The sequence below is a fragment of the Nonomuraea sp. B5E05 genome, from assembly GCF_039880665.1.
Lineage (GTDB): Bacteria > Actinomycetota > Actinomycetes > Streptosporangiales > Streptosporangiaceae > Nonomuraea.
Map to the genome: position 1 here is coordinate 339487 of NZ_JBDPMJ010000005.1, position 84639 is coordinate 424125.

General features: G+C 70.8%; 72 protein-coding genes and 3 pseudogenes. 48 read left to right on the forward strand and 27 right to left on the reverse strand.

Annotated elements, in window-relative coordinates; genetic code table 11:
• Positions 1 to 21: 21 nt before the first annotated feature.
• From ABGB01_RS12555 to ABGB01_RS12565, 3 genes and pseudogenes are all read left to right on the forward strand, one after another.
• Positions 22 to 605: pseudogene (locus ABGB01_RS12555) on the forward strand (Mu transposase C-terminal domain-containing protein); the annotation flags it as partial.
• 140 nt (positions 606 to 745) lie between these two features.
• Positions 746 to 1649: pseudogene (locus tag ABGB01_RS12560) on the forward strand (TniB family NTP-binding protein).
• On the forward strand, positions 1646 to 2119 hold the full coding sequence (locus ABGB01_RS12565; protein ID WP_347616522.1) for a TniQ family protein: 474 nt from the start codon (positions 1646 to 1648) through the stop codon (positions 2117 to 2119). Before ABGB01_RS12560 ends, ABGB01_RS12565 begins: the two are co-directional and overlap by 4 nt.
• A 104-nt stretch (positions 2120 to 2223) precedes the next feature.
• Here the strand turns inward: ABGB01_RS12565 and ABGB01_RS12570 are convergent, their stop codons facing one another.
• Both ABGB01_RS12570 and ABGB01_RS12575 read right to left on the reverse strand, forming a co-directional pair.
• Positions 2224 to 2853, reverse strand: coding sequence for a response regulator transcription factor (locus ABGB01_RS12570; protein WP_347773445.1), 630 nt, complete (start codon positions 2851 to 2853; stop codon positions 2224 to 2226).
• Positions 2850 to 3953, reverse strand: coding sequence for a histidine kinase (locus tag ABGB01_RS12575; RefSeq protein ID WP_347773446.1), 1104 nt, complete (start codon positions 3951 to 3953; stop codon positions 2850 to 2852). The genes ABGB01_RS12570 and ABGB01_RS12575 overlap by 4 nt, the downstream gene beginning before the upstream one ends.
• Positions 3954 to 4040: 87 nt before the next feature.
• Here ABGB01_RS12575 and ABGB01_RS12580 point away from each other — a divergent pair.
• From ABGB01_RS12580 to ABGB01_RS12595, 4 genes and pseudogenes are all read left to right on the forward strand, one after another.
• A pseudogene (locus tag ABGB01_RS12580) lies at positions 4041 to 4688 on the forward strand (ATP-binding cassette domain-containing protein); the annotation flags it as partial.
• 53 nt (positions 4689 to 4741) lie between these two features.
• Positions 4742 to 5494 carry an ABC transporter permease gene (locus ABGB01_RS12585; RefSeq protein WP_347773447.1) on the forward strand — a complete coding sequence of 251 codons (753 nt, stop codon included), beginning with the start codon at positions 4742 to 4744 and terminating at the stop codon, positions 5492 to 5494.
• A 652-nt stretch (positions 5495 to 6146) separates the two neighbouring features.
• The gene (locus ABGB01_RS12590; protein ID WP_347773448.1) at positions 6147 to 6332 is read left to right on the forward strand and encodes a nitroreductase/quinone reductase family protein; all 186 of its coding nucleotides are present in this window, start codon (positions 6147 to 6149) and stop codon (positions 6330 to 6332) included.
• Positions 6333 to 6481: 149 nt separating this feature from the next.
• Positions 6482 to 7105, forward strand: coding sequence for a DUF4240 domain-containing protein (locus ABGB01_RS12595; protein WP_347773449.1), 624 nt, complete (start codon positions 6482 to 6484; stop codon positions 7103 to 7105).
• Positions 7106 to 7138: 33 nt separating this feature from the next.
• Here ABGB01_RS12595 and ABGB01_RS12600 read toward each other — a convergent pair whose 3' ends face one another.
• Positions 7139 to 7708, reverse strand: coding sequence for a hypothetical protein (locus ABGB01_RS12600; RefSeq protein WP_347773450.1), 570 nt, complete (start codon positions 7706 to 7708; stop codon positions 7139 to 7141).
• A 244-nt stretch (positions 7709 to 7952) separates the two neighbouring features.
• Between ABGB01_RS12600 and ABGB01_RS12605 the strand changes: the two genes are divergently transcribed.
• The gene (locus ABGB01_RS12605; protein ID WP_347773451.1) at positions 7953 to 9473 is read left to right on the forward strand and encodes a nitrilase-related carbon-nitrogen hydrolase; all 1521 of its coding nucleotides are present in this window, start codon (positions 7953 to 7955) and stop codon (positions 9471 to 9473) included.
• Positions 9474 to 9480: 7 nt separating this feature from the next.
• Here the strand turns inward: ABGB01_RS12605 and ABGB01_RS12610 are convergent, their stop codons facing one another.
• On the reverse strand, positions 9481 to 10467 hold the full coding sequence (locus tag ABGB01_RS12610; protein WP_347773452.1) for an AraC family transcriptional regulator ligand-binding domain-containing protein: 987 nt from the start codon (positions 10465 to 10467) through the stop codon (positions 9481 to 9483).
• A 178-nt stretch (positions 10468 to 10645) separates the two neighbouring features.
• Here ABGB01_RS12610 and ABGB01_RS12615 point away from each other — a divergent pair, with 178 nt between their 5' ends.
• From ABGB01_RS12615 to ABGB01_RS12630, 4 genes are all read left to right on the forward strand, one after another.
• Positions 10646 to 11329 (forward strand): C39 family peptidase, encoded by a 684-nt coding sequence (locus ABGB01_RS12615; RefSeq protein ID WP_347773453.1) that lies wholly within the window; start codon positions 10646 to 10648, stop codon positions 11327 to 11329.
• Between the two features lie 12 nt (positions 11330 to 11341).
• Entirely contained in the window at positions 11342 to 11734 is a 393-nt protein-coding gene (locus ABGB01_RS12620) for a VOC family protein (protein WP_347773454.1), read from the forward strand.
• 121 nt (positions 11735 to 11855) lie between these two features.
• Positions 11856 to 12995 carry a hypothetical protein gene (locus tag ABGB01_RS12625; RefSeq protein ID WP_347773455.1) on the forward strand — a complete coding sequence of 380 codons (1140 nt, stop codon included), beginning with the start codon at positions 11856 to 11858 and terminating at the stop codon, positions 12993 to 12995.
• Positions 12996 to 13150: 155 nt separating this feature from the next.
• Positions 13151 to 13975: a hypothetical protein gene (locus ABGB01_RS12630; protein ID WP_347773456.1), complete on the forward strand. Its 825-nt coding sequence runs from the start codon at positions 13151 to 13153 to the stop codon at positions 13973 to 13975.
• Between the two features lie 9 nt (positions 13976 to 13984).
• On the opposite strand, the gene ABGB01_RS12635 is transcribed toward ABGB01_RS12630, so the two are convergent.
• From ABGB01_RS12635 to ABGB01_RS12650, 4 genes are all read right to left on the reverse strand, one after another.
• Positions 13985 to 14704, reverse strand: coding sequence for a hypothetical protein (locus ABGB01_RS12635; protein WP_347773457.1), 720 nt, complete (start codon positions 14702 to 14704; stop codon positions 13985 to 13987).
• Between the two features lie 191 nt (positions 14705 to 14895).
• A complete protein-coding gene (locus ABGB01_RS12640; RefSeq protein WP_347773458.1) occupies positions 14896 to 15735 on the reverse strand; it encodes an LLM class flavin-dependent oxidoreductase in 840 nt (279 codons plus the stop codon).
• Positions 15732 to 16577, reverse strand: coding sequence for a GNAT family N-acetyltransferase (locus ABGB01_RS12645; protein ID WP_347773508.1), 846 nt, complete (start codon positions 16575 to 16577; stop codon positions 15732 to 15734). Before ABGB01_RS12645 ends, ABGB01_RS12640 begins: the two co-directional genes overlap by 4 nt.
• 266 nt (positions 16578 to 16843) lie before the next feature.
• On the reverse strand, positions 16844 to 18283 hold the full coding sequence (locus ABGB01_RS12650) for an LCP family protein (RefSeq protein WP_347773459.1): 1440 nt from the start codon (positions 18281 to 18283) through the stop codon (positions 16844 to 16846).
• Between the two features lie 82 nt (positions 18284 to 18365).
• Here ABGB01_RS12650 and ABGB01_RS12655 point away from each other — a divergent pair, with 82 nt between their 5' ends.
• Positions 18366 to 19382: a glycosyltransferase family 2 protein gene (locus ABGB01_RS12655; protein ID WP_347773460.1), complete on the forward strand. Its 1017-nt coding sequence runs from the start codon at positions 18366 to 18368 to the stop codon at positions 19380 to 19382.
• A gap of 6 nt (positions 19383 to 19388) precedes the next feature.
• Here ABGB01_RS12655 and ABGB01_RS12660 read toward each other — a convergent pair whose 3' ends face one another.
• Entirely contained in the window at positions 19389 to 21122 is a 1734-nt protein-coding gene (locus tag ABGB01_RS12660) for a CDP-glycerol glycerophosphotransferase family protein (protein WP_347773461.1), read from the reverse strand.
• Between the two features lie 26 nt (positions 21123 to 21148).
• Complete coding sequence (locus tag ABGB01_RS12665; protein ID WP_347773462.1) at positions 21149 to 22423, reverse strand: bifunctional cytidylyltransferase/SDR family oxidoreductase; 1275 nt, start codon at positions 22421 to 22423, stop codon at positions 21149 to 21151.
• Between the two features lie 112 nt (positions 22424 to 22535).
• Between ABGB01_RS12665 and ABGB01_RS12670 the strand changes: the two genes are divergently transcribed.
• From ABGB01_RS12670 to ABGB01_RS12695, 6 genes are all read left to right on the forward strand, one after another.
• Positions 22536 to 23960 carry a CDP-alcohol phosphatidyltransferase family protein gene (locus tag ABGB01_RS12670; protein ID WP_347773463.1) on the forward strand — a complete coding sequence of 475 codons (1425 nt, stop codon included), beginning with the start codon at positions 22536 to 22538 and terminating at the stop codon, positions 23958 to 23960.
• Positions 23961 to 23971: 11 nt separating this feature from the next.
• Positions 23972 to 24580, forward strand: a complete 609-nt coding sequence (locus ABGB01_RS12675; RefSeq protein ID WP_347616501.1) for a DUF5941 domain-containing protein — start codon at positions 23972 to 23974, stop codon at positions 24578 to 24580.
• 130 nt (positions 24581 to 24710) lie between these two features.
• Complete coding sequence (locus ABGB01_RS12680) at positions 24711 to 25445, forward strand: phosphocholine cytidylyltransferase family protein (RefSeq protein WP_132638236.1); 735 nt, start codon at positions 24711 to 24713, stop codon at positions 25443 to 25445.
• A gap of 27 nt (positions 25446 to 25472) precedes the next feature.
• On the forward strand, positions 25473 to 26513 hold the full coding sequence (locus tag ABGB01_RS12685) for an iron-containing alcohol dehydrogenase family protein (RefSeq protein WP_347773509.1): 1041 nt from the start codon (positions 25473 to 25475) through the stop codon (positions 26511 to 26513).
• Positions 26491 to 27258 carry a CDP-alcohol phosphatidyltransferase family protein gene (locus tag ABGB01_RS12690; RefSeq protein ID WP_347773464.1) on the forward strand — a complete coding sequence of 256 codons (768 nt, stop codon included), beginning with the start codon at positions 26491 to 26493 and terminating at the stop codon, positions 27256 to 27258. The genes ABGB01_RS12685 and ABGB01_RS12690 overlap by 23 nt, the downstream gene beginning before the upstream one ends.
• Positions 27259 to 27445: 187 nt before the next feature.
• On the forward strand, positions 27446 to 28330 hold the full coding sequence (locus ABGB01_RS12695) for a glycosyltransferase (protein WP_347616499.1): 885 nt from the start codon (positions 27446 to 27448) through the stop codon (positions 28328 to 28330).
• A gap of 2 nt (positions 28331 to 28332) precedes the next feature.
• On the opposite strand, the gene ABGB01_RS12700 is transcribed toward ABGB01_RS12695, so the two are convergent.
• Positions 28333 to 29046, reverse strand: a complete 714-nt coding sequence (locus tag ABGB01_RS12700) for an acetoacetate decarboxylase family protein (RefSeq protein ID WP_347773465.1) — start codon at positions 29044 to 29046, stop codon at positions 28333 to 28335.
• Between the two features lie 106 nt (positions 29047 to 29152).
• Here ABGB01_RS12700 and ABGB01_RS12705 point away from each other — a divergent pair, with 106 nt between their 5' ends.
• Together ABGB01_RS12705 and ABGB01_RS12710 are read left to right on the forward strand one after the other, a co-directional pair.
• Complete coding sequence (locus ABGB01_RS12705) at positions 29153 to 29596, forward strand: RNA polymerase sigma factor (RefSeq protein ID WP_347773510.1); 444 nt, start codon at positions 29153 to 29155, stop codon at positions 29594 to 29596.
• Positions 29593 to 30522, forward strand: a complete 930-nt coding sequence (locus ABGB01_RS12710; RefSeq protein WP_347773466.1) for a hypothetical protein — start codon at positions 29593 to 29595, stop codon at positions 30520 to 30522. The genes ABGB01_RS12705 and ABGB01_RS12710 overlap by 4 nt, the downstream gene beginning before the upstream one ends.
• A gap of 22 nt (positions 30523 to 30544) precedes the next feature.
• Here ABGB01_RS12710 and ABGB01_RS12715 read toward each other — a convergent pair whose 3' ends face one another.
• The 4 genes from ABGB01_RS12715 to ABGB01_RS12730 all read right to left on the reverse strand — a co-directional run bounded on the left by ABGB01_RS12715 (position 30545) and on the right by ABGB01_RS12730 (position 36315).
• A complete protein-coding gene (locus ABGB01_RS12715; RefSeq protein WP_347773467.1) occupies positions 30545 to 31507 on the reverse strand; it encodes a glycosyltransferase in 963 nt (320 codons plus the stop codon).
• Between the two features lie 56 nt (positions 31508 to 31563).
• Complete coding sequence (locus tag ABGB01_RS12720) at positions 31564 to 32817, reverse strand: acyltransferase family protein (protein WP_347773468.1); 1254 nt, start codon at positions 32815 to 32817, stop codon at positions 31564 to 31566.
• A 174-nt stretch (positions 32818 to 32991) separates the two neighbouring features.
• A complete protein-coding gene (locus ABGB01_RS12725) occupies positions 32992 to 34560 on the reverse strand; it encodes an LCP family protein (RefSeq protein WP_347773469.1) in 1569 nt (522 codons plus the stop codon).
• A gap of 264 nt (positions 34561 to 34824) precedes the next feature.
• Complete coding sequence (locus ABGB01_RS12730; protein ID WP_347773470.1) at positions 34825 to 36315, reverse strand: hypothetical protein; 1491 nt, start codon at positions 36313 to 36315, stop codon at positions 34825 to 34827.
• Positions 36316 to 36473: 158 nt separating this feature from the next.
• Between ABGB01_RS12730 and ABGB01_RS12735 the strand changes: the two genes are divergently transcribed.
• The 3 genes from ABGB01_RS12735 to ABGB01_RS12745 are packed head-to-tail and all read left to right on the forward strand — an operon-like array spanning position 36474 to position 40524.
• Complete coding sequence (locus tag ABGB01_RS12735) at positions 36474 to 38474, forward strand: glycosyltransferase family 39 protein (RefSeq protein WP_347773471.1); 2001 nt, start codon at positions 36474 to 36476, stop codon at positions 38472 to 38474.
• A gap of 55 nt (positions 38475 to 38529) precedes the next feature.
• Positions 38530 to 39459 (forward strand): glycosyltransferase family 2 protein, encoded by a 930-nt coding sequence (locus ABGB01_RS12740; protein WP_347773472.1) that lies wholly within the window; start codon positions 38530 to 38532, stop codon positions 39457 to 39459.
• Between the two features lie 3 nt (positions 39460 to 39462).
• Positions 39463 to 40524, forward strand: coding sequence for a glycosyltransferase family 4 protein (locus tag ABGB01_RS12745; protein ID WP_347773473.1), 1062 nt, complete (start codon positions 39463 to 39465; stop codon positions 40522 to 40524).
• Here ABGB01_RS12745 and ABGB01_RS12750 read toward each other — a convergent pair.
• Positions 40425 to 41384 carry a lysylphosphatidylglycerol synthase transmembrane domain-containing protein gene (locus tag ABGB01_RS12750; RefSeq protein ID WP_347773474.1) on the reverse strand — a complete coding sequence of 320 codons (960 nt, stop codon included), beginning with the start codon at positions 41382 to 41384 and terminating at the stop codon, positions 40425 to 40427. The genes ABGB01_RS12745 and ABGB01_RS12750 overlap by 100 nt on opposite strands.
• Before the next feature lie 269 nt (positions 41385 to 41653).
• Between ABGB01_RS12750 and ABGB01_RS12755 the strand changes: the two genes are divergently transcribed.
• The 7 genes from ABGB01_RS12755 (at position 41654) to ABGB01_RS12785 (ending at position 51173) form a co-directional block, all read left to right on the forward strand.
• A complete protein-coding gene (locus tag ABGB01_RS12755; RefSeq protein ID WP_347773475.1) occupies positions 41654 to 42481 on the forward strand; it encodes a class I SAM-dependent methyltransferase in 828 nt (275 codons plus the stop codon).
• Between the two features lie 77 nt (positions 42482 to 42558).
• The gene (locus tag ABGB01_RS12760; RefSeq protein ID WP_347773476.1) at positions 42559 to 43473 is read left to right on the forward strand and encodes a lysylphosphatidylglycerol synthase domain-containing protein; all 915 of its coding nucleotides are present in this window, start codon (positions 42559 to 42561) and stop codon (positions 43471 to 43473) included.
• Between the two features lie 95 nt (positions 43474 to 43568).
• A complete protein-coding gene (locus tag ABGB01_RS12765) occupies positions 43569 to 44684 on the forward strand; it encodes a glycosyltransferase family 1 protein (RefSeq protein ID WP_347773477.1) in 1116 nt (371 codons plus the stop codon).
• A 20-nt stretch (positions 44685 to 44704) separates the two neighbouring features.
• A complete protein-coding gene (locus ABGB01_RS12770) occupies positions 44705 to 45796 on the forward strand; it encodes an NDP-sugar synthase (protein ID WP_347773511.1) in 1092 nt (363 codons plus the stop codon).
• A gap of 30 nt (positions 45797 to 45826) precedes the next feature.
• Entirely contained in the window at positions 45827 to 46723 is an 897-nt protein-coding gene (locus ABGB01_RS12775; protein ID WP_347773478.1) for a DNA-3-methyladenine glycosylase 2 family protein, read from the forward strand.
• Positions 46724 to 46771: 48 nt separating this feature from the next.
• Positions 46772 to 49345, forward strand: a complete 2574-nt coding sequence (locus ABGB01_RS12780; RefSeq protein WP_347773479.1) for a bifunctional FO biosynthesis protein CofGH — start codon at positions 46772 to 46774, stop codon at positions 49343 to 49345.
• Positions 49346 to 49493: 148 nt separating this feature from the next.
• Positions 49494 to 51173 carry a substrate-binding domain-containing protein gene (locus tag ABGB01_RS12785; RefSeq protein ID WP_347773480.1) on the forward strand — a complete coding sequence of 560 codons (1680 nt, stop codon included), beginning with the start codon at positions 49494 to 49496 and terminating at the stop codon, positions 51171 to 51173.
• Positions 51174 to 51285: 112 nt separating this feature from the next.
• On the opposite strand, the gene ABGB01_RS12790 is transcribed toward ABGB01_RS12785, so the two are convergent.
• Both ABGB01_RS12790 and cofD read right to left on the reverse strand, forming a co-directional pair.
• On the reverse strand, positions 51286 to 52614 hold the full coding sequence (locus tag ABGB01_RS12790) for a coenzyme F420-0:L-glutamate ligase (RefSeq protein ID WP_347773481.1): 1329 nt from the start codon (positions 52612 to 52614) through the stop codon (positions 51286 to 51288).
• Positions 52611 to 53549 carry a 2-phospho-L-lactate transferase gene (gene cofD, locus ABGB01_RS12795; RefSeq protein WP_347773482.1) on the reverse strand — a complete coding sequence of 313 codons (939 nt, stop codon included), beginning with the start codon at positions 53547 to 53549 and terminating at the stop codon, positions 52611 to 52613. The genes ABGB01_RS12790 and cofD overlap by 4 nt, the downstream gene beginning before the upstream one ends.
• 181 nt (positions 53550 to 53730) lie before the next feature.
• On the opposite strand from cofD, the gene ABGB01_RS12800 reads away from it, so the two are divergent.
• The 4 genes from ABGB01_RS12800 to ABGB01_RS12815 all read left to right on the forward strand — a co-directional run bounded on the left by ABGB01_RS12800 (position 53731) and on the right by ABGB01_RS12815 (position 60368).
• Positions 53731 to 55593: a hypothetical protein gene (locus tag ABGB01_RS12800; protein ID WP_347773483.1), complete on the forward strand. Its 1863-nt coding sequence runs from the start codon at positions 53731 to 53733 to the stop codon at positions 55591 to 55593.
• A 319-nt stretch (positions 55594 to 55912) separates the two neighbouring features.
• Positions 55913 to 56173 (forward strand): WhiB family transcriptional regulator, encoded by a 261-nt coding sequence (locus ABGB01_RS12805; RefSeq protein ID WP_020546325.1) that lies wholly within the window; start codon positions 55913 to 55915, stop codon positions 56171 to 56173.
• 113 nt (positions 56174 to 56286) lie between these two features.
• Positions 56287 to 59079: a glycosyltransferase family 2 protein gene (locus ABGB01_RS12810; protein ID WP_347773484.1), complete on the forward strand. Its 2793-nt coding sequence runs from the start codon at positions 56287 to 56289 to the stop codon at positions 59077 to 59079.
• On the forward strand, positions 59079 to 60368 hold the full coding sequence (locus ABGB01_RS12815; protein WP_347773485.1) for a DUF5719 family protein: 1290 nt from the start codon (positions 59079 to 59081) through the stop codon (positions 60366 to 60368). Before ABGB01_RS12810 ends, ABGB01_RS12815 begins: the two co-directional genes overlap by 1 nt.
• Before the next feature lie 54 nt (positions 60369 to 60422).
• On the opposite strand, the gene ABGB01_RS12820 is transcribed toward ABGB01_RS12815, so the two are convergent.
• Complete coding sequence (locus ABGB01_RS12820) at positions 60423 to 60782, reverse strand: metallopeptidase family protein (protein ID WP_220447384.1); 360 nt, start codon at positions 60780 to 60782, stop codon at positions 60423 to 60425.
• 304 nt (positions 60783 to 61086) lie between these two features.
• Here ABGB01_RS12820 and ABGB01_RS12825 point away from each other — a divergent pair, with 304 nt between their 5' ends.
• The 5 genes from ABGB01_RS12825 to ABGB01_RS12845 are packed head-to-tail and all read left to right on the forward strand — an operon-like array spanning position 61087 to position 65089.
• Positions 61087 to 61455, forward strand: a complete 369-nt coding sequence (locus ABGB01_RS12825) for a DUF3499 domain-containing protein (protein WP_106236645.1) — start codon at positions 61087 to 61089, stop codon at positions 61453 to 61455.
• A 42-nt stretch (positions 61456 to 61497) separates the two neighbouring features.
• Positions 61498 to 62847, forward strand: coding sequence for a phosphomannomutase/phosphoglucomutase (locus tag ABGB01_RS12830; protein ID WP_347773486.1), 1350 nt, complete (start codon positions 61498 to 61500; stop codon positions 62845 to 62847).
• The gene (locus ABGB01_RS12835) at positions 62844 to 63011 is read left to right on the forward strand and encodes a Trm112 family protein (protein ID WP_106236648.1); all 168 of its coding nucleotides are present in this window, start codon (positions 62844 to 62846) and stop codon (positions 63009 to 63011) included. The genes ABGB01_RS12830 and ABGB01_RS12835 overlap by 4 nt, the downstream gene beginning before the upstream one ends.
• On the forward strand, positions 63008 to 64114 hold the full coding sequence (locus tag ABGB01_RS12840; RefSeq protein ID WP_347773487.1) for an SIS domain-containing protein: 1107 nt from the start codon (positions 63008 to 63010) through the stop codon (positions 64112 to 64114). Before ABGB01_RS12835 ends, ABGB01_RS12840 begins: the two co-directional genes overlap by 4 nt.
• A gap of 48 nt (positions 64115 to 64162) precedes the next feature.
• Positions 64163 to 65089: a cation diffusion facilitator family transporter gene (locus ABGB01_RS12845; RefSeq protein ID WP_347773488.1), complete on the forward strand. Its 927-nt coding sequence runs from the start codon at positions 64163 to 64165 to the stop codon at positions 65087 to 65089.
• On the opposite strand, the gene ABGB01_RS12850 is transcribed toward ABGB01_RS12845, so the two are convergent.
• Complete coding sequence (locus ABGB01_RS12850) at positions 65044 to 65469, reverse strand: MerR family DNA-binding transcriptional regulator (RefSeq protein WP_347773489.1); 426 nt, start codon at positions 65467 to 65469, stop codon at positions 65044 to 65046. The genes ABGB01_RS12845 and ABGB01_RS12850 overlap by 46 nt on opposite strands.
• A gap of 103 nt (positions 65470 to 65572) precedes the next feature.
• Between ABGB01_RS12850 and ahcY the strand changes: the two genes are divergently transcribed.
• Together ahcY and ABGB01_RS12860 are read left to right on the forward strand one after the other, a co-directional pair.
• Positions 65573 to 67000 carry an adenosylhomocysteinase gene (gene ahcY, locus ABGB01_RS12855; RefSeq protein WP_347773490.1) on the forward strand — a complete coding sequence of 476 codons (1428 nt, stop codon included), beginning with the start codon at positions 65573 to 65575 and terminating at the stop codon, positions 66998 to 67000.
• A 241-nt stretch (positions 67001 to 67241) separates the two neighbouring features.
• Complete coding sequence (locus ABGB01_RS12860) at positions 67242 to 68477, forward strand: adenosylhomocysteinase (RefSeq protein ID WP_347773491.1); 1236 nt, start codon at positions 67242 to 67244, stop codon at positions 68475 to 68477.
• 56 nt (positions 68478 to 68533) lie between these two features.
• Here ABGB01_RS12860 and ABGB01_RS12865 read toward each other — a convergent pair whose 3' ends face one another.
• Complete coding sequence (locus tag ABGB01_RS12865) at positions 68534 to 69169, reverse strand: DUF305 domain-containing protein (protein ID WP_347773492.1); 636 nt, start codon at positions 69167 to 69169, stop codon at positions 68534 to 68536.
• Between the two features lie 166 nt (positions 69170 to 69335).
• Here ABGB01_RS12865 and ABGB01_RS12870 point away from each other — a divergent pair, with 166 nt between their 5' ends.
• Positions 69336 to 70733 (forward strand): hypothetical protein, encoded by a 1398-nt coding sequence (locus tag ABGB01_RS12870; protein WP_347773493.1) that lies wholly within the window; start codon positions 69336 to 69338, stop codon positions 70731 to 70733.
• 35 nt (positions 70734 to 70768) lie between these two features.
• Positions 70769 to 72148 carry a hypothetical protein gene (locus tag ABGB01_RS12875; protein ID WP_347773494.1) on the forward strand — a complete coding sequence of 460 codons (1380 nt, stop codon included), beginning with the start codon at positions 70769 to 70771 and terminating at the stop codon, positions 72146 to 72148.
• A gap of 128 nt (positions 72149 to 72276) precedes the next feature.
• Here the strand turns inward: ABGB01_RS12875 and ABGB01_RS12880 are convergent, their stop codons facing one another.
• Complete coding sequence (locus ABGB01_RS12880) at positions 72277 to 73260, reverse strand: RDD family protein (protein ID WP_347773495.1); 984 nt, start codon at positions 73258 to 73260, stop codon at positions 72277 to 72279.
• A gap of 51 nt (positions 73261 to 73311) precedes the next feature.
• On the opposite strand from ABGB01_RS12880, the gene ABGB01_RS12885 reads away from it, so the two are divergent.
• Positions 73312 to 74304 carry a stage II sporulation protein M gene (locus ABGB01_RS12885; protein ID WP_347773496.1) on the forward strand — a complete coding sequence of 331 codons (993 nt, stop codon included), beginning with the start codon at positions 73312 to 73314 and terminating at the stop codon, positions 74302 to 74304.
• Positions 74305 to 74385: 81 nt separating this feature from the next.
• On the opposite strand, the gene ABGB01_RS12890 is transcribed toward ABGB01_RS12885, so the two are convergent.
• The 5 genes from ABGB01_RS12890 to ABGB01_RS12910 form a co-directional block, all read right to left on the reverse strand.
• The gene (locus ABGB01_RS12890) at positions 74386 to 75759 is read right to left on the reverse strand and encodes a DUF58 domain-containing protein (RefSeq protein WP_347773497.1); all 1374 of its coding nucleotides are present in this window, start codon (positions 75757 to 75759) and stop codon (positions 74386 to 74388) included.
• Between the two features lie 104 nt (positions 75760 to 75863).
• Positions 75864 to 76844 (reverse strand): MoxR family ATPase, encoded by a 981-nt coding sequence (locus ABGB01_RS12895; RefSeq protein ID WP_347773498.1) that lies wholly within the window; start codon positions 76842 to 76844, stop codon positions 75864 to 75866.
• On the reverse strand, positions 76834 to 78009 hold the full coding sequence (locus ABGB01_RS12900) for a DUF4350 domain-containing protein (RefSeq protein WP_347773499.1): 1176 nt from the start codon (positions 78007 to 78009) through the stop codon (positions 76834 to 76836). Before ABGB01_RS12900 ends, ABGB01_RS12895 begins: the two co-directional genes overlap by 11 nt.
• Positions 78006 to 78671: a DUF4129 domain-containing protein gene (locus ABGB01_RS12905; protein ID WP_347773500.1), complete on the reverse strand. Its 666-nt coding sequence runs from the start codon at positions 78669 to 78671 to the stop codon at positions 78006 to 78008. Before ABGB01_RS12905 ends, ABGB01_RS12900 begins: the two co-directional genes overlap by 4 nt.
• Positions 78668 to 79702, reverse strand: coding sequence for a glycerophosphoryl diester phosphodiesterase membrane domain-containing protein (locus ABGB01_RS12910; protein WP_347773501.1), 1035 nt, complete (start codon positions 79700 to 79702; stop codon positions 78668 to 78670). Before ABGB01_RS12910 ends, ABGB01_RS12905 begins: the two co-directional genes overlap by 4 nt.
• A gap of 491 nt (positions 79703 to 80193) precedes the next feature.
• On the opposite strand from ABGB01_RS12910, the gene mtrA reads away from it, so the two are divergent.
• From mtrA to ABGB01_RS12925, 3 genes are all read left to right on the forward strand, one after another.
• Complete coding sequence (mtrA, locus tag ABGB01_RS12915; RefSeq protein ID WP_043620615.1) at positions 80194 to 80871, forward strand: MtrAB system response regulator MtrA; 678 nt, start codon at positions 80194 to 80196, stop codon at positions 80869 to 80871.
• A gap of 120 nt (positions 80872 to 80991) precedes the next feature.
• On the forward strand, positions 80992 to 82638 hold the full coding sequence (gene mtrB, locus ABGB01_RS12920; RefSeq protein WP_347773502.1) for an MtrAB system histidine kinase MtrB: 1647 nt from the start codon (positions 80992 to 80994) through the stop codon (positions 82636 to 82638).
• Positions 82625 to 84361, forward strand: coding sequence for an LpqB family beta-propeller domain-containing protein (locus tag ABGB01_RS12925; RefSeq protein WP_347773503.1), 1737 nt, complete (start codon positions 82625 to 82627; stop codon positions 84359 to 84361). Before mtrB ends, ABGB01_RS12925 begins: the two co-directional genes overlap by 14 nt.
• Positions 84362 to 84639: the final 278 nt, after the last annotated feature.

Consider the following 84639-nt stretch of genomic DNA (forward strand, 5'->3'; position numbering starts at 1 on the left):
TGCGGCGTCCTCGAGCGGCACCTCCCCGGCCCACGCCCGTACACCGCTCCGCGCGGCGAAGCGGAGGGTTTGGAGCTGAACAGGTGGCTGGCCCTGGCGGTGGCCGCCTACCACGGCCAGGTGCACGGCACGCTGGGCCAGACCCCGGCCGGACGGTGGGCCGAAGGTGTCGCGGCCAGCGGCCGTCCGGCCACGGTGACCAGCGAGACCGCGTTCTTGGTCGACTTCTTGCCGGTGATCCGGCGGACGCTGAGGCGGACCGGCTTCACGATCGACCACGTGCAGTACTACAGCGACGTGCTCAAGCCCTGGATCGCCCGCCGCGACGGGTTGGAGAAGTTCGTGCTGCGCCGCGACCCGCGCGACCTCTCCCGGGTCTGGGTGCTGGACCCCGACGGGCACGCCTACCTGGCGGTGCCGTACCGGATGCTGTCGCGCCCGCCGATCAGCGTGTGGGAACAGCGCGCCGCGATCGCCCGGCTGCGCCAGGACGGCCGCGCCCAGGTCGATGAGAACGCCCTGTTCGCCATGGTGGAGCAGATGCGGCAGATCACTGAGAACGCGCGGCCAAGACCCGCCGGGCCCGCCGGGAGGTCGAGCGTCGCTCGGCGACCCCCGCGCCGCGAGCAGCTTCGCCGCCGACCTCGCCGCCGGCCGAGGGGTGCGTGGACGACACGCCGGTGCGGCCGTTCGAGGTGATCGAGCAGTGGTGAACAGCGAACCGAAGACCGGGCCGGAGATCGAGCTGGAGCCGGGGCCGGCAGAGGACCTGTCGCACCTGCATGAAAGCGCCCGGCCGGTGGCCCGGCTGCCCGCCGCCGAACGGCTGGCCCGGGTGCGAGCGGATCGGTGGATCGGCTACACCCGCGCCACGCAGGCACTGGACCAGCTGCACACCTTGCTGAACTGGCCGGCCAAGCATGCCGAACCTGCTGGTGATCGGGCCGGCCAACAACGGCAAGTCGATGATTCTGGAGAAGTTCCGGCGCCTGCACGCGCCGACCTCGCACCCGGACCGGGAGGAGATCCCGGTGCTGATGGTGCAGATGCCCTCCGACCCGCACGTGGCCCGCTTCTACACCGCGCTGCTGACCGCGCTCGGCGCGCCAATGCGGCCCCGCCAGCGGTTGGCCGAGCTGGAGCAGCTCGCGGTGCGGCTGCTGCGGCAGGCCGGCGCGCGGATGCTGGTGATCGACGAACTGCACAACGTGCTGGCCGGCCGCGGTGAGGCGCGCCGCGAGTTCCTCAACCTGCTGCGCTTCCTGGGCAACGAACTGAAGATTCCGCTGGTCGGCGTCGGCACCCGGGACGCCTATCTGGCGATCCGCTCCGACGACCAACTGGAGAACCGCTTCGCCCCGTTCGTGCTGCCGCGCTGGCAGCCCGACCGGGAGGCGAGCACCCTGATGGCCAGCTTCGCCGCCGCCTTCCCGCTGCGCCGCCCCTCCCACCTTGCCACCCCGGAGATGACCGACTACCTGCTGACCCGCAGCGAGGGCACCATCGGGGAGTTGGCCGCACTGCTCACCGAGGCCGCCGCCGCGGCGATCGAGTCCGGCGAGGAGGCCATCAACCAGCGCACCCTGCTCCTGGCGAGCTACGCCGGCCCGACCGAGCGGCGCCGCAAGTTCGAATGCGAGCTGGTGTGACACGCGCGGACCTGCCGGGCGGTGTGCGCCGCTGGCCCGTCCACCCCGAGCCTGCCCCCGGCGAGGCGCTCACCTCCTGGCTCGGCCGTCTCGCCGGGCTGTACCGTCTGTCGGTCGAGCAGCTGCTGACGCACAACCTCGGCCCGCCGACGGCACAGTTCGACCGCGGCGCAGACCTGGACTACCAGACGCCCACGATCATCGTGCACGCGCTCGCCGCCCGGACCGGCATCGAGGTGGGCCGGCTGCGCCGGATGACGATCACCGGATGCGTGCCGTGGCTGGCCGACACCTTGAATCCCGCCGACGGCTGGCAGGCCTTCTCTGCCTACGTCCGGCAGGACTCGGTGCTACTGCCGCCGGGCCGGGCCGGATATCACGTCGTCCATCTGTTTGCACCGACCTATGAAACAGCGTTCGCCCTGGACGCATTCGGCCGCGACGCGTGTTTCATAGGTGGTCGCCTGTGAAACAGCAGGCTACATGGGTCCTGAGGCTGCACAAGCCGCGCGCGGATCGCGCGCTCATCAAACAAATGATCTTTATCTACTGGGCGGCGGAGAAAGAGACCTCCTCAGACAAGGCGAGCCTCATAGGCGGCGATGACCAGGTGGACGCGAGTTCGGGCATCGAGCTTGGTCAGCAGGTTGCTGACGTGCGTTTTCACCGTGCTGAGGCTGACGTACAGGCTTTGGGCGATCTCTGCATTGGACATGCCCCGGGCCACCAGGACGAGGACCTCACGCTCGCGTTCGGTGATGTCGAGGCCACCCGCCCGCGATGGCGGGTTCACGAACCGCTGGATCAACCGCCGCGTCGCGGTCGGCGCCAGCAGCGACTCGCCCGACGCGATGACGTTCATGCTCCTGATCAGTTCGGCGGGTGGAGTGTCTTTGAGCAGGAAGCCCGCGGCGCCGGCCTGGAGCGCTCCGTAGACGTACTCGTCCAGGTCGAAGGTGGTCACCATGAGCACGCGCGTCTGCGGATAGTCGGCACAGATGCGACGCGTGGCCTCGATCCCGTTCATCTCCGGCATGCGCACGTCCATGAGCACCAGATCGGGACGATCGCGAGCACCCACTGTCACCGCCTGCGCGCCCGTCGCCGCCTCACCAACTGTCTGGAACCCCGGCGCGGAGTCGATCAACCTGCGGAAGCTCGCCCTGATGAGCGCCTGATCGTCGGCCACCAGCACCCTGATCATAGCGGCAGCCTGGCCATCACACGGAAGCCGCGCACGGGGCGAGCCCCTGCCTCAAACTCGCCGCCGAAGAGGTGCACGCGCTCGCGCAGCCCTGTCAGGCCGTGTCCGTACGGCCGTGCCTGGCCTCGCGTGCCATCGTCGGTGACCTCCACCGTCAGCCCGTCCTCTTGCCCTTCGATCCGCACCAGGGCATGGCGGGCTCCAGCGTGTTTGAGCACGTTGGTCAGTGCCTCTTGCACGATCCGGTAGACCGTCGGCTTCATCTCCCCGCCCACATCGCCGTTGATCTGCAGCTCCACCTCCAGGCCCGCCGCCCTGGTCCTCATGACGAGCGCGTCGAGATCGGCCAGTCCCGGGGCGGGGGCGAGTTCGGCCTCGCCGTCCTCACGCAGCACACCGAGCAACTGCCTGGTTTCACGTAGGGCCGACCTGCTGGTCTCCTCGATCGAGGCCAGCGCGTGGCCCATCTCCTCCGCCCCGCCCACATGGCCTGCCACCCCCGCCTGCACGGCGATCGTGCTGAGACTGTGGCCGATGACGTCGTGCAACTCCCTGGCGATGCGCAGCCGCTCCGCCATCGCCTCCGCACGCGCCCGCTCTTCCGCCTGCGCGGCGAGTTGCTCGGTGTAGAGCCGGCGCTGTCGCACAGCCGTACCGGTGGCCCATGAAGCTGCCAAGATCGCCAGCACCAGCCCGAGCTGGTCACGCACCACCACCGAAAGCGGGAGTTCCACCACGCCCTGCATGGTGACCACGCCCGCCACGAGCAGCGGGAGCACAGCCTTGCTCCGCGTGGCCAGCGTGTACAGCGCAAGAGGCAGGCAGAGCAGGTCGGCGTGCGGGATGAGGAATTCGCGCATCCCAAGACCGCCCAGCAGGACGATCACGAACACCGAGCGCGGCCACAACCGCCTGACCGCTACGGGCAGGCTCGTCACAAGGGCCGCCCCGTAGTCCACCACGTCGGGCTCCGACAGGTTCCTCGATGAGGCGAGCCCGATGAAGGAGGCCGCGAAGACCAGGGCGATTCCGGCGTCGATCGTCACCCAGGCCCAGGCCGGCACCCGGCTCAGCAGGGGAAGTCGGATCTGTTCGCGCACGGTATGAACCTAGCCCGGTCGCCGGGCCGGCCGTATCGGTCCCAAGACCGATGCGCGACGGGCCGGTTGCGGCAGATCGTGAGAGACATGATCGAAGTCACCGGACTGACCAAACGCTTCAAACAGACACTTGCCGTGGACGACCTCTCCTTCACGGTCTCGCCCGGCAGGATCACCGGCTTCCTCGGCCCGAACGGCGCCGGCAAGACCACGACCATGCGGCTGCTCCTCGGCCTCGACCAGCCCACCGCCGGACGGGCCACAGTGAACGGCATGCCCTACCGGGAGCTGAAAAGTCCGCTCACCCAGGTCGGCGCGCTGCTGGACGCGACCGCGGTGCAGGGCGGGCGGCGGGCAGAGCAGCACCTGTGGTGGCTGGCCCGCTCCAACGGCATCTCCCGCACCCGCATCGGCGGGCTGCTGGAGCTCGTGGGGCTCGGCCACGCGGGAGGCAAGCGCGTCGGCGGATTCTCGCTGGGCATGAAGCAGCGGCTGGGGCTCGCCGCGGCTCTGCTGGGCGACCCGGAAGTGCTCGTGCTCGATGAGCCCACCAACGGACTCGATCCCGAAGGCATCCGCTGGATGCGCGGCCTGCTCAAGTCCCTCGCCGCCGAGGGCCGCACCGTGCTCGTGTCGAGCCACTTGATGAGCGAGATGGCGGTCACGGCCGATCATCTGATCGTCGTCGCCCAGGGCAGGTTGCGCGCCGACGCCGCGATCACAGAGCTGGTAGGCCCGGGCATGTCGCTGGAGGACGCGTTCATGAACGTCATCGAAAGGAGCGCCCCGTGAGCGCGGTCGCCGCCGAGTGGATCAAACTTCGGAGTCTGCGTTCGACCTGGTGGGCGTTGGGCATCGGGGTGCTGGTGTCGCTCGCGCTCACCGTGCTGGGCGCCTCCGCCGTCATCTCGCGCTGGGATCCCGCCCGTACGAGCGATCAGGCCGCCATGGGAATCGTCGTGGCCGTGTACGTGGGAGTGGTCCTGGCCCAGCTGCCGCTCGGCATGCTGGGCACGATGAGCATCAGCGGCGAGCACGCGTCCGGCATGATCGACACGACGTTCGTCGCAACACCGTCCAGGGCCCGCGTGCTGATGGCCAAGGCGGCAGTCCTGAGCGGAGCCGCGGTCGGCGGTTCGCTGCTCATCTCCGTGCCCGGCTATCTCTTCGGGCGGTTCGTCGCCGCGGAGTTCCACCCCTCGCTGCTGCCTGCCGGAACCTGGACGGTGATCGCCGGCGGCACGCTGATGATCGTGGTCACCACGCTGCTCGGACTGGCGCTCGGCACGATCCTGCGCAACGGCGCCGTGGCGACCGCGGCGCTGGTGGCGATCGTTCTTGTGCTGCCGTTCCTCGCCATGAACCTGCCCTGGGGCGAGCAGATCAGCCCGTTTCTGCCGGCGTACCCGGCCCTCCAGCTGATCGAGCAGGTCCCAGACATCATGCCAACCTGGACGGCGTTCACTGCGCTCGCCGCGTGGGCGGTGATCCCGCTGTTGATCGCGGTGATCACCAACGAGCGATCCCGCCACGGATCCTGACGCCCAGGTGCTGCCTGAGCTGCCACACTTGCCAGGCCGTATCCGTAGAGACGGTTCATCCACCGGCAGGTTCTCGTCGAGAAAGCAGTGTTTCGGCGCTGGCGCTCGCGCCAGGCTCAGGCGGCCACCCACCGCTAAGCCGCACATCACCACGGATGGTCTGCACGCCCGCACCCGCTGCGGGTGTGCAGACCACTCCGCGCATCCGTGCAGGCGACTTCGAAAACCGACAGCATGGTTTATGTTCGGTTCGTCTCGACTCCAGATTTGAGTGCATCGAGGGAGGTCTTCGATGCCGCCGCCTTCCGGGATCATGCCCCAGAGGAACGGCACCAGGTACTGAGGCGGTTCGCCCAAGAGCGCGGCCAGTTGGTCCTCAGCGACGGTGAGGGTGAAGGGCGAGCCCGGTTGCGCCGGGTTCCATCCTCGGTCGACGGCCCGCCGGATGCATCCGGCGACGAGGACGGGACGGATCGCGATCGTTCGCTTTCCCAGCCAGTTGTCCGGCCGGGCGCAGGGAAGTGACACTACGAGAACGCCGCCCGGCTCCTCGGCTCGCTCGACAGCGAAGCGGAGCGGGGTCCAGCCGTTGCCCTGGCAGTAGGTCGGCTTGCGGCGGACACGCCAGCGGAAGACGGCACCGTCGACGGTGATGAGCCGCGAGCCCTTCTTCGGCATGGGCGAGGAGCGCGAGCGGCTCTGGGCGAAAGAGGTGGCGCTCGTCCCGAAGTTCGCCGAGTTCGAGGCAGCGGCCGGCAGGCAGATCCCCGTCGTCGTGCTGGAGCGTGTGGACGGACACCCATCACCCCAGCCCTCGTCGAGCAACTCCACGGCCTGACGAACCGACCGTGCGCCTGCCGCTTGCGTGTCCGGCGTGGCGCTGACAGCGCCTGAGATCCGCCGCCTGCCGGCCACTCTGCTGCTGACCCGGCAGGCGCCTGTTTGCGATCTTTACATGGCGTTCCGCGGATGCCAGCATCACGCAGCATGGATCTCGATGAGTTCTGGGATTTGATCGAGCGTTCCGGACGCGAGACCGGCACCAGAAGAAAGCGCCTGGAGTGGTTGGAGGGCGAGCTCTCCCGCCGTCCGGTCGAAGAGATCGTCGACTATGAGGTCTGGTGGAAGACCACTCATGATCGCGGCTGCACGGTTGATCTGTACGCGGCGTACTGGTTCGTGTTCGGCATGGGGTCGCTGGACGGGTTCGAGTACTTCGTGAGCTGGCTCGTCAGTCTGGGACGTGCGACGTTCGAGAGCGTCGTCGAATGCCCTGATCGGGTGATCGAGGTGCCTCAGGTGCTCCACCTGCTGGAGCTGGAGAAGGCGTACGCCAACCGCACCAGGCGCCCGCCGAAGGATCCGGAGCAGCAGAGGGAAGAGTCGGAAGGGTTCGAGGTGCTGGCCTATGTGGCCATGAAGGCCTACGAGCGGGTGACCGGGCAGGAGCCGGACGCGCTGCTCGAAGCCGCATACGCACGCGTCGAGTCCTCAGGTTTCCCGTTGGTGCCGGAGCTCGGCTCTTTTCCTCATGGCGAGAACTGGGATTTCGACGATGAGGAGGAGCTGGCTCGCAGGTTGCCGCGGATCGCCGCCCACCTGGACCGGTGACGCATGCTCCTGGGTGAGGGCCGGCGGTGAGGCTCAGTCCGGCCCCTGCCAGATGGTGATGTCGAGGGTCATGTAGTCGGCATCCTCGTCCGAGTCGCTCCAGCCGGTCACCTTGACGAGCGTGATCAGCCCGCTGTCCGTGTCGGTGACGCAGAGCGCCGCGCCCTCGGGCAGCTTCGAGCCGGGAATGCCGGGGATGGTGACGTTCTGGTAGTAGCGGGTGTCGTCGCGGCAGGTGCGGTATTCGCGTGGTTGCCCGGGTTTCAGCAGGACCACCTGTCGTCCACCGCGCACCGACACGTAACCGTCATGTCTCATGCCCATGACCCCGTTCTCCTGGTTCGGGCGAATGGGCCTGTCGGTGAACGTAATCCTGTAGCCCTTCGAAAGGTTGATGCCTTTCTGCCGGTAGATGGGCGGCGGATCGTCGCCGATGGGCGTCTCGGACGGAGGGCTGCTCGGCTGGGCGGTCTCCGCTGGAGGAGTGCTGGGTGATCCTGAGCCGGTCGAGGGAGACGGCTGCTCGTTCTTGAACCAGTCGTAGGGGTTGCCGGTGGGGCCGAGGAGGAGCGCGATGATGATCGCCACCGCTACAGGGGCCAAGACGCTCCAGAGGAGCTTCTGGCTCGGCCGCTCGCGCTCCACCCGTTCAGTATCTTCTCGAATTCCCCTTCTAGCCAGGCATTCCTGGCCGGGCGAGGAGCGGTTCGGTCATGCATGAGGAGAGGCAGGGTCACAGCCCTCGGGAGGGTGCCGCGGTTAGCGTCGGTCCGCGACCGGATCGGCCGTCGCGCGAGGCACTGGTCGAACCCTCCGGGCGGAGGCTTCGACGGCGGGGAAGGATCAGATGCGGACAGAGCAGATCGACCGGCGGAGCGAGGCCGTGCCGGCGGTTCCTGACGGACATCGGTGGCGGTGGGCCTGGCTGGGAGCGGGGACGCTGCTGTGGCTCTTCGCCGTGCACGGCCGTTTCGACATCGCCGTGGCGGCCTGGTTGTCCCCGGTCTTCCTGTTGAGGTTCGTACGGACCGGCCCGGCCCTCGGCGGGCTCGCGGCGGTGTGGGCGGCCTCGGCGCTGGCCGGCGTGTTCTGGCTGGTCGAGACCGCTGTGCCGATGACCGTGATCGTCGTGGTGGGGATCCTCGCGCTGGGCACCCTGACCGTCGTGCCGTACGTCGTGGACCGGCTCGTCACCCCGAGGGCGGGTACGGTCACGTCCCTGCTGCTGTTCCCGGCGGCGCTGGCGGCCTGCGAGTTCCTGATGACGCTGCTCAGCCCGTTCGGCACCGCGTTCGGCGTGCCGGCCGCCACCCAGCACGACGACCTCGCGCTGCTCCAGGTCGTGTCGGTGACCGGCCCGTACGGTGTGGGTTTCCTCATCGGATGGTTCGCGACGACGGCGAACCATCTCTGGGAGAACCGCCTGCGGGCGAACGCGCTCCGTGGCGCGGCCGCGTACGTCGCCGTGCTGCTGATCGCCCTTCTCGCCGGCGGGGCCCGGCTCGTGTTCCTCCCGCCGGAGGGCGGCACCGTGCGGGTCGCCGGCATCAGCCCGGACACCTCGGTCACCCGCGACCTGCGCGCCGCGCTCAGCGCGGACCTCACCCCGCAGCAGGTGGCGGGACGGGACCAGGCGACCGTACGGGCGGCCTTCGGCAAGGTCAACGCCAACCTGCTGGCCAGGACGCGGGAGGCGGGACAGGCGGGCGCGAAGATCGTGATGTGGTCCGAGCAGGCCGCCGGCGTCCTGGCCGCCGACGAGCAGGCGTTCCTCGGCCAGGTGGCCGCCGTGGCGCGGGAGGGCGGGATCTACCTGCAGGCCGCCGTGTCCGTCGTCCTGCCGCAGGCGCCGTACGCGGCCAACCGCACCTACCTGTACGACCCCGCAGGCACGCAGGTCTGGGTCTACAACAAGGCCCATCCCATTCCCGGCCTGGAGTTCTACCCGCCGGGCGACGGCGTGGTGCCGGTCGCGCGGACGCCGTACGGGCGGCTGGCCACGGTGATCTGCTTCGACGCCGACTTCCCCGAACTGATGCGCGTGGACGCCGACATCATGCTCGTGCCCGCACGCGACTGGGCGGAGATCGGGCCGGCGCACAACCAGAAGGCGAGCCTGCGCTCGATCGAGAACGGGTACGCGATGGTCCGGCAGGCCGAGTTCGGAGTGTCGGGGGCGTTCGACCCGCAGGGCAGGGTGCTGGCCGCGCACGACTACGCGGGCGGCGACCGGCACGTGGTCTTCTCCGACGTGCCCGTGCGCGGCACCGCCACCGTCTACCGGGTGATCGGCGACGCCTTCGCCTGGCTGTGCCTGGCCGGGACGGCCGTCGCGATCGGCCTGGCCGTCCGCCGCCGCACCCGATAGCCCCGGGTCAGACGGTGTGCCGGGTGCGGTAGGCGCCCGGCGGGCTGCCGACCCAGCGTGTGAAGGCCCGCCGGAACGCGCTGGGCTCGGAGAACCCGAGCCGCGAGGAGATCTCCTCGATCGACTCCCTGCCGCGCTCCAGGCTCGCGACGGCCAGGTCCCGCAGCACCTCCTCCCGGATCCGCTGGAACGACGTGCCCTCCTGCCGCAGGAGCCGGCGCATGTGCTGAGGGCTGATCGACAGCCTGGCGGCAACGTCGTCGGCGCGTGTCCATTCGGTGGTGTCGCCGCGTTCGAGGACGTTGCGTACGCGGGCGGCGGTCGTCGTGCCGTAGTCGCGGTGCAGGATCAGGTCGGCCGGCCAGCGGCGGAGGTAGCGCAGCAGGTCGGCTTCCTCGCGTACGACGGGGGCCGTGAGGTGCCGGGCGTCGAAGCTGATCGAGACCGCCGGGGCGTCGAAGACCGGCATCCGGCCGAAGACCGGCACGTATGCGTCGCTGTACTCGGGCTCGGGGAAGGGCAGCTCCAGCCGGGACGGCACGATCCGCCGCCCGGCGAGCCAGGCCGGGAAGCGGTGCACGAGGGCCAGCATGATCTCGGCGGCGAGCGGCGTGATGCGGGCGCCGGGCTCGGCGGCGATCTCGATCCGGCAGGTGGCACCGTCGACGACGAGGCGGCTGCGCGAGTAGCCCGTGGTGATCGACGCGAACTCGGTCAGGCGCTCGAGCGCGGCCCGCAGGTCGGGTGCGTGGATCAGCCCCAGCGAGATCATCCGGAAGGTGCCGGGCGGGATCGGCCGTGGCCCGAGCCTGAGCAGTTCGTCGTCGCTGTGTCGCCACAGGTCCCGCATCGCCTCGACCGTCTGGGCGCAGCCGACGTGGGTGGCGCCGGGCCGCGTCAGCGCTGGCAGCGCGCGCCTGATGTCGGGATCGGGCGTCTCCGCGGAGGCGACGGCCGCGCGTACGAACTGGATCGCCACGCCGCTCCCCGACATGTGCACCACCCTCTCGCTGCACGCATGACGCTAACAGACGACCTGCCGGACATCAGAGGACTCATCAGCTCTTCTGCCTCATAGTCACCAACCGTAACTGTTTGCACTCTTTTGACAACTCAACTACGGTCCTTGACCACTGTCAGTCGTTTGTGTGCACACATGGAGCGATCAAGTGATGAACCGCAGGACAGGGACCGCCGTCGGCCTCACCGTGACCGTGGGCGCTCTGTGCTTCACCTCTCTGACTCCGGCTAACGCCTCTCCCGCGACCCCCACGCCCAGCCCGGCCGCCACCTCCACCCCGACTCCGACCGCCAGCACCAAGGGCCTGCTCAGCCCGCTGAAGTACAAGGTCAGCCTGAAAGGCCAGTACCAGCAGACCAACTACTTCTGCGTGCCCGCCTCGTCGTCGATGAGCCTGTCGACCTTCGGCGTCAAGGTCAGCCAGAAGACCCTGGCCAAGAAGATGAAGACCACCGCCTCCGGCGGCACCAAGGGCAAGTACGCCATTCCGGTGATCAACACCTACCTCAAGTCGAAGGGGTACAAGGTCACGAGCACGACCGACGCCGACGGCAACGCGCTGGTGCTCATGGACCGGGTCTCCACCCAGGTGGGCGAGCTGCACAAGGCGCCGGTGCTCGCGGTGTGGATGGAGCAGCTGCCCTGGAACAAGGGCAAGGTCAAGGGCTCGACGGTCGGCCACGCGATCATCGCGTACGGCTACGACAAGCTGGCGAACACCATCACCGTCTATGACCCCTGGAAGCCGACCGGCGGCTCCCATACCATCAAGGCCTCCACCCTGGCCAAGGTCCTGCAGCCGGGCGGCAACATGTACGCCATCTCGAAACTCTGATCTACTGTTCGGGTGCTGCATCACGTCGAGATCTGGGTGCCCGACCTGCGACGCGCCACCGAGAGCTGGCAGTGGCTGCTGCTGGCCCTCGGCTACACCCCCTACCAGGAGTGGAGCGACGGCCGTAGCTGGCGGTCGGGGCGTACGTACGTGGTGCTGGAGCAGTCGCCGGCGCTCACCGCCGACCGGCACGACCGTCGCCGTCCCGGCCTGAACCACTTGGCCTTCCACGTGGACGGCCGGACCCGGCTCGACGAGCTGGTGGGGCAGGCGCCGGCGTACGGCTGGACGCTGCTGTTCCCCGACCGCCACCCCCATGCCGGCGGGGACGAGCACTACGCCGCCTACCTGGAGGACCGGGACGGGTTCGAAGTCGAACTGGTCGCCACCGATGTTCCTACTTAGTCATCCTTGTCCATGTTTGTCCGCCCTTCACGTCTGGTTCAGGTAAATATCAGACAACGGCACCCAGCCGGTATACCGTCTGATTTCGGTCTGATCCTTAACCGGAAACGGGTACTGCATCATGCGCAAGGTCCTGACGCTCACTCTCGCCGCCGCCACCACCCTCGGCCTGCTCTCCTCCGCGGTCTCCGCCACCCCCGCCGACCGCCCCCGGGACCTCCCGAAGGAGATCTACGGCGGCGCCTGGACCGCCGGCCACGTCCAGGGCATCGCCATCGACCAACGCAAGGGGTACATGTACTTCTCCTTCACCAACCTGCTCGTCAAGACCGACCTCAAGGGCAACCCGGTCGGCTCGGTGACGGGCTTCACGGGGCATCTCGGCGACCTTGACTTCAACGCCAAGGACGGGCGGGTGTACGGCTCCCTGGAGTACAAGGAGCAGGAGTCGTTCTACATCGCCATCTTCGACGCCGACCGCATCACCAGCATGAACATGGACGCGCAGACCACTGACGTGGTCAAGACCGTCTACCTCAAGGAGGTCGTCGACGACTACGTCGCCGACATGAACGGCGACGGCAAGTTCGACGGCAACATCGCCGAGACCCCCGACCACAGGTACGGGTGCAGCGGCATCGACGGGGTGTCGTTCGGGCCGGAGTTCGGCAAGAAGCACGGCAAGGAGCGGCTGACCGTCGCGTACGGCATCTACTCCCACGTCGGCAGGGAGGACAACGACCACCAGGTCCTCCTCCAGTACGACATCAGCCGGTGGAAGAAGTACGAGAAGCCGCTCACCGAGACCGACCCGCACACCAGCGGCCCCGAGCAGGTGGACGGGAAATACTTCGTCTACACCGGCAACACCACCTACGGCGTGCAGAACCTGGAGTACGACGACCACACGGGCAACTGGATGATGGCCGTGTACAAGGGAAAGAAGCCGCAGTTTCCCAACTACTCCTTCTTCATGGTGAAGGGCGACGAGCAGCCCAGGAAGGGCGAGATCGTCGGCCAGCCGGAGCCCGAGCAGGGCAGCCTGCTCACCCTGGCGCCGGGCGGGCTGGAGCACCAGGAGTCGGGCGTGCGCGGGTGGGAGTTCACCGGCGAGTACGGCCTGATTTCGCTCGGCCGGGGCCGCTACTACGCCTCCAGGGCCGGCACGATCACGGAGGACGGCGAGACCAAGCACACCGGGCACGCCGAGCTCTACCGCTGGACGGGCCAGGTGCCGACGCCCTTCGCGAAGCTCGGCTAAGCCCTCGCGGCCCTCTTGACCGAGGGCGAACCGGCGCTTAACCCGGTGTCCACGCTTGTCGCGGCTCACAACACTCGCCAGCGGTCAGCATGTATCCCCTGTTATGGTCTTACCTCGCCTAAAAACTCGGTAAAAAATCCTGTCTGGGGAGGGTCATGCAGACCAAAAGGAAGATCGCAGTCGTCGCATCCGTGGTTGCCGGGCTCGCCGCTCCGGCCGTGGCTGTGGCCCCCGCGGCCGGAGCCCAGGCGGCGCCGGCGTGGTACGCCTACCACAACGCGACCCCCGCCAAGAGCGTGGCGCATGTGAAAACCCTCGAGAGTCGCGGATACCGGCCTATCACGGTGAACGTCTCCGACGGCGAGCGCTACGCCGCCGTGTGGGTCAAGGGCGGCTCGGCGCCGGAGTGGGGTATCTGGCAGGGCATGTCCGCAGCCGACTTCCAGGCCAAGTTCAACGCGGCAATGAGGCAGGGAGCGCAGCCGATCTCCGTCTCCGCCACGGGCTCGGGCTCCTCCGCCGTGTTCACGGCCATCTGGGAGAAGAAGAGCACCAAGTTCCTCACCAAGCACGGCCTCACGCCCGCACAGTTCGGCGCCTACAACAGGGAGGCCGCGGCGCAGGGGCTGGCGCTCTCCTCCGTCGACGCCTACGGCACCCCCGGCGACATCCGCTACGTGGGCGTGTGGACCGCCAACCCCGGCGGCACCTGGAAGTACACCTACGGCATGTCGCGCGAGCGCCACAAGGAGGAGTTCTACGCGAAGAAGAGCCAGGGCTACCGGCCGGTCAAGGTGGCGGTGGCGCCCGACGGCACGTACACGGCCGTGTGGCGCAAGGACGGACGCAAGTCCTGGGCCCACTACGTCGACATGTCCGCGGCCGGCTACCAGCAGCGGTTCAACGCCCTCAAGAAGCGAGGGCTGCACCCCGTCCAGGTGAACGCCGAGAACGGCAAGTACACCGCCATCTGGGAGTAGGGCACGCGCTCACCTGGCGAGGACGCGGACGTCCCCCGACCCGCTGCGGGCGACGATGGTGCGGGAACTCCCGGCCTCGCGCTTGACCGTGGTGCGTTCGCGGCCCTCCTTGCTCGTGGCCGTGACCGCGTACGAGGCGGAGGGCACCTTCGCGGTCACCATGCCCTCGCGGGAGAGCAGGTCGAGGTCGGCGGGCGGGCGGTCGAACACCACGTCGATCCGCCCGTCGACCGTCCGGCACCGGACCGCGTCCGACGTCAGGCCCTCGGCCGTGATCGAGCCCTCGCTGTGCAGCCGCAACCGTCCGGAGGCGCCCGTCACCTGGATGCGGTCGCGGCTCACCACGTCCACGTCCTGGGCAAGCCCTTTGAGGATGACGCCGTCGGCCGCTTCGACCGACAGTCGTACGCCGGGCGGGACGCGGACGTGGTAGCGGGCGCCGCAGTCACCCATGATCATGGTGCAGTCGGCGCTGAGGCGGAGCGTGCCGTCGCGCAGCGACCAGGTGGCGTTGCCCTCGTCAGCGGCTTTGCCGCGCACCCACCGCTCCACCTCGACCCGCCCTCCGGCTCCCTGGAGCACGCGCACGCCGCCCAGGGACGACCGGATCCGCAACTCGGGGCCCGTCAAGACGAACGACTCCGCGGCGCGCACCTCCGTGGCGTCGAGCTCCACGCCGCAGCCGGTCGCGGCCAGGGCCACGGCCACCGCTACTGTGATCTTCCTCATGGGGACGATGGTGGCCGAACGCCGCCCGCAGGCCATCGGCCGGAGGACCGACCGCCTCCGGCGGCCCATCGGCCATTCGGCCATTCGGCCGAAGGCGCCTCCCCGGCCGCGTCAAAGCGCCGCGTCGAACGGGCCGCGTCGAACGGGCCGCGATCGAACGGCCGCGTCGAACGGCCGATCGAAGAAGCGCGTCAGAGGGCTGACAGCAGCGCGTTGATGTGGCGCAGCGGGTCCGACCCCAGCGGGCGCACCGCGACCGTGTCGGCGCCGGCCGCCCACATGCTCTTGACCTGCGCCGCCGCCTCCGCGGGTGTCCCGGTCGCCATCACCACGTCCGCGGGCGAGACCCCCAGGAACTCCGCCTGCCCGGCCACCGTCTCCTCGACCGTCTCGGCGGTGCCGGCCCCCGTGTGCAGGTAGGTGAAGACCACGAGCTCGTGATCCGCGCCGCCGCCGATCTGCGACCGGACGCCGGGAAGCTGCGCGGGACCGATGCCTTCGGGCACGATCGTGCCCTGCGCGACCCGTCCCGACAACGCCAGCGAGCGCGGGCCCTTCACCCCGGCGAGCACGGGCGGCGGCTCGGCCGGCGGGTGCACCAGCGACACGCCGTCGAGATGCACGGACCGGCCGTGCAGGGTGACCGTCTCGCCGCGCAGCAGCGCGCGTACGGACGTGATCGTCTCCTCCAGGAGCGACAGCGGTGAGGGGACGGCTGCGCCGACCTGGCGCATCCAGGCGGGCACGCCGTGACCGATGCCGGCGGCCAGCCGGCCGGGATGCATGCGGGCCAGATTGGCCAGCTCCATCGCCAGCAGCATCGGATTGCGCAGGGGAGCGGGGGTGATGCCGATGCCGACGCGCAGCCGGGACGTGACGGCGAGCGCGGTGGCCGCCGCCGAGACGCCGCCCGTCCAGCCGAGGTCCTCCACCACCCACAGGTCGTCGACGGCGGTGCCGTCGAGCTCTCCGGCGAACGGGATCAGCTGCTCGGGGGGCAGGTCCCGGTCGAACATGACGCCAAGTCTCATGATGCTCTCCAGTAGTAGCGGTAGAGCCGGCCGACCTCCGAGTATCCGGCGCGCAGGAACGCGCCGGCCGTCGGGACGTTGGCGGCGTCGGTGGCCGCGACGATGCGCGGCACGCCGGCCTCGGCGAGCATGCGGGTGCCCCTGGCCAGCAGGTCGTTGACGTAGCCGTGGCCGCGGTGCTCAGGGAGCACCCCGATGTAGGCGATGGAGTGGTCGTCGGGGGCCACCAGACCGACGGGGGTGTCGCCCAGACAGCCGATGACGAACCAGTCGGGCTTGGCCTTGCGGTTGATCAGGTCGTCGTACATCCACCGGGCCTCGCGCTCGGCTCCCACGGTGGCCACCTCGACCCGGGTGTCGTGGTCGAGCGAGCCCTCGGACACGCGGATGAGGATGTCGAGCACGTATGACGGATCCATGCGGCGCGCGGGGCGGTAGGCCAGCCGGCCGGGGTCGTCGGGCAGGTCGGTGCCCGCCGCCCATTCGAGCATGAGCCGCTCGACCTCCATGGTGAAGCCGGCCAGGGTCAGGGCCTCGTGCTCGACGGCGCGGTCGACGGCAGGGGAGAGCCCGGGTCTGAGGGGGATGTCGTGGATCATTTTGCTCAGCCCCATCTCCGCCAGGCTGCGGCGCACCAGGCCGGCGGCGGCGACGGGGTCGGGCCCGGGATCGAAGTGCCAGGTGATCACCGGTTCGGAGCCGGGAAAGGGCGCCCAGTAGGCGAGGCGGGCCTGCCCTTCCGTGAAGCACCACTCGGGCCGCGTCTTGCCCTCGTCGAAGGCGGACACCAGTTGTGAGCGGGCAGGCTCGGGGAACTGGTCGAACAACGTGAAGGCCTCCATGCGCACGAAGGGGGGTTTTCGCAAGGTGTGCCCACGAAGACATCTTCTCGCACACCTCCCGCGGATCAAGCCCGCCTGCGGGTCAGGCGGCATCGTCCAGGGCCGTGCGCGCCTCGCCGGGCGATTCCGTGGTCTCGAAGTGGTGGTCCAGGTCGGTGATCGTCAGCAGGCGGCGGATCATGCCGGAGGCGACCACGAGGATCAGGCGGCCGTGCCGCTGAAGGACCTGGTTGTACGTGGATGTCCCGACCTGCAGAAAGATATGCCTATTTCTTACATATGTTCTGCATTGCCGTTTTGGTGGATGGTGTAGCGCTCGGCTTCGCGGTCGGCATGGATTTCGACCCCTTCTGCCGGACCTTCGGCTGGTCGCTGCCGAGAATCAGCTCGATGCCGTTGATGTCCACCTCGCGCAGCTCGGACCCGGGGATGGCGTCGGCCACCACCCGCGCGGCGGCCTCCTGGCCCTTGCCGTGGCGCACGACGGTCTTGTCGTAGTCGTGCTGCCTGGTGTTGCCCGGCTGGCCGGGCACCTTGAACCCGTACGCGACCAGCGCCTCCTTGGTGCGGGCGCCGAGACCGTTGATCAGCGTGCCGTTCTTGATCCTGAGCGAGATGCTCTCCGGCGGGATGGGAGACGGCTTGGCCGAGGGAGTGGCCTCGGCCGACGGGGTGGGCGCGGCCAGGTCGCGGTCGGCGTCGATCCTGGAGAACATGTCGCGGGCCGCCGCCTTGTCCCACAACACCGCGGACTCTCCGGTGGGCGTCCTGTAGTCGACGTCGGCCAGCGGCACCTCGGCGAACTTCACGTCCTCCAGCGAGACGTCCCTGAGCTGGGTGGCCAGGCCGATCAGCCCGTCGTCGGGGTCGACCTTGACCGTGCTCAACGTCGAGTTGACGAACGAGGCCAGCGTGCCGGGGTTGGCCAGCGTGCCCGCGCTCAGCGCCCGGTTGAGCAGCGCGGAGATGACCTGCTGCTGCCGGTCGATGCGGTCGAGGTCGGAACGGGCGGTGGCGCGGGTGCGGGCGTAGCCGAGCGCCTGGACGCCGTCGAGCTTGTGGGTGCCGGCCGGCAGGTCGAGCGCGATCCGCTGGTCCTTGATCGGCACCGGCGTGCAGACGGTGACCCCGCCGAGGGAGTCGACGACGTCGATGAAGCCGAGGATGTTGACCTCGATGTAGCGGTTGATCTGCAGCCCGGTGACGGACTCGACCGTCTGCCTGGCGAGCTTGGGCCCGCCGAACTGGTAAGCCGAGTTGATCTTGTGGTCGCCCTTGCCGGGGACCGTCGCCCAGGTGTCGCGCGGCAGGCTCACCACCGTGACCTTGCGGTGGTCTTCGGACAGGTGGATGACCATCATGGTGTCGGTGCGCTGCCCGGACTCGCGGCCCAGCTTGAGCCGGTTCTGCTGCTGGCGGGTCAGGTCGTCGCGCTTGTCGACGCCCACCAGCAGGATGTTCTCGGCGCCGCGGGAGGAGGACGCGGTCACGCCCGCGTCGACCGTGCCGATCTGGCGCGGGGTCGCCCACACCACGCCGGTCGTGACCAGCACGCACGTGGACAGGAAACCCGCGATCAGCACGTTGCGGCGGCGGGCCCTGGCGCTTCTGAGCGGCCTGCGGGTGCGGCCGGGTGCGAGCTTGACACCGCCATAGGCGTCTCCGCCCACGAGCACACCGGCGTCCTCCTCGCCCGGCTCGCGCATGCAAGTCCCCCTCTGTTCACGCCGGAGGATCGGGCTTTCGATTGCCCTCCTCCCCTGCTCGTACAGTAGCGTGAGCCCCGCCATGAAGCAGTTCCCCGACTCGCCGCACGCCCCCGCGGAGACGCGTGCCTGGCCCCCCATCTCCGTCGTCATGCCGGTCCTCAACGAGGAGCGGCATCTCCGCGAGGCCGTCGACCAGGTCCTCGCCCAGAGCTACCCCGGTGAGATCGAGGTCGTCCTCGCCGTGGGTCCCTCCCAAGACCGCACCCAGGAGGTCGCCGAGGCCATCGCGGCGGCCGATCCACGGGTGACCGTCGTGCCCAACCCCACGGGCCGCACTCCCAACGCGCTCAACGCCGCCATCGCCGCATCACGCAACGGCATCATCGCCAGGGTCGACGGGCACGCCATGCTGCCCTCCGACTACCTGCGCGTGGCGGTCGAGACGCTGGCGGAGACCGGTGCCGACAACGTCGGCGGCGTGATGGCGGCCGAGGGCGTCACGCCGTTCGAGCAGGCCGTGGCCTGCGCCATGACCTCCAAGATCGGCGTGGGCTCCGCTGCCTTCCACGTGGGCGGCACGGCGGGCCCGGCCGACACCGTCTACCTCGGCGTGTTCCGGCGCTCGGCGCTCGACCGGGTGGGCGGCTACGACGAGCACTTCCAGCGCGCCCAGGACTGGGAGATGAACCACCGCATCCGCCAGAGCGGCGGCCTGGTGTGGTTCCAGCCGCGCATGCGGGTCTCCTACCGGCCGCGGCCCAACGTCAAGGCGCTGGCCCGGCAATACTTCCACTACGGTCGCTGGCGGCGCGTGGTCGCGCGCACCCACGAGGGCACGATCAACCTGCGCTACCTCGCACCGCCCGGCGCGGTGCTGGCCATGCTGCTCGCGCTGGTCGCCTCGCCGTTCTTCCCGCTCGCGCTGGTCGTCCCCGGGGGCTACGCGCTGGCCATCGTGGCCGGCTCGGCGCTGACGGGCAGCGGGCTGCCGGCCGCCGCGAAGCTGCGCCTGCCGATCGTGTACGCCACGATGCACTGCTCCTGGGGCTGGGGCTTCCTCACCAGCCCCAGGAAGCTGGCCAGGCCGCCGCGGTGACGCCGCTCAGCCCGCGAGCACCCGCTCGATGGCGGCGTTGAAGCGGGCCAGCGCGTCGGGATATTCCGGCCCGAGCAGATAACTCCTGAGCTTGACCCTGGCCCGGGCCAGCGTGTCCTTCCCGTTGAGGAAGTCCGCCAGCCCGGCCAGGTCCTGGCCGAGCAGCTCGCCCGCCTCGGTGCTCGGGTAACGCTCGTGGAAGGCCTGCTCCGGCAGGCCGGCCACGTTCGTCACCGCGTACGGCTTCTCGCTGGCCAGGAAGTCGGCCACGACGCTGGAGATGTCGGTGACGAGCAGGTCGCACTCGTTGAAGCAGTCATAGAGATGCGGCTCGGAGCCGGTGACGATCAGATGCCTGATCGCCGGCGCCTCGCCGGCCGCCGCCGACGGATGCCTGGCCTTCGACGTGGCCAGCTCGGTCTCCTCGATCATGGCGACGATTTTTTTGTGCGCCCGGAGAGCGCTCTTGTCGCGGTGACCGGTCAGCGGGTGCGGCTTGTAGATCACGCGCAGGCGCGGACGGTGGTCGAGCAGCGCCCGCACGAGGCGCGGACCCATGCTGGTCAGCGACGTGTGCAGCAGGTCGTCGCTCCAGCCCTCCCAGGTGGGGGCATAGAGCACGGTCCGGTACGGCAGCCCCGGCCCCTCCGTCGAGATGCCCTCGAGCTGTGGCCTGCCGACCTCGTGGATGTTCTCGTCCCTGACCCCGACCCTGGCGCGCCGGTAACGGTCGCGGCCCGCCGGCCCGGCCACCCACACCTCGTCGTAGACCCGGGAGAACGGGTTGAACGACGCCTCCTTGTCGCTGTCGCCGTGGTTGAGGAACGCGCTGCGCAGGGTCGGGATGCGCAACATGTGGACGTTGCGGCCGGCATTGGAGACGTACAGGCACAGTTTGGCGGCGGTCAGGGCGCGGAAGCTCATCAGGTCGGCCGACGACGGGAAGCACAACATCGGCAGGGCGGTCGGCTCCAGATGGGCGGCCATGCCGCGCTCGCGGAGCACGACGATGGCGCGCCTGTCGATGCGTTCGAGCACGGGCAGCCACATCCTGGCCTGGTAGGCGGCGGCGGGGGCGCCGGAGAAGTACAGGATGACCTCGGGGCGGTACCTCTCGACCTGCCTGCCCACGACCTCCATGACCTTCGCCCTGTCGGTGAGCGGGGCGGCGCGCCGTACGTACGGGATGAGCGCGAGCGTGCCGGCGGCGCCGAGCGCGACGGCCAGGCCCGCGCCCAGGGCCGCCATCCTGGCGTCGAACGCCGCGCCGATCACCGGCAGCGCGTCGAGATAGAGGAAGCGCACGCTGCGGTCGTCACGCAGGAAGCGGGGCGGCAGCTTGGGGATGCGCAGCGCGGAGACGTCGAGGTTGCGGGTCGTCACCGGCATCCGGCTGAGCATCTGCCTGAGCCGCAGGGCCAGCCCCGCGTGCCCGGCGCGTACGACGTGGATCGCGAACACGCCGGTCGCCATCCCCAGGAACCACGGCGAGTCGGGCCCGGCCGTCCGCGCCACCAGCAGCAGCGCCATGGTCTCCCTGGCCGCGAAGCGCAGCGTGAGTCCTAGGTGCACCTTGCACAGCAGGTCGGGCAGGGGCCTGCCGGCCCGCGGAGCCACCCGCTCCACCAGGTAGGAGGCCGCGGCGACGGCCCCGAACAACACCGGCGCCGGCCACAGGGCCGACGCCAGCAGGACGGGGTAGCAGCCGAGCAGTGCCGCGATCACGATGAGTCTCCTCATGTGATCGCACGGTAACAAGCCTCAGGTCAAGCGCCGTCCACGCCTGCCTCTATGACTTGCCCTGATAGGTCGGAGATGAGGATGTCCAGCGAGGTCTGCGCGATGAGGTGCGGAGAAGTGCCGGTATTGATGCAGTTGACCCGGATGCCGTCCGTGGCCCATTCGCGGGCCAGTGCCCGGGTGAGCCCGGCCACAGCGGCCCGTGAGGCCGCGTGCAGCGCCCCGGAACCGGGCGGGCTGTGCAGCAGCAGGCTGCCGCGCAGGTGCGGGCGGGCGGCGCGGGCCACGGTGAGCGCGCCCAGATGGTTGACGCTGACCGTGTCGGCGACGCTCTCGCCGGTGGCCTCGGCGAGCCCGCCCCTGTGGCCGGCGACCGCCGCGTTCACCACGTGGTCGACGTCTCCCACACCGTCGAGGGCCTTGGCCACCGCGCCGGCGTCGTCAACGCGCACCCCGTCGGCCTCGGAGAAGGCGTGCACCCGGGCGCCGCGGGCGGCGGCCAGCTCAGCGATCTCCGCGGAGCCGAAGACCACCACGCTCCGCCCGTCGAGCCCTTCCGGATCGCCCGCCGGCACCCTCGCGGCGAGCTGGAAGAGCCGCTCGGCGATGTGCAGGTCGGCCGGATGGGTGACCTTGATGTTGTGCTCGCTGCCCGGCACCAGGTGGATCGGAACACCGGGCAGGTAGCGCAGCACCACGCCGCAGTCGTCGGTGGCGGGCTGCTCGCCGAAGCCGGGATCGGCCATCGCCCGCTCGTAGGCCTCGCGGATCAGCGAGAGCCGGAAGCACTGAGGCGTCTGGCTGCGCCGCAGCCGCGCCCGGTCGAGCACCTCGCCGATCACCTCGCCGCCGGGCGCCGGCTTCGCCACCAGGACCGTGTCGGAGCTCGGGATCGCCACATTGACGGCGGGATGCTCGCGCAGCGCCCTGACGCAATCGGCGATGATGCGCGGCTCCACGAGCGGGCGCACGGCGTCGTGCAGCAGCACGTTGCACTCCTGCGTGCCCAGCGCCCGCAGCGCCCGCCACGTGCTCTCGGTGCGGCTCGCGCCGCCGTCGACGACCTGGCTGACCTTGCCGTAGCCGCCCCGCGCGACGATCTCGCGCACCCGGTCGGCGTGTCCCGGCGTCATCAGCACCACGATCTCGTCGATCTCGGGGGCGCGCTCGAACGCCGCCAGCGAGTGCTCGATGATCGTCCGCCCGGCGACCTCGACGAGCTGTTTGGGCGTGTCGTGCCCGAACCGCTGCCCTACGCCGCCCGCGAGGAGCACCCCAACCGACCGCAGCCGTGACGTCATACCGCGAGCCTAACGGTCCTGGTCCGTGATATCGCGTTGACCTCTCGCTACGCTGTGGCTACGCACCCGCGTGCCCACGCACTCCCGACCCGACCGGGAGGAGACCTGTGCCTTGCCCGACTCAATGACGCGAGGTGGCACGACCAGCCCTCATGCCGCGGTCGTGGTCCTCGCCACGACCCCGGCATGCGGGCTCTCGTGCGCCGACGGCACGCTGCTCGACCGGCTCAGCGACCAGCTCGCCACGCTGCCGGTGCGCGAGGTGCAGGTGGTGACCCCCAGCGGAGGCCTCGGCGCCGACCTGCGAGGAGTGGCCAAGATCGCCCGCACCGCCACCGGCGCCGTCGCCGTGTTGCCCGGCGACCTCGTGATCCACACCGAGGCGCTGGCGCTGCTGCTCGAACACCCGGCCCATGGCACCGGCGCGCTGGTCTGCCGCGAGACGGCCGCGGCCCCGCTCCGGCCGCCCGTACGCGTCGAAGGCGGCAAGGTCGTCGCCGCGGGCAGCTCGTTCCACCTGGTCCCCGAGGCGAACGCCACGTTCAGGGGCCTGCTCCAGGCGGCCGAGGCCGACCTCGGCGTGCTGGCCGACATCGCCGAAGAGCTGGCCGAGCTGGCCGACACCGGCCGCCTCGGCCCCGTCACCCCGGTCGAGGCCGTCGACCTGCTGCTCGTCGGGCTGGTCAGATCGGGCGTGGCCGTACGCGCGGCGACGCTCGGGCCGCTGCACGCCGACCGGGTGACCGGCCAGATCTCCGCGGACACCGCCCTGGCCAAGCTGGCCGAGGTCGACGAGGCCAAGGTCAAGGTCGAGACCGCCGTCAAACCCGACGACGGCTTCTTCGCCACCTACTTCGTCTCCACCTGGACCCGCCACCTGATCAGGCCGGCCGCCACGCTCAAGCTGACGCCCAACACCGTCACCGGCGTCTCCGTCGGCCTGGCGCTGCTGTCGGCCGTCTGGTTCTCCGCCGGCACCCCGGCCACGCGCCTGGCCGGGGCGGTGCTGCTCTACCTGTCGTTCGCGCTCGACTGCCTCGACGGCCAGCTCGCCCGCTACACCCGCACGTTCTCCCCGCTCGGCGCGTGGGCCGACGGCATGGCCGACCGGCTCAAGGAATACGTCGTCTACATCGGCCTGGCCGCCGGGTACGCCGGGCCCCGCATCTGGTACCTCGCGGTCGCCGCGATGATCCTGCAGATCGTCCGGCACGCCGTCGACTACACCTACGCGGGGGCCGTGGCCGACACCGCCCGCGTCGGCGCTGCCTGGGGCAGGCCCGCCCGCTCCCTGCTGGAGTCGGAGGACGCCCGCCGCGCCAGGGGCGTGCTCGGCCTCGCCCAGCGGCTCGAACGCGACACCGTGACGCGCTGGCTGAAGAAGATCATCGTGCTGCCCATCGGCGAGCGCACCGCCCTGATCGCCATCACCGCCGCCTGCTGGAACGCCAAGGTCACGTTCCTGTCGCTGCTGTGCTGGGGCGGCGTGGCGGCCCTCTACCAGCTCTTCGGACGGATCGCGAGGTCGGCACGGTGACATCGGTCCACATGGCTCCCGTCCCCAGCAGCACCGTCGTGGCCTACCGCGACGACGGGCCGCTCTCGCGCGCCATGGGCCTGCTCGTGGCCGGGCAACTCCCGCCGCTGCCGCCGGTCATCGCGGGCACGTTCGTCACCGGGGTGCTGCTGGTGCTCGGCGTGGCCGGGTCCGACGGGCTCGCCGTGTTCGCGCCCGCCGTGACGTTGCTGCTGGCCGGGCCGGGCAGCAGCCACGCGCACGACGGCCGGCTCGACTGGCTCGTGCCGCCGATCCTGCGGGTCATCGAGTACACGTTCATCGCGGCGTGCGGGTTCGCCCACGGGGTGCACCCCGTACTGATCATGATGCTGATCGGCGCGCTGGCCTTCCACCACTACGACCTGGTGCACCGGCTGCGCCAGCGGGTCTATGCGCCGGCCTGGTTGTCCACGTTCGGGCTCGGCTGGGACGGGCGGATGATGGTGGTCTCGCTGGTCGCCCTCACGGGCTGGCTGACCGGCGGCTACGTGGTGTTCGCGCTCTACCTGTGGGCGTTGTTCGGCTGGGAGAGCCTCACCTGCTGGCTGGCCGCCCCCCAGGCGGGGGCGGAAGCGGCGGAAACGGGAACACAAGACTGATGGCAGATTACCCACCGTAGGCCGAAAGGGAACTAACCTTTGGGCCTACGGTGGCGCGTCCAACGACCGCCCCACCCCTACGCGGGTCGCGTCCAGTGCCCCGCCGCACGTTACGACTGAGGAGTGCACGTTGCTGGGAATGGTTCTGGCCGCCGGGGCCGGACGACGCCTGCGGCCGTACACCGACACGCTGCCCAAGGCGCTCGTGCCGGTCGACGGCGAGACCACGATCATGGACATCTCGCTGCGCAATCTTGCCGAGGTGGACCTGCGGGAGGTCGTGGTCGTCGTCGGTTACGCGGCGCAGGCCGTCCACGACCGCAAGGAGGAGCTGGAGGACAGGCACGGCGTCAAGCTCACCCTCGTGCACAACGACAAGGCCGAGGAGTGGAACAACGCCTACTCCCTGTGGTGCGCGCGCGACTACTTCGCCCAGGGCGCGCTACTGGTCAACGGCGACACCGTGCACCCGGTCTCGGTCGAGAAGACGCTGCTGTCGGCGCCCGAGACGAGCGACATCCTGCTGGCCGTCGACAACGTGAAAAAGCTCGCCGACGAGGAGATGAAGGTCACCCTCTCGCCGGAGGGCGCGCTGCGCCGCATCACCAAGCTCATGGATCCGGCCGAGGCCTACGGCGAGTACATCGGCGCCACCCTCATCCGGCCGGGCGCGGCCGAGCGGCTGGCCGACGCGCTCAAGGCGACATTCGAGCGCGACCCGCAGCTCTACTACGAGGACGGTTACCAGGAGATGGTCGAGCGCGGCGAGCTGATCCACGCCGCGCCCATCGGGGAGGTCGACTGGGTCGAGGTGGACAACCACGACGACCTGGCGAAGGCCCGCACCATAGCCGTGCGCTACTGAGGGGGCGCGATGCCGCTTCTAGCGAGAATGCTGCCGACACCGCTGACCATGCAGGTCAGGCGGGGTGCGGTGGCGGAGCTCGGCGCGCTGCTGGCCGACAGCCGCGTGGCCACCTCCGGCAGGGTCGCCGTGGCCGTCGGGCCGGGCCAGGGCGACCACATCGAAAGCCTGATAGCGCCCACGCTGGGTGAGGCCGAGATCTTCAGGGTGGCCGACGGCACAGTCGACGCGGCCGTCTCGCTCGGCGCCGACCTGCGCAAGGGCGCCTACGAAGTCGTGGTCGGCGTCGGGGGCGGCAAGACGATCGACGCGACGAAATACGCCGCGTCGCTCGCCGGCATCCCGATGGTGGCCGTGGCCACCAACCTCGCCCACGACGGCATCTGCTCGCCCACCGCCTCCCTGGTCTACGACGGCGGCAAGGGCACGTTCGGGGTGCCGATGCCGCTGGCGATCCTCGTCGACCTCGACTTCGTGCACAACGCGCCGAAGCAGCTCGTCCGGGCGGGCGTGGGCGACGTGGTGAGCAACCTGTCGGCGATCGAGGACTGGCAGCTCGGCAACGTCGAGCGCGGCGAGCCGATCGACGGGCTGGCCTGCTCCATGGCCCGTACGGCCGCGGAGGCGCTGATCGGGCGGGCCGACTCCATCGAGTCCGACGCGTTCCTCACCGTGCTGGCCGAATCGCTGATCCTGTCGGGCATGTCGATGGTGATCGCGGGCTCATCCCGGCCCGCGAGCGGTGGCGACCATGAGATCCTTCATGCCGTGGATCAGCTCTTCCCCGGCACCTCCAACCACGGCGAGCTCGCCGGCATCGGTGCCGCCTTCTGCTTCTTCCTCAGGGAGGACGACGCTCGCGTGGCGCAGGTGACCGACTGCCTGCGCCGGCACGAACTGCCGATCGTCCCCGCCGACATCGGGCTGTCCAGCCAGCAGTTCGCCGAGGCCGTCGCGCTGGCGCCGGCCACCCGTCCCGGCCGCTACACGATCCTGGAACACCTGCGCATGCAGGACTCCGAGATCCACGATCGGGTGGAGGACTATGTCCGGGCCTTCGGTCGCTGAGCTGCGGCGGGTCGCCCAGCCCGAGGGCCACCTCCAGCGCAAGAACGGCGAGCACTGGGCGGGCGTCCTCTACATGCGCAGGGTGTCCATCTACGTCACGTGGCTGATGGCCAAGACGCCGGTCACGCCCAACCAGCTCACGTGGGTGATGACGCTGGCCGGCATCGTGGCCGGCGTCGTGCTGGCCCTGCCAGGGCTCTGGGCGGCCGTGTTCGCCGCGCTGCTCATCCAGGTCTACCTCCTGCTCGACTGCTCCGACGGTGAGCTGGCCCGCTGGACGGGCAAGACCTCGCTGGTCGGCGTCTATCTCGACCGCGTGGGCGCCTACTTCACCGAGGCGGCGCTGCTGGCCGGACTGGGCTGGCGGGCCTCGGCCGTCCTGCCCGACTGGTACACCGTGCTGGGGGTCGGCGCCGCGCTGGGCGCGATCCTCATCAAGGCCGAGACCGACCTCGTGGACGTGGCGCGGGCCAAGGGCGGGCTGACGGCCGCGACCGAGGCGTCCGTGGGACAGTTCCGCTCCGGGCTGCTGGGGCTGGGCCGGCGGGTGCTGTCGGCGACGAAGTTCCACCGCATCGTGCAGCCGGTGGAGCTGTCGCTGCTCGCGCTGGCGACCGCGGTGATCGATCTGGCGATCGGCGATCTCACCCCCACCCGGGTGTTGCTCGTCGCCTGTTTCGTCGCCGCCTGCCTCCAGGTTGTCCTGCATTTGGTCAGCATCCTGGCATCGAGGCGACTTGCGTGATCTCATGTCGGAACCGGAAGGGCCCCTCGTCCGTCGTATTGATCGGACGTCCGCCGTTCGGTGGGGGTTCACTGACGGTTCCGATACGCTTAGCTCCACCCATATCCCAAACGATGCAGACCAGCAGACTCGGTGATCATGAAAGAATGCTCCGCCCGTGCTCTCAACGCGTCAGGACGATGATTCGTTGAAGATCTCGTGCGTCATCCTCACCATGGGCAACCGGGTCGCGGAGCTGAACCGGGCGGTCGAGTCCGCGCTCAACCAGGTCGACGGCGACGTCGAGGTGGTGATCGTAGGCAATGGCGCCGACGTGCCCGAGGTGTCGGCGACGCCACCCGAGGGGTCGTCCGCGATCGTGAAAGCGATCCGGCTCGACCAGAACACCGGCATTCCCGCAGGCCGAAACCGCGGCGTGGAGGAGTGCTCGGGCGACGTCGTGCTGTTCCTCGACGACGACGGCTGGTATGCCAGCCAGAAAGTGGTCGCCCACGTACGCGACCGTTTCGCCACCGAGCCCGACCTCGCGGTGATCTCCTTCCGGGTGATGGATCCCGACGGCGGCATCGGGCAGCGGCGTCACGTCCCCCGCCTGCGCGCGGGCGATCCGCAGCGCTCGTCGCCCGTCACGACGTTCCTCGGCGGCGCCTCCGCCATCAGGCGCTCGGCCTTCCTGCAGGTGGGCGGCCTGCCCGAGCGGTTCTTCTACGCGCACGAGGAGACCGACCTGGCCTGGCGGCTGCTCGGCGAGGGCTACCGCATCGAATATGACGCCGAAACGGTGATGTACCACCCGCAGGTGCCGCCGACGCGGCACACCGAGTTCTACCGGCTCAACGCCCGCAACCGGGTCTGGCTGGCCCGGCGCAACCTGCCGTGGCCGCTGGCGTGCCTCTACCTCACCAACTGGGTCGTCCTCACCATCGTGCGCGAGCGCGGCTCGGGTGGCGCGCTCAAAGCCTGGTTCGCCGGATTCTTCGAAGGCCTGCGCACCTCCGCCGGCGAGCGCCGCCCCATGGCCTGGCGCACGGCCTGGCGCATGGTCAAGCTGGGCCGCCCGCCGATCGTCTGAGCTCAGGCCTGCTCGGCCGCGCCGAAGACCATCTCGGCGCGCGAGACGTTCATGCTGAACAACGCCCGCTTCGGCAGCCCCAGCTCGCTCAGCTCCTTGGCGATGGGATGGTTGCCCAGGCGGATCAGTGCCCCGGCGGGGCGGACCCTGGCGCCGCGCGCCCGCACCGACCAGGGCACGCGCCGCGTCACGCCCTCCCGGTGCGTGTACGCGTCCAGCGGCGCCATGACGGTGGCGCCCGGCACCGGCACGCCCGGCTTGATCAGCATGTCGAGCACGAGCCTGCCGTCCTTGCGCAGCACACACCGCTTGTACGGTGAGCCGAGCCGCAACTCGATGTCGGCCAGTTCCTTCGGAAACCCCCACAACGTCCGCCCGGCCTCCAGCGTGAACCGCTGGTCGACGGGCAGCCAGTGCACGAACACCCCGGTCCGCGACAGGTCGGCGGCTCTCATGGGCCCCGACACGCCTGGAGGGCGCACCAGGAACGCCATGCCGAACTCGTGGTAGGCGTCGAGATCGCCGTCGCGGTAGTCGACGAACAGCAGCACGCAGAGGGCCTTGCCCGGCAGGACCTCGGCGACGTCGAGCCCGGAGTACGCGATGACCGCCCTGGCGGCGTCGGCGCGCACCGGGTAGAAGGCGCCGCAGATCTCCGCGTCCCGCACCCGCACCGGCATGCCGACCGTCCGGCCCAGGATCAGATGCGATGCCATGGTTCCCAGTACATCAACCGGCAAGCCGTGTGACCATTCCCGCCCGGGTGCCGTCTGGGTGTGATGTGAGTTTCCAACCGACACGGGGGGCGTCATCATCGAGGAGCTGTATCGCGAGCACTGGCCGCTCGTGTGCGGGTTCCTCCTGCGCAGGACCCGTGACCCCCATCTCGCGGAAGATTTGGCGCAGGAGACCTTCGTCAAGGCGACGAGGGCCCTGCTGGGCTGGCGCGGTGAGAACCCGGCCGCCTGGCTGCTCGCCATCGCCCGCAACGTTCTCATCGACCACGTGCGCCGCCGCCGGATCGAGGTGGCCCTGCCGGACCCCGGCGAGCTGGGCGTCCCTCCGCTCCACGTGGCCTCGCTCGACGTGCGCGACGCCCTCGACCGGCTGTCCGAACAGCACCGCAGGCTGCTCACGCTGGTCTACCTCGAAGGGTTCTCGCTCGTGGAGGTGGCCGCGATGACCGGCAGGAAGCACGCCTCGATCAAGACCGCCGTGTGGCGGGCCAGGAACGCCTTCGCCGACATCTACGGAGCCCCCGAATGACCAACGACTTGCCAGAAATGCCGGACTTCGACCCGAAGGCCACCCGGAACGCCGTCCGGCGGGGTGTCTTCAGGACGGCCGCGATCGTCCTGACCGCCCTCGTCCTCCTCGCCGCGGCGCTCACGTGGGGGTCGGCTCTGGTGCAGACCCGCGGCGACCGCGAGCAGCGCATGGCGGCGGTGCTCGGCACCGCGTTCAAGATGTACAGCCCGGCCTACGCCGTGAGCGTGAGCGCCTGTTGCGAGACCACTCCGGTGTCGATGTCCCTGGAGGTGCAGGCGGCTCCCCTGCGTCCTGTCGGCGACTTCTGGCCCGCGGGCGGCGCCGCGTACACGATCAGCCAGAACCTCTTCGGCCGGGTGGGGCGGCTGCCGCTGGGCAGCACGGCCAACACGAGGCTCTCCACAGCCCTGTATGACGTCGGCACCACCCTCGCCCCGAAGGAGGAGGTGCGCAAGGTGCTTGACAGACTGCCCGGGGACCTCAGGGCGCTAGCGGTCGTGGAGTTCGCCACGCCCCTGCCCGAGAGCGACATGAAGGCCTTCCTGAAAACGCACGGCACCTGTGCCGAGCGGGTCGCCTACGAGCGCAGGCCGGGTGCCCTGTCCATCAACTGGGGCTTCGGTTACTGGTCCGGCGCGCGGACGAACCTCGGCGAGAAGGGCGGCGACATGACCGAGGAAGCGTGCGGCGGCGGGCTACGGGATTTCCGTGCCTGGGTCGGCCTGCTCCGCGAGCACGACGACGCCAACCTGCGCGCCTTCGACCTGTCCCTGGACCGGCTGCGCGAGGCGGCGGACGGCGGCCTCGCCCACGCCTACGTCGACCAGGTCGGCTCGATCGAGAAGCTGCGCGAGGTGATCAGAGATCCGCGCGTCCGCACGGTCCGCCTGGCGGACGTCGCCTTCGATCTGGACAAACCCTGAACCGCCACCGGGTCCGGGGCCCTTAGACCGCCAGCGCGTGCGCGGTCAGGCCGGCCCACGACTCGGCGCGGCGCACGAAGTCCTGCGCGTGATCCGGCCAGTGGTGGCGCAGGCGCGCCTCGGCGTGGCCCAGCGCGCCCAGCTTGAGCCGGCGTACCGGGTCCTCCTTGAGGTCCAGGACGGCGTTGAGGACGGCGTCCACGTCGAGGGGCACCACGAGGCCGCAGCCGGCCTTCTCGACCAGCGAGGCGGCCTGCGGGGTGGCGATCACGGGCAGCCCCCGGCCCATGTAGTCCATGATCTTGGTGGGTGCCGTCCGCACCGTGTCACCGGCCAGCGACAGGCCCGCCAGCGCACCCTCGGCCATGCGCAGCGCGTGCCGGTTGGGCACGTAGCCGTACCAGTCGAGCAGACCGACGCGCTGCGCGTCGCGCAGCAGCGGCCGCACGTCGCGGGCCGCCGCGCCGATCAGGTCCAGCCTCACCCCGTGCGGGACCAGCCGCTCGGCCAGCCCGATCAGCTCCGTCACGCCGCGTTCGGCCGACAGGCGGCCGATGTGCACGACCCTGGTGTCGCCGGGCGGAGGTGGTCCGGCCGACACCAGGGTCGCCTCGGGCACCACCGCGGCGGTGATCACCCGGTGCCGGCGTCCCGCCCGGGCGAGCTGAGCCGGGGTCATCTGCTCGCGTACGTCCCAGATGACAGGGGGGCGCCGGTGGGGCAGCGTGCGCAGCAGCCGATGCTCGTGGACGAGCAGGAGGTCCGCGTCCTTCACGCTGCGCCTGAGCGCCGCGCGGGCCCGGCCCGGCGACGCGTGGTACGCCACGTCGACCGCCCCGAGCCCCATGGCCGGCGTCACGTTGAAGTAGGTGAACGGCGCGACGTAGGTCACCTCGTGGCCCGCGTCGAGCAGCGCCCGGATCTGCCGGTGCATGATCCGGGCGTCCTCGGGATGATGGACGGTCGTGGCGACACATGCGCGCATGTGTCGATGCTCGGCGCTAACCAGGTCAAAGACGTTAATGCGGGCCGAACGGCTGCTTAACTTCGGGATGGCCGCCGGTAGAGCCAGATCAGGCGGGGCTCAAGCACCCACTTGAAGACCGTGCGGGTCTCGGGCAGGCACAACACGATCGCCAGCGCGAAGGAGCTGAAGCTGATCGCCAGCACGCCGAGCGGCCCGTGCAACCACGGGAAGTCCAGCCAGCCCTGGTCCTTGGCGATGAGGACGGGGATGCCGTGCAGCAGGTAGCAGTAGAGCGTGCGGGTGCCGAGGTCGGTGTACCAGGTCTCCTTCCTGGGCACCAGCGCCAGCACGGCGAAGCACATGGCCAGCGCGCACACCAGCAGGCCGACGCGCAGGCCGAGCCCCATGTACCAGGACAGGTCGAGGTCCTGGTAGCTGTTCTTGTAGTAGAAGGGGCCGAGCGGGGCCTTGGGCGCGATGTAGATGGCCACCGCCGCCGCGCCGAGCACCGTGACCGCCGAGACGATCTTGATCCAGCGCCGGTTGAGCAGTTCGAAGTGCTCCGGCTGCATCACGAGGCCGATGACGAAGAACGGCAGGAGGCCGAAGAAGCGGTCCATGCTGAAGTCGCCCGAGATCTGCGAGAACCCGGCGAACAGGTAGATCGCGATCGACACGGGGACGGGATATTTCATGCGCTTCCACACCGGCGTGGACAGGCGCCAGAACAGCAGCGCCAGGAGATACCAGTTGAGCCACGCCGGGTCGATGATCGTCAGGCTCCACTTCTGGCCCAGCGCGAAGCGGAGCGCGGCGTAGCCGACCTCGACGATCACGTAGGGGACGAGGAACGTGTCGACCAGCTTGTTGGTCTTCGCGTTGGAGTTCCAGAAATTTCTGGACAGGTAGCCGCTGATCAGCACGAACAGCGGCATGTGGAACGTGTAGATGAAGATGTACAGCGACCTGGAGGAGTCGGCCGACAGGGTCGGAACCAGCGAGTGGCCCAGCGGCACGAGCGCGATCAGGACGAACTTGACGTTGTCGAGGAACGGATCGCGCTTGCGCTTGGGCGGCTGCTCGGCCTGCTCCTTGGGCTGCGGTTGCGCCTGGGGCTGCGCGGCGGGCGCCGTGATCACGGGACGATCGGCCCGCACCGCCGGCTGGGGCGCGGTGCGCTCGCCGGGGGGCACGCCGTGCGGGTCGGTGGCCTCGCTCCAGAAGGTCTCCTCCGGCAGCGGCCATCGGGCTCCCGTGTCGGCTGGCCCGCCCTCGCCGTCGGGGCTCCGCGGGGTCGTGACCTGTGGGGACCATCTGGTGTCAGACACTGGGGGAGTCGCTCAGCTTCGCTCGGGGCCGGGGAACACGACGGCAGCACGACCCGGACAGCCTTGCGGCCCCGTGTCGCGCTGCGTCGCCGACCCGCAACACACTATCCCGCTCTCAAGGGTGCTGTCCCTCACGCGGGAGATATGACCCGATTACACAGGCAACTTGGAGCCTCAGGTGCACACGTTCTTCTGCTCGGACGCGTTGATCGAGCTCTGCTCGACGCTGTCGGGCAGCTTGCTGACCTTGACCGAGTCGAAGTCCTCGCCGATGACGAACTGGATCACCGGGGTGCCCTTGAGCTTGGCCGCCCCCGTGTCGCTGGTCGCGGACGTGTACGGCTGCGCCGCCGTCGCCTTGACCTTGCCCGACGCCGGTGAGGGCTTGGGCACGACGGCCTTGGCCAGCACGCCGGCGTAGTCGGGCGCCGTCTCGATCGACTTGGCGTAGTGGACCTCGCTCTTGGCCAGGCTGGCGCCGCCCGGGGCCTCGTAGTTGCCCACCTCGACCACCTTGAAGCCCTGTTCGGCCAGCTGGTCGGCGACCTCGCCGGCCTTGCCGACGGTCTTGGTGCCGTTGAGCACCTGGACCCGCACCTGCTCCGGCTTGGGCGTGACCTTGGGCTTGGAGCTGGCGCTGGCGGACGGCGACGGCTCGGTGACCTCGGTGTCCGTCTTGATCGCGGTGAAGAGCTTCTCGGCGTCGGGCGCCCAGACCACGCGGGCCTCCGGGTTCTCCGGGTCGGGCAGCACCGGGACCGTGGTGAGCTCGACCCCCTTCGCCGTCAGCTGCTTCGTGCTCATGGCGATGTCGATGAGCTTCTGGGTGTCGTTGGCGAGCGCGGGGTCCATGGTGACCGAGCCGGCGGCGGCCGTGATGAAGTCCCTGAGCTTGCCGACGTCGGTCATGAGCTCGCTGCTGGTGGCCTTGGCGATGACCTTGCTCAGGAAGATCTGCTGCCGCCTGATGCGCTGGAGGTCGCTGCCGTCGCCGTATTTGCGCAGGCGTACGTAGCCCAGGGCCTTCTCGCCGTTGAGCAGGCTCTTGCCGGGCGGCAGCACGAGCTTGGAGGCCTTGTCGTTGACGCCGTTCTGCAGGCAGATCTCGATGCCGCCCAGGGCGTCGACGATGTTCTTGAAGCCGCTGAAGTCGACCTCGACGAAGTGGTTGACGCGGATGCCGGTGAGGGTCTCGAGCGTGGAGATCGTGCACGCGACGCCGCCCGAGTTGTACGCCGAGTTGATCATGTCGCGGCGCGGGGGCATCTCCTGCTTGGTGGTCTCGTTCTTGCACTTCGGGATCTGCACCATCGAGTCGCGCGGGAAGCTGATCAGCCGGGCCTGGTCGCGGTCGGGGGAGATGTGCAGCAGGATGATCGTGTCGGTGCGCTTGCCGCCGCCGCCGACCTGCCTGGCCGTCTCCGCGCCGTATTTCGCGTTGCCGTCGCCCGCGCGGGTGTCGGAGCCCACGAGCAGCACGTTGAGCGCGCCGGTGTCGACGGGACGCGGGTTGATGATGTCGTTGTTGATGCTCTTCTGCTTGATGTTGCCGAAGGCGTCGCGGTAGACGACGTAACCGGTCAGCGCGCCCGCGACCATGAGCGAGGTGACGCCGATGCTGACCCAGGCCAGCACGCGCATCTTGTTGCCCTGACCGTCGCCGCCGCGGTGGCCGCGGGGCGGCCGGTCGTCGTCAGGAGGCGGGGGAGGAGGCGGCGCGGAGCCCGCCGCCCTGCGGGCCATCCTGCTGCCCGGCTGAGAGTGAGCACCTCGGTGCTCGTGCGGAAAATCGGCTACTGGCGCGCCCCTGTAGTCGCTCATACGCCCCCCAGCCTCACTTCTTGCGCCTGACGCGCCGGCTTGGTCGCTCCGGGCAACGAGAGTAGGACACGTGCGGCGTGCCCGTGGCCATGATCGTGGGCAACGGTCGTGACCCGGGTGTGACGTTTTCGCGGCAAAGCATACTCAGAGCCGGACTTTGGGTGGAATATCATCGCCAAACTCTTTTCACCCTCCGGGTTCTCGTCGCAGTGAATCAGGCTTGAGACTGAGGGCCGCCGCCAGGCAGGCCAGAGGCACGGCCGGCAGCACATAGCGATAGTCGAACTCGGCGGCCGCGGCCGGCGTGACCAGCAGCACGACGGCCGCCGACCAGGGCACCAGCCAGGCGGGAGCTCCCGCGCGAGGCCGGCCCCGCCGCCTGCGCCGGAGCCCGGCGACGGCCGCAACCGGCGGCACCAGCAGCACCCCCAGAAGCACCGGGCCGGGCAGCCGCGCCGCGCTCTGGTAGGCCCTCAGCCATCCGGCGTAAGGCTCGACGATCTTCGTGCCGATCGCACCCTGCTCGTAGAGCTTGGCATATTCGGCGCCGACCTGTGCGGGATAACGGCCAGGCGGGCCCGGCTCCGTGACCGGGAACTCGTAGTAGCCGTAAATCTCGGCGTCAGGATAGATCGGGCGGCCCCAGACGAACGTGCGGCCCAGCTCGCTCAGCACGGAGGCGGCGTAGTCGAGCGGCTGGGTGGTGATCGCCAGCGCCGCGAACCTGGCCGCGAGCTCGTCGTTCTCCTGGGTGAAGGTGATCCCCGGCCGCAGGACGAGGGGGGCGTCCTTGGCCCAGATGTACTCCTGGGAGGGCGGTCGCCGCTCCGGCGGGCGCGGGTCGCACAGGACCTTCAGATCGGGCGGCGGGTCCATCCTGTCGCAGTCGGCGAACGACATCGTGCGGGCGTAGAGGAAGGCGCCGTTCGCGCCCACCAGGCCGACCCGCTGGTAGGTGGCGTAGAACCAGGCGCCGTACGCGACGAGCGGCACCAGGGCTGCGGCGAGCAGCACCCCGGCAGGACGGATGCGCCCGCGCAACACGAACCACCCGGCCAGCACGACGATCAGCGGCTGGCCGACCGTCCTGGTGAGCACGGCGGCGGCCAGCAGGAGGCCGATGGCGGCGACGGTGGCGGGCCGCCGCGTCATGCTGAGCGAGACGGCCGCCACGACCAGGAACATGAAGAGCGTGTCGGCGACCAGCAGGTGCTCGAGCTCGATCTGGTACGCGTCCAGCAGCACGGGGACGGTGGCCAACGTCGCCGCCCACCGGGGCGCCCGGCGCGCCGCGGCCAGGTAGACCAGCACGCCGGTGGCCAGCCCGAGCAGGTGCTGCACGGCGGTGACGGCGGCGAAGGAGTGCAGCGGCTCGAACAGCTTGAGGAACATCGAGTAGCCCGCCGGCCGCACCAGGTCGGGGCGCGGGTGGAAGACGGTGACGATGTAGGTGTAGGTGTCGGGGAACCACAGGGCGGGCCGGTAACCCGCCATCGCCAGGACGCGCAGGGCCGTGCCGAGGCCGAGCACGGCCAGGAACCACCCGTGCCGCCGTATCAAGCGCTGGGCCCGGCGGCGGGTGTCGCGCGGGAGACGCCGCCTGCCCTGGCGGGCCGGCGCGGGCGCCTCCGCACGAGCCTCCGACATCACCCGTACGTCCTTCCGAATCTCCGGCACGCCGCGGAGGTGCGCGATCGGCCACCCCAGGCCGCCACCCCAGAGCGGTCTGCCACCGTACGGTACCGGCGATCGCGCGGAACCCGTGCCACTGGTGGCGCGCCACACCCCTGCCATCGGCGTGCCCGGTGCTCGCGGTTGGATACGCTCGCTCACCGATGGGACACGATCGACCAGGCCGGTTGCTCGCCGCGCTCACGGTGCTGCCCGCGCTCGCCGTGGCGGGATGGCTGCTGGCCGGGCTGCCGCTGCTGCTGCTCGGCCACTTCGCGCCGCTGCCCGCCGCGCTGCTCGGGCTGCCCGCCGCCGCGCTGCTGTGCTGGGCGGGCACGCGGCGGCTCGGCAAGCTGGTCGAGGCCACCCCCTGGCAGGTCGCGGGGGTCGTGGCGGTGGCCGTGGCCTCGGGCGTGTTCAACACCCTGCTGCACAGCGAGCAGATCGCCGTCAGGCGCGATCCGGCGACCTACGCGCTCTACGCGGCCTGGATCGCGGACCACGGCTCGCTGCCCATCCCCCGGCAGGCCGAGGCGTTCGGCGGGTCCGACCCCTGGTTGATCTTCGCCGGCGTCGGCTTCTTCGACGTGCCCGGCGGGGTGGTGCCGCAGTTCATGCCGGGGGCGCCGCTGCTGTTCGCGGTGGGCAACTGGTTCGGGGCGCCGTTCGCCATGCCCGCCGTGCTGGGCGCGCTGGCCGTGCTCACGCTGGCCGGGTTGGTGGCGCGGCTGGCCGGCGCGCGGTGGGCGGTGGTCGCGGCGGTGGCGCTCGCGGTGAGCCTGCCGATCCTCTACACCTCACGCACCACGTTCAGCGAGATCCCGTCGTTGATCCTGCTGTTCGGCGGCCTGTCGCTGACCTGCGACGCACTCGCCAGGCCTGGGTGGTGGCGGGGGCTGCTGGCGGGGCTGGTGTTCGGGCTGGCCGTGCTGGTCAGGATCGACGGGCTGCGCGACGTGCTGCCGGTGCTGGCGTTCGCGGGGCTGCTGATCGCGATGCGGCGTTCGGCCAGGAACAGGGGTGCTCTGGGCCCAGGGCTGCTGGCCGGTCTGGTCGCGGGCGGCGGGCTGGGGATGCTCGCCGGATACGTGCTGGCCCGGCCATACCTGGGCTATCTGGCGGGTTCGATCCGGCCGCTGCTGCTCATCTGCGCGGGCGTGCTCGTGCTCACCGCGGCCGGTACGGCCGCCGCGCCGCTCCTGGCGCGGTGGCGGCCGCCGGGGTGGCTGCCGGTGGCGGGGGCCGGGCTGAGCGTGCTCCTCATGGCCGGCCTCTACGCGCGGCCGTGGGTGCAGACGGTCACCCGGGTGCCCACGCACGAGAGCGACCAGCGCACGTTCACGATGATCGAGGCGATCCAGCGGGCCAACGGCATGGCCCCCGACGGCACCCGGCTCTACTTCGAATACTCGCTGCACTGGGCGGTCTGGTACGTCGGCCTGCCCGTGGTCGTGCTGGCCACGATCGCCGCGGCCCTGCTCGTCCGGCGGCTGCTGCGCGACGGCACGCCCTCGGAGTGGCTGCTGCCGCTCGCTGTCGTCGGCTGGACGACCGTCACCACGCTGCTGCGGCCCGAGATCACCCCTGACCATCCGTGGGCCGCCCGCCGCCTGGTCCCCGTCGTCATCCCGGGGCTCATCCTGCTGGCCACGTACGCGCTGGCCTGGCTGCGCGACCAGGCGGCCAGGCGCGGCACCCGCGTGCGGCGCTGGGGCACGGCGCTGGCGGTCGTGCTGATGCTCGTGCCCCCGGCCGTGACCTCGATCGGCACGGCGTTCACGCCGATCGAGCGGGGCGAGGCGGCGGCGGTCGAGGCGATGTGCGGCAAGATCCCGCGGAACGCGTCGGTGTTGTTCGTGGAGCGGGTCACCGGCGACCGGTTCATGCAGGCGGTGCGGGGCACGTGCGGGAGCCCCGCGGCCTCGGTCAAGCGGGTGCTCACCGACGTCGCCCCGGAGGACCAGGTCCGCCGCCTGATCGAGCGGGTGCGGGGCACGGGGCGCGTGCCGGTCGTGCTGGCCGCCGACGAGGGCCAGGTCTCGCCGTACGGGCGGGCGACACAGATCATGGGGCTGGTCGCGCGCCAGGACGAGCGCTCGCTGACCGAGGCCCCTAACGGCACCTGGACCCTGCGGATGAACGTCTGGATGGCCGTGTCCGAATGAGATGATCTTGTAGGGTAGACTTGGTGCTCCTCTGAGCAGAGTAATCTCGATCCCCGTGAGCACGCTTGACGCCTCCAAGAGTGGACCTGCCGTGGAAGAAGCGCCATACGTCACGATCGTCCTTCCCTGCTACAACGAGCAGGATCACGTCATCGACGAGGTCGAGCGCATCACCAAGGCGATGGACTCGAGCGGCTACACCTACGAGCTCGTGGCCGTCGACGACTGCTCCAGTGACGAGACGCTGGCGAGGCTGAAAGAGGCCGCGCCCGGCTATCCCCACCTGCGCATCCGCCCCTTCCACCGCAACGGCGGCGCCGGCACCGTGCGGCGCATCGGCACGCAGGAGGCCAAGGGCGAGATCGTCGTGTGGACCGACGCCGACATGACCTACCCCAACGAGCGCATCCCCGAGCTGGTGCAGATCCTGGAGAAGGATCGCACGATCGACATGGTGGTCGGCGCGCGCACCAGCGAGGAGGGCTCGCACAAGCTGCTGCGGGTGCCCGCCAAGTGGGTGATCCGCAAGGTGGCGGAGAAGCTGGCCGGGCAGAAGATCCCCGACCTCAACTCCGGGCTGCGGGCCTTCCGCAGGCCGGTGGCCAAGCCCTATCTCCGGCTGCTGCCGCCCGGATTCTCCTGCGTCACGACGATCACGCTGTCGTTCCTGTCCAACCAGCACGACGTCTACTACCTGCCGATCGGCTACGCCAAGCGGGCCGGCAAGTCGAAGTTCAGCTTCGTCTCCGACGCCTACCGCTACATCCTGCAGGTGCTGCGGATGATCATGTACTTCAACCCGCTCAAGGTGCTGATGCCGCCCGCGCTGTGGCTGGTGGGCATCGGGCTCGTCAAGGGCATCTGGGACATGATCCAGCACCCGTTCTACTTCCCGGCCAACACCGTGATGATCTTCCTGTCCGGGTTGCTGATCGGGTCCGTGGCGCTGCTCGCTGACCTGATCGTGCGCTCGCGCGGGGACTGACAGGTGCGCATCGCGATCGTCGGCCCGACCTACCCGTACAAAGGGGGCGGGGCCCAGCACACCACCGAGCTGGCACACCGGCTCGCGGCGCTGGGGCACGACGTGGTGATCGAGTCGTGGCGGGCCCAATATCCGTCGTTCCTCTATCCCGGCCGGCAGACGATCTCCGCGCCCGAGGGCAGCCCCTATCCGAAGACCGCGCGCAGGCTCGACTGGCGGCGGCCCGACGGGTGGGTCGCCGCGGGGCGGCGGCTGCGCTCGGCGGACCTGGTCGTGCTGGCGGTGCTGAGCCCGGTGCAGGTCCCGGCCTACCTGGGGATCCTGCTCGGCCTGGGGCGCAGGGCCAAGGCCGTCGCCCTGTGCCACAACGTGCTGCCGCACGAGCGCAAACCCTACGACCAGCCGCTGATGCGGGCGCTGCTCAAGCGGGTCGACGCCGTGCTGACCCACTCCGAGCAGCAGGCCGCGCTGGCCAGAGGGCTGACCGGCACGCCCGTGAGCGTGGCGGGGCTGCCGCCGCACCTGCCCTCGACCACCGCCGCGAGATCCACCGCCGTGCACCGCCGACTGCTCTTCTTCGGCATCGTCCGGCCGTACAAAGGGCTCGACCTGCTGCTGCGGGCGCTGCCCGACGGCGTCGCGCTGACGGTGGCGGGCGAGTTCTGGGGCGGGCTCGACGAGACCAGGGCGCTGATCGCCGAGCTGGGCCTCGGCGACCGCGTCGAGCTGCGGCCCGGCTACGTGGCGGCCGAGGACGTGCCGGCGTTGTTCGCCGCCGCCGACGCGCTCGTGCTGCCCTACCGCACCGCGACCGCCAGCCAGAACGTCTGGCTCGGCCACGAGCACGGCGTGCCCGTGATCGCCACCCGCGTCGGGGCGCTGGCCGACCACGTCACCGACGGCGTCGACGGGCTCCTGGTCGAGCCGGGCGACGCCGGCGCGCTCCGCGAGACGATCGAGCGGTTCTACGCCTCCGGCGAGCCCGAGAGGTTGCGGTCGGGGGTCAAGGCGGTCGATCCCGAGCCGTTCTGGTCCGCGTACACAGGGGTGTTGCTCGGGGCCTGACGGCCCAGCAGCCACGACACCCCCGCGGCCGTCGCGTCGGACAGGGTGAACGCCAGCCGCGACACAATCGCCACCGCGAGCGCGGCGGGGGTGCCGACGATCGGCCCGAGCACCAGCACCAGCGCGCCCTCCCTGATGCCGACCCCCGCGGGCACGACGACGGTGAGGATGCCGGTCGCCCACGCGAACGCGTAGGCGCCGGTGGCCACGACGTAAAGGTCGGTGACGCCGGCCAGCAGCCAGATGTGCACGCCGTACACGAGCCAGCCGAGCGCCGTCCACGCCACCGCGACGACGACCGTGCGGCCGGGCAGCACGCTCTCCAGCGGTTCCTTGCGGGCGACGCGCAGCGCGAGGTTGAGGCCCCAGGTGAGCACCTTGGGATGCAGGCAGACGATGATCAGCGGCACGAGCAGCACGAGATACCAGGCCTGCCGCACCACCTCCTGCGAGCCCAGCGTGGCGGCGGCGATCGAGATCGCGACGCCGATGTTGATCACCAGGCCCAGCGAGATCGTCGCGAACGTGCGCCGCGGCGGGCTGCCGTGGTCACGGCCGAGCTCCATCATCGCGGCGTACGCCCACACCGCGCCCGGGATGTATTTCCCGAGCTGGCCCACGAACATGATCCGTCCGGCCACCCGCAGCGGAACCCGCGTGCCGAGCCCCGCCAGGATCTCGCGCCAGGCCACGAGCATGAAGAACTGGCCGAGCAGCACCGCGGCGAACGCCCCCAGGACCGCCCACGGCGACATGGCGGCCACGGCGGCGGTGGTCTCCGCCCAGTTCGCAGCCAGGCCGTAACCGAGGAAACCGAGCGCGACCAGGGCGAGGACGACGCGCAGCAGGCGGCGGAGCATTGGGCCAGGCTACGCGTTCCTTCCCCAGACGAGCCAGACCATCGCCGCGAGCACGACCAGCGCGGCGAGCACCGCCGGTGCGTGCCCCACTTGAAGTCCGCGAACTGGCGGGTGCCGACGAAGTGGACCTCGGCTTGAAGGGGGAGTGGAAACCGGCACCTTGTCGAAGAACGTCACTTCGCCCCCGTTCGTCGGCTTTGAGCCAGGTCGGCCACCGTACCGAAGCGGCTTGACATCGGATTGGCGTCGCGGTCGGTACTGTGGCCACCGTGGTGAAGCAACGGGTCGCGCAGCTCGAATACAGCGAATTCCAGTCCGCCATGCTCGACGAGGAGAAGCGGAGGCGGAAGGCCGCGAAGATCATCGCGGTGCTGGAGCACTTCCACGGGCCGCTGGGCGGGCTGACCGTGGGCGACGTCGGCTGCTCGGCCGGGTTCATCGCCGACGAGCTCGCGCAGGCCGGGGCCAAGCACACCATGGGCATCGACATCGACGTGCCGGGCCTGCGCAGGGCGGCCGACCGGTTCGGCGAGCGGGTGGCGTTCGTGTGCGGCGACGGCACGGCGCTGCCGTTCCCCGACGGGTCGGTCGACGTGCTGGTGTTCAACCATATCTACGAGCACGTGGTCGATCCCGACGCGGTGGTGGCCGAGATGCACCGGGTGTTGTCGGACGACGGGGTGCTCTATCTCGGGCTCGGCAACCGGCTCGGCGTCATGGAGCCCCACTACAAGCTGCCGTTCCTGTCCTACCTCCCGCCGGCGGCCGCCGACCGCTACGTGCGGGCGTTCGGCCGGGCCGACCACTACTACGAACGTTTCCGCACCCGGCGCGGGCTGCGCAGGATGTTGCGCGCCTTCCACGTGTGGGACTACACGTTCCCCGTGCTGGCCACACCCACCCGGTTCGCCGGGTCCGAGCTGTTCCCGGGGGCGCTGGGCAGGGTCGTGAAGGCGGTGTTGTCCAGGACGCCGCGCGGGGTGCTGCGCCTGCTGCTGCCGGTCGTGCCGACCTACCTGTGGGTGGCGACCAAGAGGCCGCGGCGGCCCGCGGGCGCCGCGCTGCCGCAGCCGCCCGAGCCGGTCCGCCCGCTGTGAGCACGGGCGGATCGGGCGCGACCGGACCGGGCACGGGTGGCTTGGGTGAGGGCGGTCCGCACGCGGGCGCGACCGGCGTGAACGATGGCTCGGCCGGCGCGGGCGAGGAGGCGGCCCGCCCGAGGCGGTCCGTGGCACGGACCGCGATCAGGTACGCGTTCCTGCTGATCGCGCTCGGGTTCGGCGGATGGGCCGTGGCCGGGCAGTGGGACGACGTGGTGGCCGGATTCGCCGGCCTGACGTGGCCCGCGCTGGCCGGGTCGCTGGTCGCGGTGGTCGCCGCGCTGCTCGCCGCCATGCTCATCTGGCGCACCCTGCTGTCCGACCTCGGCTCCCCGCTGCCGCTCAGAGCGGCGGCCAAGGTCTTCTTCGTCGGCCAGCTCGGCAAGTACATCCCCGGAGCGATCTGGCCCGTGCTGGCGCAGATGGAGATGGGCCGCGACCTCGGCGTGCCGCGCTCGCGCAGCGCGGCGGCGTTCTTCCTGATGATGCCGATCCAGCTGGCCACCGGCCTGCTCGTCACGCTGGTCACGCTCGGCTGGGACCGCTACGGCTGGCTGCTGCTGTTCCTCCCCTTGCTGCTGGTCCTGCTCGAACCCAAGGTCGTCAACGGCGTGATCGGCTACGCCCTGCGCCGGCTCAGGCGCGAGCCGCTCGAACGCCCGCTCACCCGCCGCGGCATGCTCGCCGCGCTCGGCTGGGCGCTGGCCGGCTGGACCGCGTACGGCGTGCACTTCTTCTTCATCGCCCCCCAGGGCGGGCCGCTCTTCGCCATCGGCGCGTTCGCGCTGTCCTGGTGCCTGGGCATCCTGACCTTCGTCGTGCCGGCCGGCGCGGGGGTGCGGGAGGTCGCCATGGTCGGGGTGCTGGCCCCTCATCTGGCCGCGGGTCCCGCGATCGCGGTGGCGCTCACGTCGCGCGTCGTCATCATCCTGGGGGACCTGATCTGCGCCGGGCTGGCGGGAATCGCCGCACGTCGCGACAAGGTGTGATTTGGACCACGATTTAGGGGACGCTGGCCATAGGCTGAAGTCCAGAGGGGGACCTGCCGGGTCCCGCGTGGATCTTGAGGGGAGAAGATCTTCGTATGCCTCGAGTGCTCGTTGACGCGGCGGCGGTCCCCGCGGACCGCGGCGCGTTGATCAGATACGTGGACGGGCTGGTGGCCGGGCTCCACCGGGCCGGCGCGGACCTGGCGGTGGTCTGCCAGCGGTCCGAGGCTGAGCGATACCGGCGCCTCGCGCCCTCGGCGCAGGTCATCGCCGGGCCCGTCGCGATCACCAACAGGGCGGCCAGGCTCGCCTGGGAGCAGACGGGCCTGCCGCTGCTGGCCCGCCAGGCGGGCGCGGACGTGATCCACGCCCCCTACTACTCCATCCCGCTCGGCTCAGGGTTGCCGACGGTCGTGACGGTGCACGACGCCACCTGGTTCACCGAGCCTGACCGGCACCGCCCGCGGGCGTCGTTCTTCCGCTCCGCCACCCGTACGGCCGTGCGACGCGCCCGGCGGATCATCGTGCCGTCGAAAGCGACCAGGGACGAGCTGGTGCGCGTGCTCGCCGCCGACCCCACCCGCATCGACGTCGCCTACCACGGCGTCGACCTGGCGCAGTTCCATTCGCCGTCGGAGGAGGAGATCCGCCGGGCGGCCATGCGTTGCGGGCTGCACGGCCAGCCCTACGTGGCGTTCCTGGGCGCGCTCGACCCCCGTAAGAACGTTCCGAACCTGATCCGCGGCTTCGCCGCCGCCGTCGCGACGCTGGAGCGGCCACCCGCGCTGGTGCTCGGCGGCGGCGTGCACGACGACGAGGTGGACGCCGCCTGCCGCGAGGTCGAGGCCACCGTGAAGGTCGTACGGCCCGGCTACCTGGGCGCCTCCGATCTGCCGGGGTTCCTGGGCGGGGCGCTCGTGGTGGCCTTCCCCTCGCGGGGAGAGGGCTTCGGGCTGCCGGTGCTGGAGGCCATGGCCTGCGGCGCGCCCGTGCTGACCACCCAGCGCTCGTCGCTGCCCGAGGTGGGCGGCGACGCGGTCGCCTACACCGAGCCCGACGCCGGCAGCATAGGAGCGGCGCTCGGACAGTTGCTCGCCGCGCCCGAGCGCAGGCGGCACCTGAGGGAGGCAGGGCTGGCCCGCGCCCGCGAATTCACCTGGGACGCCTCGGCCGAGGCGCATCTCAGCTCCTATCAACGCGCGATCGAATAGTTCGGTAACCTCACGGAGTGATGGAGAGCTCTTTGCCGGACCTCGAGGCGATCCTCCTGGTCGGGGGGCAGGGCACGCGCCTGCGTCCGCTGACACTGGGCACGCCGAAGCCGCTGCTTCCGACCGCCGGGGTGCCGTTCCTGGCCCACCAACTCGCCCGGGCGCGATCGTTCGGCGTGCGCCGGATCGTGTTCGCGACGTCCTACAAGGCGGCGATGTTCGAGCCCGCCTTCGGCGACGGGTCGGCGTTCGGGCTCTCGCTGGAATACATGACGGAGGAGTCACCCCTCGGCACGGGCGGCGCGATCCGCAACGCCGCGGAGGCGCTCACCTCGGGCCCCTCCGACCCCGTGCTCATCCTCAACGGCGACATCCTGTCCGGGCACGACATCGGCGATCAGGTGCGCACACACCTCGCACGACGGGCCGCTGTAACGCTCCATTTGACAGAAGTGGACGATCCCACCCGATTCGGATGCGTGCCGACCGACGATTCCGGGCGGGTGACCGCGTTCCTGGAGAAGACCCCCAACCCCGTGACCAACCGCATCAACGCCGGCTGCTACGTCTTCACCCGGTCGGTGATCGACTCGATCCCGCGCGACGAGGTCGTGTCGGTGGAGCGGGAGACGTTCCCCGGGCTGATCGAGTCGGGGGAGCTCGTGCTGGGCTACGCCGACCGCAGCTACTGGCTCGACGTCGGCACCCCCGCCGCGTTCGTCCGCGGGTCGCGCGACCTGGTGCTGGGCCGGCTCGCCTCGCCCGCGCTGCCCGGGGCCACCGGCGAATACCTGGCGCTCGCCGGGGCGCGGGTCTCGGCCGAGGCCAAGGTGCAGGGCGGCACGGCCGTGGGCGCGCGGGTCGTGGTGGGCGCCGGAGCCTCGGTCGCCGGCTCGGTGCTGCTCGACGACTGCGTCATCGAGCCCGGCGCCGTCGTGACCGACTCCGTGGTGGGCACGGGGGCGCGGGTCTGCGCGGGCGCGGCGGTGCACGACGCGGTGATCGGCGACCGGGCCGTCGTGGGGCCGGGCAACGAGCTGCAGCACGGCGTACGGGTCTGGCCCGACATCGCGCTGCCCGAACGCGCGGTGCGCTATTCCAGCGACGTCTGAGACGCCGCACGCTCGCGGCACACTGTAAGGGTGAAGGAGCGCAGGTGGGAGCCCGGCGGGCCGCTTGACGTGGGGCTGGCCCTGCAGCCGCACCGGCGTGGTGGTGGCGACCCCACCTGGCGCCGCGGCCGTGACGGCGTCGTGTGGCGCACGTCCAGGACCCCCGACGGGCCCTGCACGCTGCGGGTGAGCGTCGAGGGCGGGTCCGTGCACGGGCGGGCGTGGGGGCCGGGCGCGCAGTGGGCGCTGGAGACGCTGCCGGCGCTGCTGGGGGCTGACGACGACGTTGCGGGCTTCAGCGTCAGGCACGAGGTCCTGGCGGAGGCCGTACGCAGAAATCCAGGGTTGCGGATCGGCAGGACCGGCCGCGTCATGGAGGCGCTCGTCCCCGCCGTGCTGGAACAGAAGGTCGTCGGGCAGGAGGCGTGGCGGGCCTGGCGCTGGCTGCTCACCCGCTACGGCGAGCCCGCGCCGGGGCCCGCTCCCGAAGGGATGCGGGTCGTGCCGGAGACCGCGGTGTGGCGGCAGATCCCGAGCTGGCACTGGCACCGCGCGGGCGCCGAGGCCGTGCGCGCCAGGACCATCGCGAACGCCGCCTGGCACGCCGCCAAGCTGGAGGCCGCCGCCACCACGGAAGAGCTCGACCGGCTGCTGCGGGCGCTGCCGGGGATCGGGGTGTGGACCTCGGCCGAGGTGCGCCAGCGCGCGTTCGGCGACCCCGACGCGGTGAGCGTGGGCGACTTCCATCTGGCCAAGCTCGTGGGCTACGCGCTGACGGGGGAGAAGACCGACGATCAGGGGATGTTGCGGCTGCTGGAGCCGTACGAAGGGCATCGGCACCGCGCCTCGGTGCTGGTCTGGCTGACCGGGCTGCGCCCGCCCGCCCGCGGGCCGCGGATGCCCGCGCGCGACTACCGGGCGTTCTGAGCCGCCCTGGGTGCGAGCGGCGAACTCAGCCCGACGTACTGTGCCCTTATGAGTCTCGTCAGCGATTCCGCGCTCCGCCGTGCTCTCGCCCGCGCCCGCGATGGCAAGGCCATCGACGTCGCCGAGGCGACCATCCTGCTGCACGCCCGGGGTGAGCGCCTTGACGCCCTGCTCGACCACGCCTCCCGCGTACGCGACGCCGGGTTGACGGCCGCCGGCCGCGAGGGCGTCATCACCTACAGCAGGAAGGTGTTCGTCCCGCTGACCCGGCTCTGCCGGGACCGGTGTGGTTACTGCACGTTCGCGACCGCGCCGCACAAGCTGGAGTCGCCGTTCCTGAGCCCCGACGAGGTGCTGGAGATCGCCCGGCAGGGGGCGGCGATGGGGTGCAAGGAGGCGCTGTTCACGCTGGGCGACCGGCCGGAGGACCGCTGGCGCCAGGCCCGCGAGTGGCTCGACGCGCACGGCTACGACGACACGCTGTCCTACGTGCGGGCCATGGCGATCAGGGTGCTGGAGGAGACCGGGTTGCTGCCGCATCTCAACCCGGGGGTGCTGAGCTGGCGCGACCTGCAGCGGCTCAAGCCCGTCGCGCCGTCCATGGGGATGATGCTGGAGACGACGTCGCGGCGGTTGTTCGAGGAGAAGGGGCAGCCCCACCACGGTTCGCCGGACAAGGACCCGGCCGTGCGGCTGCGGGTGCTGGAGGACGCCGGCCGCAGCGGCGTGCCCTTCACGACCGGGATCCTCATCGGCATCGGCGAGACGGTGGAGGACCGGGCGGAGTCGATCTTCGCGATCCGGCGGGTGGCCCGCGAGTACGGCGGCATCCAGGAGGTCATCGTCCAGAACTTCCGCGCCAAGCCGGACACCGCCATGCGCGGGCTGCCCGACGCCGACTTGCAGGAGCTGGCGGCCACCATCGCCGTCGCCCGCCTCGTCCTCGGGCCCCGCGTCCGCCTCCAGGCGCCGCCGAACCTGGTGGACGCCGAGTACGCGCTCATGATCCGGGCGGGCATCGACGACTGGGGCGGGGTGTCGCCGCTCACGCCCGACCACGTGAACCCGGAGCGGCCCTGGCCGCAGATCGACGACCTCGCGGCCCGCACCGCCGAGGAGGGCTTCCTGCTGCGGGAGCGGCTGACGATCTATCCCGAGTACGTGCTGGCGGGGGAGCCCTGGCTCGACCCGCGGCTGCTCGGGCACGTGGCCGCCCTGGCGGACCCGGCCACGGGCCTGGCCAGGCAGGACGCCGTCCCGCGCGGGCTGCCCTGGCAGGAGCCCGACGGGGGGTTCACCGCGTCGGGCCGGGTCGATCTGCACGTCGAGGTCGACACGACCGGGCGGACCAGCGACCGGCGCGACGACTTCGACCACGTCTACGGCGACTGGACCGCACTCCGCGACCGCCTCGCCCCGGAGCCCGCCACGCCGGCCAGGGGCGGGGGCGCGACGCCCGGCGAGGTGCGGGCGGCGCTCAGGCGGGCCGAGGCGGATCCCTCGGGCCTGACGGACGCCGAGGCGGTCGCGCTGCTAGGGGCGGAGGGCGAGGCGCTGGACGAGCTGGCCGCGATCGCCGACGGGCTGCGCAGGGAGACGGTCGGGGATGACGTGACCTACGTCGTCAACAGGAACATCAACTTCACGAACGTGTGTTACACCGGCTGCCGCTTCTGCGCGTTCGCCCAGCGCAGGACCGACGCCGACGCGTACACGCTGAGCCTCGACCAGGTGGCCGACCGGGCGCAGGAGGCGTGGGAGGCGGGGGCGACCGAGGTGTGCATGCAGGGAGGCATCCACCCCGACCTGCCCGGCACGGCGTACTTCGACATCGCGAGGGCGGTGAAGGCCAGGACGCCGGGCATGCACGTGCACGCGTTCTCCCCGATGGAGGTCATCAACGGCGCGAGCCGGACGAACATGTCCGTCCGCGCCTGGCTGGAGGCGGCCAAGGAGGCGGGCGTCGACTCGCTGCCCGGGACGGCGGCCGAGATCCTCGACGACGACGTGCGGTGGGTGCTGACCAAGGGCAAGCTGCCGGCCGCCGAATGGGTCGAGGTGATCACCACGGCCCACGACGTGGGCATCCCCACGACGTCCACCATGATGTACGGGCACGTCGACAACCACCTGCACTGGGTCAGGCACATCAAGCTGATCCGGCGGCTCCAGGAGAGGACCGGCGGGTTCTCGGAGTTCGTGTTGCTGCCGTTCGTGCACACCAGCGCCCCCATCTACCTGGCCGGCCTGGCCAGGCCGGGCCCCACGGCGCAGGAGAACAGGGCCGTGCACGCCCTGGCCAGGATCCTCCTGCACGGCGCGATCAGGAACATTCAGTGCTCCTGGGTCAAGCTCCGCGACGACCTGTGCCGCCAGGTGCTCCAGGGCGGCGTGAACGACCTCGGCGGCACGCTCATGGAGGAGACCATCAGCCGGATGGCCGGCTCGGAGAACGGCTCCTACAAGACCATCAGCGAGCTGCGGGAGATGGTCGAGGCCACGGGCCGCCCGGCCAGGCAGCGCACCACGGAGTACGCGACTCCGGCGGCGGAGCGGCTGCGGGCCTCGCAGGCGAGTGACGGCGTGTGCCAGAGCGTCAGGAGGTCCCTCCCGATCGCCTAGCTATAACATGTTCTAACAAGGCTTGCGCCCGCCACGGGAGGTGCTGGAAGAATCGTCACTCCCCGGAGAGAGGTTCACCGTGCGGTTGGGTCGGCACCGTGCCGCGCTGCCCCCTGAGCGTCGGCGCAGGAAGGCGTTCCGGCGGGGGATGCTGGCGACGCTCACGGCCGTGGCGATCGTCGCGGCGGGCGCCGTCGCGGTGCTCGGCGGCGGGGGCGTGCTGTGCAGCGCACGAGAGCCTGTTCTGGTGAGCGTGGCGGCAGCCGTCGACGTGGCCCCCGCGGCGATGGAGGCCGCGGGACGGTTCAACGAGACGAAGACGGCGGTCGGCGGCCGGTGCGTGCTGGTCCAGGTGACCGAGCACCCGCCGGCCACCGTCCTGCGCACGCTGATCGGCGACCGGGCGGGCGTGCTGCGCGAGCGGCCCGACGGCTGGATCGCCGACTCCTCCGCGTGGATCAGGCTGGCCCGCCAGCAAGGGGCGAGCGCGCTGCCCGCGGGCGAGAGCGTGGTGGCCACGTCGCCGCTCGTGTTCGCGACCCGCCAGTCGCTGGCCGAGCGCTTCTCCGTCGGCAAGACCGAGATGAACTGGCGGATGGTCTTCCCCTCGACCGCGCGCGGGCGGCTGACACCCACCGAGGACGAGCCCGACATCGTCCGCGTGCCCGACCCGTCCCTCGCCGGGGCGGGCATCGCCACGGTGGCCGCCGCCAGGGACGTCGTCGGCACGGGCCCGGAGGCCGACAAGGCGCTGACCGCGTTCGTACGGTGGGCGCAGGCCGGCTCGGCCCCCGACTACCGCAGCATGCTGGACGCGGTCGACGACCGCGCGCTCTGGAAACGACCGGTCGTGATCGTCCCCGAGCAGTCGGTGTGGCAACACAATTTGCGCCCGTCGGACGACCCGGTGGTGGCGCTGCACCCGCGCGAGGGCACGATCAACCTCGACTATCCGTACGTGGTCACCGCCACCGACCCGGCGGTCGCGGAGGCGTCCGCGGCCTTCGCCGGCTGGCTGGAGGGGCCGCAGGCCCAGGAGATCGTACGGCGGGCCGGGTTCAGGTCGGGAGACGGGCGGCAGGGGCCGATCTCTCCCGGGCCGCAGATCCCCTCGGCCGCTCCGAGGACGAGGCCGTCGGTGTCGCCGCAGGACATCGACGCGGCGCTGGCCGCCTGGAGCAGACTGGCCCCGCCGACGAACATCCTGGTGCTGACCGACGCCTCCAAGCACATGGCGGAGAAGCTGAACGGCAAGACCAAGATCAGGGTGGCGCTGGACGCGGCCAAGATCGGGCTGCGGTTGTTCCCCGACTCCACGCACATGGGTTTCTGGGAGTTCGCCGACCGGCTCGGCGGCATCAAGGGTTACCGGGAGCGGGTCACGCTCGGGCCGATCAACGAACCCGAGTCGGGGCAGGTGATCCGGCGCAGCCGGCTGGACGAGCTGACCAGCACGATGACCGCCCACCCGAAGACGAAGAGCTCGCTCTACGACTCGATACTGAGCGGCTTCCGCAAGGTCACCGGCGACTACCACGACGACATGAACAACGCGCTCCTGGTGATCACCGGTGGCCGCGACGACGGCCAGGGCACCGACCTCGCGGGGCTTCTCGAGGCCTTGCGGGACGGGTGGAACCCGGACCGGCCCGTCCAGATCATCATCATCGCGTTCGGCAAGGACGTGGACCGGCCGAGCCTGTCGCAGATCGCGGCCGCCACGAACGGCTCGCTGCACGCGGCGAAGGAGCCGGAGGAGATCATCGACGTCTTCCTCGCCGCCCTCGCCCGCCGGCTCTGCCACCCCACCTGCAAGCCGACGACCTGAGGGCCGCGTGAAGGGGGCGCGGGACGCCCCCTTCACGCCGTGGGGATGAGCCGAATGTAAAGGAAACTTTCCTAACGGTAAATGCCCGGCTGACTGGAGTTCCGTCACCCGGTCAACGCGTGACGATGAAATCGTCAGGGTCGCGCGGCGCCCGCTCGCGCGGCGGCGCGGCCGCGTGCCCGACGGCCACGCAGCCCATCGGATCCCACGACCCGGGCAGGCCGAGCACCTCGCGCACGACCGGCCGGCAGAACATCGTGGACGACACCCACGCCGACCCGAGCCCCTCGACGGCGAGCTGGATCAGGAAGTTCTCCACCCCGGCGCCCGTCGCCACGACGAACATCTCCCGCTCTGAGGCGTTGCGCCGCTCGTCGCGGTAAGTATGGGAGCCCTCCATCACCAGGCACGGCACCACCAGATAGGGCGCGTTGCGCAGCACGTCGCCACGCTTGATCCGCTTGGCGATCGACTGCTCGGTGAACCCGTCGCCGCGCAGATCACGGATCCACGCCTCGCGCATCGCGTCGAGCAGTTTCGTCCTCGTCTCGGGCGACTCGACCAGCACGAACCTCCACGGGGTCGTGTGGTGCGGCGCCGGTGCCGCGATGCCCGCCGCCACCGCCCTGCGCACGGCCGCGGGGTCGACGGGCCGGTCGGCGAACTCCCTGATCGTCCTGCGGGCGAACACCACGTCACGCGACCCGTAGCGGAACAGGTCTTCGTCGGCCGCCCGCACGAGAGGCCTGACGCCCGGCCCGTCGTCGTCGGTGACCAGGTGGGACAGCCCGCGCACGATCGCCACGGGAACCCCGTCGAGCTTGCCCTTGACCAGCTCGGCCGCGCCCGCGATCTCGTCGGCCAGCGCCGTGACCGTCGCGCTGAGCTCGTTGCCGTAGCCGTCGGACGCGCCCCGGAAGTCGTCGAGCGGTCGCAGGCCCGCCGCCCCGATGGCCACGTCGGTGAGGCCGTTGCGCCACGGCCGGCCGAACGTGTCGGAGACGATCACCCCGGCGCGCTCGCTCAGGCCGGCCCTGATGCGCCTGGCCGACGCGTCGGGATCGGCGGGCAGGAGCAGCACGGTGCCGGGCTCGGTGTTGGAGGCGTCGACGCCGGCGGCGGCCATGACGAAGCCGTGGCGGGTCTGCGAGATCACGGTGTCGCCGCGCCGGGCCACCACGCGCTCGGTCTCGTCCTCGATCGCCTGGGCGCGGTCGGGCGCCTGCCGCACCCTGCCCTCCGCCTTGCTCACGATCTTCGAGGTGACGACCACGATGTCGCCGTCACGCAGCCCGGCGTCCTTGAGCAGGGCCGCCACGTCGTCGCCCGGCCGCACCTCGCCGATGCCCGTGACCGCGATCACCTCGATCCGCCGCGCGGGGTCGGGAGTCGCCGGCTGGTGGGAGGCGGTCGCGGGCGACGAGGACTGGGACGCGGTCATCGGGCGAGCTCCAGGGCGAGGTCGAGTGCGGTGCGGGCGATGCCGGCGGCGGCGTCGGTGTCGTGCATGAGGATCGGCCTGGCGACCACCCTGACGCCGTCGAGGGCGACCGCGTGATCCTCCTCCGCCACCAGCCAGCCGTCGACGAGATCGGAGCCGTACAGCTCCAGGACGGCCTGCGCGGTCGTCTCCACCCCGATGGCCGTCAGGCAGGCGTCGGCCATGCCCCTGACCGGCGCGCCGCCGATGATCGGCGAGACGCCGACCACGGTCTTGGGGAGCAGGGCCTCGCGGATGCCTGGGACCTGCAGGATCGTGCCGATGCTCACCACGGGGTTGGACGGCGGCAGGATGACCACGTCGGCCTGCTCGACGGCCTCCAGCACGCCGGGCGCGGGCTTCGCGGTGTCGGCCCCCACCAGCGCGAACGACTCGGCGGGCACCGAGGCGCGCAGGCGTACCCACCACTCCTGGAAGTGCACGGCGCGCTTGCCGCGGTCGTCCTCGATCACGACGTGGGTCTCGCAGCGGTCGTCGGTCATCGGCAGCAGGCGCACGCCGGGCTGCCAGCGCGTGCACAGCGCCTGCGTGATCTGCGAGAGCGGATAGCCCGCCTCCAGCATCTGCGAGCGCACGATGTGGGTGGCGAAGTCGCGGTCGCCCAGCCCGAACCACTGCGGCTCGACGCCGTAGGCGGCCAGCTCCTCCTTGACGACGTGGGTCTCCTTGGCCCGGCCCCAGCCCTGTTCCTCGTCGATGCCGCCGCCCAGGGTGTACATCACAGTGTCGAGGTCGGGGCAGACCCGCAGGCCGAACAGGGTGATGTCGTCACCCGTGTTGCCGATGACGGTGATCGAGGCGTCTGGCTCGGTGGCGCGCAGGCCGCGCAGGAAACGGGCGCCGCCGATGCCTCCGGCGAGGGACACGATGTGCATGTGGCCCAGTCTTCCACCGGGCTCTGACAGGCCCGCCCCGGGACCGGGTTTGGCCGTGCCGAAACCCCTGTACATGGTGATATTTGTAGAATTGGGATGGAAGAGGTTTCTGGGACGCCCGCGAGCCCCGTCAGTGATGTGGCAAACTCCCTTCGGGCTAAAGGGTCCGATGGGGGTAGTTGTGAGCAAATTTGACGTCGCCCGGCTGAGGGAGCCGGCCGCGTGGGCCATGGTCGTCCTAGGACTGATGTACGTCCTGGTGAGGTTCGGTCGTGTCCTGGTCGGGGATCCCGACACGACCATCATGGAACGTGCTTCCTGGAACACCCTGGACATGACGAGCCCGTACGTGGTGGCGTTGTTCGTGGGGTCCGTGCTGCTCCTCACCAAGGTCGGCGAGCCGTCGCCCAAGGCCAAGCCCGTCGCGTACGCCGCGGTGGCCGGGCTGGCGATGGCCGCGGTGGGCGGCATGCTCTCGCTCGTCCTCGGCGTGTTCACCGGCGACGGCGCCCGGTCCGCGTTCGAGCTCGTGCTGCTGGGCGCGCCCGCGCTCGCGCTGACCGCCATCGCGCTCGTCTACCTGCTCCCGCAGGTCGTCCCCGACCGTCCCGCCGCGCAGGTCTACCACCAGCCCCAGTTCGGCCAGCAGCCCCCTTACTACGGCCAGCAGCAGCCCGCCCCCGGCTACGGCCAGCCCGGCCAGCCTGGCCCCGGTCAGCCCGGTCAGCCCGGTCAGCCCGGTCAGCCCGGTTTCGGGCAGCAGGGGCAGCCGGCCGCGTTCGGCCAGCAGCCCGGTTATGGCCAGGAGCAGCCCTCCGGCGCGTACGGCCAGCCGGAGTCCGGCTACGGTCAGCAGCCTCCGTCCGGTCAGCCTGGTTACGGCCCGCAACCCCCGTCGGGTCAGCAGCCCGGTTTCGGCCAGCAACCGCCGTCCGGTCAGCCTGGCTACGGCCCGCAGTCCCCGTCGGGTCAGCTGCCCGGTTACGGCCAGCAGCCTCCATCCGGTCAGCAGCCCGGCTACGGCCAGCAGCCCGGCCACGGCGGCCAGCCCGAGCAGCCCGGCTACGCGCCCCCGGCCGACAACCAGCAGTACGGCCCTGACCCCCAGCAGGCCCAGCCCCAGCCACAGATCAGGGGCGCGCTGCCCGCCGCCCCTTCGGACCAGCAGCAGCCGGACCAGGCCTTCGCGCCGCAGAGCTTCGGCCAGTCGGCCTACACCCCCGCCGACACGGCCCCCGCGGGCCAGGAGTACGCCGCTCCGCCCGCCGAGTACCAGCCGGCCCCGTACGTCCCCGCGGACAGCCAGCCCAACATCCACAACCAGCCCAGCCAGAACCCGTACGCCCCCCCGGCCGACCAGCAGAACCCCTACGCTCCGTCCCCGGACCAGCAGAACCCCTACGCCCCACCCGCCGATCAGCAGAACCCCTACGCGCCGCCGGACGCCGCCCCCAGCGCCTTCGCCCCCGCCGAGCAGGCCTACCCTCCGGGTGACACCAGCCCGAACGTCCCGCATCCCGCGGCTGACGGCCAGCAGCCGTACTTCGGCCAGAGCGCGTTCGACCCGCAGCAGGCGGACCAGCAGCAGGGCGGCCAGCCGTTCACGGGATTCTCCGGCCAGGAGTACGCCACCCCCCAGGCGTACCAGGAGCCGCCCGTCGACCCCCGTTCGCAGCAGCTCATGGACGCCTACCAGCAGGCGGACACCTACCAGCACTCCTTGCCGGGCACCCAGCCCGAGCTGCGCGTGCCCGACTACACGGGCCAGCCGCCCCGGCCGTACGACGATCCGTTCGGCCACCCCCAGCAGCCCCATCAGCAGCCCCATCAGCAGCCCTCTCAGCAGCCCTCTCAGCAGCAGGGCGGCGGGTACGAGCCGCAGCAGGGCCAGTACCAGCCCTCTCACCAGGTCCCGGCCGGGGACGCGACGATGCGGCTCGACCCGTCGTTCGGGCCGGACCCCTTCGGCGGCGACCAGCGCCGTCCTGGGGACGACCCGATCGACCCGACAGCCATATACACCCCCAATGAGCCACGCAGGTAACGGACCGGCAATGAACGGCTAGAGAGAAGGTGGGCCACGGGCGGCCGTCTATCCCGCCCTGGTACGGTTCGGACCGCTGACAGCGTTGAACAAGCCTGGCTGACGCCGCGCACACATGGGTGTCGGCCGGGTGCGAACATCACATGCCAAGCACACCGGGGCGAGGTCTGGTCTTTCCCCGGATACCTGCATGCCGCTTGACGCCACGTGCGGCACGCGCGTGTAATTACAACCATGTTGTTACGCCTTCCAGTGGGTGGGTAGTAAGGAAGGCGTCCATGGGGGGCTCCATTGCGGGCGGGCGGCAGGGAGGTGTGCAGTGACCGATCCGGTCATCGCACAGGATCAGCTTGACGCTGAAGAACTCGGATGGCAGGAGCGCGCATTGTGCGCGCAGACTGATCCGGAGGCGTTCTTCCCGGAGAAGGGCGGCTCCACCCGAGAGGCCAAGAAGGTCTGCCGATCGTGCGAGGTCCGTGCCGAGTGCCTGGAATACGCACTCGAGCACGATGAGCGGTTCGGCATCTGGGGTGGGCTGTCCGAGCGGGAGCGCAGACGGATCAAACGCCAGGCCGTTTGAGAGATATGGGCGAGGGGGTCACGCGGGCTGCCGTGTGGCCCTTTTTCGCATCTCCTGGAGGGGTTCGCCGGTAAGGTGGGCCCGCCTGATCAACTCCCAGGAGTCACCCGCCCATGGCACGTCCCTACGTCACCGCGATCGTCGTCGCTCACGACGGCGGGCGCTGGCTTGGGGAGACGCTGCGGGCTCTGGCCGGCCAGAGCCGCAGACCCGACCGCGTGGCGGGCGTCGACAACGGCAGCAGGGACGGCTCCGTCGACCTGCTCGCCCGGACGCTCGGCCGCGGCAACCTGATCTCCCTGCCCCGTTCCACCGGTTTCGGCGAGTCCGTGGCGGCGGCGCTGGAGAGGTTGCCCTCCGCGGGTCCCGATGAGTGGATCTGGCTGCTCCACGACGACTGCGCCCCCGACCGGCGGGCGCTCGAGGCGCTGCTCGCCGCCGCGGAGCAGCATCCCAAGGCGGCCGTGCTCGGCCCGAAGCTGCGCGACTGGCTCGACCGCAGGCTGCTGCTCGAAGTGGGCGTGACGGTGGGGCGCACCGGGCGCAGGGACACCGGGCTCGAACCACGAGAGTTCGACCAGGGGCAGCACGACGGGACGCACGACGTGCTGGCGGTGTCCACGGCCGGGATGCTGATCCGCCGCGACGTGTGGGAGCAGGTGGGCGGGCTCGACCCGTTCTTCCCGCTGTTCCGCGACGATCTCGACCTGTGCTGGCGGGTGCGCAACGCCGGGCACAGGGTGCTGAACGTCACCTCCGCCGTGGCCTGGCACGCCGAGGCGGCGGCGCGCAGGCGGCGGCGCATCACGGTCAGCGGGGACCATCCGCGCAGGCTGGACAGGCGTAACGCCATCTTCGTAGTGATGGCCAACCTGCCGTTCGGCGCGATGCTCTGGGCGCTGCTGCGGAACGTGGTCGGCTCGGCCTTCCGCACGCTGCTGTTCATCGTCAGCAAGCAGCCCGCGAACGCGCTGGACGAGATGGTGGCCATGGGGTCGATCCTGGTGCACCCGTTCCGGCTGCTCAGGGCGCGCCGTGCCCGCCGTAACGGCCGCAAAAAGGGATATATCCGCATAAAGCGGTTGATGACCCCTCGAGGAGCGCCCTGGCGGCGGCTCACCGACATGATCCAGAGTTTCCTCGCCGGCGAGGCCCCCGTCGACTCCGCCGGCCGCCACCACCACTCGTCCGCGGAGGAGGACGACGAGATCCCGCCGCCCGACACCGGCGCGGTCAAACGTTTCCTCAGCCGCCCCGGCGTCGTCCTCCTGCTCGCGCTGACCGCCGTCTCGCTGGTCGCCGAGCGTTCCCTGCTCGGCGGCGAGCGGCTTGGCGGCGGCGCGCTGGTCCCGGTCACGGGCGGCGCGAGCGACCTGTGGGCGTTCTACACCGAGGGCTTCCACGACGTCGGGCTCGGCTCGGACGCCTGGGCGCCCCCGTACGTCGCCGTGCTCGCCGCCCTGTCCACGCTCGCGCTCGGCAAGACGTGGCTGGCCGTCTCGGTGCTGCTGCTCGGCTCGGTGCCGCTGGCCGGCGCCTCGGCGTACCTGGCCACCCGGCACATCATCCCGGCGGTGCCCGCACGGGCCTGGGCTGCGGGGACGTACGCGCTGCTGCCCGTCGCGACCGGCGCGATCGCGGCCGGGCGGCTGGGCACGGCCGTGGTGTTCGTGCTCCTGCCCCTCTACACGTCGTTCGGCACGGTGCTGCTGTCCGGCGAGCGCCGCCGCGCCCGCCGCGCCGCCTGGGGCCTCGGGCTGCTGCTCGCCGTGGGCACGGCGTTCGTCCCGCTGGTCTACCCGCTCTTCGCGGTCCTCGGCGTGCTCGCGGCGGTCGCCTTCGGCGGTGTGCGGCGCGGCGTCGTGACCTCGATGGTCATCGCCCTCGCGGTGCCGGTGGCGCTGCTGTTCCCCTGGCTGGCGACCCTGGCGGCCGACCCGGGCAAGATCCTCCTGGAGGCCGGGCTGCACGATCCCGCCCTGGCCGACCCCGTGCTCGCTCCCGAGTCGCTGCTCGCGCTCAGCCCGGGCGGGCCTGGGCTGCCGCCGTTCTGGGTGACGGCCGGCCTGATCACGGCCGCGCTCGCCGCACTCCTCATGCGCCGCCAGCGCATGATCGTCGCGATCGGCTGGGGCGTCGCCCTGTACGGGATGCTGGCCGCCATCCTGGTCAGCCGCGTCACCGTCGAAGGAGCGCGGGCCTGGCCGGGGGTGCCGCTGGCGTTCGCGGGCACCGGCCTGCTGGTCCTCGTGGGACTGACCGCCCACCGGCTGGCCGGACTGCGCGCCGGAGGCGGGCTGCGCAAGCTGGGCGCGACGGCGGTGGTGGCGGTCGCGTTCAGCACGCCGCTGCTGGCCGCGGGTTTCTGGGTGGCGGGCGGCGTACGCGGGCCGCTCGTGGGCGACGCGCCCGACGTGCTGCCCGCGCTGGCCACGACCTACTCCAAGAACGGCGAGCGCACCCTCGTGATCGAGGGCTCCGCGTTCACGGTGCTGCACGCCCGCACCCCGCTGATCGGCGAGGCGGAGCTGCCCGTCGCGTCCGACGCCCGCACCCAGGTGCGGGCGGCCGCCCAGGGCCTGGCAGGCGGGCGCGGCGGCGACGCGGCCACGCTCGCCCGGCACGGCATCGCCATGGTCGCGGTGGCGCCCCCCGTCTCCCCTGACCTGGTCAGAAGGCTCGACTCCCAGCCGTCGCTGCAGCGCATGAGCCTGTCGGACGCGGGCGGGCTGTGGCGCCTGACCGAGCCGGTCACCCGGGTGCCCGCCCGGCCGGACAGCGCCCTGCACACGCCATGGTTGTGGGCACAAGCGGCGCTGGTGCTGGCAGCGGTGGTCATGGCCGCGCCGGGGCGGCGCTCGCCCGACGGAGTCGAGTCGCCGGCCGTGGCACTGGCGGGTGCGTGATGAAGGCGTTCGTGGAGAACAGGTTCGGCCTGCTGGCGCTGGTCGTCGTCGCCCTCGCCGCCATGTACGGCGTCGCGTACGTCACCAGGCCCGCACCCCTGCCGCCCCCACCCGAGGGACCGCGGAAGGTGGCCGTCGAGTCGGTCACCGCCGTCTGCCCCGGCACGAAGGGCGAGCACGTCAACGTCTACCTGCCCGACACGCTCAACCGGGAGAAGATGGACGCCGAGCCGTACGTGACGAAGGGCCCCGGCGCGATCGAGGCCGGCTACCTCACCCGCGTCACCAAGGGCGGCGGGCGGGGGCTGGCCGGAGTGCGCTGCACCGAGCCCGGCCGGGAGACCTGGCTGGTCGGCCCCGGGCCCGCCGACGCCGACGTACGCCTCCGTCTCACCAACGCCGACAAGGCGCCCGCGCTCGCCGACGTCCAGGTCCACGCGGCGGAAGGGCTCGTCTCCGGCGACAAGGGGATCGGGCTGGAGATCGCGCCCGGCGAGCACACGGAGATCGACCTCAAGACGCTCGCCCCCTCGGCCGACATCATGGCCGTGAGCGTCACCACCGTCTTCGGCCGCGTCGCCGTCGCCGCCAGGACCACCCTCGACACCGGCGGCGTCGACTGGCTCCCCGCCGCCGCACCTCCCGCGACGCGCGTGGTCGTCCCCGGCATTCCCGGCGGCGGCGGTCGCAGGGAGCTCCTCGTCGCCGCCCCCGGCGAGACCGACGCCGTCGTGCGGCTCAAGGCGGTGAGCGAGGACGCGGAGTACGCGATGAAGGGCCGCGAAACCCTCGACGTGCCGGCCGGCGGCGTGGTCGCCCTCGACGTCACCACCGGGCTCGGCGGCTCCTCGGGCGCCCTCGTCCTCACCTCGCCCGTGCCGATCGTGGCCGGGCTCGTCGCCACGGGCACCGGCGGCCGCTCCGACGTCGCCTTCACCGCGGGCACGTCCTCACTGGACCTGGGCAGCGCGGTGGCCGGCAACCGCGCGGGCTCCCGCCTGGTCCTCACAGCGCTCGGCGGGCCCGGCAAGGTGCGGGTGCGAACCGTGCCCGAGGGCAAGGCCTTCGACGTGGAGGTGCCGGCGGGGCGGACGAAGAACGTCAAGCTCACGGCGGAGGGGAACTTCGCCGTGGTGGTCACGCCCGTGTCGGGGGAGGTCTACGGAGGACGCGTGGTGGAGGAACGCCTGAAGAGTGGGGTGCTGCTCACGGCCCAGCCGCTGTCTCCCGCCCGCATGTGGACGCTCCTTCCGCCCCTCACCGACACCTCCCGCGTGGTGGTGCCTTGAACCTCCGAGCCTCGTGAGCCCTCTGAGCCCTGGAGCGCCGAAGCCCCGCAGGCCTCAACCGCGGTCGTCGTAGCCCGGGTCGACGGTCTCTGGGGCCAGGCCGAGCAGGGTGGCCACCTGCTCCACGACGGTGTCGTGCACCATGGCTCCCAGCGTGTCGCGGTCGCGGGCCCGTGCCTCCAGCGGACGCCGGTAGACCACGATCGAGGCGGGGTTGGGGCCGGCGGCCGCGTCGGCGCGGCCGAACGGGATCGGGTCGGAGCTCAGCTGCGGCCCGTCGCCCAGCTCGCTCAGCGGCGGCACCTCCTCCACCGCGAACTCCACCGCCGACAACTGGCGCTCCCACCGGGGCCTGAGCCGGTCGACCGCGTCGAGCACGAGGTCGTCGAAGCGCTCGCTGCGGGATTTGGCCATGGGGACGTGGGAGGGGGCGAGCGGGCCGCGGAGACCCCGACCGTGGCGATCGCGCCGCCTGGGACCGCGCCTGTGAGTCACGGGATCAAGTGTACGGGGGCGTACGGGCGCTTCCGGGGAGCGGCGTCACCTCTTCAGTAGGACTGTTCTGCCCGGGAACGCGGGGAATGTTCGGGCTCGAAGACCGGGTCCCTGGCGGGGAAATCGGTGGAAAGGCTGCGACAGGTGTCCGAATTGTGGCGACACGCTCGTTAAGAGTGCTCAGATAGTGGCGCCTCGCACTCTTACCAGATACGGTCCCTCCGTGAGCCCCGTCCGCCGCTGTTCCCGCACCGCCTGCAGCCAGCCTGCCGTCTTCACGCTCACGTACGTATACGCCGACTCGACCGCTGTTCTCGGCCCTCTGGCGACGTACGCGGAGCCACATTGTTATGACCTGTGCGCCGAACACGCCGAGCGGCTGACCGCCCCCCGCGGCTGGGAGGTGGTGCGGCTGCCGACGGACGGCGCCTCGCCCAGTTCCGACGATCTGGAGGCGCTGGCCAACGCGGTCAGGGAGGCGGCGCGGCCCACGCCGTCCGGCGGGGGCGAGCCGGTCGGCCAGGGCGTCGAGGTCGGCAGGCGCGGGCACCTGCGCGTTCTGAGGTCGGCCCAGCAGCACCGCGACCGGTAGGCTCGTTTCAACGGAGGAAACGACCAAGGGCGGAGCTGCGGAGTGGGCGATTTCGCCAAGATCTTTAAAGCGTACGACGTTCGCGGGGTGGTTCCCGACGAGCTCGACGAGCAGACCGCCGAGGCCGTGGGGGCGGCCTTCGTCGAGGTGACGGGCGCCGGGTCGGTCGTGGTCGCCCATGACATGCGCGAGTCGTCCGTGCCGCTGGCCGAGGCCTTCATCCGCGGCGCGCGTTCGCGCCGGGCCGACGTGGTGCACGCCGGGCTCGGCTCCACCGACCTGCTCTACTACGCGAGCGGCAGCCTCGGGCTGCCGGGCGTCATGTTCACCGCCAGCCACAATCCCGCCCGCTACAACGGCATGAAGATGTGCCGGTCCGGCGCGGTGCCGATCGGCGGCGACACGGGGTTGACGGAGATCCGCGACCGCGCGGCGGAGCTGGCCGGCGTGACGGCCACGCCGGCGGGGTCGCTGATCGAGAAGGACCTGCTTCCCGGCTACGCCCATCACCTGCGCACGCTGGTCGACCTGGCGGGCGTCAGGCCGCTCAAGGTGGTCGTCGACGCGGGCAACGGCATGGGCGGGCACACCGTTCCCGCCGTGTTCGAGGGGCTGCCGATCGAGCTGGTCCCGCTCTACTTCGAGCTGGACGGCGATTTCCCCAACCACGAGGCCAACCCGCTGGAGCCACAGAACCTCGTCGACCTGCAGCGGGCGGTCGTCGACAGCGGCGCGGACCTCGGGCTGGCCTTCGACGGCGACGCCGACCGGTGCTGGGTGATCGACGAGCGGGGAGAGTCCGTCTCGCCGTCGGCCGTGACCGCGCTGGTCGCGGTGCGCGAGCTGGCCAAGGCTCCGGGCGCGACGATCATCCACAATCTGATCACGTCGCACGGCGTGCCCGAGATCGTCCGCGAGCACGGCGGGGTTCCGGTGCGGACGCGGGTGGGGCATTCGTTCATCAAGGCCGAGATGGCCCGCACGGGCGCGGTGTTCGGCGGCGAGCACTCGGCCCACTACTACTTCCGCGACTTCTGGTTCGCCGATTCGGGCATGCTGGCCGCGATGCACGTGCTGGCCGCGCTCGGCGAGCAGGAGCGGGCGCTGTCCGAGCTGGTGGCGGCCTACTCGCGCTATCACGCCTCCGGCGAGGTCAACAGCGCGGTCGCCGACCAGGACGAGGCGCTGCGGCGGGTGCGGGAGGCGTTCGCGGGCCGGGGCGAGTTCGACGAGCTCGACGGGCTGACCGTGACGGGATCCGGCTGGTGGTTCAACCTGCGGCCCTCCAACACCGAGCCGCTGCTCCGGCTGAACGCCGAGGCGGCCGACGAGACCGAGATGACGGCGATCAGGGACGAGGTCCTCGCCATTGTGGGAAAGGTGTCAGAGTGAAGATCGACGACTGGCTGCTGGAGATCCTGGCCTGCCCGGCGTGCAAGGCGCCCCTGCGCGCCGAGACCGAGGCCGAAGAGCTGGCCTGCACCGGTTGCGGCCTCATCTACCCGGTCCGGGATGACATCCCCGTTCTGCTGGTCGACGAGGCCAGGAAGCCGTGACCTGGGAGCCGGGGCGGCTCGACGACCAGCGGCATCTCAGCGACGGCGATCCCGGGGGCATGTTGCCGGCGGTCGCCGCCGCGGCGGCTCACGTACGCACCGGCTACCGCGCCGCCGTCGAGTCCCGTGTCGATCGCCTGGCCGAGATGGGGCGCCCGCGCGCCATCGTGGTCGCGGGCATGGGCGGCTCCGGCATCGCGGGTGACATCATGGCGGCGGCCGTCGGCAACGGCGCGCCGCTGCCGATCATCACCCTGCGCTCCTACCAGCTTCCCGGCTGGGTCGGCGCCACCGACCTGGTCATCGCCGTCTCCGGCTCGGGCGACACCGAGGAGACGCTGGCCGTCGCCACCCAGGCCGTGCGGCGCGGGTGCACGCTGCTGGGCGTGGGCGCGCCCGGCTCGCCGCTGGAGGCGATCGCCACCCAGGCGTCGGCGCTCTACGTGCCGGTGCCGGTGAGCGGGCAGTCCAGGGTCAACGTCTGGCTGCTGGCCGTGCCGCTGATCGTGGCGGCCGCCGCGCTGCGGCTGCTTCCGGCCGACGCGGACCTGTTCGAACGGGTGGCCACGGCGTTGGAGGAGATGGCGCACCGGTGCCGGCCGGCCAGCGAGTCGTTCGTCAATCCGGGCAAGTTGCTCGCGCTCGACCTGGCGGAGAGCCTTCCGGTGATCTGGGGTTCGTCGGCCGCGGCGTCGGTGGCGGCGTACCGGCTGGCTTGCCAGCTCAACACCAACGCGAAATATCCCGCCATCTTCGGAGAGCTGCCCGAGGCGGCTCACGGCCAGGTCGCGACCTTCGACGGGCCGATGGCCGAGCGCGACATCTTCGCCGAAGCTCCCGCGCTCGCGCTCAGGCTGGTCGTGCTGCGCGACGTCGAGGAGCATCCCCAGCTGACACGCCAGCGCGAGGCGTCGCTGCGCCTGGCGCGCGAGCGCGACGTGCCGGTGACCGAGCTGGCGGCGGAGGGCGTGCACCCGCTGGAGCGGATGGCCTCACTGATCCTGCTCGGCGATTACGCGAGCACCTATCTGGCGCTGGGATACGCCGTCGATCCGAGCTCGGTCTCGGCGATCAGTGAGCTAAAGGCCAGGATTTCGCAATAGGATCCCCTTCCAGGCCTTTGTAGTTGATCTTATGAGTGGAGAAGACCGGTGAGCGCGAGCGGCGGAACAAAAGCGATCATTGCGGCGTTGGTCGCTAACTTGTCCATTGCCGTGGCCAAGTTCGTGGCGGCGTTCTTCACCGGGTCGTCGTCGATGCTGGCCGAGGGCATCCACTCGGTCGCCGACTCGGGCAACCAGGTGCTGCTCCTGGTCGGCGGCAAGCGTGCGGCCCGCGCCAGCACCAAGGAACACCCTTTCGGCTACGGTCGCGAGCGCTATTTCTACGCGTTCGTGGTGGCGGTGGTGCTGTTCGCGATCGGCGCGCTCTTTTCGCTGTACGAGGGCTACCACAAGCTGACCCACGCCGAGCCCCTCACATCGCCCGCCTGGGCGTTCGGCGTGCTGATCTTCGCGATCATCGCTGAGATCTTCTCGTTCCGGACGGCCATCAAGGAGGCCAACCTGGTGCGCGGCGGTCAGGGGTGGGTCTCGTTCATCCGCAGGTCCAAGTCGCCAGAGCTGCCGGTCATCCTGCTGGAGGACCTGGGCGCGCTGCTCGGCCTGATCTTCGCTCTCTTCGGCGTCACGATGGCCGTGGTGACGGGCAACCCCGTCTGGGATGCCATCGGCACCCTGATGATCGGCACCCTGCTCGCCATCATCTCGGTCGTGCTGGCCGTGGAGACCAAGTCGCTGCTGGTCGGCGAGGGCGCCTCGCCGGAGGTGGAGAATCAGATCCGCCGCGCGCTGGAGAGCGCGCCCGAGGTGGACCGGATCATCCACATGCGCACGCTGCACCTCGGCCCGGAGGAACTGCTCGTGGGCGCCAAGATCGCGGTCTCGCACGACGAGACGGCCGGCGAGGTGGCGCGCGGCATCGACGAGGCCGAGCAGCGCATCCGCGCGGCCGTGCCGATCGCCAGGGTCATTTACCTCGAGCCCGACCTCGACCGGTCCCGTACGCCCGCCTCCTGAGCGCCGCCCGGCCTCGACCGGTCCCGCGCGCCCGCTTCCTGGGCGCCGCCGGACGTACGCAGCAGCCGCAGGGCCTTCTCCTTCTCGAAGTCGAGGGCCCTGCGGGGCACCTGGATGCGCCCGATCCGCACCCCGAGGTCGCGCACGGCCGCCGCCACCGCCGGCTCGCTCAGCACCCGCAGCGCGAACGCCAGCTCGGCCGGCGACACGTCGAACCGTTTTTCCAGCTCGACGCCCTGTGCCACGGCGGCCAGCTCCTCGGGACCGAACCGCCGGTGCGCCCCCTGCTCCCGCACAGGGGGCAGCAGGCCGAGTGCCTCCCGGTAACGGAGCATCCGCGGGGACATGCCGAGCCGCTTGGCGGCTTCCGTGATGCGCATCCTTACATTCTTACGTCAGTTTCACCCCTCCCGGCGTGCGTCGTCGTACGAACGGTGCCTAGACTCGTCGGCGACAACCATCAGTGACGCGAGGGGAAACCCGATGGACTTCAAGGTCGCAGACCTTTCACTTGCCGACTTCGGTCGTAAGGAGATCCGGCTCGCCGAGCACGAGATGCCCGGCCTCATGGCCGTGCGCCGCGACTACTCGGACACGCGACCTTTGGCGGGCGCGAAGATCATGGGCTCCCTGCACATGACGATCCAGACCGCCGTCCTCATCGAGACGCTGGTGGCGCTCGGAGCCGAGGTCCGCTGGGTCAGCTGCAACATCTTCTCCACGCAGGACCACGCCGCCGCCGCGGTGGTCGTCGGGCCCGACGGCACCGTCGACGACCCGAAGGGCGTGCCGGTCTTCGCCTGGAAGGGCGAGACCCTGGAGGAATACTGGTGGTGCACCGAGCAGGCGCTGACCTGGCCTGACGGCGGCGCCCCCAACATGATCCTCGACGACGGCGGCGACGCCACGCTGCTGGTGCACAAGGGCGCCGAATACGAGAAGGCCGGCGCCGTGCCCGCCGCCACCGCCGACGACCCAGAAGAGTGGCACGTCATCATCGACCTGCTCAACCGCACGGTCGGCGCCGACAAGAAGTGGACCAGGATCGCCGAGAGCATCAAGGGCGTCACCGAGGAGACCACCACCGGCGTGCACCGCCTCTACGAGATGCACAAGAACGGCCAGCTCCTCTTCCCGGCCATCAACGTCAACGACTCGGTCACCAAGTCCAAGTTCGACAACAAGTACGGCTGCCGCCACTCCGTCATCGACGGCCTCAACCGCGCCACCGACGTGCTCATCGGCGGCAAGGTGGCCGTGGTCTGCGGCTACGGCGACGTCGGCAAGGGCTGCGCCGACGCGCTGCGCGGCCAGGGCGCCCGCGTGATCGTCACCGAGATCGACCCGATCTGCGCGCTCCAGGCGGCCATGGACGGCTACCAGGTGACCACGCTGGACGAGGTCGTCGGCACCGCCGACATCTTCGTCACCGCCACGGGCAACTTCAACATCATCACCGCCGACCACATGGCGCGGATGAAGCACCAGGCGATCGTCTCCAACATCGGCCACTTCGACAACGAGATCGACATGGCCGGCCTCGCCAAGCTGCCCGGCATCCAGCGCAACACCATCAAGCCCCAGGTCGACGAGTGGGTCTTCGCCGACGGCCACACGATCCTCGTGCTCGCCGAGGGCCGCCTGATGAACCTCGGCTGCGCGACCGGCCACCCGAGCTTCGTCATGTCCAACTCGTTCACCAACCAGGTGATCGCCCAGATCGAGCTGTTCACCAAGACGGCCGACTACCCGATCGGCGTCTACACGCTGCCGAAGCACCTCGACGAGAAGGTCGCCCGCCTGCACCTCGACGCCCTCGGCGTCAAGCTCACCGAGCTCACCAAGGAGCAGGCGGCCTACATCGGCGTCCACGTCGAGGGCCCGTACAAGCCCGACCACTATCGCTACTGATCCTTCGGGAGCTCCTCCGCTGTCATCGGGGGCTTCTCCGTTTCACCACCGCTCCGAGAGGGCTCTCCCCTCGGAGCGGTGCGCGCTCCCGCGGAGCGCACCAACCCCATCTTTTACGGCAGGCCAAGTCACCCGCACGCGCCGACGCCGCTTCCGTCCGTCATGGCCGGTCGTGAAGGCTCACGGGAATCTCGCCGTTACGAGCGCGTTCTTGGCCGTCTTCTTCGGTTACAGGTGAGCCATGGACGTCTGGGAAAGCGGTGAGCGGCAGATCTCGTGGGCCGCGCGTTCGATGCCGGTGTTGACGGCGATCGGCGAGCGCTTCGGCCTGGAACGGCCGCTGGACGGGGTGAAGATCGCGGCCTGCCTGCACGTCACCGCCGAGACGGCCGTCCTCATGGGAGCGCTGAAGGCGGGGGGCGCCGAGATCGCGCTCGCCGCCTCCAACCCGCTGTCGACGCGGGACGATGTGGCCGAGGCGTTGCGTACGTACGGGATCGCGGTGCACGCGCGGGCCGGCGTCGACCGGCCGACCTACTACCGGCACATCCACCAGGCGCTCGATTTCGGGCCCGACCTCGTGCTCGACGACGGGTGCGACCTGGTGAACATCCTGCACACCGAGCGTACCGACCTGCTCGACGGCGTCGGCGGCGGCTGCGAGGAGACCACCACGGGGATCATCAGGCTGCGCCAGATGACCGCGGAGCACGCGCTGAAGTTCCCGGTCGTGGCCGTGAACGACACCCGCACCAAGCGCATGTTCGACAACCGCTACGGCACCGGGCAGTCGACGCTCGACGGGATCATGCGGGCCACCAACATCATGCTCGCGGGGCGCACGGTGGTCGTGGCCGGGTTCGGGTTCTGCGGGCGCGGGGTGGCCGAGCGGGCCAAGGGCTTCGGCGCGCGGGTGATCGTCACCGAGATCGACGCCGTTAAGGCGCTCGACGCGACGCTGCAGGGCTACGAGGTGCGGCCGATGGCGCAGGCGGCGCTGCTCGGCGACCTGTTCATCACCGTGACCGGCAACCGCGACGTGATCAGGGCCGAGCACCTGGCCGCCATGAAGGACGGCGCGATCCTGGCCAACGCGGGACACTTCGACGTGGAGATCGACGTGCGAGCGCTGGACGAGCTGGCCGTCGAGGTGATCCGTGGCGTGCGGCCCAACACCGACGAGTACGTCATGCCCGACGGGCGCCGCCTGCTGCTGCTCGCCGAGGGCCGGCTGGTCAACCTGACGGCCGCCGAGGGGCACCCGGCCGCGGTCATGGACATGTCGTTCTCGGCGCAGGCCCTGGCTGTGGCGTGGCTGGCCGGAGAGCGGGCGCGCCTGGAGCCGGGCGTCTATGACGTGCCGCCGGAGATCGACCACGAGGTGGCCAGGCTCAAGCTGGCCGCCACCGGCATCGGCATCGACGAGCTCACCGCCGAGCAGGAGGACTACCTGCACTCCTGGCGCGTCGGCTCCTGAGAGGCGGACCTTCTCGCTCGCGGCTCCTGAGGGGCGGCGCTTCGGCTGCGGCGTCGCTACAGCGCCGCCTGCATCTCGCGCATGCGGCGGATCTCGGCCATCTGGGTGACGCTCACGTCGCCGGCCAGCTCCTCGATCCTGATGTGGGAGCCGCTGCTCAGCACCTTCTCCGACATCGTGATCGCCCCCTGGTGGTGGTTGATCATGAGCTGCAGGAACATCCGGTCGAAGTCCTTGCCCGTCGCCGCCCGCAGCGCCTCCAGCTGCTCCGGCGTTGCCATGCCGGGCATGCCGTCGTGCGCCGCGTGGTGGTCGGGCACCTTCTGCTCCTGCTCCCGCAACCACGTGGTCATGTACTGGATCTCGGGGGCCTGGGCCGCCTTGATCCGGTCGGCCAGGCTCTTCACCTTGGCCGACTCCGCCCTGGTCGGGGCCAGCAGCGCCATGTCCAGGGCCTGCCGGTGATGGACGATCATGTCCTGGACATAGGTCACGTCGGCGGCGTTGGGGGTGGGGGAGGGCACTGCGGTGGCGGCCTCGGCCGGCGAGAGTGTCCTGTCCTGCTCGCCCGGGCGGCCGGGCGCGATCACGGGGGCGGTCGAGCCGGCCCGTGGCGCCTGAGGTGACGTGCTGGAGCTGCAGCCGGTGAGGGTGACGACCGTGGCCATGACGACAATGAGCGCGGCGCGCACCCAGCCTCCCTGACAAACGTGGTGGAGAATGCGCACTCTAAGTCATGAACCCCGGTTGGGAAAGAGGTCGAACCGGAACAAAAATTGACAGATTGGACGCTGGTCAACGGCGGTGAAGAGAGCGACCATAACGGAGGTTTATGCCCCCTTTATCGGAGGTCCCCGAGTGTTCACCCGCCGCAGGGTCCTCATCCTGGTCGCGGCCCTGGTCGCGCTGGCCGGCGCCACCCTGCCGGTCCAGGCTGCGGACATCCCGGCTCCTGGCGAGATCGTCATGAGCCCGAACATCAAGCACGTCACGAACGTGCCCAAACCCGAGGCCCTGGCCGACATCCACACGGACATGGCCTTCCAGGGTGACTACGCGTACGTCGGGAACTACTACGGCTTCTCGATCTACGACATCCGCAACCCCAAGCGAACCTCGCTCGTCAGCTCCGTGGTCTGCCCCGGCGGCCAGATGGACGTGAGCGTCCACGGCGACCTGCTGTTCGGCTCGGTCGACTCCTCGCGTAACGACGACTCGTGCAACAGCACCTCGCAGCCCGCCTCCGTCAAGGAGTCGTGGGAGGGCGTACGCATCTTCGACGTCTCCGACAAGTCCCACCCGAAGTACATCAAGGCGGTCGAGACGAACTGCGGCTCGCACACGCACACCCTGGTCCCCGACCGGCGGGGGCGCAACGTCTACATCTACGTCTCCTCCTACGGCCCGAGCGACGCGTTCCCCGACTGCCGGACGCCGCACGACCTCATCTCGATCATCAAGGTGCCGCTGCGGAACCCGTCCGCCGCCACCGTCATCGCGACGCCCAACCTGTTCCCCGACGGCGGCTACCCGGGCAAGCAACTGCCCTATCCCGACGGCAGGTCCGCCACCACGGGCTGCCACGACATCACCGCCTACCCGGAGAAGGGCATCGCGGCGGGCGCCTGCATGGGTGAGGGCATCCTGCTCGACATCCGTGACCCCGAGCGGCCCAAGGTCACCGCGACCGCGCGCGACGAGGAAAACTTCGCCTTCTGGCACTCGGCCACGTTCAACAACGAGGGCACGAAGGTGATCTTCACCGACGAGCTCGGCGGTGGCGGCGCGGCCACCTGCAACGAGGCCATCGGGCCCAACCGGGGCGCCAACGCCTACTTCGACATCAAGCGGGGACAGCTCGTCTTCAGGAGCTACTTCAAGATCCCCAGGCACCAGGACGACAGCGAGAACTGCGTCGCCCACAACGGCTCGCTGATCCCCGTGAAGGGCCGCGACATCATGGTGCAGGCGTGGTACCAGGGCGGCATCTCGGTGGTCGACTTCACCGACTCGGCGCACCCGCAGGAGATCGCCTACTTCGAGCGAGGCCCCGACAACACCGCGCCGGCGCTCAGCGGCGGCTTCTGGTCGGCCTACTACTACAACGGCCACATCTACGGCTCCGACTTCAACCTGGGCCTCGATGTGCTGAAGATCAACGACTGGCGTACGAACCGGGCGAACGGCGTCAAGATGCGCGAGCTCAACGCGCAGACCCAGACGTCCTACCCCGAGCGTGGCCACGGTCACCACTGACCGGCCGCCGGTCCCGTACGAAGGAGGCATCCCGCATGTCCAGCCCGCGCCGTGTCCTCACGATGGCCGGGGCAGCCGTCGCCCTGCTCCTCACCGCGTTACCCGCGACCGCCAGTGACATCCCGCCACCTGACGCCGTCGTCACCAGCCCCAACGTGACCCACGTCAGGAACGTCCCCAAGCCGGACGCCATCGCCTCGACCATCAACACCGACATCGCCTTCCAGGGCGGCTACGCCTACGTCGGCAACTACGGCGGCTTCTCCATCTACGACATCAGGAACCCCAAGAAGGCCAGGGCCGTGAGCTCCGTCGTCTGCCCCGGCGGGCAGATGGACGTCAGCGTCTACGGCGACCTGCTGTTCGCCGCCGTCGACAGCTCCCGCAGCGACGACTCCTGCGCCAGCACGGACCGGCCCGCGTCCGAGAAGGACGCCTGGGAAGGCGTTCGCATCTTCGACATCTCCAACAAGACCAGGCCGAGGTACGTCAAGGCGGTCGAGACGGCCTGCGGCTCCCACACCCTGACCCTGGTGCCGGGCAAGGGCCGCGACCGGAACAAGAACGTCTACGTCTACGTCTCCTCGTACCTGCCGGCGGCGAACTTCCCCGACTGCCGGCCGCCGCACGACAAGATCTCGATCATCAAGGTGCCGCTGCGCCACCCGGAGGCCGCCCACGTCGCGGCCACCCCGGTCGTCTTCCCCGACGGCGGCAACGAGGACCAGCCCGGCCTGCTCATCCCCACCACCGGCTGCCACGACATCACCGCGTACGCCGAGAAGGACATCGCGGCGGGCGCGTGCATGGGCGACGGCGTGCTGTTCGACATCTCCGACAGGCTCGACCCGAAGGTCACCGCCAGGACCACCGACCCCAACTTCGCCTTCTGGCACTCGGCGACCTTCAGCAACAACGCCAAGAAGGTCGTCTTCACCGACGAGCTCGGCGGCGGGGGCGCGGCCACCTGCAACGAGGCCACCGGCCCGAACCGCGGCGCCGACGCGATCTACGACATCGCGCGCGGGCAACTCGTCTTCAAGAGCTACTTCAAGATCTCCCGTCACCAGGACGACAGCGAGAACTGCGTCGCCCACAACGGCTCGCTGATCCCCGTCAAGGGCCGCGACATCATGGTCCAGGCGTGGTACATGGGCGGGCTGTCGGTCTGGGACTTCACCGACTCCACCAACCCCAGGGAGATCGGCTACTTCGAACGCGGCCCCCGCTCGGGCGGCGGTGGCGGCGGCATCTGGTCCGCCTACTACTACAACGGCTACATCTACGCGGCCGACTTCCACGAGGGCTTCGACGTCGTCAAGATCGACGACCGGCTCACGGACAGCGCCAGGCACGTGCGTACCGACCGGTTCAACGCGCAGACGCAGGAGTCCTACCACAACGGATGGCATTGAGTTCGTTGCTGCGCTCCCTCACGTGTTCATGGCCTCACTCCGCTCGGCGGGTTCGGTCGCCAGATGCCGCCGTCTTCCCCCGCTCTGGTCGCTGCGCTCCCGGCGCTCCTCCAGACGACGGCGCTCCCTCACTGGGGCGGCGCGAACCCGCCCGGGGTCGCCTGTGGCGGCTCCGGCGCGGGGGCGGGCGCGCCGGGCGGCAGGTGGGGAGCCGCCGGAGGAGGCCCTGGCTGCGCGTAGGGGCCGTACGAACCCGGCGGCGGAGGGCCGGGCTGTGGATATGAGCCCGGCGGCGGAGGGCCGGGCTGCGGGTACGGGACCGGCGAGGGCGGCGCGTACGGGCCCTGGGGCGCGCCGCCGTTTGCCGCCCGCTGCGCGAACCGGGCCTGCTCCCGGCGGCGGCGCTCGGCCAGGACGGCGCTCAGGTAGGCGTACGGCGGCGTCCCGGCAGGGGCCGCGGGGGAGACGAAGGACGCCACCTGGGTCGCGATGCGCACGCCCATCTCGTGCTGGACCTGCGGCGACAGGTCAGCCCAGCGCAACAGATATTGTCTGGCCGCCTGCGCCACCTCGTCGGGCAGCTGGGAGAGCTCCAGCGTGGCCGCCCAGCTCGCCAGCGGCGGCGGCATCATGATGACCTGCCCCGCGTCGCGCGGCGCCCGGTCTGAGATCACGATGGTGCCCGCGAACACGTCGCCCAGCCGCTTGCCCCGCTGCGAGACCAGCGAGGCGATCAGTGCCGGCGCGCCGGCGAGCAGCCAGAACTCCACCACCCCGGCCAGCCCGCGGAACAGTGCCTGCCTGAAGCGCTCGGGGCTGCCGTCGTCGCTGACCACCCGGAGCCCGAGCGCCAGCTTGCCGAGGCTGCGGCCCCTGGTGACGGACTCGAAGATCACGGGATAACCGATCATCACCAGCACCATCAGCACGATCATGACAGCGCTGAACATGGCCAGATCCGTGACGCCGGCGAACGCTCCTAAGAGCGCGTAGGCGCCGAGCATCGCCGTGAACTGCACCGCCATGTCAATGACGACCGCCAGCGCCCGCGAGGGCATCTGGGCCACCCGCACTTCGACGACGACGGCGTCGCCGGTCACAACCTCCGACATAAGTGGAGCCTAACGGCTATGTCGCACTGATTGAGCGGCCAGAATGTTCGGGTGGACATCGATGCTTTCGTCGCGGCGCACCGCCCCGTGTGGGACCGGCTCGACTACCTGGTGAAGAATCGTTCGTCGTTGACGGGCGTCGAGGTGGACGAGCTGGTCGACCTGTATCAGCGGGTTTCGACGCATCTGTCCATCGTGCGCTCCTCGTCGAACGACCCGATGCTGGCCGGGCGGCTGTCCGCGCTGGTGGCCAGGGCCAGGTCCGCGGTGACCGGCGCGCACACGCCGGCCTGGCGGGAGCTGACGAGGTTCTTCACGGTGACGTTCCCCGTGGTGGCCTACCGGGCCCGGTGGTGGTGGCTGGCGAGCTCGGCCGCGTTCCTGGTGGTCGCGTTCGTGATGGGCACGTGGGTCGCGAACAACCCCGAGGTCCAGGCCGCCATCGCCAGCCCTGAGGAGATCACCCAGCTGGTCGAGGAGGACTTCGCCGACTACTACTCGGAGAATCCCGCCGCGTCCTTCGCCAGCCGCGTGTGGGTGAACAACGCGTGGGTCTCGGCGTTGATGATCGCCTATTCGGTGCTGCTGGGGCTGCCGATCCCGTACGCGCTCTACGCCAACGCCGAGAACGTCGCCGTCTCCGGCGGCCTCATGGCCTCCAGGGACAAACTGGATATCTTCTTCGGTCTCATCATGCCGCACGGGCTCCTGGAGCTGACCGCGGTGTTCCTCGCGGCGGCCGTCGGCATGCGCCTGGGCTGGACGGTCGTCGACCCCGGCCCCCGCAAGCGGGTCGAGGCGCTGGCCGAGCAGGGCAGGGCGGTGATGAGCGTGGCGCTCGGACTGGTCGTGGTGCTGTTCGTGTCGGGGCTGATCGAGGCGTTCGTGACCCCGTCAGGGCTGCCGACGTGGGCGCGGGTGGGCATCGGGGTGCTCGCCGAGGCGGTCTTCCTGACGTACGTGATCGTCTTCGGCCGCCGGGCGCTGGCGCGGAACGAGACCGGCGACCTCGAACGCGCCCCCGACGTCGCTCCGTCAGCCTGACGGCAGGCGATCGGGGGCGCCCTGCCGCACCCGGCCTCCGCGGCGTCCTCCTGGGCCTCGCCTTCGCGGCGTCCTCCGGTGTCAGAGGCGTCCTGCTGCCTTCAACGCCAGGTACGCGTCCGCGAGCGCGGGCGCGATGTCGTCCGGCGCCGCGTCGACCACCTCGACCCCGTGCCGGCGCAGCCTGGCGGTGATGCGCCTGCGCCCGAGCTGCGCGTGCTCGGCGGCGGCCGCGTCGTAGACCTCCTCGGTCGAGTCGCGGCGGCCGGCCATGGCCGCCACCCGCGGATCGGAAACCCCGGCGACCAGCACCAGGTGCCGCGCGGACAACTGCGGCAGCACCGGCATCAGCCCTTCGTCCAGGGCCGCCGAGTTGAGGTCGGTCAGCAACACGACCAGGCAGCGCCGCTTCGCCCTGGACAGGATGGCGGCCACCATGCCCTGCGAGTCGGCCTCGATCAGCTCCGCCTCGATCGGCGCCATCGCGTTGACCAGCGACGACAACAGTTCGGTACGCGACTCGCCGCTCACCCACGCGCGTACCGCCCGGTCGTAGGCCAGGAAGTCCACCTGGTCGCCGGCCCTGGCGGCCAGGGCGGCCAGCAGCAGCGCGGCGTCCATCGACCAGTCGAGCCGCGGCCAGCCGGGAGCCGGCCGCGGATCGGGTCGCGCCAGCAGCCCGCCGCCTCCTCCCCCCGCGCCGGCCAGAGGGATCGGCGCGTCACCCACCCGGCCCGCCGAGGTGCGGCCGGTGTCGAGCACGATCAGCACGCGGCGGTCACGCTCGGGACGCCAGGTGCGCACCACGACGTCGTGGCGGCGCGCGGTGGCCCGCCAGTCGATGGAGCGTACGTCGTCGCCCACCACGTATTCGCGCAGCGAGTCGAACTCGGTGCCCTGCCCGCGCACCAGCGCCGGATGTTGCCCGTCCAGCTCGCGCAGCCTGGCCAGCCTGGAGGGCAGATGCTTGCGCGACAGGAACGGCGGCAGCACCCGCACCGACCACGGAGCCCGGTGGCTGCCCTGGCGGGCGGCCAGGCCGAGCGGCCCGACCGAGCGCACCGTGACCGCCACGGACGTCCGGTCGCCGCGCCTGGTCGGATCGAGGGTCACCACGATCTTGCGACGCTCGCCGGCCGGCACGTCCAGCGGGGCGACACGGGGCGAGGCTCCCGCGGAGGGCTGCCAGGCGTCCCTGAGCACGCCGCGTACGCGCCGGGGACCCGGATTCTCCACCACCAGCTCCACCGTGGCCCGCTGGCCCAGGCGCATCAGGGTCTCGCCGGAGCGGTGGAACCTCAGCGGGCGCACCGCGCCGGCGAACACCAGGTCCACGATGATCGCGGCGGCCAGCAGCAGGCACACCCCGGCCAGCGCGGGCCCCGGCAGAGGCGCGAACATCACCACCAGGATCCCGATCGCCGCGAGAAGCCCGGCACGTCCGGTCAGTGCCATGGGTCGCTCACCCTCCTCACTCGCTGCGCGGAGTGCCTCCTGCGTCGGCCCTCCACTCCGCTCGCTGCGTCGGGTTCGCTCCGTGCCATCAGTCGCTCCTCCCGTCAGCGGGGGACGGGGACGGAGGCGAGGATGCCGTCGAGCAGGCCGTCCGCGGTCGCCCCCTCCAGCTCGGCCTCGGGCCGGAGCTGGACGCGGTGCCGCAGCGCGGGCCTGGCCAGCGCCTTCACGTCGTCGGGCGTGACGTACTGGCGCCCGGACAACCACGCCCACGCCCGGGAGGCCGCGAGCAGGGCGGTGGCGCCGCGCGGCGAGACGCCGAGTTGCAGCGCCGGCGAGCTCCTGGTGGCGCGGGCGACGTCGACGATGTAGCCGAGCACCTCCGGAGCCACGTGCACGCCGGCCACCGCCTCCCGGCCCGCGGCCAGGTCGGCGGCCGTGGCGACGGCCTTGACCTCCGACAGGTCGCGGGGGTCGAAGCCGCGGGCGTGCCGGTCGAGCACCGAGATCTCCTGCTCGCGCGGCGGCAGCGGCACGGTCAGCTTGACGAGGAACCGGTCGAGCTGCGCCTCGGGAAGCTGGTAGGTGCCTTCGTACTCGACGGGGTTCTGGGTGGCGCACACCACGAAGGGGTCGGGCAGCGCCCGGGCCGCGCCCTCGACGCTGACCTGCCGCTCCTCCATCGCTTCGAGCAGGGCGGCCTGCGTCTTCGGCGGGGTGCGGTTGATCTCGTCGGCGAGCAGCAGGTTGGTGAACACCGGGCCCTCGCGGAACTCGAACCGCGCCGTCTTCGCGTCGTAGATCAGCGACCCTGTCACGTCGCCCGGCATCAGGTCGGGCGTGAACTGCACCCGCTTGAAGTCGAGCGACAGGGCCGCCGAGATAGTGCGCACCAGCAGCGTCTTGGCCACGCCCGGCACGCCTTCGAGGAGCACGTGGCCCTTGCACAGCAGCGCGATGACCATGCCCGTCACCACCGCGTCCTGCCCGACCACGGCCTTGGACACCTCGGTGCGCAACGCCGCCAGCGCCTCTCTCGCCGAGTCGCCCGAACTCGTCACGCGGTAGGTCTCGTCAAAGTTCACTCAACTGCCTTTCGATCAAGTCCAAGTATCCGGCCAGTTCGACGAGCCCGGCGTCGTCCGCCGGCGGCGGGCCGTACAGTGCCGCGCCGAGCTGGTGCGGGTCCTCCACCGTGCGGGCGGCGAGCGCCGCGACGACCTCATGCGGCCCCGCGCCGTGGCCGAGCCCCAGCCTGGCCGTGAGCCGGTCGATCGTGCCCGCGCGCAGCGCGGCGGCCGCGCGTTCCCTGGCGTGCCTGGCCCGGTAGAGCCGGCCACGCCCCTCGACCGTTTCGGCGGCCCTGACGACGACGGGCAGCTTCTCCACCACCACCGGCCCGAGCCGCCTGCCCCGCCAGAACGCCGTGAGCGCCACGGCGATGATCGCCATGAAGATGACCCAGCGGACGTTGCCGGGCATCAGGTCGTACATCGACTGGCCCTGCTCGCCGGCCAGCTCCCTGGGCGGCGGGTTGTCCGGGGGGACGAGCCAGGTCACGGGCTTGCCGGTGCTGAGGAGGTTGAGCGCGAGCGCCGCGTTGCCGTCCTCGGCCAGCCGCTGGTTGGTCATGAAGCCGCCGTCGCCGACGACGGTGGTGACGCCCCCGCCGTTGGCGTAGCTGACCAGCGTGTGCCCGTCGCCCGCCGGGTAGCAGCCGGTCGAGCCGGGCGGGCCGCGGAAGGCGACGCCGCCCATGTAGGCGCTGCCGGCGGCCTGGGCGGCGGGCAGCCGGCACTCGGCCTCGCGCGATCGGGGCCGCGCGGGTTGGGGCAGCGTGCGCACGCCGGGAGCCAGGGCGGGCAGGCCGATGACGTCGCCGACGATCAGCCGGTCGCCGGGGAGCTCGGCGAGGCGGCGCTGGTCGACGTACGCCTGGTCGGTGATGAGCAGCAGGCGGTCGCCCGTGGCGGCCTTGTCGACGGCGGCCTGGGTGGAGTCGACCCGGTCGACGGTGACGCCCTTCTCGCGCAGCAGCTCGGCCAGGGCCCTGGAGCCCGTCAGCGAGGTGTCGTCGGGGTCCAGAGGCCGTGCGGGGCGCCCGCCGGAGCCGAGCAGCACGCTCGCCACCGCCGCGAGCACGACGACCAGGCCGAGCAGCACGATGAGCCGGCCGGCGCGCCAGGTGGAGCGGGGGGTCGGGGAGGTCGGCCGGGAACCGGCGGCCGGAGGGGTCGTGGTCACGCTCATGAGGCCCCTCCGCTCCCCGGCCACGGGCTCGCGCCAGGCGCCGCAGAAGCGGGGGACACGATGGGGACCGGGCGGGCCTGGCTGACGCGGTCGTCGAGGCCGGCCATCCGCGTATAGGCGTCGCGGGTGCCGGGCACCCCGCCGTACGTGACGTCGTCGAACGAGCGGGCCGCCGCGGCCAGCTCGTCCGCGAAGCCCGGAAGGGAGACGGCGGCCTCGGCGGCCAGCTCGTCGGCCGTGCGCCCGGGCATTCCGTCGACGAGCGCGCGCTCCTCCAGGTCGCGGGCGATGGCACGGAGGCGTTCCTGGACGGCGGGAGTCCACTGCCCTTCGCCGGCCAGCCTTTCCGCCGCCTGCCGGTGCTCGGCCGCGCTCATCGCCCGCTCGCCGAACAGCGCGCCCGTCTCCGGCGCGTTCTTACGCGCGGACCTGCGCAGCTGCCACGAGATCAGCACGATCACCCCCAGGATGATCAGCACGATCACCACGGACGCGATGATCCCGCCGGCCGAGCCGCCGCCCGTGGCCGCGTCGATCAGGTCGCCCAGGAACTGCATGACCCACCGGTAGATCCGGTCGGGCAGCGACTCCGTCTCGTAGGCGGGGTCGAGCAGCTCGCGTGCTGCCTGCCGCGCGGCCTCCTCCCTGTCGATCGGGCTCACGACCTGGCGGAGTTGGACGGGTGCCAGAGCTCGTCGGCGGAGGCGTGCACCCAGCCCTGGCGCTGCTGCTCGATGGCCGCGGTCTGCAGGACGAGGTCGAACGCCTCACTCCGCATGCGGCGGTCGGCGTAGAGCAGACCGGCGACCCCCGCCTCGAACGGATAGACGAACATGGCGCTCAGCGTGCCGCCGATGGCGATCAGCACGGCCGACACGACCGCCGTGGCCGCCGATCCCGCGCCGAGCATGCCGAAGAGCGTGCCCGCGATCGTGAACGGCACCGACAGGATGCCCGCCACGAGCCCGACGAGCAGCGAGGTGAGCAGCAGGATGCCGAACACCCGCCAGAAGTCGCCGGTCACCAGGTGCCACGAGCGGCGCATGGCGTCGATCGGGCTGCGGCCCTCGAGGACCACGGCGGGCGAGGCGAACGCGAAGCGGGTCCTCATGAACAGGTAGTAGCCGATGTACACGACGATGAACAGGATGCTCAGCAGGGCCAGCCAGCCGAAGTCGCCGGCGCCGGCGTTGAGCGAGAAGGCCACGATGAGCAGCACGAGGACGAGGGCGGGCACCAGCATGATCGCGGCCATCAGCCCCACCACGCCGAACAACGCCGGCACCCGGCCCTTGACCAGCTGCCAGGCCTCGCCGGCGGTGAGTTTGCCGCCGAAGACGGCCCGGCCGAGGATGCGGGTCAGCACGCCGGTCAGCAGGGTGACCACGACGAACTGGATGGCGTAGGAGATCAGGGTGCCGCCGTACTGGGCGGCGAAGCCGTACAGGCCGGTGAGCTCGCCCTGCGTGGCGACCAGGCTGTCGGGGTCGGCGAGCGCGCTGCCCACGGAGTTGAGCAGGAACGCCTGCCCCACCGCCAGGGGCACGGACGCGAGCAGGGCGGCGACGGCCGACAGGCCGAGCACGGCTTTCGGGTTGGACCTGATGAGCTTGATCGTGCCGTCGAGCAGGTCGCCGAGTTGCAGCGGGCGCAGCGGGATGATGCCCGGCCGGAGCGCGGGCGGCGGCGGCATGGCGCCGTATCCGGGCTGAGGATACGGATGTTGCGGATAAGGCGGCTGCGGCCCGTGCGGCGGCTGCGGCCCGTAGGGAGCTCCGTGAGGGGATTGTTGGTGCGAGCCCGGCGCGGTCCACGGGGAGGCCGGCGGGGCGCTGTAGGGCGGGGGCTGTTCGGCCGACCAGCCTGATGGCGTCTCGGGCGTGGGACCGTGACCGTCTGACATATCCCCAATCCTGGCATGCTGGGCGGGACATTGGTGTCGCCCAGTGGAGCCGGGCTGATCCGACGCCCCGGCTTGGCCGCATTCTTCGGCGAATCCGGCCCATGTTCGCGTCCAGGGATGGCAGAAAGTTGCTCTGTTACCGCAGACTGAGATGGCGATCGCGGGGGCGGACCGGAAATTCGCCTTTTGCGGGGCTCCGAGTCACACTCATGAGCTCGCCGAGGGTAACCTTCAGCGATCGTGCGGGTATGTCCCAGAATGCGTAGAACGAATGAGGGGCCATGAAAGGTCGCGTGCTGGTCGTCGATGACGACGCCGCTCTCGCCGAGATGTTGGGGATCGTGTTGCGGGGGGAGGGTTTCGAGCCGTCATTTGTCTCCGACGGTGACAAAGCCCTTGACGCTTTCCGGGATACACGCCCCGACCTGGTGCTGCTCGACCTGATGTTGCCGGGGGCCGACGGCATCGACGTCGCGCGCAGGATCAGGGCGGAGTCGGGCGTTCCGATCGTCATGCTCACGGCCAAGAGCGACACGATCGACGTCGTACTCGGGCTGGAGTCAGGTGCCGACGACTACATCGTCAAGCCGTTCAAGCCGAAGGAACTGGTCGCCAGGGTACGCGCGCGCCTGCGCCGCACCGACGAGCCGACCCCCGAGATCCTGCAGATCGGCGACATCACCATCGACGTGGCGGGACACTCGGTCAAGCGCGGCGAGGAGACCATCAACCTCACGCCGCTCGAGTTCGACCTGCTCGTCGCGCTGGCCCGCAAGCCGCGCCAGGTGTTCACCCGCGAGGTCCTGCTCGAGCAGGTGTGGGGCTACCGGCACGCGGCCGACACGCGCCTGGTCAACGTGCACGTCCAGCGGCTCAGGGCCAAGATCGAGAAGGACCCCGAGCACCCCGAGATCGTCGTGACCGTCCGCGGCGTGGGCTACAAAGCCGGACCCGCCTGACCTCCGCCCACCCCTGCGATGCCCCCGACCACGAAGACGAGAACACGCAGGCGTACGCTCCGCCAGATTCTCGGCGGAGCGCGCCGGCGGGTTCGTCGTGCGGCGGGCAGGACACGCAGCGTGTGGCGGCGCTCGCTGCAACTCCAGGTCGTCACCAGCACGCTGGTGATCTCCGTGATCGTGGTGGTGGTGCTCGGCACCTTCCTGTTCGGCCAGATCAACAAGTCGGTGGTCGACAGCAGCCAGCAGTCCTCCGTCAGCGACGCGTTCGCCGACCGCCTGCAGATCGCCGACGCCCTCGCCCCCGACACGGACGAGCAGACCAAGACCGCCGACACCGCCAAGAGCGGCGCGGTCAACCCGCTGGACGAGGTCATGGACACCGTCACGGGCTCGGGCGAGGACGGCTCCAAGAAGCGCTACGACGTGCTGATCCTCAACCCGGCCATCCCGGGCCAGTCGCGGGCCTCGGGCAGCGTCGTGCGCTCCAGCGTGCCGCCCAGCCTCAGGGCGAACCTGCAGCGCTACATGCGCAACCACGAATACGGCAAACCCGTCGGAATCCATCAGCAGATCAAGTTTCCCGGCGAGAGCCAGCCCCGGCTCACCTTCGTGGTCGGCGGCGTGGTGCACGTGCCCACCAGCGGCCAGAACTACGAGGTCTACCACTTCTTCCCGTTCACCGAGGAAGAGGAACTGCTCACCAACGTCAGGCTCGCCATCGTCGTGGTGGGCCTCGGCCTCGTGCTGCTGCTCGCCGCGATCGCGTACCTGGTCGCCCGCCAGGTCGTCTCTCCCGTACGGCTCGCTCGCCAGGCCGCCGAACGTCTGGCCGCCGGCAAGCTGGACGAACGCCTCAAAGTGCGCGGCGAGGACGACCTGGCCCGGCTGGCCAACTCGTTCAACGAGATGGCCGCCAACCTGGCGCTGAAGATCCACCAGCTGGAGGAGCTCTCGCAGGTCCAGCGGCAGTTCGTCTCCGACGTCTCCCACGAGCTGCGCACCCCGCTGACCACCGTGCGCATGGCCGCCGACCTGCTCTACGACGCCCGCGAGGACTTCGACCCGATGGCCTCCCGCTCCGCCGAGCTCATGCAGGCGCAGCTGGAGCGGTTCGAGGCGATGCTGGCCGACCTGCTGGAGATCAGCCGCTACGACGCCGGCGCCGCCACGCTCGACCTCGAGCCGGTGGACGTGCGCGACGTCGTGCTGCGGGCCATCGGCGACTCCGAGGCGCTGGCCGAGCGCCACTCGACCCGCTTCGAGCTGCGGCTGCCCAACGAGCCGTGCATGGCCGAGATCGACAACCGCAGGGTCGAGCGCATCCTGCGCAACCTGCTGTTCAACGCGATCGAGCACGGCGAGGGCAGGGACGTCGTGGTCACCGTGGGCGCCGACAGGGACGCCGTCGCCATCGCCGTGCGCGACCACGGGATCGGCCTGAAGAACGGCGAGGACACGCTGGTCTTCGACCGGTTCTGGCGGGCCGACCCCTCGCGTGCGCGCACCATCGGCGGCACGGGGCTCGGGCTGGCGATCTCCCGCGAGGACGCCACGCTGCACGGCGGCTGGCTCCAGGCGTGGGGGCAGCCGGGCGAGGGGTCGCAGTTCAGGCTGACGCTGCCCCGGGCGGCAGGGGCCGACCTGAAGGGCTCGCCGCTGTCGCTGGTGCCACCGGAGATCGAGATGCGGCGTACGTGGCGCGGCGCCATGACACCCGTACTGCTGCCCGCCTCGGCGGACGGGGGCGGTCATGACGACGATTAGGCGGCTTGGCACCGCGGTCGCGATCGTTCTCGCCATGGTCGCCGCGGGCACCGGGTGCACCGTGATCCCCGTGACCGGCCCGTACATGGTGGGTGACGACGGCACCGGAGGCGACCCGCTGAACAAGCCGTTCCAGCGCATGATCGCCATGCCGCCCCAGCCGAACTGGGGGCCCGAGGACACCATCAAGGGCCTGCAGGCCGCCATGGCCGCCTATGCCGACGACCCGTCGATCCTGCCCCAATACCTGACCCCCGAGGCACGGGCCAAGTGGAGCGCCGCCGGCCCGGTGAAGGTGATCGAGGACGCGTTCGAGATCACCTACCCCACGCCGCGCGACGGCACGGAGACCGTGCTGCAGGTGACGCTCAAGGCCCAGTGGGTGGCCAGCATCGGGACCGACGACGCCTATGCCCCCACCGCCGGCACCTGGGACGGCGGGACGTTCGAGCTGGTCAAGACCCAGCAGGGCGGCTACCTCGTCAACAAGTTGCCCGCCGGGCTCCTGCTCACCAACTCCGACGTGGTGCGCGCGTACCGCCCCGCGAACCTCTACTACCTGAACGCCGACATGCCGGACCGGCTCGTCGTCGACCGCGTGCGCCTGCGGATGAAGCCGACGGAGAGCTTCGCGCGGACCATTCTCGAACGCCTGCTCAAAGAGCCCACCACGGCCCTTCGCGACGCGGTGACCACGAGTTTCCCCGAGGACACGACGATCGAGTCCATCAGGTGGAACGAGGAGCGCGTGCTGGTCAACCTCTCCGGCCCGCTCGATCCGCTCGACCTGAGCGCGGAGGCCGCACTCAGGGCGCAGATCAGGCACAGCTTCGCCGACAACGACGTCGCCAAGGGGCGCATCATCGAGATCCAGGTCGACGGCGAGACGTACGCCGTCGACCGGCCCGACCCCGCCGACCCCTGGCTGGACGACGGGGGCGACACCGCCTACTTCGTCGACAACGGCGCCGTGCACTTCATGGGCAAGGAAGGTCCCGCCGGCGCCGTGCCGGGCGCCGCGGGCGAGCAGCGCGCCGGCTACACCGACTTCGCCCTGTCGAAGGAGGAGACCGGCCTCATCGCCGCCAAGACCTCCACCGGCATCTCCATGGCCAAGCTCGCGCAGGACGGGCGCTGGCAGGAGGTCATCCAGGGCACGGAGCTCACGCCTCCGACCTTCCACCGGGACGGGAGCCTGTGGACGTACGACAACAAGAACGGCGTCCTGCTCCGGTACGACCCGGCGAGCGGGCGGGAGCCCGAGCGGGTCCCGGCGCCCAAGCTCGCCGGCCTTGACGTCGCCCGCCTGAGGATCGCCAGGGACGGCGTACGGGTGTCCGTCACCACGGGCGAGAACACCGTGCAGATCGGCGCGTTCACCCCGACCTCCGACGGGCTCGTGCTCGGCAACTTCCGCAGCCTGGCCACGACCGAGGTGGGAGACGAGATCGTCGACGTGACCTGGAGCGACGACGAGCACCTGCTGGTCCTGGTGGAGAGCAAGGCCGGGCAGATACTGAACGAGATCAACGTGGGCGACGGGGAGACGGTGGGGGTGCCGTTGAAGGACCGGCTCGCCTCGCTCGCGGCGCTGGACGACCGGGTGCTGGGAGAAGTGAGGACCGACAAGGAGACGAAGATCGTCGAGCTGAACCAGGACCGCCAGACCTGGGTCCCGAAGGTCGAGTCCAACGCCGGCAGCCCTCTCTTCCCCCTGGGCTGACCTGCCGCTCCGCCGCTGCTCGCCGGTCCGCCGGAGTTCGCCGCCGCGTGGTCGCCGGGAACTGTCGGTGCCGGGCGGCATGCTGGGCGGCGTGGTGACCGCCGTTCTCGATCTGGTTCTCCCCGGCACGTGCGCCGGCTGCGGCGCCAAGGCCCGGGTTCGACGTAATTCGGGGCTCCTAGAGGGCACTGTGGCCTGAACGTGCAGGTCAGCAGCTGAGGGCGGACCTCCCGGGCCGAAACTGCCTAGAGACGCGATTTTGATGATTCGCCTGTACT

Excerpts from the sequence above, each read along its gene's own strand:
- ABGB01_RS12715 (WP_347773467.1), bottom strand. The coding sequence starts at position 31,507 with ATGCGCGCATGTGTCGCCACGACCGTCCATCATCCCGAGGACGCCCGG.
- ABGB01_RS12770 (WP_347773511.1), top strand. The coding sequence starts at position 44,705 with ATGGAGAGCTCTTTGCCGGACCTCGAGGCGATCCTCCTGGTCGGGGGG.
- ABGB01_RS12925 (WP_347773503.1), top strand. The coding sequence starts at position 82,625 with ATGACGACGATTAGGCGGCTTGGCACCGCGGTCGCGATCGTTCTCGCC.
- ABGB01_RS12595 (WP_347773449.1), top strand. The coding sequence starts at position 6,482 with ATGGATCTCGATGAGTTCTGGGATTTGATCGAGCGTTCCGGACGCGAG.
- ABGB01_RS12700 (WP_347773465.1), bottom strand. The coding sequence starts at position 29,046 with ATGGCATCGCATCTGATCCTGGGCCGGACGGTCGGCATGCCGGTGCGG.
- ABGB01_RS12655 (WP_347773460.1), top strand. The coding sequence starts at position 18,366 with ATGAAGCAGTTCCCCGACTCGCCGCACGCCCCCGCGGAGACGCGTGCC.
- ABGB01_RS12725 (WP_347773469.1), bottom strand. The coding sequence starts at position 34,560 with ATGGCCCGCAGGGCGGCGGGCTCCGCGCCGCCTCCTCCCCCGCCTCCT.
- ABGB01_RS12615 (WP_347773453.1), top strand. The coding sequence starts at position 10,646 with ATGAACCGCAGGACAGGGACCGCCGTCGGCCTCACCGTGACCGTGGGC.
- ABGB01_RS12640 (WP_347773458.1), bottom strand. The coding sequence starts at position 15,735 with ATGAGACTTGGCGTCATGTTCGACCGGGACCTGCCCCCCGAGCAGCTG.
- ABGB01_RS12590 (WP_347773448.1), top strand. The coding sequence starts at position 6,147 with ATGAGCCGCGAGCCCTTCTTCGGCATGGGCGAGGAGCGCGAGCGGCTC.
- ABGB01_RS12650 (WP_347773459.1), bottom strand. The coding sequence starts at position 18,283 with ATGCGCGAGCCGGGCGAGGAGGACGCCGGTGTGCTCGTGGGCGGAGAC.
- ABGB01_RS12750 (WP_347773474.1), bottom strand. The coding sequence starts at position 41,384 with ATGCTCCGCCGCCTGCTGCGCGTCGTCCTCGCCCTGGTCGCGCTCGGT.
- ABGB01_RS12880 (WP_347773495.1), bottom strand. The coding sequence starts at position 73,260 with ATGTCGGAGGTTGTGACCGGCGACGCCGTCGTCGTCGAAGTGCGGGTG.
- cofD (WP_347773482.1), bottom strand. The coding sequence starts at position 53,549 with ATGCACATCGTGTCCCTCGCCGGAGGCATCGGCGGCGCCCGTTTCCTG.
- ABGB01_RS12765 (WP_347773477.1), top strand. The coding sequence starts at position 43,569 with ATGCCTCGAGTGCTCGTTGACGCGGCGGCGGTCCCCGCGGACCGCGGC.
- ahcY (WP_347773490.1), top strand. The coding sequence starts at position 65,573 with ATGGACTTCAAGGTCGCAGACCTTTCACTTGCCGACTTCGGTCGTAAG.
- ABGB01_RS12850 (WP_347773489.1), bottom strand. The coding sequence starts at position 65,469 with ATGCGCATCACGGAAGCCGCCAAGCGGCTCGGCATGTCCCCGCGGATG.
- ABGB01_RS12675 (WP_347616501.1), top strand. The coding sequence starts at position 23,972 with ATGGCTCCCGTCCCCAGCAGCACCGTCGTGGCCTACCGCGACGACGGG.
- ABGB01_RS12690 (WP_347773464.1), top strand. The coding sequence starts at position 26,491 with ATGTCCGGGCCTTCGGTCGCTGAGCTGCGGCGGGTCGCCCAGCCCGAG.
- ABGB01_RS12810 (WP_347773484.1), top strand. The coding sequence starts at position 56,287 with ATGGCACGTCCCTACGTCACCGCGATCGTCGTCGCTCACGACGGCGGG.
- ABGB01_RS12605 (WP_347773451.1), top strand. The coding sequence starts at position 7,953 with ATGCGGACAGAGCAGATCGACCGGCGGAGCGAGGCCGTGCCGGCGGTT.
- ABGB01_RS12860 (WP_347773491.1), top strand. The coding sequence starts at position 67,242 with ATGGACGTCTGGGAAAGCGGTGAGCGGCAGATCTCGTGGGCCGCGCGT.
- ABGB01_RS12635 (WP_347773457.1), bottom strand. The coding sequence starts at position 14,704 with ATGAGGAAGATCACAGTAGCGGTGGCCGTGGCCCTGGCCGCGACCGGC.
- mtrA (WP_043620615.1), top strand. The coding sequence starts at position 80,194 with ATGAAAGGTCGCGTGCTGGTCGTCGATGACGACGCCGCTCTCGCCGAG.
- ABGB01_RS12900 (WP_347773499.1), bottom strand. The coding sequence starts at position 78,009 with ATGAGCGTGACCACGACCCCTCCGGCCGCCGGTTCCCGGCCGACCTCC.
- ABGB01_RS12645 (WP_347773508.1), bottom strand. The coding sequence starts at position 16,577 with ATGGAGGCCTTCACGTTGTTCGACCAGTTCCCCGAGCCTGCCCGCTCA.
- ABGB01_RS12735 (WP_347773471.1), top strand. The coding sequence starts at position 36,474 with ATGGGACACGATCGACCAGGCCGGTTGCTCGCCGCGCTCACGGTGCTG.
- ABGB01_RS12890 (WP_347773497.1), bottom strand. The coding sequence starts at position 75,759 with ATGGCACTGACCGGACGTGCCGGGCTTCTCGCGGCGATCGGGATCCTG.
- ABGB01_RS12790 (WP_347773481.1), bottom strand. The coding sequence starts at position 52,614 with ATGACCGCGTCCCAGTCCTCGTCGCCCGCGACCGCCTCCCACCAGCCG.
- ABGB01_RS12625 (WP_347773455.1), top strand. The coding sequence starts at position 11,856 with ATGCGCAAGGTCCTGACGCTCACTCTCGCCGCCGCCACCACCCTCGGC.
- ABGB01_RS12780 (WP_347773479.1), top strand. The coding sequence starts at position 46,772 with ATGAGTCTCGTCAGCGATTCCGCGCTCCGCCGTGCTCTCGCCCGCGCC.
- ABGB01_RS12820 (WP_220447384.1), bottom strand. The coding sequence starts at position 60,782 with ATGGCCAAATCCCGCAGCGAGCGCTTCGACGACCTCGTGCTCGACGCG.
- ABGB01_RS12610 (WP_347773452.1), bottom strand. The coding sequence starts at position 10,467 with ATGTCGGGGAGCGGCGTGGCGATCCAGTTCGTACGCGCGGCCGTCGCC.
- ABGB01_RS12660 (WP_347773461.1), bottom strand. The coding sequence starts at position 21,122 with ATGAGGAGACTCATCGTGATCGCGGCACTGCTCGGCTGCTACCCCGTC.
- ABGB01_RS12910 (WP_347773501.1), bottom strand. The coding sequence starts at position 79,702 with ATGCCGCCGCCGCCCGCGCTCCGGCCGGGCATCATCCCGCTGCGCCCG.
- ABGB01_RS12570 (WP_347773445.1), bottom strand. The coding sequence starts at position 2,853 with ATGATCAGGGTGCTGGTGGCCGACGATCAGGCGCTCATCAGGGCGAGC.
- ABGB01_RS12815 (WP_347773485.1), top strand. The coding sequence starts at position 59,079 with ATGAAGGCGTTCGTGGAGAACAGGTTCGGCCTGCTGGCGCTGGTCGTC.
- ABGB01_RS12665 (WP_347773462.1), bottom strand. The coding sequence starts at position 22,423 with ATGACGTCACGGCTGCGGTCGGTTGGGGTGCTCCTCGCGGGCGGCGTA.
- ABGB01_RS12685 (WP_347773509.1), top strand. The coding sequence starts at position 25,473 with ATGCTGCCGACACCGCTGACCATGCAGGTCAGGCGGGGTGCGGTGGCG.
- ABGB01_RS12630 (WP_347773456.1), top strand. The coding sequence starts at position 13,151 with ATGCAGACCAAAAGGAAGATCGCAGTCGTCGCATCCGTGGTTGCCGGG.
- ABGB01_RS12785 (WP_347773480.1), top strand. The coding sequence starts at position 49,494 with ATGCTGGCGACGCTCACGGCCGTGGCGATCGTCGCGGCGGGCGCCGTC.
- ABGB01_RS12710 (WP_347773466.1), top strand. The coding sequence starts at position 29,593 with ATGACCAACGACTTGCCAGAAATGCCGGACTTCGACCCGAAGGCCACC.
- ABGB01_RS12875 (WP_347773494.1), top strand. The coding sequence starts at position 70,769 with ATGTCCAGCCCGCGCCGTGTCCTCACGATGGCCGGGGCAGCCGTCGCC.